Origin of the sequence: Streptomyces sp. CB02056, assembly GCF_001905545.1 — a bacterium.
Classification (GTDB): Bacteria; Actinomycetota; Actinomycetes; order Streptomycetales; family Streptomycetaceae; genus Kitasatospora.
Genome location: NZ_LIPD01000002.1, coordinates 628,985 through 744,327, shown reverse-complemented (window position 1 = coordinate 744,327; position 115,343 = coordinate 628,985). Strand labels below are relative to the sequence as shown.

Below are 115,343 nucleotides of genomic sequence, written 5' to 3'. Positions count from 1 at the left end.
GGTCGCCGCAGATGACGTTGAAGACGCCGGCCGGCAGCTCCAGCTCCTTGAGCACGCCGCCGATGATCTCGGCCAGCAGCACGGTGGAGGCCGGGGTGGTGTCGGAGGGCTTCAGCACGACGGCGTTGCCCGCGGCGATGGCCGGGGCGAACTTCCAGACGGCCATCATCATCGGGTAGTTCCACGGCGCGACCTGGGCGCAGACGCCGACCGGCTCGCGGCGGATGATCGAGGTCATCCCGTCCATGTACTCACCGGCGGCCTTGCCCTCCAGCATGCGGGCCGCACCGGCGAAGAACCGGATCTGGTCCACCATCGGGCCGATCTCCTCGGAGAGGGTCAGCGCGCGGGGCTTGCCGGTGTTGCGCACCTCGGTGTCGACGATCTCGTCGGCGCGGGCCTCGACCGCGTCGGCGATCTTGAGCAGCAGCTTCTGCCGGGTGCTCGGGGTGGAGTCGCGCCAGATCGGGAACGCGGCGGCGGCCGAGGCCATGGCGGCGTCCACGTCAGCGGCACCGGACAGCGGCGACGTCGCGTAGACCTCGCCGGTGGTCGGGTCGACGATGTCGAGCGTGCGGCCGTCGACCGCGTCGACGAACTCACCGTTGATGTAGTTGCGCAGCGTGCGAAGGTCGCTCACGGATCTCTCCTCGGTCTGGGCCTGCGGCGTTGCAGATTCCGGCGCCATGGTACGTCGGCGGGTCCGGCGTACGAAGGGTCCCGAGTGGCCGCACCCGGAGCGGCGCGGTCCACTGGTGGCGGTACGCGCACCGGCCCTCGGGGGCGCGCGCGTACGGTGCCAGGGTAGCCGCACGACTGCTGGTATCGACAGGCGGAGTGCGATCCAGCAATGAAATCCGCATACGTTTTCCAAGATCACGACGAAATCAGCAGTTTCCACGCTTGCGAACGCGCGAACGATCAGGCACAGTGGCCGCGTGGCCAACCGCGACCGGAACGCCAGCGTTCCCCTCGACGCCGCCTCCAAGGCGATCATCGAGCAGCTCCAGGAGGACGGGCGCCGCCCGTACGCCGCCATCGGCAAGGCCGTCGGCCTGTCCGAGGCGGCCGTGCGGCAGCGCGTCCAGAAGCTGCTCGACCAGGGCGTGATGCAGATCGTCGCCGTCACGGACCCGCTCACCGTCGGCTTCACCCGCCAGGCGATGGTCGGCATCCGGGTCGAGGGCGACATCGAACCCGTCGCCGACGCGTTGGCCGCCCTCGACGAGGTCGACTACGTCGTCTGCACCGCAGGCTCGTTCGACCTCCTGGCCGAACTGGTCTGCGAGGACGACGAGCACCTGCTCGAAATGATCAACAAGCGCATCCGCGCGCTTCCCGGCGTGCGGAGCACCGAGAGCTTCGTTTACCTGAAGCTCCGGAAACAGACCTACACCTGGGGCACCCGATGACAGCCGACCCGGCGCAGAAGGACCTTTCCAAGACCGCCTACGACCACCTGTGGATGCACTTCACCCGCATGTCGTCGTACGAGAACTCCCCCGTGCCGACGATCGTCAAGGGCGAGGGCACCTACGTCTGGGACGACAAGGGACGCAAGTACCTCGACGGCCTCGCCGGCCTGTTCGTCGTCCAGGCCGGCCACGGCCGTGAGGAGCTCGCCGAGGCCGCCGCCAAGCAGGCCAAGGAGCTCGCCTTCTTCCCGGTGTGGAGCTACGCCCACCCGAAGGCCGTCGAGCTGGCCGAGCGCCTGGCCAACTACGCCCCGGGCGACCTGAACAAGGTCTTCTTCTCCACCGGTGGCGGCGAGGCCGTCGAGACCGCCTGGAAGCTCGCCAAGCAGTACTTCAAGCTGACCGGCAAGCCGACCAAGTACAAGGTCATCTCGCGCGCCGTCGCCTACCACGGCACCCCGCAGGGCGCCCTGTCGATCACCGGTCTGCCGGGCCTGAAGGCCCCGTTCGAGCCGCTGGTCCCGGGCACCCACAAGGCGCCCAACACCAACATCTACCGCGCCCCGGCCTTCCTCGAGGGCCCCGACGGCACGGTCGACCCCGAGGCCTACGGCCGCTGGTGCGCCGACGAGATCGAGGTGGCCATCCTCAACGAGGGCGCCGAGACCGTCGCCGCCGTCTTCGTCGAGCCGGTGCAGAACGCCGGTGGCTGCTTCCCGCCGCCGCCCGGGTACTTCCAGCGCCTGCGCGAGATCTGCGACCGCCACGACGTGCTGCTGGTCTCGGACGAGGTCATCTGCGCCTTCGGCCGCCTGGGCACCATGTTCGGCGCCGACAAGTTCGGCTACCAGCCCGACATGATCACCTGTGCCAAGGGCATGACCTCGGGCTACTCCCCGATCGGCGCCACGATCATCTCGGACCGCCTCGCCGAGCCGTTCTACAAGGGTGACAACACCTTCCTGCACGGCTACACCTTCGGTGGCCACCCGGTCTCCTCCGCGGTGGCGCTGGCCAACCTCGACATCTTCGAGCGCGAGGGCCTGAACCAGCACGTGCTCGACAACGAGTCGGCGTTCCTGGGCACCCTGGACAAGCTGCGCGACCTGCCGATCGTCGGCGACGTCCGCGGCAACGGGTACTTCTACGGCATCGAGCTCGTGAAGGACAAGGTCACCAAGGAGTCGTTCAACGACGAGGAGGTCGAGCGCGTCCTCTACGGCTTCCTGTCGAAGGCCCTCTTCGACAACGGCCTGTACTGCCGCGCCGACGACCGTGGCGACCCGGTCATCCAGCTGGCCCCGCCGCTGATCTCCGACCAGTCGACCTTCGACGAGATCGAGCAGATCCTGCGGACCAGCCTCACCGACGCGTGGGCGAAGATCTGATCCCCTGAGCCTTCTTCCCCACCCTCCGCCGAAGGGCGGCCCCGCTCCCCGCGGGGCCGCCCTTCGGCGTCCCCGGTCCGCTCAACATCACAGTCGTACGACCAAACATGCCTGAATGCGGGTGATTTGCCCGTGATGGACCAGTGCGCCGCAACCGCGACCCGGCCCCCTCGTTCTAATCTGACGACTGTCATATCCCTGCGGCCACCCAGGATGGATCCTCATGTCAGCGGCACCGCCTGACAACGACGTGCTGTGGGCCCGAGGGATCGTCAAGTCCCATGACGGCACCCCCGCCCTGCGCGGCATCTCGATCGGCGTCCGCGAGGGCGAGGTGCTCGCCGTCACCGGCCCGCGCGGCTCCGGCAAGAGCACCCTGCTCGGCTGCCTCTCCGCGCAGCTCCCGGTCGACGAGGGCGAGGTCTGGTTCAACAGCGCCCCCGTGCACACCCTCGCCCGAGCCGGCCGCGAACGGCTACGCCGCGACCGCTTCGGCTTCGTCGGCTCGGAGCCCCACCTGGTGCCCGAACTGACCGCCCGGGAGAACGTCGCCCTGCCGCTGCTGCTCGCCGGGGCCGGCAACAAGGCCGCCTACACCGCCGCCGACGAGTGGCTGGAACGCCTCGACGTCGGCGACTGCGCCCGGCTGCGCCCCGAGCGGCTCGTCCAGAGCCGGCGCCAGCGGGTCGCCGTCGCCCGCGCCCTGGCCCCGCTGCCGCCCGTGGTCTTCGCCGACGACCCCACCGCCCCGCTGCACCGCGAGGCCGCCGACCAGGTCATGCGGATACTGACCAGCGCGGCCCGGTCCCACCAGCTCACCCTCGTCCTGGCCACCCACGACGCCGAACTCGTCCGGTTCGCGGACCGCGCCGTCGCCCTCGTCGACGGACGGCTCACCGCCCCCGTCGCCCCCGTCCCCCGCGGCACCACCGCCCCCGGGGCCAACGGGGCGCCCGCCGTCACGGCCACCCGCCGCTGACGGCACCGGGCCACCGAACGCCGAGCCACCGAACGCCGCCGAGCCGCTGAAAGAGTCGACGTGTTCTATCTCCGTCTGGCCCGGGGCTACCGGGTGCCCGACCTCGGCCGCTGGCTGCTCACCGCGCTGGCCGCCGCCGTGGTCGCCGCCTTCCTGCTGCGCTCCCTCGGCCGGGCGATGAGCGACCCGGCCGGCGGCGCCGGCCCGCTGGCCCGGCTGCTCTGGTGCCTGCCCCCGCTCGCCGCCGTCGCCTGGTTCGCGGCCGTCGCCGCCCGCGCGGTGCCCGCCCGGCGGCCCGAGCGGATCGCCGGCCTCACCGCCGCCGGGGCCGGCTCCCACCGGATCCGGACGCTGATCGCCGGCGAGGTCGCGCTCGCCTCCACCCTCGGCAGCGTGCTGACCCTGCTGGCCTTCCTGGTGCTGCGCAACGACGTCGCCGGGCCCGGGCTCGCCCCCGACCTCGGCATGGGCGTGCCGCTGCCGGCCGCCGCACCGGTCGCCCTGCTCGCCCTGGTCCCGCTCACCGCCGGCACCGCCGCCGCCTGCGCGGTGCCCGTCACCGAGACCCTGCCCGGCGGCCGCACCCAGGCCCCGACCGGCTTCGGTGTCTGGCGGATCGCCCTGGCGACCGGACTGGGCGTCATCGGCGCCGCGCTCGAACTCATCGCCCTGCGCCCCGGCGCCGCCGCCGACGGCCGCCCGATCCACCTGCCCGCCGGGCTCGGCAGCACCAGCACCGCCGCCCTCGGCGGCTGGGCCGCCAGCGCGCTCGGCCTCGCCCTGCTCACCGGCCCGCTGCTGGGCTGGGCCGGGCGGCTGCTCGCCGTCGGACGGCCCACCCCGCTGCGGCTGCTGGCCGGGCGCGGGCTCACCGCCCAGGCCCGCCGGCTCGGCGCACCGCTGGCCGTGCTCACCCTCGCCGTCGCGCTGGTGCTCACCACCGTCCGCTACTGGATCGGCACGCCCGACAGCGCCGACGCGCTGCCCGCGGTCGAGGCCTGCCTGGTGCTCGGCTGCGCGGCCGCCGCGGTGGTCACCCGGCTCGCCGAGGTCCGCACCGACCGCCGGGAGGTCACCGACGCGCTGCTGCGCCTCGGCACCTCGCCCCGGCTGCTGTTCGGCGCGGTCGCGCTGCGCACCCTCGCGGTGGGCAGCACGCTGCTGCTGACCGGCGGGGCGACCGCCGCACTGGCGGCCGCCGGCCTGCGCTGACCCGCGCCACGCGCCTGGCGCCCGTCCTAGCCCGCCGCGGCGAGCTGGCCGCAGGCGCCGTCGATCTCCTGGCCGCGGGTGTCGCGGACGGTCGTCGGCACGCCGTGCGACTGGAGGCGGCGGACGAACTCGCGCTCGTCCTCAGGCCGGGAGGCCGTCCACTTGGAACCCGGGGTCGGGTTCAGCGGGATCAGGTTGACGTGCACCCGGTGGTTCTTGATCAGCCGGCCGAGCAGGTCGGCCCGCCAGGCCTGGTCGTTGATGTCCTTGATCAGCGCGTACTCGATGGAGATCCGGCGGCCGGACTTCTCCGCGTAGTTCCAGGCCGCGTCCAGCACCTCGGCGACCTTCCACCGGGTGTTCACCGGGACCAGCTCGTCGCGCAGCTCGTCGTCCGGGGCGTGCAGCGACAGCGCCAGACGGCAGCTGAGGCCCTCGTCGGCGAACCGGTTCATCGCCGGAACGAGGCCGACGGTGGAGACCGTGATGCCGCGCTGGGACAGGCCGAAGCCGTCCGGGGCCGGGTCGGTCAGCCGGCGGATCGCGGCCAGCACCCGGTTGTAGTTGGCCAGCGGCTCGCCCATGCCCATGAAGACCACGTTGGACAGCCGCGCCTCGCCGCCGGGGATCTCCCCCGCCTTGAGCGCGCGCATCCCGGAGGCGATCTGCTCGACGATCTCGCCGGTGGACAGGTTGCGGGTCAGACCGGCCTGGCCGGTGGCGCAGAACGGGCAGTTCATGCCGCAGCCGGCCTGCGAGCTGATGCACATGGTGACCCGGTCCGGGTAGCGCATCAGCACGGATTCCACGAGCGTGCCGTCGAACAGCTTCCAGAGCGTCTTGCGGGTGGCGTCGTCGTCGCAGGAGACGTGCCGGACCACCGACATCAGCTCGGGCAGCAGGCTCCCGGTGAGCTTCTCCCGGCTGGCGGCGGGGATGTCCGTCCAGCTCGCCGGGTCGTTCGACATCCGGCCGAAGTAGTGGTTGGAGAGCTGCTTGGCGCGGAACGGCTGCTCGCCCAGCTCGGCGACGGCCTCCTTGCGCTCGGCGGGGCTCAGGTCGGCGAGGTGTCGCGGGGGCTTGGCGCCGCGCGGCGCGACAAAGGTGAGTTCTCCGGGCTTAGGCATGGTTGTTCCAGTGTCGCAGACGCGCGAGGGCCCCGGACGCCAGGCGTCCGGGGCCCTCACCTCGTACGTCCCGCCCGGGCGGGTCAGCTGCCGACGAAGGCCGCCAGCAGCAGCCAGACCACCGGGGCGGTCGGCAGGAGCGAGTCCAGCCGGTCCATGATGCCGCCGTGGCCGGGCAGCAGCGTGCCCATGTCCTTGATCCCGAGGTCGCGCTTGATCATCGACTCGCCCAGGTCGCCCAGGGTCGCGGTGACCGCCGCGCAGCCGCCCAGGATCAGGCCCTGCCACCAGCTGCCGCCGTCGATGATCAGCTCCATCAGCAGCGCGCCCGCCAGCATCGACAGGCCGATGCCGCCGGCCAGGCCCTCGCGGGTCTTGCCCGGGCTGATCGTCGGCGCCAGCTTGGTCTTCCCGAACTTGTAGCCCACCGCGTAGGCGCCGGTGTCACTGCAGATCGTCACGATCAGGAAGAGCACGATCCGCTGGGGGCCGTCGTCGGCCGCCAGCATCATCGCCACGAAGGTGGCCAGGAACGGCACGTAGAAGGCCGTGAACACGCCTGCCGTTATGTCCCGCAGGTAGTCCTCCGGCGGCTCGGCCATCCGCCAGACCATCACCGCCAGCCCGGTCAGCGCGAGCGAGGCGGCGGCCCACTGGATGCCGGACCAGTAGCCGGTGGCGACCATCGCGATGCCGCCCACGACCAGCGGGACCAGCGGCGCCTTGATCTGCTTGCGCTCGGCGAGCCGGCTGGTCAGCTCCCAGACGCCGACCGCGACCGCGGCCATCACGACGACCAGGAACAGCGCCTTCACCACGAACAGCGAGGCGATGATCACCGCACCGAGGCCGACGCCCACGCCTATGGCGGCCTGGAGGTTACGGCCACCGCGCTGCTTGCGCGGCTGCGGCTGCGGAGCGGGCTGGGCGGCCACGGGTGTCTCCTGCCCTGGGAGGGACGACGGCACGAAGCGGGGCTGCCCGGCCGCCAGGTGGTTCGCCGGCGGCGCGGGATGCACCGGTGCCCCCGGGTGCGGCGGGGTGCCGTGACCGGGGGCGGGGGCGGCGTCGTCGGATATCGCGCGCAGCACGACCGTCTCCGTGACGCCCGGCGGCGCCGGCTCGGGCTGTTCGTCCCGGAACAGCGGGCCGCTCAGCCGACCGGCCCCCCGGGCCTGCCCCTCGGCGGGGTCGGCCGGGCCGCCGCCGGCGGGCCGCCCGTGGGCCGCGGGCCGACCGCGGCCGGCCGACCGACCGTGGTCGGGCGTGCCGGGCGGCGGGCCGGGCTCGGCCGGTACGGGAGGCATGACCTGAGTCTCCTCCGCGTCGCCGCCCCAGTACACCGGAGGCTGCTGCGGCTGATCCGAACGGAGGCCCGGCGCTCCCGGGGGGACGCCCGGCGTGCCCGGGGGCACGGCGTGGCCGCCCGGGTGACCGGGATGCCCCGGGGCCGGCGCCGCGGGCCGCGCGCCGTACCCCGGCGCCGGGTGAGCCGGGACAGGGGCGGCCTGCGGGTGCGGCGCCGGGCGGTAGGGCTGGAACTGCTGGTCGGACGGGCCCCAGTAGCCGGGGGCGTCAGGGGCGTCGTTCATCAGACCTCGAGCAGCTCGGCTTCCTTGTGCTTCAGCAGCTCGTCGACCTGGGCCACGTACTTGGCCGTGGTGTCGTCGAGCTCCTTCTCGCCGCGGCGGCCGTCGTCCTCGCCGACCTCGCCGTCCTTCACCAGCTTGTCGATCGCGTCCTTGGCCTTGCGGCGCACGGCGCGGATCGAGACCTTGGCGTCCTCGCCCTTGGTGCGGGCGATCTTGATGAACTCCCGGCGGCGCTCCTCGGTCAGCTCGGGCAGCACCACGCGGATGATCGAGCCGTCGTTGGACGGGTTGACGCCCAGGTCGGAGTCGCGGATCGCCTGCTCGATGGCCTTCAGCGCGGTCTTGTCGAACGGCGAGACGACCGCCATCCGCGGCTCCGGCACCGAGAAGGAGGCCAGCTGGTTGATCGGCGTCACGGCGCCGTAGTACTCCGCGACGATCTTGGCGAACATCGCCGGGTGCGCGCGGCCGGTGCGGATGGCCGCGAGGTCGTCCTTGGCGACGCTGACGGCCTTCTCCATCTTCTCCTCGGCCTCGAGGAGGGTCTCTTCGATCACTGTGGTCTCCCTGTCCGGTTCATCTGCTGTTGTCCCGACCGGTGTCGGCGCGGCGGCCGGTCACGGCGCCGCCGCCGTCCCGTACGGCTGGTTGCTGCTCAGGCCCGGACAGAATCCTGGCTGATGAGTGTGCCGATCTTCTCACTCTTCACCGCACGCGCGATATTGCCCTCCGCCAGCAGCTCGAAGACCAGCATCGGCAGGTTGTTGTCCTTGCACAGCGTGATCGCGGTGAGGTCGGCGACCTTGAGGTCGCGCGCGATGACCTCGGAGTACTCCAGCGCGTCGAACTTGACCGCGTCCGGGTTGGTCCGCGGGTCGGAGTCGTAGACGCCGTCCACGCCGTTCTTGCCCATCAGCAGGACGTCGGCGTGGATCTCCAGGGCGCGCTGGACGGCCGTGGTGTCGGTGGAGAAGTACGGCATGCCCATACCGGCGCCGAAGATCACCACACGGCCCTTCTCCAGGTGCCGGACGGCCCGCAGCGGCAGGTACGGCTCGGCGACCTGGCCCATGGTGATGGCGGTCTGGACCCGGGTCTCGATGCCCTCCTTGACCAGGAAGTCCTGCAGCGCCAGGCAGTTCATGACGGTGCCGAGCATGCCCATGTAGTCGGAGCGGGCCCGGTCCATGCCGCGGACCTGGAGCTCGGCGCCCCGGAAGAAGTTGCCGCCGCCGATGACCACCGCGACCTCGGTACCGGCACGGACGACGGTGGCGATCTCCCGGGCGATCGCGTGCACGACGTCCGGGTCGACGCCGAGCCCGCCACCACCGGCGAAGGCTTCACCGGACAGCTTGAGCAGCACCCGGCGGCGCGAGCCGGCCTTGGGGTCCTGCGCGGTCTCCTGCGTCTCCTGCATGGACTTCTCCTTTTTGCACCTACTGGTCACAGACGCGGGTGTGCGGATGCCCGGCCTGCGCGTACACGCGAGGAGGCCACTGCCGCGGGAACCGGTTCGGTGTCCTGCACGGCAATGGCCTCCTCGTCGTTCATGGTGCCGACGCGAGCCCGCCCGTTGGCGGTAGGCGCGGGGTGAGCCCGTTCGGCGTTCCTCCCGCCCCGGTCAGCGGGCGGGGGCGGTTCCCAGCGTAAGGGGGCCGGGGACCAGGTGGAACGTGGCTCAGGCGCCGACGCGGAAGCGGGCGAAGCGCTTGAGGGCGACGCCGTTCTCCTCGAGGACCTTGGCGACGGTCTTCTTGTTGTCCTTCGCGAAGGCCTGCTCCAGGACGGAGTTCTCCTTCACGAAGCCCGTGACGCGACCCTCGACGATCTTCGACAGGGCGGCCTCCGGCTTGCCCTCCTCGCGGGCGGTGGCCTCGGCGACGCGGCGCTCGTTCTCGAGCTCCTCGGCCGGGATCTCCTCGCGGGACAGGTACTTCGGCGCGAAGGCGGCGATGTGCTGCGCGACGTCCTTGGCGACCTCGGCGTTCTCCTTGTCCAGCTCGACCAGGACGCCGACGGCCGGCGGCAGGTCGGGGCTGGTCTTGTGGAGGTAGACCGCGACGAAGCCGTCACCGTCGAACTGGGCGAAGCGACGGAAGACGATCTTCTCGCCCAGGGTCGCGTTGGCCTCGTCGACGAACTGCTGGACGGTCTTGCCGGCCTCGATCTCGGAAGCCAGGGCGGCGTCCAGGTCGGCCGGGGCGGTCTTCGCGACGTGGGCGGCGATGGCGTCGGCGACCTGGACGAAGTTGTCACCCTTGGCGACGAAGTCCGTCTCGCAGTTCAGCTCGACCAGAACGCCGGACTTCTTGTCCTCGGCGATGAGCGCGGCGACGGCGCCGTTGGAGGCGTCACGGCCCTCGCGCTTGGCAACGCCCTTCTGGCCCTTGATGCGCAGGAGCTCGACGGCCTTCTCGACGTTGCCCTCGGCCTCGTCCAGGGCCTTCTTGCAGTCCATCATGCCGGCGCCGGTGAGCTCACGGAGCTTCTTGACGTCCGCGGCGGTGAAGTTCGCCATGGTGTGAATCTCTTCTCGCGTCTCGCGTGTCTGCGTGGGGATGCGCCGGGACCGCTGGTTCGGTCCCGGCGCGGGAGAGAGGGGCACCTGCCGGCTTCGTACCGGCCGGTGCCCCTCACCCTTGGTACGTCAGGCCTGCTCGGCCGGCGCCTCGGTGGCGGGGGCCTCGACAGCGGCCTCCTCGGCGGCGGGGGCCTCGGCGGCGGCCTCGGCGGGGGCCTCCTCGGCCTTCTTCTCGCCCTCGATGAGGTCCTTCTCCCAGGCGGCCAGCGGCTGGTCGGCGCCCGGCTCGGCCTTGGCGTCGCCCTTGGCGACACCGGCGCGGGACTTCAGGCCCTCGGCCACGGCGTCGGCGATCACGCGGGTCAGCAGGGTGACGGAGCGGATCGCGTCGTCGTTGCCCGGGATCTTGTAGTCGACCTCGTCCGGGTCACAGTTGGTGTCGAGGATGGCGACGACCGGGATGTTGAGCTTCCGGGCCTCGCCGACCGCGATGTGCTCCTTCTTGGTGTCCACGATCCAGACGGCGCTGGGAACGCGCTGCATGTCGCGGATACCGCCGAGGGTCTTCTCCAGCTTGTCGTGCTCGCGCTGGAGGACCAGGAGCTCCTTCTTGGTGAGACCGGAGCCGGCCACGTCCGAGAAGTCCAGCTCGCCGAGCTCCTTCAGACGCTGAAGGCGCTTGTAGACGGTCGAGAAGTTGGTCAGCATGCCGCCGAGCCAGCGCTGGTTCACGTAGGGCATGCCCACGCGGGTGGCCTGCTCGGCGATGGCCTCCTGGGCCTGCTTCTTCGTGCCGACGAAGAGGACGCTGCCGCCGTGGGCAACGGTCTCCTTGATGAACTCGAAGGCGCGGTCGATGTAGTTCAGCGACTGCAGGAGGTCGATGATGTAGATGCCGTTGCGCTCGGTGATGATGAAGCGCTTCATCTTCGGGTTCCAGCGGCGGGTCTGGTGACCGAAGTGGACGCCGCTCTCCAGCAGCTCCCGCATCGTGACGACGGCCATTGCCGTACTCCTTGGTGTTACGGCCCGGCAGCGGCACTGCGTCGCAGCGATAGCCCACAGCCGGGTCAGTCTCGGTTTGTCCGTGGCGGCCAGGTGACAGCCACGCCTGACGCCCCGAACGTGCCGAGCCGCTACCACCCTTCCGGCCCGGGGGCCGGTCGGGCTCGGCGGACCGAGCGGCACTCGCACCTGGCGGGGCTGCGGACGAACCGCGTCCGGCCGCCGGTGGCGGGGCGTGCGAAGTCGACCCGGCGGACCGGGTCGCGTGTGAAGTGTACGGGAAGCGCCGAGGGGCGGGCGACTCCACGCGTGGCCGGGGGCCCGCCGAGGACCTGGGAGGAGCCCGGGGAACGGCCGGGGTGGGCGGGTTCCGGTGGGGCTGCGGCAGCGTTCCCGTGGGGCGGCGGCGGGGTCGGGGCGGGTCGCGCGGGGCGGCCGGGGGTGGAGTCGGAGGTGGAGCTCGGCGTGGGCGCGGAGGCGGGTGCGGGGGCGGACGCGGGTCGGTCGACCGCCTGCCCCGGGTCCGTCGCCGGTATGCCGTTTGTACACCGGATGGCGGCGCCCGTACACCCGCCCGGGGGATGGCGCTCGGGCGTGGGGGCGGTTTGTCCACAGGAATCCGGATGTGGGTGGTGCGGGGGCGGCGCGGGGGCGAGCCTGCGGGCATGACTGGTCGCGGGTGGTTCGGTGGGGTGATCGGGGTGATCGGGGTGGGCCAGGTGGGCCAGGTGGGCCAGGTGGGTCGGGCCGGTCGGCGGGCTCACGGGGTGCTGTCGCTGTGGGTGGCGGTGGTGCTCGTGGTCGTGCTCGCGGCGCCGGGGGCTTCCTATGCCTCGGGCGTCTCAGGAGCCTCACGGGCTTGGGGAGGCTTCGGCGCCGTCGGTGCGGTCGGTGCGGTCGGCGTCCCGGGCCCGGGCGGCGAGGCCGGGCGGGGTGGTGCGCGGGCCTGGCCGGTGGGTGGCCTGGACGGGGTGCTGGGCCGGTTCGAGCCGCCGCCGAAGGTCTGGGCCGCCGGGCACCGGGGGGTGGACCTCGCCGCCGCACCCGGGGCGGAGGTCCGGGCGGCAGCTCCCGGAGTGGTCACGTTCTCCGGGCCGGTGGCGGGACGGCCGGTGGTGACCGTCTCCCACCCGGGCTCGGGCTCTCCCCCGCTCCGGACCACCTATCTGCCCGTCACCGGCACCGTCCCGGTCGGCACCCCGGTGGCCGCCGGACAGGCGATCGGACTGCTCGCTCCGGACGGGCGGCACTGCGCCGGGCGCGACTGCCTGCACTGGGGGCTGCTGCGCGGAAACCGCTACCTCGACCCGCTGGCCCTCTTCGGCGCGGGCACGGCCCGGCTGCTGCCGCTGGACGGCGGGGACGGGTAGGGCGCCGGGCCGGGGGTGGGGTGCGGGTTAGAGCCAGGGCCGGGGCCGAGGGCAGGCCCGGAGCCGGGCTCAGGGACGGACGAGCCCGCGCAGCACCATCGCGACGGCGGCGTCGGCGATCTCCTCGGGGCTCTCGGTCGCACAGCCGGCGCGGCCCCCGGTCGCGGCCTGCTCGGCCCTGCGGGTCGCCGCCTCTACGACGCCCTGGACCAGGGCCGCGGCGAGCCGGGGCTGCTCGTGGCCGAGTTCCTCCAGCGTCCGGCCGACCAGACCGGCCAGCCTGCCGTGCGCCGCCCTGATCCGCTCACGCGCGGCCTCGTCGAGCTCCAGCGCCGAGATCGCCACCACCGCGCGGTGCCGGGGGTCGGCGGCCAGTGCCAGCTGGCCCCGGACGTAGGCCTCGATCCGCTCGACCGCGGTGTCGCAGCTCGCCATCCCGGCCTCGATCTCGGCCGCCCAGAGCGGGAGGTCCACCTCACAGAGCGCCTCGACCACGGCGGCGCGGGAGCGGAAGTACTCGTAGACCGAGGAGCGCGCCAGCCCGGCGCGCGCCGCGAGCGCGGGGAAGGTCAGGGCCTCCATGCCACCCTCGGTCAGCAGGATGCGGGCAGCATCGAGGAGGGCTGCCCGCTGGAGCTGGCGATGCTCGGCCACCGTGGCCGCTCGGATCTTCGGCACGGTCCCACTGTACGGAGCCCTACCTCCGGCCGGTACGGCGCCGCGCATCGGAACGGGGCCCGGGCCCGGCGACCGGCTTCTGACGACCGACGGCAGACACCCCTCCGGCCGGCACCTTCGCTGCCGGCGCCCTTGCTGTCGGTCCCCGGCTGCCGGCGCCCTTGTCGTCGGCGCCCTACCGGATGTCCGACAGCTTGGCGCGCAGCTGGAGGACGGACTTGGTGTGGATCTGACTCACCCGACTCTCCGTCACCCCCAGCACCTGCCCGATCTCGGCGAGGGTGAGGCCCTCGTAGTAGTAGAGCGTCACCACCGTCTTCTCCCGCTCGGGGAGGGTGTTGACCGCCTGGGCCAGCAGTCTGCGCAGCTCGCGGTCCTCGGCCACCTCGACCGGGTTGTCCGCACCGTGGTCGACCAGGGTGTCCATCAGGCTCAGCCGGTCGCCGCCCTCCCCCACCGGGTGGAGCAGTTCGTCCAGCGCGACCACGTTGGCGAGCGACAGCTGGCTGAAGATGGCGTGCAGGTCCTCGATCGCGATGCCCATCTCGGCCGCGACCTCGGGCTCGTGCGGCGTCCGGCGCAGCCGGGCCTCCAGCGTCGCGTACGTCCGCTCGACCGCCTTCGCCTTCTGCCGCACCGAGCGCGGGATCCAGTCCAGGGCGCGCAGCTCGTCGATGATCGCGCCCCGGATACGGCTGATCGCGTAGGTCTCGAACTTGATGGCGCGGTCGATGTCGAACTTCTCGATCGCGTCGATCAGTCCGAAGACCCCCGAGGAGACGAAGTCCGCCTGTTCGACGTTGGAGGGCAGGCCGACCCCGACCCGCCCCGCCACGTACTTGACGAGCGGTGAGTAGTGGAGGATCAGCTGCTCCCGCAGCCGCTGGTCCCCGGTCTCCTTGTAGGAGCGCCAGAGCTCTTCGAGGGCGGTGCGCCCCTGGGCCGCGACCTCCCGGACATCCTGCCCCTGGCCGCCGTCCGCCGCCTTCTCCCGGCGGAGCGGGGACACCGGCGAGGCGAGCGCCGGAGAGGTGGCGCCCCGGGCCGGCGCACTGCCGGGCGGCCGGGGCGCGCCGGCCGCGACCGCGCCGGGGGGCACACCGGCGGGCGCCCCGACAGGCGCGCCGTCGAGGTCGGCCGCGCCGGCGCCCGGGGCCGGCTCGGCACCCCGGGCCGCATCCGTAGGCTGGGGCACCACCGTCGGCCGCCCGCCCTGGCGGGACAGGCCTCCCATCGTCCCCGCCGACTTGGACGGGTAGTCGGACGCGGGGCGCCGCTCGGTCCGCGGCCCTCCCGAGGACCGAGCGCCACCGGTCACTCTGTGTCCGGGAATGTGTGTGGGCATGCGTTGGTCTGCGCCGTTCTGCCGAGTCATGTGCTGATAGGGAAGGCATGTGGAGCGTAGCGTGACCAACTCACTGCAAAGCGCTACCGCCACTCGGTCGTCCCCCGATCCGGTGGCGTTCGCACACCGGATCCGGGCGACGGACAGCAGAACCGGATCGGCAGGTCAGCCGGGCGGATCCAACGTGCGTTCCCTCTACCCAAACGTGTTCCCGGTTCCAGTGCTCACCTCCTCCGCACCACGCGCCAGTGCGCGCCGTGCCGCTCCACGTAGCCGAGCGACCCCAGCTCGTAGAGCCGTTGCAGGACTTCGTCCGGCGGGAGGCCGGACTGCCGGGCCAGCCGCTCGACCGGCGCGCCCTCCGCCGTCGCCGGTACGGCCTCCAGCACCCGGGCCACCGCCGGCTCCAGCAGGTCGCGCGGGAGCACCGGGCCGCTGCGCTGCGGCGCGAGGTCCTCCCCGATCGCCCCGATCAGCTCGGTGATCTCGGCCGCGTCGGTGACCAGGGTGGCACCGCCGCTGCGGATCAGGGCGTGCACCCCGGCGGAGAGCTCCGAGGTCACCGGGCCCGCGACGCCCATGGTGTGGCGGTTGAGGTCCCGCGCCCGTCGGGCCGTGCTCAGGGCTCCGCTGCGCACCGCCGCCTCGACCACCACCGTCCCCCGGGTGAGCGCCGCGATGACCCGGTTGCGGAGGACGAAGCGGAAGCGGTTCGGGTGATCCCCGGGCGGGAGTTCGCTGACCAGCAGGCCCTGGACGCCGATCCGCCGGATCAGTTCGGCGTTGCCCTTGGGATAGGCCACGTCGACGCCGCAGGCGAGTACGGCGGCGGTCGTCCCACCGACCGCGAGCGCCCCGCGGTGCGCGGCCGCGTCGATCCCGTAGGCGGCTCCGGAGACGACCACCCAGCCGCGTTCGGCCAGTTGGGCGGACAGCTCCCCCGCGACGTGGGCGCCGTAGGCCGTACAGGCGCGGGAGCCCACCATCGCGACCGAGCGGAGCGCGAGCAGCCGCAGCGAGCCGGTGCCCGTCACCCAGAGCCCGATCGGGCGTCCGTCACCCAGGTCGTCGAGTTGGCTGGGCCATTCCGTATCCCCCGGAATGATGAACCGCCCACCGACGTCCCGTACCCGTTTCAGGTCCATCCGCGGGTCCAGCCCCGGAAGCCGCGCCTGGTACCCGGACAGTCGGGTGGCGTCCAGTCCCGGGTGGTCTGGCACCGTCCCGTCCCGGATCGCCTTCACCACGTCGACGGCGGGAAGTTGAGCGAGCCATCGACCGACCACCGCGTCCCCCGGCTCGCTGAGTCGGCCGAGCAGCACCCGGGCGAGGCGTTCCGGCTCGGTCTCGGTGGTGGCCCCGGGGCCGGGCCCGGCATCGGAACCACCGGGAATTCGAGGTTGCCTCAGCAACTGGTTCATGCCTCACCCTTCTGGTTTCGCGAACGCTCGTCAGGCGCCTCGGGCTCCCCGGACAAGTCGCCGTCCGGGCTGGCGCGCTGGGCCGGGATCCCACCGAGCCGCCCGAAGACCCGCTCGGTCAGCGGCAGTCCGTGCTCCACCCCGGTGCGCAGGACCAGGGCGGTGCGCACGTCCCGTTGGTCCGGCCGGTCGCGGCCGGCGAGGTCGGCCACCGTCCAGGCGACCCGGAGCACCCGGTCCAGGCCCCGGGCGGTCAGCAGCCCCCGCTCCAACTGCCGTGCGGCGTCGTTGAGTGCGCCGGCCGTGAGCTGCCAGCGGGTGCGCAGCTCGTGGCCCGGGACCTCCGCGTTGGTCCGCCACGGGGTGTTCGCCAGCCGGGCCGCCGCCCGCTCCCGCGCGGCCAGCACCCGGGCCGCGACGGTCTCGGTGGTCTCCGCCGTGGTGTCCCGTTCCATGAGCTCGACCCTGGTCACCGGGGCCACCTGGACCTGGAGGTCGACCCGGTCCAGCAGCGGCCCGGAGAGCCGCCCCTGGTAGCGGCTGACCATGGCGGGGGTGCACTCACAGCCCTCGCCCCGCCGCGAATACCGGCCGCACGGACAGGGGTTGGCCGCCAGGCAGAGCAGGAAGCGGGCCGGGAGCCGCAGTGATCCGGCCGAGCGGGCGATCACCACCTCGCCCGACTCCAGCGGCTGGCGCAGCGCGTCGAGCACCCGGACCGGGAACTCCGGTGCCTCGTCCAGGAAGAGCACGCCCCGGTGGGCCAGCGAGACCGCTCCCGGTCTCGGCATACCACTGCCGCCGCCGACGATGGCCGGCATCGTCGTGGAGTGGTGTGGGGCACAGTAGGGCGCGGTGTCGATCAGTGGGCGCCCGGCCGGGAGCAGCCCCGCCACCGAGTGGACGGCGGTGACCTCCAGCGCCTCCTTCTGGGTCAGCGGCGGGAGCAGCGCGGGCAACCGCTCCGCCAGCATCGTCTTGCCCGCGCCCGGCGGGCCCTTCAGGTAGAGGTGGTGCCCTCCGGCCGCGGCGATCTCCAGCGCCCGTCGGGCCTCGTACTGGCCGGCCACGTCGGCCATGTCCAGCCGGGCCGCCCTGTCGTCGGGCAGGCCCCGCACGCCGGCGCTGGGCAGCATCAGGCCGGCCATCAGCGGATCGGGCCTGCCCCCGATCGGATCGGGCGGCTCCTCCGGTGCCGCCGCGCCGGTCAGGATGGCGACGAGCTGGCGCAGGCTGCGGACGCCGATCACCGTCACCCCGGGGACGAGCGAGGCCTCGGGTGCGGTCTGCTCGGCGACCACGACCCGCTGGTACCCGGCGTCGGCGGCGGCCAGCACCGACGGCAGCACCCCTCTGACCGGCCGCACCCGGCCGTCCAGCCCCAGCTCGCCGATGATCAGCAGGTCGGCGATGGCGGAGGGGTCGAGCCGTTCGGCGGCGGCCAGCACGGCGCAGGCCACCGCGAGGTCGAAGCCGCTGCCGCTCTTGGGCACCGAGGCGGGGCTGAGACCGACCGTCAGCTTCCGCTGCGGCCAGGCCTCACCGCTGTTCACGACCGCGGCACGGACCCGGTCGCGGGCCTCGGTGAGCGCCTTGTCGGGCAGGCCGACCAGGGTGAACGCGGCCACCCCGGGCTCCAGATCGGCCTGGACCTCGACGATCACTCCGTCGACGCCGACGAGCGCGACGGAACAGGTACGGGCGAAGGCCATCTCAGACCACCCCCCGCAGGTGGTCGACCAGGGCCGCACCCCGCGCCCGGTTGACCACCGCGACCAGGTCGATCCGCACCCCGCCCGGTGGGGCGGGAGGCCACTGTGGATCGGTGGGCCCCGGGTCGTAGCCGGGGCCGGCCAGCCGGGCGAAGTGATCGGGCCAGCGCTCGGCCATCCAGCGCTCGGCCAGGCGTTGCAGCCGGGCGGCCTTGGCCCGGTCGATGGCCTCGGTCGGCTGCTGGAAACCCCGCTCGGAGCGGGTCTTCACCTCGCAGACCGCCACGGTGTCGCCGTCGAGGGCGACGATGTCCAGCTCGCCCTCGGCGCAGCGCCAGTTGAGGTCCAGGATGCGGAGCCCGGCCTCCGCGAGGCGGCGGGCGGCGACCCGCTCCCCGTACCGGCCGAGCCCGTTCCTGGTGCTGCGGTCCGGGATCGCCCGCGGGGCCTTCCCGGCTGCGGCCGTGTCCGGTACGGCCTGGTCCTGCACGACGGTGTGCTGCATGGTGACCACCTCCGCCGAGGAGGCTGCCCCAACGCGCACGGCGAGGCCCGGGAATTCCCGTTCCCTGTGGATAACTCGGACCTGTGGACAACTCCTGTCACCCGCAGGGGTGAGAAGCCCTGTTCCCGCGAAATTCGGCTGGACAACGCGGGACGGAGTCGTCCAACGTCAGTTCCCGAAGCCGGACTCGTCCGAGGGCAGCTCCAGATCGCTCTTCGCGAGTTCCTCGATGTTCACGTCCTTGAAGGTCAGCACCCGGACCTTGCGGACGAACCGGGCCGGCCGGTACATGTCCCAGACCCACGCATCCGCCATCGACACCTCGAAGAACACCTCGCCCTGGACCGAGTGCACCTGCAGCTCGTAGTCGTTGGTGAGGTAGAACCGTCGTTCGGTCTCGATCACGTACTTGAACAGGCCGACGACGTCCCGGTACTCCCGGTAGAGCTTGAGCTCCATCTCGGTCTCGTACTTCTCGAGATCTTCGGCACTCATCCAGGCGTCCCCTCAACTTGTCACGTCCACCCATTGTGGACCACCGCACCCACGGTCAGAGCCGTACCGGGTCCACCGGCGGGCCCTCGACCAGCAGCCGCTCCAGGAAGTCCGCCAGACCGACCGGATAGACCGTCTCGGCGGTCCCCCTCAGTTCCTCGACCGTCCACCAACGCGCCGCGAGCAACTGGGCGTGCTCGTCGGCGCCCATGCCCGAGTGGTCCAGCACCGTCTCCGTGGTCCGGGCCAGGTGGAACCACTGCTCCTGCTCGTAGCGCTGTCCCTGAAAGGAGAACGACACCGTGCCGTACGCCACCAAGGGCCCCAGGTCCACACCCCGCAGGCCGGTCTCCTCGGCGAGCTCCCGCTCGGCGGCCTCCCGCACGTCCTCCCCCGCCTCCAAGCCTCCCCCGGGCGTGAACCACCACGTCTCCCCCGGAGTGGCCGGGTCGGCCCCCAGGAAGAGGAGGATGCGGTCCAGCCCGTCCAGCAGCAGGATCCGCGCCGCTCTGCGGCGCCGTGCTGTCATGGCGGCGCTCCACGCTCCTTCCGTTCGCATCGGTGGCGCTACCGATCCTGCCACCCGGCGCGGTCGTCCGGGGCGATGTTCGGCAGAGCGGCCCGCGGGGCGACGGCCCCGCTCAGGAGCTGCGCCCCCGGAGCCGGCGGCCCAGACCCGCCACCCCGCCCACCGCGGAGGTCACGAGGATCAGCGCCGCGCCCGCGACGGCGGCGTAGGCGGAGGGCTCCAGCGGCCCCGGCTGCGAGGCCTTCGGGCCCGCGAAGCCGTCGAAGTCCGTGACCCGGTCGAGCAGGCCCGTCCGGCCGAAGGGCAGCACGGTGGCCTCGACCCTCGCCTCGACGGCCTCGGCCGGGACGGTCCCGCCGTCCACCTCCAGGTGGGTGCGGGAGTCCAGCGAGCCCACCCGGTTGTCGCCGAGCAGGAACAGCCGGCCCTGCGGCACCGTCACGCTGAACGGCTGGCCCTGGCCGCCCTGCGTCGCGAGGTAGGGCTCGTCCACCGGCTGCCCGTCGACCGTCAGCCGGTGATCGGCCCCGCTGGTGGCGACGGTGTCCCCGCCGACCGCGACCACCCGCTTGACCATGAGCTCGCCGCCCCAGGCCTGGTCCCGGAAGACCACCACGTCGCCCCGCCCGATGTCGCCGCCGCCGACCTTGCGGGCGAGCACAGTGTCCCCGACGCGCAGCGTCGGGTGCATCGAGGCGGTGGGGATCTTGTACGGCCGGTAGTCGATCGCGATCAGCGCGAAGCCGCCGACCATCAGCACCAGCCCGAGTGCCAGGGCGACGCCCTGCAGCACCGCGGCGGGCCGACGGCCCGCACGGGCGGGCGCGGTCGGGTGGTCGGCCGTCTGCTCCACGACACTGCTCATCGACACCGTCCACCTCTGGCCGACCGGAGAACACCACTGGCACGCCGGAGGCACGGGCGGAAACGCCGGCGGGCCGTGGCACGTCCGAGCAGATTACTCGTCGGTACCACGGCCCGCGCAAGAGCCGGGGGCAACCCGGCGGAACACGATCCGGTGGAGCTCAGGACTCCTTGCGGCTCTCCGCCCGGCCACGCACCCGCCGCACCAGCGGGAGCAGGGCGACGGCCCCCACCGCACCGGCCACGGGGGGCGCCATCGGCGCGGCCGCCGCCAGGCCCTTCTGGTCGAAGGTGTCCGGCACCGGCAGCGTCGACCAGTGGCCGACCGGCCAGGCCACCACGAAGGCACGCCCGATCACGTTGTCCACCGGGACGGTGCCGCCGCCCGGCTGGTCCATGTGGAAGCGGGAGTCCAGCGAGTTGGCGCGGTGGTCGCCCATGACCCAGATCCGGTCCTTGGGCACCTTGACCGGGCCGAACGGGTGGTCGCCGCACGGGGTGTTGCCCTGGTAGACGTACGGCTCGTTGAGCGCGACGCCGTTGACCTTGACCGGCCCCTCGCCCTCGCACTCGACGGTGTCCCCGCCGACCGCGATGACCCGCTTGATCAGGTCCTTCTCGTTGGCGGAGGGCATCAGGCCGACGAAGCTGAGCACGTCCTGCACACCGCGGAGGAAGGAGTTGCTGCTCTGCTGGGTCGGCTCGTCGCTCAGCCAGCCGCCCGGGTCGTGGAACACCACGACCTCACCGCGCTCGGGTTCGGCCCCGAACCACGGGGTCAGCTTGTCGACCAGGACGCGGTCGCCGACCTGCAGCGTGTTCTGCATCGATTCCGACGGAATGGAGAACGCCTGGACGAAGAACGTCTTGATCACCAGCGCGAGGATGAGCGCGATGCCGACCAGGATCGGCAGTTCCTTCCAGAACGAGCGCTGCTTGCGCGGCTTGGACGGAGCCTCCGACTCCGAGCCGTCCGCGGGCTCGGCCTCCGCGTGCTGGGAGCCCGGGGCGTCCTCCGATCCGGCACCGCCCTGCCCGTCGGCGGTCTGCGCCGCCGCGTCCTCGACCGAGGCCGAGGAGGCCGCGGACTCGGTGGACCGGTCCGCCCGACGGCCTGGGCCCTCGGGCTCTCCGGCGCCTGATCGGGCGCCGATCACCAAATCCCCCACAACGTCTCCTCCCTGCTGTGCGGACGCCCGCGCGCCCGCGCTCAGAGTGCCGCACAGCGGGCACCACGCTCACCACGACCATGAACGCCTCAGGGCTGCCCACCGCGGACTCCCCTGACACCAGCACAGCCTCGGCCCGCGACCGGGACCACTCCCGGCCGCACCTGCACTTCTCTATCACTCCAAGGCATCCGGCTCGCGGTCCCACACGCGAGGCCCGTCCGGCCGGCGGCCGGTGCGGCTCACTCCGGAGGCCGCCCCGACCGGCGAACGACGAGCGGAAGGATGCCCAACACCCCCATAACGAGCGGCGGTTCCGCAGGAACCGGCCCAACGCCCACCGATCCCGCGGCAGTTCCGCCGGCCTGCGGCATCCGGGCGAGAGAGGAGAGTGAACCGGGCGCATCGAGTTGATGGAAGCGGTCCAGCGGCCAGGCGGTCACGAACGCGCGACCGACCACGCCGCTCAGCGGGATCGTCCCCTGTCCCGGATTGCCCATATGGAAACGGGAGTCGGCGGAGACGTCCCGGTGGTCACCCATGACCCACAGCCGCCCCTGCGGCACCTGGATCCTGAAGGCCTGCCGGGACGGCGGGTTGCCGGGCGCGAGGTAGGACTCCTCCACCGGGTGGCCGTTGACGCTGAGGCGCCCCTGCGCGTCGCAGCACTCGACGGTGTCCCCGCCGACGCCGATCACCCGCTTGATCAGGTCCTGCTCGTTGTCGGAAGGCAGCAGTCCGACGAAGGTCAGCACCTGCTTGGCCGCGCCCAGCACCGGGCCGTCCTCGGACGGCTTGCGGTCGCGCTCCAGCCAGCCGCCCGGGTCCTTGAACACCACGATGTCGCCGCGCTGCGGCTCACTGCCGAACCAGGGGGTCAGCTTGTCCACCAGTACCCGGTCCCCGATCAGGATGGTCTGCTCCATCGAACCCGAGGGGATCACGAACACCTGGACCAGGAAGGTCTTCATCACCAGCGCCACCAGCAGGGCCACCAGGACGATCATGGGCACTTCGCGGACCAGCGAGCGCTTGCGCCGACGGGCGGCCTTGCGGGCACTGCGACGGCGCTCGGCCCGGCCGCGCGCCGACGGGGCCCCTGCCGGTCCACGGCCTGCCGCGCCTTCCTCCCCCGGTCCACCGCGCACCGGACCGGCCGTAGCCGGACCCCCTGCGGCCGGTCCCCCCGCAGTCGGGCCAGTCGGGCCTCCGGCAGCCGGGCGGTCGTCGAGCCGCCCCCTACCCCTGGTCCCCATGACCGCCTGTCCCCGCAGTCGCGGCGAAGGCCGCGGGCCGGTCCAGGCTGGTCCAGCGCGAGAACGGGTAGACCACCCAGTCCGCCCGGCCGATCACCTTCTTCTCGGGCACGAAGCCGCCACCGGGATCGCCGAGGTGGTCGCGGGAGTCCCGGGAGGCGCTGCGGTGGTCGCCCATCACCCACAGCTTGCCGGCCGGCACGACGATGTCGAAGGCCACGCTCGACGGGTCGTCGCCTGGGGACAGGTAGGAGGTCTCGTCGATCGGCACGCCGTTGACGGTGATCGGCGCGCCCGGCCCGGTGCTGGTCACCCGGTCCCCGCCGACGCCGATCACGCGCTTGACGTAGACGGTGTCCCCGGCCGGGGCCAGCCCGAGGTCCTGGGCGAACGAGCGCAGGCCGTCCCAGAAACCGGGCGGCTTCGCCGACTCGCGGAGGAAGGAGCCCCTCCCGTCGAAGACCACGACGTCGCCCCGCTGGGGATGGCCGCCGAAGGCGTAGGCGAGCTGGTACGCGACCAGCCGGTCGCCGGGGCGCAGGGTCTCCTCCATCGACCCGGAGGGCACCGAGAAGGGACGCGCGACGAAGGCGTTCGCCAGCAGCAGGGCCGTCAGGCAGATCCCGACCAACAGCAGCAGGTCCCGCGAACGCGAGCGCCCGGGCTCCTCGTCCTGCTCCGACTCGTCCGACCCGTCCGACTGGCTCGAGCCGTCGCCGCCGGAGCCGCCGGTCCGCTCCGGGCCCTCGGCCTGCTCCAGTACCTCAGCGTGCTCCGGCCCCTCGGCCGCCTCCGGCCCGTCGGCGCGCTCCGCGCCGACGACGCCGCCCGTCGCGGCGCCTTCGGCGGCGCGCCCGGAAACAACCGCGGAAACGACCGCGGACCGCGACAGCGAGTCCGCACCGGTGGGTGCGGGACTGCCGTCGCGGTCCGCGGGTGGTTCGTGCGTGCTCATCGGGGGGTGAGCTTACCTTGCGGCCACTCGGCCCCCTCAGAGCGTTCCGATCCCCCGGCGAGGCCGGGGGCCGGTGGATCAGCGGTCGCGCTTCTCCTTGATCTTCGCGGCCTTGCCGCGGAGGTCACGCAGGTAGTACAGCTTGGCGCGGCGAACCGCACCGCGGGTCACGACCTCGATCTTCTCGACGACCGGGGTGTGCACCGGGAAGGTGCGCTCCACGCCGACGTTGAAGCTGACCTTGCGAACGGTGAAGGTCTCACCGATGCCGGCGCCGTGGCGGCGGATGACGACGCCCTGGAAGACCTGGACACGGGAGCGGTTGCCCTCGATGACCCGGACGTGAACCTTCAGGGTGTCACCGGCGCGGAAGGCCGGGATGTCGCTACGCAGCGAGGCCGCGTCGACAGCAGCGAGCTTGTTGCTCATGTTGCTCTCCATCGCAGGCGCCACGGGCCGCCCACGGAAAATCGTCACAATGGGGTTCGCTGCGGGCCGCATCGGCTGACGGCGATCCCCCCGTGGCGAGGGCGCCGGTCCACGTGTCCCCTACAGGAGGGAACCAGCGACAGACAGCAGCCGCCTATTCTTCCACATCAACGGCCGTGGACCGAAATCGGCCGAGCCGCTCGTCCCAGGCCAGGCCGAGGATGCTCAGCGCCTCGCGCTCCTTCTTGTCGAAGGCGCCGTACTGCCAGCGCTCGACCAGGTCGGGCCGGTTCGCCAGGGTCCGGGCGAAGGCCTGCTCGCGGCGCCAGCGGGCGATCTTGCCGTGGTTGCCGCTGAGCAGCACGTCCGGCACCGTACGGCCGCGCCACTCGGCGGGCTTGGTGTAGACCGGGCCCTCCAGCAGGTCGGCCATCGCGCCCGGCGCGAAGGAGTCGTCGCGGTGGGACTCGGCATTGCCGAGCACTCCAGGCAGCAGTCGGGCGATCGCCTCGACCATCACCAGCACGGCGACCTCGCCGCCGGCCAGCACGTAGTCGCCGATCGAGGCCTCGACCACCGGCATCCGGGTGGCGGCTTCCTCGATCACCCGGCGGTCGATGCCCTCGTACCGGGCGGGGGTGAAGGCCAGCCAGGGGCGCCCGGCCAGTTCCTGGGCGAGCTCCTGGGTGAACGGGCGCCCGCTCGGGGTCGGCACGACCAGGGTGGGCACCTGGCCCTCGGGGCCGCCGGCGACCACCGCGTCCAGCGCCTCGCCCCACGGCTCGGGCTTCATCACCATGCCGGGGCCGCCGCCGTACGGGCTGTCGTCGACCGTGCGGTGCACGTCGTGGGTCCATCCGCGCAGGTCGTGGACGTGCACGTCCAGCTGCCCGCGGGCGCGGGCCTTGCCGACCAGCGAGACGTCCAGCGGCTCCAGGTACTCCGGGAAGATCGTGACGACGTCGATCCGCATGCCGCTCTGCACCCCGCCGGACACCGCACCGCCGGGCGCCGCATCGGCGCCGACCTCGACACCCGCCCCGGCGCGCTCCTCGACGGTCACTCCGACTCCTCCGAGTCCTCGCCGCGCTCGGCCGAGGAGGTCCCCGCGACCTCGGCCTGCTCCATGTCGATCAGCCCGGGCGGCGGGGTGATCACGGCGCGCTGGTTCTCCAGGTCGATGGTCGGCACGATCTGGCTGACGAAGGGCACCAGCACCTCCGTCCCGTCGGCCTTCTTGACCGTGAGCAGGTCCTGGTAGGGCAGGTGGACGATCTCGGTCAGCTCGCCGACCGGGGTGCCGTCCAGCAGCACCACGTCCAGGCCGATCAGCTGGTGGTCGTAGTACTCCTCCGGGTCCTCGGGGCTCTCCTCCGGGTCGACCTCGGAGATGAGCACGGTCCCACGGAGGGCCTCGGCCGCGTTGCGGTCCTTGACGCCGGCGAAGCGCAGCAGCAGCCGGCCGCTGTGCACCCGGCCGGACTCGACGGTCAGCGGTCCGGTCGACGCGGGGTCGGTGAGCAGGACGGCACCGGGGCCGAGCCGGAGTTCCGGCTCGTCGGTGCGGACCTCGACACTGACGTCCCCCCTGATGCCGTGGGCACGGCCGATCTTGCCGACGACGAGCTGCACGGTGATCGTTCTCCTGGAGTTCCTGAGCCGCAACGAAAAGCGACGGGCTGCGAAGCGACGGACTGCTAAGCCATGAAGCGACGGAAATGCTGATGGAAATGCGAAAGGCCGACCGGGACGACATGCGTCCCGGTCGGCCTCACAAGCCCTGACGGCTGAACGAGCAGCGGCGTCAGCGAATGTTGTCCACGTCGACCAGGTCGACCCGGACGTTGCGACCGCCGAGGGCGCCGACCACGGTGCGCAGAGCGCGCGCCGTACGGCCGCCCCGGCCGATCACCTTGCCGAGGTCATCGGGGTGCACTCGCACCTCGATGGTGTTCCCCCGACGCAGGTTGCGCGAGCGCACCTGCACCTCGTCGGGGTGCTCGACGATGCCCTTCACCAGGTGGTCGAGGGCGTCCTCGATCACGATCAGGCCTCGGCGGCGGCGTCGGACTCGGCCTCGGCCTTGTCCGACTTCTTGGCCTTCGGGGTGATGGCGACACCGGTGGTGGCGTCCTCGAAGCCGGCGACGGCCTTCGCGAACAGGTGCGAGAAGTCCTCGACCTTCGGCTCGGCAACGAGCAGCGGAGCCGGAGCCGGCAGGCCCTTGAACTTCTGCCAGTCGCCGGTCAGCTTCAGGATGGCGAGCACCGGCTCGGTCGGCTGGGCGCCGACGGACAGCCAGTACTGGGCGCGGTCGCTGTCGACCTCGATCTTCGAGGGGTTGTAGGTCGGCTGGTAGATGCCGATCTCCTCGATCGCGCGACCGTCACGCTTGGTGCGGGCGTCGGCGACGACGATGCGGTAGTGCGGGGAGCGAATCTTGCCGAGACGCTTCAGCTTGATCTTGACTGCCACGGGAGTGGATTCTCCTGGTGTTGACGTGGGTGAGCGGGCTCGCCGTCGCGTGGGGTTGCGGGGCGGACCGTTCAAGGGACACGCCAGCCGTAGGAGAGAGGGGTCCTGCTCGGCTGCCGAGTACTCAGCTGTCCATTCTGCCACATCGGCGAGAACCGCCTGTACGCGGGACCGGGCTCCCGGTCAGGGCTCGACCGGGAGCCCCCGCTCCCGGTCCAACCCGAAGACATCACCGCTGTCCTGCTGTACCGCTCGTTCCGTACTGCTCGTACTGCTCGTACGGCCTGTACCGCCTGTACTGCCTGGTACTGCTACCGCCTGTCACCGCTCACTCGGCGCTGCCGCCGCTGCCGGTACCGCCGGCCCCGCGTGCACCGCCCGTACCGCTCCACTCCGCTCCGCGCCGCCCATCCGGCCGGACCGCTGCCCGCACAGCAGCCCGTCGGGACGTCGACCGCTCAAGCGACGTGAGCGGCGTGAGCGACTTAAGCGATCTTGAACGGCTGCTGGCACGCGCCGCAGACGATGGACGCCTGCGCGAGCACCGAGGGAACGACCCGGACGTTGCGCCCGCACCCGCAGACCGCCTTGACCCGCACGCCGCCCCCGGAGGAGCCGTGCCGGGCCGCCGGACCGCGGAAGGCGCGCGTCGCGCCGTCGCCGGCCACCGCCTCCTGGTGCGCCCCGAGGGCACGGTCCAGGCGTTCGATGGTCTCGGCGTACCGCTCCTGGGTCTCCTTGAGCATGGTCACCTGGGAGAAGCCGCTGCTCGCGTGCGGCTCGACCGGGTGCGCCAGGCCCAGCTCGGAAGCGAGCATCAGGAAGCGCCGGTTGTGGTAGCGGCCGGCGCGCGAGGTGTCCCGGATGTCCCGGGCCGCGGCCAGACCGTGGGCGGCCTCGTGGAGGAGGCGCTCGAAACCGAGCCGCGTCCCGCAGGCCGAGGAGGACTCGCCGATCAGGGCCTCGGGCGAGGCCAGATCGGGAAGGTCCTGGTGGTAGGCCTGGATGTCACTCCAGGCGGCGGCCAGTTCGGCCGCGAGAACGAGGGGCTGTGTCGTGCTCACGCTAGACCAACGATGGAGTGCGAGCCGATGTTCCGCATGTTCTCGTTCCCGGGGAATTCACAGGGAACTCCCAGGAATGCGAGGCCGCGCGCGAATTGCGCGTTCCGGATCTGACGCAAGACCAACCCCCTGCCGGTTTGGGCCCGTCGCAACGTCGGCGGGCCTGATGAATTCCGTCCGGGGGGCGGGCTGTCGCCACCCAGGACGTACGGCCCGTGGGCCTGCCGGATTGACAGGGCCACGGGCCGTACACCGTACCGCTATTCGGTTAATACCGGGAGTTGACCGGCCAGTAGGGATGTCCCCCGCGGGGACGCACCGGAACAGTTACCGGATTCTTACCCATCCGCATTCCGGGCAAATGTCGCCGGTGCCGGTCATTACCCGTGGGCGACCGGCGCCCGGCGGACATCCACCGGACATCCACCGAACACCGAACGGATGTCAGTACGCCCGGGCGACGAGCGCGACATTGCCTTCCTGGTCGTCCGCCAGCGGCACCGAGCCGTCGGCCGCGACGATGCAGCGGACCGTGACGCCCTGCTCGGCCAGCTTGGCCTCGCCCTCCGCGCCGAGGTCGGCCCAGGAGATCCGGCCCCAGCCAGTCGCGGCGGCCTCGATGGCCTCGTCGATGGTCTTGACGTCGACCGTGCGGGACTCGCGGCGCTCGCGGGACTGGCGCAGCAGCAGCGCCTGGTCCTCCTCCAGCACGCCCGGGAGCAGCGCGGCCAGGGCGTCGATGGAGACCGGCTCCTTGCCGCCCGGGATGCGGCGGGCCAGCATCGCGGTGCCGTTCTCCAGGTCGCGCGGGCCGACCTCGATGCGCAGCGGAACGCCCTTGAGCTCCCAGTCGACGGCCCGGCGGCCGAACGGGGTGTCGGTGCGGTCGTCGACCACGACCCGGATGCCGACGGCCTCCAGCTGGGCGCCGATCTCGCGGACCTTGGCGATGACCGCGTCGTCGCCCTTGATCGCGAGCACGACGGCCTGGACGGCGGCCAGGCGCGGGGGCACCCGCAGGCCGTTGTCGTCGCCGTGGGACATGATCAGGCCGCCGACCATGCGGGTCGAGACGCCCCAGGAGGTCTGCCAGACGTACTCGCGCTCGGCGCCCTGCAACTGGTACGTGGTGTTGAACGCCTTGGCGAAGTTCTGGCCCAGCTCGTGGCTGGTGCCCATCTGCAGCGCCTTGCCGTCGCCCATCATGCCCTCGAGGGTGAGGGTGTTGATGGCGCCGGCGAAGCGCTCCTTGGCGGTCTTGCGGCCGAGCACGACGTCGATGCCGAGCACGTTCGTCATGAAGTCGCCGTAGACCTGGGTGTGGATCATCGAGGCGTACTCGCGGGCGTCCTCGTAGGTGGCGTGGGCGGTGTGGCCCTCCTGCCAGAGGAACTCGGTGGTGCGCAGGAAGACGCGCGGGCGGAGCTCCCAACGGACCACGTTGGCCCACTGGTTGATCAGCAGGGGCAGGTCGCGGTGGCTCTGCACCCACTTCGAGAAGTACTCGTTGATGATCGTCTCGGAGGTCGGCCGGACGACGACCGGCTCCTCCAGCTGCTTGCCGCCGCCGTGGGTGACCACCGCGAGCTCGGGGGCGAAGCCCTCGACGTGCTCGGCCTCCTTGGTCAGGTAGGACTGCGGGATGAACATCGGGAAGTAGGCGTTCTGCGCGCCGGCCTTCTTGATCCGCGCGTCCATCTCCTGCTGCATCCGCTCCCACAGGCCGTAGCCGTACGGTCGGATGACCATGGTGCCGCGCACCGGACCGTTGTCGGCCAGCTCGGCCTTGTTGATGAGGTCCTGGTACCAGCGCGGGAAGTCTTCCGCCTGAGGGGTGAGAACGGGTGCCTTAGCCATGGGGCGAATGGTACGGGGCCCGGGGCCCCGGTTTCGAATCGGTATCACCGGGCGGGGGCGCACCACCGCGACACGCGCGCACCACCCTGCACCCCTCTGGACGCCGGGCCCGACCCGCTGTTCGCTGGTGTGGGGCGGGACTTTGGGGGAGCCGTAGCAGCGCACCGAAGGACCGGATGGGAGGCCGCCATGGCTTCAGCTCGCACGACCGGCACGACCGGCACGACCGCACGACCGACGGGCGCACGCCCGCACCACCCGCGGACCGGGGCGGCCCGCCCCGCGCGGGCGCGCGACTGGGCGGAGATCCAGGAACGCATGCTGGTGCCGCTCTACGAGGCGGTCTACGACCGGCTGGAGGTCGGCCCGGCGAGCAGCGTGCTGGGCCTGGGCTGCCGCTCCGGGCTGGCCCTGCTGCTCGCGGCCGGCCGGGGCGCCCAGGTCTCCGGGCAGGAGCCGCGGGACGAGCTGCGCGAGCTGGCCCACGACCGCCGGCTGCGGGTGTGCGCGGGGCCCCGGACGTCGGCGGCCGTCGCCCGCTCGGCCCATTCGCTGGTGACGGTTTTCGAGCAGCTGCCCGGGGCCGCCGACGCCGGGCCGGTGGTCGCCGAGGCCGCCCGGCTCACCCTCCCGGGCGGGCACGTGGTGCTGGCCGCCTGGGGCCCGCCGGAGCGCTGCGAGAGCGCCCCGGTGCTGGACGTGGCCCGGCGGATGGCGGGCCGGACCACCGCGCGCGACCCGTTCGAGCTGAGCGCGCCCGGCGCGCTGGAGGACCTGCTGGCCCCGGCCGGCCTGCGTCCGGCCGGCAGCGGCCGGGTGAGCTGCCCGTTCGCCTACGCCGACCTCGACAGCGCGGTGCGCGGGCTGCTCTCCACTGGCCTGTTCGAGCCGGCCGAGGAGTTCTCCGGGGCCTCGCTGGTGGCCAAGGAGCTGGAGGAGGTGCTCCAGCCGTACCTGCGCGCGGACGGCTCGGTACGGATGGAGAACCTGTTCCGCTACCTGGTCGCCGAACGGTCGCGCTAGGCGGGACGAGGAGGGGCGAGGAGTCCGCAAGGGGGACGAAAAACCGGGGGCGCCCACCACCATGGCGAGCGCCCCCGGCCCCCGGCTTCACGCCCGGTCGATCGACTTCCCGTCGGCCCCGTCAGCGCCGTCGGACCCACCAGGCCCGCCGGACCCGCCGGCAGGCCCGTCGGAACCCTCGGCCCCCTCGGAGCCCTCCCGCGGCACCCCCGCCGCCCGGTACGCCGCCGCCTCGTCCAGCGTCTCCGCCTCCAGCAGCGCCGCGGCCAGCGCGTCCAGCCGGTGCCGCTGCTCGGTCAGGATCCGCACCGCGTCGTCATAGCACTCGGAGACGATCCGCCGCGCCTCCTCGTCCACCGCGTCCAGGGTGGTCGGCGCGGCGGAGAGCCCGTACGCGCCCTGCGGGTCGGAGGGCACCGCGGTGAGCCGGCCGACCCGCTCGCTCATCCCCCAGCGTCCGGCCATCCCGCGGGCGATGCTGGTGACCTGCTCCAGGTCGCTCTCCGCACCGGTGGTGATCACCCCGTAGACCACCTGCTCGGCCGCCATGCCGCCGAGCGCGCCGATGATCCGGCCGCGCAGGTACGGCTCGGTGTACGAGTAGCGGTCGTTCTCCGGGGTGGAGAGGGTGACGCCGAGCGCCCGGCCGCGCGGCACGATGGTGATCTTGCGGACCGGGTCCGCGCCGGGCTGGAGCATGCCCAGCAGCGCGTGCCCGCTCTCGTGGTACGCCGTGCGCTCGCGCTCCTCCTGCGGCATCACCAGCGGCCGCACCGCGCCGAGCTGGACCTTCTCCAGCGCGTCCGAGAGGTCCCGCTCGTTGACTGCGTCCTGCTTGCGCTTGACGGCCAGCAGCGCGGCCTCGTTGACCAGGTTGGCGAGTTCGGCGCCGGTCATCCCCGGCGTGACCTTGGCCAGCTGGTTGAGGTCGGTGTCGCCCGCCAGCGGGACGCTGCGGCTGTGGATGCGCAGGATCGCCGCACGGCCCTCCCGGTCGGGCGGGCTGACGGTGATCCGCCGGTCGAAGCGGCCGGGGCGCAGCAGGGCCGGGTCGAGCACGTCCGCCCGGTTGGTCGCGGCGATCACGATGACGCCCTCGGAGCCGCTGAAGCCGTCCATCTCGGTGAGGATCTGGTTGAGGGTCTGCTCGCGCTCGTCGTGCCCGCCCATGCCGCCGCCGGCTCCGCGCTGGCGGCCGATGGTGTCGATCTCGTCGATGAAGATGATCGCCGGGGCGACCTTGCGGGCCTCGGCGAACAGCTCGCGGACCCGGCTGGCGCCGACGCCGACGATCATCTCGATGAACTCGGAGGCGGAGGCGGAGAAGAACGGCACGTTCGCCTCGCCGGCCACGGCCCGGGCCAGCAGGGTCTTGCCGGTTCCGGGCGGGCCGCTCAGCAGCACGCCGCGCGGCATCTTGGCGCCGAGCCTGCGGTACCGCTCGGGGTTCTTCAAGTAGTCGACGACCTCGGTGAGTTCGGCCTCGACCTCGTCGATGCCGGCCACGTCGGCGAAGGTGGTGCGCTTGCCCTCCTCGGCGGTGACCGGCTTCGGCGGGGCCTTGCGGCCGAGCGGTCCGCCGCCGAGCCCGCCGGCCATCCGGCGGGCGAGCAGCACCCAGATGAAGATCAGCAGCAGCATCGGGGCGAGCGAGATCAGCAGGTTGGTGAGGAAGCTGCGCTGCTGGACCGGCGAGGTGGCGGTGACCTCGACGCCCTGCTGCTGCAGGGTGGTCCAGAGGTTGTCGCCCGCGAAGGAGGGCCGCTGGGTGTCGAACTCGGTGTAGTCGCCCTTGCCGCCGTCCGGCTTGGGCTGGGCGCTCTTGAGGGTGCCCTCGATCGCGTCGCCCTTGGCGTAGATCTTGGTGATGTTGCCCTTGTTCAGCTGGTTGTTGAACTCGGTGTACGAGATCGTGGTGGCACCGGCGGGGCCGAAGAAGGACAGCAGCAGGTCCGAGATCAGGAACACCACGAGGGCGGTGAGGGCGAGGCCCACCCAGCCGCCGGGCATCCGGCGCTTGGGCGGCGGCGGGGGCGGGGCGCCCTCCGAACGCCAGGGCTGGTCGGGGGTCTGACGTGGCGGCACGGGTTCGGTCACCCATCGGACAATACGGACAGGTGCTCGGGCGGGCCAATCGCAACGCCGCGCCCGGACCGCCGGACGGCCGCGCCGACCCCTCCCACCAGCGACTATGCCGTCGCGCCCGGCCACTCCTCGGCGGTCAGCGCGAACCGCTCGTGGTCGCGCCAGTCCCCCTGGAGGAACAGCATCCGCGGGGTGAAGCCCTCGTGCCGGAAGCCCAGCCGCTTGGCCATCGCGATCGAGCGCTCGTTCTCCGGCTGCACGTTGATCTCCAGCCGGTGCAGCCCGAGCCCGTCGGCGGTCTGCGGGGCGAAGCAGCGGTCCACGACCAGCCGCATGCCCTCGGTCATCCGCCCGGTGCCGTTGAACGGGACGTACGAGTCGTAGCCCAGCGAGGCGTTGCAGAACCGGCCCATCACGATGTTGGCGACGTTCACCTTGCCGACCAGTCCGCCGGTCTCCCGGTCGACGATCAGGAAGGTGCGCAGCCCGGACCCCTGGCGCTTCAGCAGGTCGGGCAGCCCGTCCGGCTCGACCGGGTTCCACCGTCCGATGTGTTCGGCGGACCGCCGGACCGCTTCGGCGTACCCGGCCGTGTCCTCGGCCCTCGGGGCCCTGATCATCACTCGCATGCCCCCATCATCGGACACGCGATCGGCCCGCCGCCCGGAAACACCGGACGACGGGCCGACGGGAGCCGGTCGGAGGACTACAGCAGGTCCTTGAACTCCTTGGGCAGCTCGAAGTCGGCCGGGCCCTTGCCCGCGCCGAGGCCGAACGCGCCGCCGTCCGCCGGGCCCTGGCCGGCGCCCGGGCCGAGCGCGCGGCGCTCGGCGGCCGCGGCCTCCTCCTGGGCGCGCTTCAGCGGGTTGCCGCTCTTGCGCTTGCCCTTGGCCTGCGGGGCCTTCTTGCCGGACTTCTTGGCGCCGCCGCCCATGCCCGGGATCCCCGGCATGCCGGGCATGCCCTTGCCGGAGGCCATCGCGGACATCATCTTGCGGGCCTCGAAGAACCGCTCGACCAGGTTCTTCACCTCGCCGACCTGGACACCGGAGCCCTTGGCGATGCGGGCCCGGCGGGAGCCGTTGATCAGCTCCGGCTCGGCCCGCTCGGTCGGGGTCATCGACTTGATGATCGCGCCGACCCGGTTGACGTCCTTGTCGTCGATGTTGTTGATCTGGTCCCGGATCTGGCCCATGCCGGGCAGCATGCCGAGCAGCTTGGAGATCGAGCCCATCTTCTGGACCTGCTCCAGCTGGGACAGGAAGTCGTCCAGGGTGAACTGCTTCGGACCGCCGCGCAGCTTGGCGGCGATCTTCTCCGCCTCCTCCTGCGAGAAGGTCTGCTCGGCCTTCTCGATCAGCGAGAGGACGTCACCCATGCCGAGGATGCGCGAGGCCATCCGGTCCGGGTGGAAGGCGTCGAAGTCGTCGACCTTCTCGCCGTTGGAGGCGAACATGATCTGCCGGCCGGTGACGTGCGCGACCGACAGGGCGGCACCGCCGCGGGCGTCGCCGTCGAGCTTGGAGAGCACCACGCCGGTGAAGTCGACGCCGTCGAGGAAGGCCTGCGCGGTGGTGACCGCGTCCTGGCCGATCATCGCGTCGACGACGAACAGGACCTCGTCCGGGTTCACCGCGGCGCGGATGTCGGCGGCCTGCTGCATCAGCTCGGCGTCGATGCCCAGGCGGCCTGCGGTGTCGACGACGACGACGTCGTACTGCTTCTGCTTGGCGTACTCGATCGAGTCCTTGGCCACCTGCACCGGGTCGCCGACGCCGTTGCCGGGCTGCGGGCCGTAGAAGGCCACGCCGGCGCGCTCGGCGACCACCTGGAGCTGGTTGACCGCGTTGGGGCGCTGGAGGTCGCAGGCGACCAGCAGCGGGGTGTGCTTCTGCTTCTTCAGCCAGTGGCCGAGCTTGCCCGCCAGGGTGGTCTTACCGGCACCCTGGAGACCGGCCAGCATGATCACCGTCGGGCCGCTCTTGGCGAACCGCACCCGTCGGGTCTCGCCACCGAGGATGGAGATGAGCTCCTCGTTGACGATCTTGATGATCTGCTGCGCCGGGTTCAGCGCACCGGAGACCTCGACGCCGAGCGCCCGCTCCTTGACCTGCTTGATGAAGGCCCGGACGACCGGCAGCGCGACGTCCGCCTCCAGCAGCGCGATGCGGATCTCGCGGGCGGTGGCGTCGATGTCCGCCTCGCTCAGGCGGCCCTTGCCCCGGAGGTTCTTGAACGTCGCTGCGAGGCGATCGGAAAGGGTGTCGAACACGTCGTCGCGGGTCCTCTGCGGCATCGGAATCGGTACGGTCGTCGCCCCCCAGGGTATCCGGCCGCCCCGGGTACGGTCTCCACCCCTGCTCCCGAAGCTCCTCCACCCCCGTTCCGGGAGCTCCTCCACCCTCGCCGCCGAGGCCCGACGGCCCCCGCCGCCGGAGCCCTCCGGGGCGCGTCAGCCCAGTGCGGCCCGGACCGCCGCCGCCACCTCGCCGGCCCGCCGGGCGGTCAGCGGACGGCCCGCCCCGTCGGTCAGGTAGAACGAGTCGACGGCCTCCGCGCCCAGCGTGGAGACGTGCGCGGTGCGCACCCGTACACCCGTCCCGTCCAGCGCCCGGCCGATCCGGTGCAGCAGCCCGGGGGCGTCGTGCGCGCGGACCTCCAGCACGGTCGCGGTCGCCGAGGCCACCGCGGGCGCCACCGCGACCAGCGGCGGCGGGGTGGGGATGCCCCGACGGCGCGGGGCCGCGGCGTCCCGCTCGGCGAGGCGGCGGGTGACGTCCAGCGAGCCGTCCAGCGCCCGGCGCAGGTCGGCCCGCAGCCGGGCCGCCTCCGGCAGCTCGCCGTACTCGGCCGCCACCCGCCAGGACAGCAGCAGCACCGGCCCGGCGCCCACCGGGTCCAGCTCGCGCAGCCCGGCCGAGCGGACGGCCAGCCGGTGCAGCGCGAGCACCCCGGCGGCGGTGCCGAGCAGCCCGGGCCGGTCCGGGACGGCCAGGTTCAGCTCGACGCCCATCGGCTCGGCGCCCGGCTCCGCCCCCTCGGAGCGGGCCCGCAGCGACAGCGCCGGCTGCCCGGTCCGGGCGGCCTCGACCGCGAGCCGCTCCTGCTCTGCGGTCGGCGCGCTCTCCGCCCGCGGGGTGCCCGCCCCGGCCAGCCGGTCGGCCGCCCGGGCCACCAGGCCCTCCACCAGCGAGGCCCGCCAGCCGCTCCACGCGGCCGGGCCGGTGGCCAACGCGTCCGCCTCGGTGAGCGCGTGCAGCAGCTCCAGCTCGGGCAGGGTGGCGACCACCTTGGTGACCGCCTCGACGGTGGCCGGGTCGTCCGGATCGCGCCGGGTCGCGGTGTCCACCAGCATCAGGTGGTGGCGGACCAGCACCGCCAGGGTCTCGGTGTCCTCGGGGCCGAAGCCCATCCGGGCGCCGAGGTCGCGGACGATCACCTCGCCGGCCTCGCTGTGGTCCCCCGGCCAGCCCTTGCCGATGTCGTGCAGCAGCGCGGCGACCAGCAGCAGGTCCGGGCGGGCCACCCGGCGGGTCATCGCGGCGGCCCGCACCGCCGTCTCCACCAGGTGCCGGTCCACCGTCCAGCGGTGCACCGCGTTGCGCTGCGGACGGCAGCGCACCCGCTCCCAGTCCGGGATCAGCCGGCGGACCAGCCCCTCCGCCTCCAGCGCCTCCCACACCGGGACGGCCGACTCCCCCGCGCCCAGCAGGGTGACCAGCTGCTCGCGCGCCTCGTCCGGCCAGGGCACCGGCAGCGGGCGGCACTCGGCGGCCAGCCGACGCACCGTGGCGTACGAGACGGTCAGCCCGTTCTGCGCGGCGGCGGCCGCGGCGCGCAGCGGCAGCACCGGGTCGGCGGCCGGGCGGGCGCCCTGGGCGAGCACGGCCTCGCCGTCCTGCTCGACCACGCCCTCGGCGAGCGGCCGCCGCTCGACCGCGCCCCGGGCCACCGCGCCGGAGCCGCGTCCGGTGCCGGCGAACGGGATGCCCAGCCGGCGCACCCGCCGGCCGCGGCCGCCGCGGGCCGCGAGCACCCGGTCCACCGCCCGCCAGGTGACGTCGCCCGCGTACGCGACGGTGCGGGCGGCCTCGTAGACCCGGCGCAGCAGGGTGTCGGCGTCCAGCACCCCGAGCCGCTCGGCGACCTGGTCCTGGTCCTGGAGGCCGAGCCGGTCGGTGGCCCGGCCGGTGACCAGGTGCAGGGCGTCCCGCACGTCGGCCAGCCACCGCGCGGCGTCGTCCAGGCCGTCCCGGGGCGCGTCGGCCAGCCAGCTGGCGGCGATCGCGTCCAGCGCCACGACGTCGCGCAGGCCGCCGCGGGCCTCCTTGAGGTCGGGCTCCAGCAGGAAGGACAGCTCACCCTGCCGTTCGGCCCGCTCGCGGCCCAGCTCGCGCAGCTCGGGCAGGCGCGCGGGGGCGCTCGCGCGCCAGTCGGTGAGCACCGCGGCGCGCAGCGCGTCGGTGAGCGCCCGGTCCCCGGCGAGGTGCCGGGCGTCCAGCAGGCCGAGCTGGGCCTTGAGGTCGGCGGCGGCGACCGCGCGGGCCTCCGCGACGGTGCGCACCGCGTGGTCGAGCCTGGCGCCCGAGTCCCAGACCGGGTACCAGATCCGCTCGGGCAGCTCCCCGGCGACCGGACCGTCGTGCAGCAGCAGGACGTCCAGGTCGCTGCGCGGGGACAGCTCGCCCCGCCCGTAGCCGCCGACCGCGACCAGCGCGACGCCGGGCGGGGCGCCGGCGGCCGCGAGCAGCCCGGCCAGCCAGTCGTCGGTGAGCCGGGCGAGCGCCCGGCGGCGGGGGCGGCCGCCCGGGCCGGGGGCGGCGAGCAGCGCGGCCCGGGCGGCGGCGGCACAGCCGACGGGGTCGGAGGGGTCGACGGGGTCGGAGGGGCTGGTCTCGGTGGTCATGCGCGTGGGTCCCGTCCGTCGTGCTGGGTGAACCGTCCTGCTGGTGAACCGTCCTGCCCGCGGGTCGACCGTTCGGCCGGTCCGGGAAGGCCAGTACGGAAACGCCGGAACGGAAACGCCGGAACGGAAACGCCGATACGGCGCCGGGCGGACCCGCACCCTCCCGGGTGAACGGGCCCGCCGTCCGGCGCGGGGCGACCGGCCGCCGGGCTACAGGGCGTCCGGGCCGCGCTCGCCGGTGCGGACCCGTACGGCGGTGTCGACTGGCACGCTCCACACCTTGCCGTCGCCGATCTTCCCGGTCCGGGCGGCCTTCACCAGGACGTCGATCAGGTCCTCGGCGTCCTCGTCCTCGACCAGGACCTCGATCCTGACCTTCGGTACCAGGTCCACGGTGTACTCGGCCCCCCGGTACACCTCGGTGTGGCCGCGCTGGCGGCCGTAGCCGCTGGCCTCGGTGACGGTGAGGCCGTGCACCCCGAAGGCCTGGAGGGCGGACTTCACCTCGTCCAGTCGGTACGGCTTGATCACGGCGGTGATGAGCTTCATCGGGCGTCGACCTCGGTCCTCTTCTCGGCGGGCTGCGCGGCGGGCTTGGCGGCACCGGGTTCCGCGACGCCGGTCCGTTCGCCGGTCCGTTCGGTGGACCGTCCGGCGGACCGCTCGGCGGCGGACGTCGCGGCAGCGGCGGCCAGGCCCGGCAGGGCCCGGGCCAGCCCCGCCCCCACGGCGGTGAAATCGTAGGCGGACTCGGCGTGTTCGGCCTGGTCGATGCCGGCCGTCTCGACCTCGCCGGAGACCCGGAAGCCGACCAGCCGGTCGACCGCCTTGGCCAGCAGCCAGGACAGCACGAAGGAGTACGCCGCGACCACCGCCACGCCCATCGCCTGCTTGCCCAGCTGGCCGATCCCACCCCCGTAGAACAGGCCCTTGACGCCCTGGCCGACCCCGCCGGTGGCGAACAGGCCGACCAGCAGCGAGCCCACCGCCCCGCCGACCGCGTGCACGCCCACCACGTCGAGCGAGTCGTCGAAGCCCCAGCGGTACTTGAGCGAGACGGCGGCACAGCAGACCGCGCCCGCGACCAGTCCGATCGCCACCGCGCCGAGCGGGCTGACCGAGCCGCAGGCCGGGGTGATCGCGACCAGTCCGGCCACCGCGCCGGAGGCGGCGCCCAGCGTGGTGAAGGCGCCGTGCCTGAACCGCTCGTAGACCAGCCAGCCGACCAGCGCCGCGCCGGTGGCGACCTGGGTGTTCACCATGGCCATCGCGGCCACGCCGTTGGCGGCCAGCGCCGAGCCCGCGTTGAAGCCGAACCAGCCGAACCAGAGCAGCCCGGAGCCGAGCATCACCAGCGGCAGGCTGTGCGGGCGCATCGGGTCCTTCTCGAAGCCGATCCGCTTGCCCAGCACCAGGCAGAGCGCGAGGCCGGCGACGCCCGCGTTGATGTGCACGGCCGTCCCGCCGGCGAAGTCGATCACGCCGTTGCGGTCGCCCAGCCAGCCGCCGTGGCCGCCGTCGAAGAAGAACACCCAGTGCGCGACCGGGAAGTAGACGACCGTCACCCAGAGCGCGATGAACAGGCCCCAGGCGGCGAATCTCGCCCGGTCCGCGACGGCGCCGCTGATCAGCGCCGGGGTGATGACCGCGAACATCAGCTGGAACAGCGCGAAGGCGGTGACCGGGATGGAGCCGGTCAGCTCGTCGAGGCCTAGGCCGCGCATCCCGAGGTGGTCCAGGTTGCCGATCAGGCCGGCGAAGGAGTCGGACCCGAAGCTGAGCGAGTAGCCGTAGAGGACCCACAGCACGCTGACGATGCCGAGCGAGAGGAAGCTCATCGCCAGCATGTTCAGCGTGCTCTTGGCCCTGACCATGCCCCCGTAGAAGAAGGCCAGCCCTGGGGTCATCAGCATGACCAGGGCCGCACTGATGAGTACGAAGGCGGTGTCGCCCGCGCTGAAGCCGTCCGGCATCGGCGTCTCCTCTGCGTCCAGGCCGATCCGCACCCGGGGACCCGTCCCGTGGTGCCACCCGGGGTGTCGGCGTTGAGGAGGAGCGTGCCGAAGGCTGGTTTCGGCCGGTGCGGCCGGTTGTTTCACCGCGGTGACGCGTGCGACGCGCGGGTTACGGCTGCGTGAACCGCGGCCGCCGCGGCCCGGCCGGGCCGGGCCGTCGGCTGCCGGACATGCCACCGACCGTGACGGCGGCGGCCGCCACGGTCGGTGGAGCTTTTCCTTCGGACGGCCCTGGCGGGCCCCCGGTCAGACCACCGAGACGAACTCCGGGATGTCCTGGACCACCCGCTCCTTGAGCCGGCTCACCGCGTCCACGCCCTTGAACCGGGCCGACGCGGCCTCCGTGGTCTTGCGGACCCGGGAGTTCAGCCGCTCCGAGCGCACCTTGGTGGCGATGTCCACCGCCTGCTCGGCCATCACCACCGCCTGCTCGGCCTCCTTCTGCAGCAGGTGGACGCTGGCCATGCCGATCAGGTTGAAGGCGTACGAGCGCACGTGGTCGGCGTCCTGGCGGAACAGGTCGACCGCGGTCTCCATCACCGGCGCGGAGAGCGAGGCGTACAGCTCGGCGTTGTCCGAGTGGTACGCGAGGTCGCGGAAGGAGTGGGCGTTCTCGGCGTTCAGCTCGGCGGGCGAGAAGAACTTCAGCCAGTCCGGGTCCTGGTCCCCGTCCCGGATGTCGGTGAAGGTGTCCTCGGCCAGCCGGATCGCCCGGGCGCAGCGGTTGACCTCGCCGATGGTGGCGTAGGCGCGCGCCTCCATCGCGTACAGCAGGGACTGCTGGCGCGGGGTGGCGGCGTCGCGGCTGCCGTACTGGGCCAGGTGGATGAGTTCCAGGGCGTCCTCGCCCCGGTTGAGGTGGATCATCTGGCGGCTCATGTCGGTGAGGATCAGCGCGCCGAACGGGCGGTCGCCGGCCTCCTTGGCCGCGTGCAGGGCGAGCACGTAGTACTTCTGCGCGCTCGGGTGCATCCCGACGTCGTACGACATCCACCCGGCCAGGTGGGCGAGTTCGGCGGTGAGCCGGAACAGCCGCTTGGTGGTGTCCTCGCTGTACGTCTCCTGGAGCAGGTCGGTGACCTCGTGCAGCTGGCCGACGACGGCCTTGCGGCGCAGCCCGCCGCCGTTCTGGGCGTCCCACTGCCGGAACACGACCGTGGTCTGCTCCAGCAGTTCGAGCTCGGGCTCGGAGAGCCGGCCGGTGAAGGCCTCGCCGCCGTTGGCCGCGGTGAGGATCGGGGTGGGGACGCCGCTCGGGCCGGGGGCGAGCCAGCGCTGCATCGGCTCGATCAGCGCGGCGCCCGCGGTCAGCGCGAGTGAGGTGCCGAGGAAGCCCCGGCGGTTGAGCATGAGGTCGCTGCGGGAGTAGTCGCTGATCAGCTGGACGGTCTGCTGACCGCTCCACGGCAGGTCGACGCCGCCGCCCACGGTGGAGACCGGGATCGCGGCGCGCAGGCCGAGGTCCTCGATGGAGACCACCGAGCCGAACCGCTCGGAGAAGAGTTCCGACATGATCTTGGGGATCGGCTCGCGGGGCTGCTCGCCGTCGAGCCAGCGGCGCACCCGGGAGGTGTCGGTGGACACGTGGTGGGCGCCGATCTGCCGGGCCTTGCGGTTGACCTGGCGGGCCAACTCGCCCTTGGACCAGCCACTGCGGGCGAACCACGTGGTCAGCTTCTCATTCGGTTGCTTCTCTGCCATGGGTAACGTCCCCATCCCGCCCGGCCCCTACCGGGGCCCCCGATCGTGACCGCCCGACGGTTGCGGGCTCTTGCCAGACGTGCCGTGCCTGAGGTGCCGCGGCGCCGCCGTACCGCAGCGCCCTCGCACTGGTGTGCCATCGTTGCGGACGATCCGTCAGATTCCCAACTCCCGTTGCCCGACGGCCCGGGACAGACTCCTCGACGACATCCGCACGCTGAACGTAATGCCCCGTGAGGGGCCCGTGGGAGCGCCCCTGGCGAAACGCCACCTTTCGCCACCCCCAGGAGTGAACCGAAGCCCGGGGGCACACGCTTCACTTAGGGAGTCCCGACGGCCCGGCATATGCGGGCCGCCAAGTCCCCCGGCCCATCCCGGAGGACCCGGCGGAACCCGCAACCCACCGCAGCCACAGGCGAGTTCACCGTCCACTCGGGACGGCGACAGCCCCACGAACACGACGATCCGGCATCGGCGCCGCCCCCACAAGGCGGCGCCCGAGGCGCACCGCCGGAACAGGCGCACACCACGCGCTGCGCGCCGCCACCGCACTACGCACCACACGGCTGACAATCGACACACAGTCACCGTCCCGTAACCATCGGCAACAAGAACCTGTTGGGGGAGGCATGGACAACCTGTTCGGCGAACTTCGACTGGGGCACCTGCGGCTGGCACCGCTGGGCGCGCGCCGCCGCACCAAGGTCACCGCGTCCCAGGCCGCCGCGGAGTACACCGGCCGCTGGGGCTGGGCGGTCGTCACCGGCGATCCGGAGACCGGCACCCCGGTCGCCGGCGCCACCGCCCCGCCCCGCTGTCCCTGCGGCTCCCCCCGCTGCGCCGCGCCCGGCCTGCACCCCGTGCGGGGCGGCGGCCGGGCCCGCGCCGCCCGCACCGAGGGCGCGGTGCTGTTCCCCACCGGCCGCGCCTTCGACGTCCTGGACGTCCCCGAGCAGGCCGGCCTCCAGGCCCTGGTCCGGCTGGAGCGGATGGGCACCCAGGTGGGCCCGGTGCTCGCGCCCCCCACCGGCCGGCTCCAGTTCCTGGTCGCCGCCGGCACCGCCCGGCGCCTGCCCGACCTGCTGTACCGGATGGGCTGGGACGACGCCGCGCTCGACCTGGTCTGCCACGGCGAGGGCGGCCACGTCGCCGCCCCGCCCACCGTCCTCGGCGGCCTCGGCCCGGTCCGCTGGCTGCGCCGCCCCACCCGCGACAACGCGGGCTGCCCGCCGGAGGCCCGGCTGCTGCTCGGCACCCTCGCCTACGCCTGCCACCGCGGCCGCGAGCGCACCGCCGAGCCGGCCTGGATGGCCTCCTGACCGCCCCGCCCCGGCACGCGGAAGGGCCCGCCCCCTGGAGGGGGCGGGCCCTTCGTGCGCTTCCCTGATCGAACGCTTCGCGGAGGCTGTCAGTCGCCGATCAGCGCGTCCACGAACGCCCCCGGCTCGAACGGGGCCAGGTCGTCCGCGCCCTCGCCCAGGCCGATCAGCTTGACCGGCACGCCCAGCTCGCGCTGGACCGCGACCACGATGCCGCCCTTGGCGGTGCCGTCCAGCTTGGTCAGCACGATGCCGGTGATGTCGACCACCTCGGCGAACACCCGGGCCTGGATCAGGCCGTTCTGGCCGGTGGTGGCGTCCAGCACCAGCAGCACCTCGTCCACCGGGCCGTGCTTCTCGACGACCCGCTTGACCTTGCCCAGCTCGTCCATCAGGCCGGTCTTGGTGTGCAGGCGGCCGGCGGTGTCGATCAGCACGGTGTCCGCGCCCTCGGCGATGCCCTCCTTGACCGCGTCGAAGGCGATCGAGGCCGGGTCCCCGCCCTCCGGGCCGCGCACGGTGCGCGCGCCCACCCGCTCGCCCCAGGTCTGGAGCTGGTCGGCGGCGGCGGCGCGGAAGGTGTCGGCGGCGCCGAGCACCACCGTACGGCCGTCGGCGACCAGGACGCGGGCCAGCTTGCCGGTCGTGGTGGTCTTGCCGACGCCGTTGACGCCGACCACCAGGACCACCGCCGGGCCCTCCTCGTGCTTGGTGGAGCGCACGGCACGGTCGGAGTCCTTGCCGACCAGCTCGACCAGCTCCTCGCGCAGCAGCGCGCGCAGCTCGTCGGGGGTGCGGGTGCCGAGCACCTTCACCCGGGTGCGCAGCCGCTCGACCAGCTCCTGGGTGGGGGCGACGCCGACGTCCGCGGTGAGCAGCGTCTCCTCGATCTCCTCCCAGGTGTCCTCGTCCAGGTGCTCGCGGGAGAGCAGCGAGAGCAGGCCCTTGCCGAGCGAGTTCTGCGAGCGGGAGAGCCGCGAGCGCAGCCGGACCAGCCGGCCGGCGGTGGGCTCGGGCACCTCGATGGCCGGGGCCGCCTCAGCGGCCTCGACGACCTCGACCTCGGTGGCCTCGGCCTCGGCGGGCGCCTCGGCCTCCGGGAGTTGCACCTCCTCGACGGTGCGGCGGGGCGCCTCGGTCGGCGGCGCGGCCTCCTCGCCGACCTGGGGCTCCTGCGGGGTGGGCTTCGGCGCCGTGATGACCGGCGCCTGCGACTTCGGGGGCAGCTGCTGGCGTCGTCTGCCGGAAACGACGAGGCCGGCGATCGCGCCGATGGCGACCACGGCGATGACTACGGCAAGGATCACGTATTCCATATCCGCTCCAGTATCCGCGACCGGAGCCCGGATGGACCGCAGCCGCCCTACACCGATGCGGTGCGTACGGCCCGCGGCCGGCGCTCCCGGTGCTCTTCGCGCAGCCGCTGGCTGATCACCTGCGAGATGCCGTCGCCCTTCATGGTCACGCCGTAGAGGGCGTCGGCCGACTCCATGGTGAGCTTCTGGTGGGTGATCACGATCAGCTGGGAGCTCTCCCGCAGCTCCTCCATGATCCCGATCAGCCGGCGCAGGTTGGTCTCGTCCAGCGCCGCCTCCACCTCGTCCATCACGTAGAACGGGCTGGGCCGGGCCTTGAAGATCGCGACCAGCAGCGCCACCGCGGTCAGCGAGCGCTCGCCACCGGACAGCAGCGACAGCCGCTTGACCTTCTTGCCCGGCGGCCGGGCCTCGACCTCGACCCCGGTGGCGAGCATGTTCTCCGGGTCGGTCAGCACCAGCCGGCCCTCCCCGCCCGGGAAGAGCCGGGCGAAGACGCCCTCGAACTGGGCGGCGGTGTCGTGGTACGCCGAGGTGAACAGCTGCTCGACCCGCTGGTCCACCTCCCGGACGATGTCCAGCAGGTCGCGCCGGCTGCGCTTGAGGTCGTCCAGCTGCTCGCCGAGGAACCGGTGGCGCTCCTCCAGCGCGGCGAACTCCTCCAGCGCCAGCGGGTTGACCTTGCCGAGCTGCTGGTACGCCTTCTCGGCCGCCCGCAGCCGCTTCTCCTGCTCGGCCCGGACGTACGGGTACGGCTCGCCCGGTTCCGCCCCCTCCTCGGGCGCGGACGGCGGGACGGGCTGGTCCGGCCCGTACGAGGCGAGCAGCTCGCCGCCGTCGATGCCGAACTCCTCCAGCGCGCGGGCCTCCAGCTGCTCGATCCGCAGCCGCTTCTCGGCCCGCAGCACCTCGTCCCGGTGCCCGGCGTCGACCAGCTTGTCCAGCTCCTCCTTGAGCCCGCGGCCGTGCTCCCGGTGCTCGCGCAGCTCGTGCTCGCGCTCGGCCCGCGCCTGTTCGACGGCCGCCCGCCCGGCGTCCGCGCGGGCCAGCGACACCTCCAGGCAGGCCAGCAGCTGCCGGGCGCCCGCCGCGACGGCGTTCGCCACCGAGGCGTCGTGCTCGGCGCGCTGGCGGCGCTCGGCGGCCCGGGCGCGCGCCTCGCGCTCGGCGCGGGCGGCCCGGTCCAGCTGGTCGGCCCGGCCGGCCAGGGCGCGGACCCGCTCCTCGTGGGTGCGCACCGCGAGCCGGGCCTCCAGCTCGGCCTGCCGGGCGTCGCTCGCGGCCCCGGCCAGCCGCTGCTGTTCGGCGGCGTCCGGCTCGTCCTCCCCGGCCTGGGCCGACTCCTCGGCGGCGGCCAGGCGCCGCGCCAGCTCCTCGGCGCCGTCGAGCAGTTCGGCCAGCCCCTGCTCGGCGCGCGCGGCGGCGTCCGACAGCCGACCGGCCTCGCCCGCGGCGGCGCGGGCCTGCCCGCCGAGCCGGCCGAGCGCCCCGGCGACCTGGGCCCGCTCCTTCTCCTCCTGCCGCCTCCGCTCGGCGAGTTGCTCCACCTCGGCGGCCGACTCCCTTCGCTGCTCGGCGAGTCGGGCCAGCCGCTCGGCCGACTCGGCGCAGCGGACGGTGAGTTCGCCGATCGCCCGGGCCGCCTCGTCCACCGCGGCCTGGGTCTCCAGCAGGCTCGGCGCGCCGCCGGAGCCGCCCTGGGCGAAGCCGGCGCCGAGCCGGTCCCCGTCGGCGGTGACGGCGCACAGCGCGGGGTGCCCGGCGACCAGCCGCAGCGCCCGGTCGAGGTCCGCAACCACCGCCACCCCGGCCAGCAGCCGCCGGACCGCGCCGAGCAACTCGGCCGGGCCGTCGACCAGTTCGGCCGCCCAGCGGGCCCCGTCCGGCAGCTCCCCCGCCGACCCGGCCGCCTCGGCGGAGCCGGCGGTACCGGCGATCAGCAGCGCGGCCCGGCCGGCGTCCTCGGCCCGCAGCAGCCGCAGGGCCCCGGCGGCGGTGGACGGCGAGTCGACGGCCACCGCGTCGGCCGCCGCACCGAGCGCCGCCGCGAGCGGCACCTCGTACCCCGGCTCGATCCGCAGCAGCGCGGCCGCCGGGCCGAGCAGCCCGCCCAGCCGCTCCCCCGCGTCCAGCAGCGCGCCGGTGCCGTCCTTGCGGCGCAGGCCGAGGGAGAGCGCCTCGTGCCGTGCGGTCAGCCCGGCCCGCTCGCGCTCGGCGGCGGCGGACGCCTCCCGGGCCGCGGCCAGCTCCCCTTCCACCGCGGCGAGGTGCTCGCGCGCCCGCCGGTACCGGGCCTCGGCCTGCTCGTCCTCCCCGGCCAGGCCGTCCACCTGCCGCTGGAGTTCGTCCAGCTCGCCCCGGGCGGCCTCGGCGCGCAGCAGCGCCTCGTCCCTGGCCTCGGCGAGCCGACCGATCTCGGCCTGCGCGGCAGCGGCCCTGGACCGGGCGGCGGCGGCCTGGCCCTGCAGCCTGGCCAGGCCCTCCCGGCGGTCGGCGATGGCCCGGGCGGCGTCCCGCAGCCGGCGCTCCTCGGCGGCCAGCTCCCGCTCCAGTCCGTCCCTGCGCTCGACCGCCTCGGCCAGCGCGTACCGCGCCTCCTCCAGCGCCTCGGTCAGCGCGGCCTCCTCCTCGCGGACCCGCGCGGCCTCCCGTTCCGTGTCCTCCGGGTCGCGCCCGCGCCGCTCCTCGCCCCGGCCCCCGGCGGCGTGCCGGGCGCGGGCCTCGGCCAGCCCGACGGTGCCGCGGGTGCGCTCGGCGAGCGCGGAGAGCCGGTACCAGGTCTGCCGGGCGGTCTCCAGTCCGGGGCCGAGCTGCTCGACCTGCGCCTCCAGGACGCGTTCGCGCTGCACCGCCCGGGCCAGCTCCTGCTCGACGGTGGTGCGGCGCAGCCGCAGCGCCAGTTCGTCCGCGACCTCGGCCTCGACGGCCCGGCGGAGCGCGCACAGGTCGTCGGCGAGCAGCCGCAGCCGGGCGTCGCGCAGGTCGGCCTGGATGCCGGCGGCCCGGCGGGCGATCCGGGCCTGCCGGCCGAGCGGTCCGAGCTGGCGGCGCAGTTCGGCCACCAGGTCCTGGACCCGGTTGAGGTTGGCCTGCATCGCGTCCAGCTTCCGCAGCGCCTTCTCCTTGCGCTTGCGGTGCTTGAGGACGCCGGCCGCCTCCTCGATGAAGGCGCGCCGGCCCATCGGGTCGGCGTGCAGCACGGAGTCCAGCTGGCCCTGCCCGACGATGACGTGCATCTCGCGGCCGATGCCGGAGTCGGAGAGCAGCTCCTGGATGTCCAGCAGGCGGCAGGTCTCACCGTTGAGGGCGTACTCGCTGCCGCCGTTGCGGAACATGGTCCGGGTGATGGTCACCTCGGAGTAGTCGATCGGCAGGGCGCCGTCGGTGTTGTCGATGGTGAGGCTGACCTCGGCCCGGCCGAGCGGGGCGCGCCCGCTGGTCCCGGCGAAGATGACGTCCTCCATCTTGCCGCCGCGCAGCGACTTGGCGCCCTGCTCGCCCATCACCCAGGACAGCGCGTCGACCACGTTCGACTTGCCGGAGCCGTTCGGGCCGACGACGCAGGTGATGCCGGGCTCGAAGCGCAGGGTGGTGCTGGAGGCGAAGGACTTGAACCCGCGCAGCGTCAGACTCTTCAGGTGCACGCGGCCGGTCCCCTCTATCGCTCAGACGGGAACCGACTGTATCCGGAGCCGGACACGACGAAGGGACGCCACATCAGGGCGTCCCTTGCAAGCTGCGTCCCTTTCGGGGCGGCTCGGTGCGCAACGGCGTCGATCTGCGAGGACTGGGCGGGACTCAGGTGAGAGCCGGCTCCCGCTGATCCAGATCGATGCTGTTGAGCAGCGAGTGCTCGTCAGCGACAGCGGTGAGAGCGTCGTTCTCAGCCTGCATCCGAAGGAGCTCCGCTTCAAGGTCCTGGACGCGCTGCTGAAGCCGTCGCATCTCGGAGAGCATTCGCGGGTCGGGGCCGCCGACGTACCCGAGAAGCGCCTTTGCCATGATGAATGGTCCTCCACGCTGAGTGACCGAACCGGAACGGTACAGGTCTAGGGGGAAGGGGGACGCACGCGCGGCGCGTCACCGGAAGTGCTGGCTGGGCACTGCGGCACAACCACCGTGAGCTGGGCTCACGGGGGCATGCGCCTACCGGGAGAACGCGGTCGTGTGCGCGGGCTTCCAGCGTCTCACCAAAGACGGAAAGGGTCAACACGATCACCGCACGCTACCGCGCCCCTGTCACCTGCCCGGCGGTGTCATCACGCCTGGGGGGCTTCGGGACGGGTCCACCGCGTGCTCGTGGATCATCGTTCGATGCGGAGTCAACCACGAGTCTGCCCGGATGGCAACCTCGTGACACCGCCGGTTCCGGATCTTTTCCCGGGAGCCCGCGCGGAGCACCGCCGGCGGCCCGGCCCGGCGCGGCTCAGCGGATCTCGAAACCCTCGTAGCCAGGGCCGACGGCCGTCCAGATCTCGGTGACCCCGCTGACGTTCCCCGGGGTCCCCGGGCCGCGCAGCCGGGCCAGCAGCTGCTCGCAGTCGGCCGCGAGCCCCTCGGCCACCACCTGCACCCGGCCGTCGCCGAGGTTGCTGGCGTAGCCGCTCAGTCCGATCTCCAGCGCCCGTGCCCTGGTCCACCAGCGGAACCCGACCTGCTGGACCTTCCCCCGGACCCAGGCGGTCACCCGGACCGGTTCCTCACTGTGGGCGTCGCGACCGTGCATGCCCCGACCCTAGCCGTCCGCGCTCCCGGTCACAGCTCGGCCCCGGCCCGCCTCCGCGGACGACGCCCCCGCGCGAACGGGAGCGGCCCCGCCGGAGAACCGGCGGGGCCGCGGGAGCGTGCGGTCGGTCGAGCGGGTTACCAGTCCCCGCCGCCGAAGTCGCCGCCGCCGCCACCGAAGTCGCCACCGCCGCCGAACCCGCCGAAGTCGCCGCCGTTGAAGTCGCCGCCGGTGAAGTCACCGCCCTCGTGCTGGTCCTGGTAGCCGTGGCCGCCGTCCATCATCGGCGCGGCCGCGTAGGCCGGGGAGCTCATCATCGAGCCGAGCATGGTGCCGACCAGCAGGCCCGGCAGCAGGCCGCCGCCACCGAAGCCGCCGAAGTAGCCGCCCGCCCAGGGCGCGTACGCCGGGCCGGCGTTCCAGTACGGCTGCGGGCCGTGCTCGGTGTCGACCGTGCGGATCGCCGGGTCGAGGCCGGCCGCGAGCCGGTCCGCGTCGGCCTGGCAGACCGGGACGGTGCGCGCGGCGCCGCCGGCCGGAGTCCAGTCCACGTCCTTGACGGACGGGCCGTGCCGCGGGTCCATGAAGCACGGGGGACGGCGCTCGGGCAGCGGCTTCTTCTCCCGCCGGGCGGCCAGGGTGGCCAGCGAGAAGCGGCCGTCCTCGATCGCCTCGGTGACCTGCTTGACGTCCTCGGGCTTCTTCGCCTCGTCCATCAGCCGCTTGGACTTCTCGTACGAGTCCAGGGCGTGGCTGTAGTCGGTGCGCTGGGCGTCGTCCGCGTCGGCCGCGGCCGGGCTGAAGTCGAGCCGCTCCAGCTCCACGCCGAAGGCGGTGATGTCCTCGTCCACCACCCGGCGCAGCTGCTCCAGCTCGGCCCGGGCCTGCGCCTCCTTGCGCTGCTTGGCGCGGCGGAACAGGAGGAAGACGCCGGCGCCGGCCAGCGCGACCAGCACCACCGGGATGACCACCCAGGCGATCGAGGTGCTGTGGTTGACCCCGGTGCCCTTGGTCTGCGGGGCGGCCTGGTCGACGAAGTCGTTCAGGGTGGCGTCGATGTCGCCGTTGTGGGAGCGGAAGGCCGCGCCGGAGATCCGCTCCGGGACGCCGGCGGCGAGCGCGCCGCGGTCGGCGCGGGCGGTGAACTGGTCACCGCGCCAGACCGCGTAGACGCCGTCGACGCCGACCGTGGTGCGGAGGTCCTTGAAGACCGTCGCCTTGGCGAAGGCCGGCGAGTCGGGGACGACCGCGACGAAGATCGGCTTGTCGGCCTTGTCGATCTTCTTGGTCAGGGCGTCGGCCTGGGCCTGGCTGAAGCGGCTGGTCATGGCCGGGTCGACGTAGACCTGGCCCTTCTTCAGGGCGGCGGTGGCGTCGCTCAGGCCGCCGGCCGCCGAGGCCGCGGGTGCCAGCAGGAGCAGCAGCCCGAGCAGCGCCGCCACCAGGGCTAGCGGCCCGGCGCCCCGGGAACGTCGTGCAAGGGTTCTCATGCCCCCGACGCTACCGTGACCGGCCCCTGAGCACGCCATACCCTTCGCATACTGGTACTGACAAGACTCCCCGCCGACCGCCGGGGCCGCCCCCTCCTCGGGGATGATGTTTCCCCCGGTCACCCCTGAGTCGGGGCCCGCGCGGGAACCGCGGGAGGCCGCCGAACGTACGTCCCGGCAGGCCCGGCCCCGCTCCGGGGCACTCCGGGGGGCGTGCCGACCGTACCGTGCGGGCGGGCATAGTGGTCCCGGACCACCGGTCCCATTGCCCTTTCTTTACCCAGACCGTTCTCGACCCACCTCCCGATCGGAGTTCTCGGTGATCATCGGCCTCGTCACCGCCGTGGCGGCATCCGCCTGCTACGGCACCGGCTCGGTCCTCCAGGCTGTCGGATCCCGCCGCTCCGCCCGGGAGGAGGCGGCCAAGGGCGCCACCAGCTCGACCACCGAGCACGGCGGCCCGAGCCTGTCCTCGACCGCGAAGGCCGCCGTCACCTGGGAGTTCATCCTCGGCACGGTGCTCGACCTGATCGGCTTCGGGCTCGGCGCGCTGGCCGCCCGGCTGCTGCCGCTGTTCCTCTCCCAGACCATCATCAGCGCCAACCTGGTGATCACCGCGGTGCTCAGCATCAAGCTGCTGGGCATCCGGCTCAAGCAGCTGGAGTGGGCCTCGATCGCCGTGCTCTGCTCGGCGCTGGTGCTGCTGGCCGTCTCGGCCGGGCCGGAGGGCGGCCACCACACCGCGATGGCCTTCCACTGGTGGCTGCTGATCGTCACCACCGTGCTGCTGGTCGGCGGCAGCCTGCTGGTGCGGCGGATGGGCGCCAACGGCGCGATCGTCGCCGGTCTGCTCTCCGGCCTCGGCTTCGGCGCCCTGGGCGTCGGGGTGCGCATCCTCAACGGCATCGAGCCGTTCGCGCTCGGCGAGCTGCTCTCCGACCCGGCGCTGTACGCGGTCCTGGTCGGCGGCATCGGCGGCATGTACATCCACACCGTGGCGCTCCAGATCGGCTCGGTGAACGGCGCGACCGCCGCGCTGGTGGTCGGCGAGACCGTGCTGCCCGGCGCGGTCGGCGTGCTCTGGCTCGGCGACTCCTCCAAGGCCGGTCTGGGCTGGCTCGGCGTGATCGGCTTCCTGCTGGCGGTGGTCGCCGCGGTCGGGGTCGCCTACTTCGGCCAGGACACCCACGGCACGCCCGGGGAACCGGCCGCCGACGAACCCGAACTCGCCCGGAAGTAGCCCGCCTCAGCCCTCGCTGCGGGCGCGCGGCACGCGCTGGCAGCGGGGGCAGAAGTAGCTGGAGCGGTTCATCCAGGCCGCCCGCCGGATCGGGGTGCCGCAGCGGCGGCAGGGCTCCTGCTCGCGGCCGTAGGCGTCGAGGTCCCGGGAGAAGTAGCCGCTCTCGCCGTTCACGTTGACGTAGAGGCTGTCGAAGCTGGTGCCGCCGACGGCGAGCGCCGCGCTCATCACGTCCCGGGCGTTGGCCAGCAGCAGCAGGGCCTGCGGGCGGGTGAGCGTCGCGGTCGGGCGGTCGTAGTGCAGCCTGGAGCGCCACAGCGCCTCGTCGGCGTAGATGTTGCCGACGCCGCTGATCAGGGTCTGGTCGAGCAGGGCGCGCTTGACGGTGGTCCGCTTGGCGCGCAGCGCGGCCACGAAGGCGGCGTCGTCGAAGCGCGCGTCGAGCGGGTCGCGGGCGATGTGCGCGATCGAGACCGGGGTGCCCTCCGGGTCCCCGTCCTCGGCCTCCTCGACCGCCAGGCCGCCGAAGGTCCGCTGGTCGACGAAGCGCAGTTCGCGCCCGCCGTCGGCGAAGCGCAGCCGGACCCGCAGGTGGGTCTCGTCGGGTACGGACGGGTCCTGGACGAGGAGTTGGCCGCTCATCCCGAGGTGGCCGATCAGCGAGAACCCCGCCCCGGTGCCGGCCAGCGGCACCCACAGGTACTTGCCGCGCCGCTGCGCGGTGCCGAGGGTGGTGCCGGTCAGCCGGGCGGTGAAGTCCGCCGCGCCGGCCGGCTGGCGGCGCACCGCGCGCGGGTGCAGCACCTGGACGTCGGCGACCGTCCGTCCGGCCACCCAGGTGGCCAGACCACGGCGGACGACCTCGACCTCGGGAAGTTCGGGCACGGCAACACGCCTCCTGCTCGGTACGGATCAGCAGGAGTGAAGGCTACTGCGGGATCACGCGCCGGCGGGCAGCCGGTCGGCGTACTTCTCCTTGATCGCGCGCCAGGCACTCTCGGCGGCCTTCTGCTCGGCTTCCTTCTTCGAGCGGCCGACGCCGCTGCCGAAGTCCTCGCCGGCCACCCGGGCCGCCGCGGTGAAGGTCTTCTCGTGGTCCGGACCGGACTCCATGACCACGTACTCCGGCACTCCGATGCCCACCGAGGCGGTGAGCTCCTGGAGGCTGGTCTTCCAGTCCAGGCCGGCGCCGAGCTGAGAGGACTCCTCGATCAGCGGGTCGAACAGCCGGTGGACGAACTCGGTGGCCGCGTCCAGTCCCTGGTCCAGGTAGATGGCGCCGATCACGGCCTCGACGGTGTCGGCGAGGATCGACGACTTGTCGCGGCCGCCGGTACCCTCCTCGCCCTTGCCGAGGCGGATGAACGTGCCGAGCTCCAGGCCGCGGCCGACATCCGCGAGCGCGCGGGAGTTGACCACCGCGGCGCGCAGCTTGGCGAGCGTGCCCTCCGGGACGTCCGGGTGGACGCGGTAGAGGGTATCGGTCACCACGAGGCCCAGCACCGAGTCGCCGAGGAACTCCAGGCGCTCGTTGGTGGGCAGCCCACCGTTCTCGTACGCGTACGAGCGGTGGGTCAGGGCACGTACCAGAAGGGCGCGCTCGAGCGTGTACCCGAGGCGCCCTTCCAGAACGTCGTATTCGGTCGAAGCCGGCCCGCCGGCCTTGCCGCCGCCCGAAGAGGAACCCTTCGGGGCGATGGTCGCCTTGCGGGTGGAGTTACCGTCCGACATCGATCCGTACACCCCGCCGATCAGACCGAGAGGACCTGGCGACGGTTGTACGTGCCGCAGCTCGGGCACGCGATGTGGCCCAGCTTCGGCTCGTGGCAGCGGTCGCACGCCACGAGGGCCGGAACAACGGCCTTCCAGTTGGACCGACGGTGGCGCGTGTTGCTGCGCGACATCTTCCGCTTCGGAACAGCCACGGCTACTTCTCCTGGTTCTCGGCGAGACCCTCACGGGTGTCGCTGTTCTTAGATCCGTCACCCTCGTCGCCGGGGGCGGCGGAGAGTCCCTGCAGAGCCGCCCACCGGGGGTCGGCGGCATCGTGGTGGTGCGCCGGGTCGTCGCTCAGGCGCGCTCCGCATTCGGAGCACAGGCCCAGGCAGTCTTCCTGGCACACCGGCTGCAGCGGCAGTGCGAGCACCACCGCGTCACGCAGCACCGGCCGGAGGTCGAAGAAGTCGCCCTCCAGACGGTAAGTCTCTTCTTCCGAGTCCTCGTCGAGGTCCTCGGTCCCGGTGGTCCGGGCGCGGTGGCGCTCGTCGGACTCCGGGTAGTAGTACAGCTCCTGGAAGTCCACGTCGATGTCGAACTCGACGGGCTCCAGGCAGCGGACGCACTCGCCCTCGACGCCCGCCTCGGCCGTGCCGGTGACCAGCACGCCCTCGACCACGGACTCCAGGCGGAGGTCCAGCTCGATCGGGCTCTTCTCCGGCACGCCGATCACGTCGATGATCCCGAAGCCCTCGGGGGCCTCCAGGGTCCGGCTCACCTTGCGCATCGAGCCCGGGCGACGACCGAGCTCGTGCGTGTCGAACACGAGGGGGTCGCGGTGGTCGAGGCGGTTCACGGTGTCCTGACTTCCATGGGGGGTTCTTCGATTGCGTCTCCGTCCGGTCGGCGTTGCGCGGGCAAGCCAACAGCCGGACATGGAGAGGCCGGAGTGGTCAGACTACCGGAGTCTCCCGTCAGGCCCAACTTCGGTCCCGTCAGGAGACTCCCGCACCGTCGCGGCGGGGCCGGTTCAGCGGCCGCCGAGCTCCCGCAGCCTGGTCATGTCGATCATGCTGGTGTCGAAGAAGCTGGTCTCGTCCAGCCCCTGGCCCTGGGCCTGTCCGTGGCCCTGCGCCTGTCCGTGGCCCTGGGCCTGCCCGTGCCCCTGCTGCTGGTGCGGCACGGCCGGCGGGAGGGCGGGCTGCTGGGGGTAGGCGTAGTCGTCGTACGGCTGCGCGGCGTAGCCCGGCTGCTGCTGGGGATAGCCGTAGCCCTCCTGCCGCTGGTCCGGGTAGCCCTGCTGCTGGTAGCCGCCCTGCTGCTGGCCCCACTGGGTGTTGTACGGGTCCCCCTGGCCGGCCGGGTCGTAGCCGCCGCCGTACACCTCGGCGTACTGCCCGCCGGGCTGCTGGGCCGCCGCGTACTGGTCGGTGCCGGGGGCCTGCCAGCCGGCCGCGGCCGGGGTTTGCTCCGGCCAGGTCTGCTGCTGCGGGACGTCCTCGCGGTACCAGGCGATGTCCCCGCCGTCGGGGTCGTGGGCGAAGCCTGCGGCCACGGCCTCGGCGCGCTCCTTGGCCTCCTGGGCCTGGTCGGCGGCGGCCAGGTAGGCGCCCAGCTCGTCGATGGGCCGCTTGCCGAGCAGCTTGTCCCGGCCCTTGCCGACCGCCTCCAGGGTGGCGCCGAGCACGTTCTCCAGGGTGGCGAGCTTCACATCGACGTACTCGTCGACCTCGGGGCTCGGGCTGATCCGCTGCGGGCGGAACTCCTCGCCGTCGCTCTCGCCCTCGGGCTCGGCCTCGAAGACGCTGGAGTCGCCGCGCAGCTTGGTGCGGCCGCGGCCGACGGCGCCGAGCGTCTTGGTGAGCACGACCTCGAAGTTGGCGAGCTTGCTGTCCACGTAGTCGTCGGCCTCGGCCAGCTTGGCGTCGACCTCGGCACGCGCCTCGGCGAGGATCCGGTCGGCCTGCGCCTGGGCCTGGCGGACCACCTCGGTGTCCGAGATCAGCGAGCCGCGCTCGGCGTGCGCGCCCTGGATGATCAGGTCCGCCTCGGCCTGGGCGCCGGCCACCACCTGCTCGTGGTCGGCCATCACCGACTGGGCCTGGGCGAGTTCGGCGGGCAGGGCCGACCTGAGGTCGTTGAGCAGGCCGATCAGCTCGGCCCGGTTCACCACGCAGGAGGCCGACATCGGCATCGAGCGGGCGTTCTCGACCGCCGCCACGATCTCGTCGACCTTGTTCTGCACGTCCACGGGGCTTCGTCTTTCCGTGTGCCGCCGACGGTCCGGCGGAGGCAGGCCCGATGCGGTGAACCTCACCGCGGGGCAGGGATACAGACTGTACGGCCACTGCCCAGCGGGGTCACAACGCCTGAGCCGAACCGGTCTCCGGGCAAACGGACATGACGTGACGAACCGGCAGGAACCGACAGGCAGTGGACTACTGCGCCGCCTTGCGCTCCGCGATCCGCTCGACCAGCCGGCCGTGCACCGTCTCCGGCAGCAGGTGCGAGACGTCGCCCCCGTACGAGGCGACCTCCTTGACCAGCGTCGAGGAGAGGAAGCTGTACGTCGGCGAGGTCGGCACGAACAGCGTCTCCACCCCGGTCAGCCCGTGGTTCATCTGGGCCATCTGGAGCTCGTAGTCGAAGTCGCTGACCGCGCGCAGGCCCTTGATGATCGCGGGGATGCCGCGCTCCCGGCAGTAGTCCACCAGCAGGCCGTGGTGCGACTCGACCACCACGTTCCCGAAGCCGGCGGTGACCTCCTCGATCAGGCCGATCCGCTCCTCGACGGTGAACATGCCCTGCTTGTTCCGGTTGATCAGGACCGCGACATGCACCACGTCGTACAGCTTCGAGGCCCGCTCGATGATGTCGAGGTGGCCGTTGGTGATCGGGTCGAACGAACCGGGACAGACGGCTCGGCGCATGGCGTGTGTGCTCCCTCGTGGGGTGACGGCTGCTGCGGGCCGCGGCCCGCTACTCCTGCTCGCCGGCCGCGGCGGCGGCGCGACCGTACCAGAGCGTGCCCTCGCCGTAACGGCGGGAGCGCAGCTCCTCGAAACCCTCGGGCCAGACGAACCCGCCGCCGCGGGTGCTGCGCTCCACGGTGACGAGCGTGTCCTCCGCGAGCCAGCCCCCGGCCAGGAGTGTGATCAGCATCTCGCGGACCTCCTCGTCGGTGACCGCGTACGGCGGGTCGAGGAAGACCAGGTCGTACGGGCTCTGCGGGGGCGGGCCGACGATCACCTTCTCCGCCTTGGCGGCCCGCACCTCGGCCCCCGGCAGGCCGATCGTCCGGACGTTCTCCCGGATCACCCGGGCCGCCTGGGCGTCCGCCTCGACCAGCAGGACGTGCTCGGCGCCGCGGGACAGCGCCTCCAGCCCGACCGCGCCGGATCCGCCGAACAGGTCCAGCATCCGGACCCCGTGCAGGGTGCCGCGCAGCGCCTCCAGGGTGGAGAACATCGCCTCACGGGCCTTGTCGGAGGTCGGGCGGGTGCCCCGGCCGGGCGGTACGGCCAGCCGGCGGCCGCCGGCCGCCCCGGCGATCACGCGGGTCATGGTGGTGGGAGGTCCTTTCGTCGCTGCCCGACCACGCTATCCCGATCACCGCACCGCGCTCACGCCGGACGGGCGCGCGCCCACGCCGGACGGCCGCGGCCCGGCGGGGAATCCCCCACCGGGCCGCGGCCGCGCACTCGGGTGGTCAGCTCGCCTCGGAGCCCGCCGACTGGGCCGGGACGCTCGCGCCGAGCAGGGCCGGCGAGGCGTAGCGGGACCAGGACAGGCAGCCGTCGGGCGGGCAGAACTCGGGGCGGCGCGGGTCGTGCCCGAGCTCGCGCAGCTTGGTCCGGACGGAGTCGGGGGTGCGGCCGAAGCGGGCGGCGATCCGGGCGACGGTCTCGCCGTCGTGGAAGCGCCGGACCAGCTCCTCCTCGTGCTGCGGCACCCAGGGGGCGCCGTGGCCGGGGTACAGCTCGCGCAGCACGTCGCGGTCGGGGATGGGCTCGGAGACGTCGGCGACGATCGCCAGCGCCCGCAGCGCGCGGTTGAGCGCGATCCGCAGCGAGGCGACGTCCTCGACCGGCAGGCGGAGCTTGCCCGAGGCGAGCGGTGCGGCGGCCGCCCCCTCGCGCCAGCCGGTCAGGGTGAGGGTGACCTCGCGGTCGTCGTCGCTGGCGAGTTCGATCCGGAAGACCTTGTCGCCCAGCGGGAGCTCGTTGAGATGACGGAATGCCATGGCTTGACCCCCAAGTGTCGTGCCAGGAACGCACCTTGGGGGTGCGCCCTGAACACCTTCATTCTCTCCCGGGGGTCTGACAATTCCGGGGCCGCGCGGCCCGTCCGGAGGCGGCTCAGCCCTTCTCCATGTAGGCCGCGCGGTCCTCGTCGAGCAGGCTCTCCAGCGCGGTGCGCAGCTCCGGGTGGGCGGCCAGGTCCGGGTCCTCGGCGACCAGCCGGGTGGCCTCGGTGCGGGCGGTGAGGATGACCTCCTCGTCCTCCAGCACCGAGAGCACCTTGAGCGAGGACTTCACCCCGGACTGGGCCTGGCCCAGCACGTCGCCCTCGCGGCGCTGTTCGAGGTCGATCCGGGACAGCTCGAAGCCGTCCAGGGTGCCCGCCACCGCGTCCAGCCGGGCCCGCGCGGCGCTGCCCGCGGGCATCTCGCTGACCAGCAGGCACAGGCCCGGCGCGCTGCCGCGGCCGACCCGGCCGCGCAGCTGGTGCAGCTGGGAGACGCCGAAGCGGTCGGCGTCCATGATGACCATCGCGGTGGAGTTGGGGACGTTGACGCCGACCTCGATCACCGTGGTGGCGACCAGCACGTCCACCTCGCCGGCCGTGAAGCGGCGCATCACCTCGTCCTTGGCCTCCGGCGCGAGCCGGCCGTGCAGGATCTCCACCCGCAGGCCGCTCAGCGGGCCCTTCGCCAGCTTCTCGGCCGTCTCCACCACCGAGAGCGGCGGCCGCCGTTCGTCGCTCTCCGCGCCCGCGTCGGCGACCTCCTCGAAGCCGTCCTCGGCGGCCTTGCGCTTCTTCCTCTTCGGGTCGGCCGCCGGCTCCTCGTCCCCGATCCGGGGGCAGACCACGTACGCCTGGTGGCCCTTGGCGACCTCCTCGCGGACCCGCTCCCAGGCCCGGGTGAGGAAGTTGGGCTTCTCCAGCGCCGGGACGACGTGGGTGGAGATCGGCGAGCGGCCGGCCGGCAGCTGGTCCAGGACGGAGGTCTCCAGGTCCCCGAAGACCGTCATCGCGACGGTGCGCGGGATCGGGGTGGCGGTCATCACCAGCAGGTGCGGCGGCTGCTCGCCCTTGGCCCGCAGCGCGTCCCGCTGCTCGACACCGAAGCGGTGCTGCTCGTCCACCACGACCAGGCCGAGGTCCTGGAACTGCACCTTGTCCTCGATCAGCGCATGGGTGCCGATGGCGATCCCGGCGTCCCCGCAGGCCATGTCGAGCAGCGCCTGGCGGCGGGCCGGGACGCCCATCGAGCCGGTCAGCAGCACCACCCGGGTGCCGAGGTCGGAGCCGCCGAGCATGCCGCCCTCGGCGAGGTCCCCCATCATCTCGACGACCGAGCGGTGGTGCTGCTGGGCGAGCACCTCGGTGGGCGCCAGCAGCACCGCCTGGCCGCCCGCGTCCACCACGGCGAGCATGGCGCGCAGCGCGACCAGGGTCTTGCCGGAGCCGACCTCGCCCTGGAGGAGGCGGTGCATCGGGTGGTCGGTGGCGAGGTCGGCGGCGATCTCGGCGGAGACCTTCCGCTGCCCCTCGGTGAGGGTGAACGGCAGCCGGGCGTCGAAGGCGTCCAGCAGGCCGCCCTCGCGGGCCGCGCGCGGCTTGGCGGGCAGGGCGGAGTCGGCGGCCCGGCGCTGCGCGAGGGCGACCTGGAGCACGAAGGCCTCGTCCCAGCGCAGCCGGCTCTGGGCGCGCTCGCGGTCGGCGTGGCCGCGCGGACGGTGGATCAGCTCCAGCGCCTCGGGCAGCGGGATCAGGTCGTGCCGCTCGCGCAGTTCGGCGGGCAGCGGTTCGCCGACGTCGCCGAGGTGCTTGGTGAGTGCCGTCTCGACGCAGATCGACAGCTTCCAGCTGGGCATCTGCGCGCTGGCGCCGTACACCGGGATGAGCCGGCCGGCGAACTGCCGCGCGGCGTCGGAGCCGGCGTCCTCGTCGAGCAGCTGGTAGTCCGGCGAGACCAGCTGGCGGGTCCGGTTGAAGACCCCGACCTTGCCCGCGAACAGGCCCTGGGCGCCGGCCCTGAGCTCCTTCTGCCGCCAGCCCTGGTTGAAGAAGACCAGCGAGAGCCGGCTGCGGCCGTCGGTGACGACCACCTCCAGCCGGTCGCCCTTGCGGCCGCGGAACGGGATCAGGGTGACCTTCTCGATCCGGGCCAGCACGGTGACGTGCTCGTCGACCTCCAGCTCGTCCAGGCTGGTGAGCTGGCCGCGCTCGACGTAGCGGCGCGGGTAGTGGTGCAGCAGGTCCCCGACCGTGCGCAGCTTGAGGCTGTCGGCGAGCACCTTCGCGGTGCGGTCGCCGACGAGCTTGGTCAGTGGTTCATCGAGAGCGCCCATCAGCGCCTTGTTTACACCACCGGGCCGACAAACCGGGCCAAGGGCGGCCCCCGCCCCTACTCCACCCCGATGAGCAGCGGTGCCGGTTCCTGCCCGCCGTGGAAGACCACCGCGTCCACCTCGGGCCGGCGGTGCCGGACGTGGGCGACCAGCCGGTCGGCGAGCGCCTCGTCGGTGCCGCCGCCGAGGACCAGGGTGACGAGTTCGCCGCCGGCCCCGAGCATCCGGTCCAGCACGCTCTCGCCGACCTCGGCCAGCCCGGCGCCGATCACCGCGACGTCGCCGTCGATCAGCCCGAGCACGTCCCCGGCCTGGCAGACCCCCGCCATCGTCCAGGACTCCCCCTCGGCGACGGCCAGCTCCGCGTAGCGGGTGGCGCCGGCGGCGGAGGTCATGGCGACCACGTCCTCGTCGAAGCGGCGGCCGCCCTCGTGCACCGCGAGCGCGGCCAGCCCCTGCACCGGCGAGCGGGTGGGCAGGACGGCGATCCGCACCCCCTCCTCGCGCAGCTGGTCGGCGGCGGCCCCGGCGGCGGCGCGCAGCTCGGGGTCGTTGAGCAGCAGGACGACCTCGCGGGCGGCCGAGCGGCGCACCGCGTCGGCGAGCTCGGCGCTGGCCGGCGGGCGGTCCGGGTCGGCGTGCAGGACGACGGCGCCGGCCTGCTCGCAGAGCTCGGCCAGGCCCCCGCCGGAGACCACCGAGAGCACCGCGCGGGCCCGTTCCTCGCGTTCGCCGCGCTCGGCGGCGGTGCCGGAGCGGGCGGCGGCCTCGGCGAAGTGGGTGATCCGGATCTGGTGCGGGCGCCCGGCGCCGACCCCGGCCTCCACGGCGGCGCCCGCGTCGTCCACGTGGACGTGCACGTTCCACAGGCCGTCGCCGCCGCCGATCACCAGCGAGTCGCCGAGCCCGCCGAGCCGCTCGCGCAGCGCGGGCAGCGCCTCGTCGGGGGCGTCCAGCAGGTAGATGACCTCGAAGGCGGGGTGGCCGGGGCCGGGCGGCCGCAGGTGCGTCTCGCAGCTCTCCACGGCCCGGACGTCCCCGCGCAGCGCGACCGGCCCCATCGGCTGCTGCCCGGCGACGGCGTCGGCGAGCGCGCCGAGGACGGCCACCAGGCCGCGCCCGCCGGCGTCCACCACCCCGTTCTCGGCCAGGACGGCGAGCTGCTCGGGGGTGTGCCGCAGCGCGTCCCGGGCGGCCCGGTAGGCGGTGTCGGCGACCTGGGCGAGCCCGCCCCCGGCCCGGTGGGCCTCCCGGGCGGCGACCCGGGCGACGGTCAGCAGGGTGCCCTCGACGGGCTCCGCGACGGCCTGGTAGGCGGAGTCGGCGGCCCGCTGCAGGGCGGCCCGCAGCTGTTCGGCGCCGCCGCCCTCGGCGAGCGTCTCGGCGGTGCCGCGCAGCCACTGGGCGAGGATCACCCCGGAGTTGCCCCGGGCGCCGACCAGCGCGCCGCGGGCCATCGCCCGGACCGTCTCGGCCAGCCCGGGCGCCGGGTCGGCGGCGGGGTCGGCGAAGCGGCTCTCCACCTCGGCGGCGGCGGACTCGACGGTCAGGTAGAGGTTGGTGCCGGTGTCGCCGTCCGGGACGGGGTAGACGTTGAGCGCGTCGATCTCCTCGCGGGCCTGGCCGAGCGCGCGCAGGGCGAGCTGGCACCAGGTGCGCACGGCCGGGGCGTCGAGCGTGTGCAGCACCAGGTCTCCTCCGGACGGGACGCCGCGGCGGCCCGGGGCGGTGACGCGGGCCGGGCGGCGGCAAGGGGTGATACCGGCAGGTTATCGGGGGGCGGGGAGGGCCGTCCGGTCCGGCGGGCAGGAGCGATCACTCGGCCGGTCATGGTAGTTTCGTGGGACGGAAGCAAGCGTTGTATGCTCTTCCGGTTGCCTGGAACCGTCCAGGCTCACCCCCTTGTCCGGTCTGGTTCACGCGAGTGTTCTGGTGGCTGAGTGGGGTTTTCGAAAGTATCTGATCTGAAGTCTTGGAGTGACTCCTGTGGCTGCCAACTGCGACGTCTGCGGCAAGGGGCCGGGCTTCGGCAACAGCATCTCCCACTCTCACCGCCGTACCCCCCGTCGTTGGAACCCCAACATTCAGACGGTGCGCGCTGTGATTGGGCGGACGCCGAAGCGGCTCAACGTCTGCACCTCGTGCATCAAGGCCGGTAAGGTCTCGCGCTGACGCGCAGACCGGCATGCCGGTCCTCCAGTGAGCCGGTTCATCCTCGGATGGGCCGGCTCCACTGTTTCCGTGGCCGGTTGCGCCGATTTCCGGACGTGACCGTGGTGGGCGGGCTCCTCTGAGGAGTCCGCCCACCGCTGTTTTCCGGACGTTCCGGACGTTCCGGGCCTCCGCTAGCGCCAGCGCCAGGCGTGGTCGACCGGGCCGATGCCGGCGCCCAGGGCGAAGCCCCCGGCGATCGCGCCGGTGATGTACTCCTTGGCCGAGGCCACCGCCAGCGGCAGCGGCTCGCCCTTGGCCAGGCCGGCCGCGATCGCGCTGGCCAGCGTGCAGCCGGTGCCGTGGGTGTGGCGGTTGTCGTAGCGCGGCGCCCGGAACCAGTGCACCTCGTCCGGTCCGCCGTACAGCAGGTCGGCGGCCTCGCCCGGCAGGTGGCCGCCCTTGACCAGCGCCCAGCGCGGCCCGAGGTCGACCAGCGCCTTGGCGGCGTCCAGCATCTGCGACTCGTCCTCGACGGCCAGCCCGGTGAGCTGGGTCACCTCGTGCAGGTTGGGGGTGGCCAGGGTGGCGACCGGCAGCAGCTTCTCGCGGACGGTGGCGACGGCCTCGGCGACCAGCAGTGCGTCCCCGTGCTTGGAGACCCCGACCGGGTCGACCACCACCGGGGCGTCCACCCCGGCCAGCAGCTCGGCGACGGTCTCGACGAGTTCGACCGAGGCGAGCATCCCGGTCTTCACGGCCTGCACCCCGATGTCGTCCACCACGCTGCGGAACTGCGCCCGGACGGCTTCGGCGGGCAGTTCCCAGTAGCCCTGGACGCCGAGCGAGTTCTGCGCGGTGACGGCGGTGATCACGCTCATGCCGTGGACGCCGAGGGCGAGCATCGCCTTGAGGTCGGCCTGGATGCCGGCGCCGCCGCCGGAGTCGGAGCCGGCGACGGTGAGCACGCGGGGGGGAGCAGTCGAAGCCATGGCCCCAACCTACCCGCGCCGTTTCACAGCACCGCTTCGGACTCCGCCCAGCGGTCCTCCGGCACCGTCTTCAGCCGGGTCACCGCGTCGCCGATCGGCAGCAGTTCGATGCCGGTCCGGCGCAGCGCGGTGAAGTGCCCGAACGCCCCCTGGTGGACGGCCTCCACCGCGTGCCAGCCGAACCGGGTGGCGAGCACCCGGTCCCGGGCGGTCGGGGTGCCGCCGCGCTGGACGTGGCCGAGGATGACCGGGCGGGCCTCCTTGCCGAGCAGGTCCTCCAGCTCGTGGGCGAGCCGGTTACCGATCCCGCCGAAGGTCCGGTGGCCGTACTGGTCGACCTCGCCGTGGTCGAAGCGCATGGTGCCGGGCACCGGGGAGGCGCCCTCGGCGACGGCGATGATGGCGAACTTCTTGCCGCGCGCGAAGCGGTCCTCGATTATCCGGGCCACCGCCTCGATGTCGAAGGGCTTCTCCGGGATCAGGATGCCGTGCGCGCCGCCCGCCATGCCCGCGGTGAGGGTGATCCAGCCGGTGTGCCGTCCCATCAACTCGACCACCATGACGCGCTGGTGGGACTCGGCGGTGGTCTTCAGCCGGTCGATCGCCTCGGTCGCGACGTGCACGGCGGTGTCGAAGCCGAAGGTCACATCGGTGGCGTCGATGTCGTTGTCGATGGTCTTCGGCACCCCGACGACGGGCAGTCCGGCGTCGCTGAACAGCTTGGCGGCGGTCAGCGTCCCCTCGCCGCCGATCGCGATCAGCGCGTCGATGCCGATCTCCCGGGCGAGCGTCCTGGCGTTCTCCACCGCCCAGGCGATCCGGTCCCGCCGCACCCGGGCCGAGCCCAGGATGGTGCCGCCGAGGGTGAGCAGGCCGGTGACGTCGTCGTGCGTGACCGTCCGGGTGCGGCCCTCGATCAGTCCGAGGAAGCCGTCCAGGATGCCGACGATCTCGTCCCCGTGAACGTCGGTGCCCCGGTGCACCACCGAGCGGATCACCGCGTTGAGGCCGGGGCAGTCGCCGCCGCTGGTCAGTACACCGATGCGCATCTGTGGTGTGCTCCCGCTCGCAGTGGTTCGGGCCGCCCGCGCCGGACGGGCGGGCCGGGGTGTCGCAAGCCTACGCACAACGCACCCGCGAAGCCCGTCCCCCGCGCACCGGAGCGTCACGCGCCGCCCGCCGTACGGGGATCGGCGCGCGGCCGCGCGCTACTCGGCGAAGTGGTCCCAGCCGCCGACCCGGTCCCAGGGCGCGCCGTCGACCGTCACCCGGCCGCTGCGGCTGCCCGTCGGGCGGCCGGTCACCTCGCCCACCACCCGCCAGCGGGCCGGGAGTTGGATCCCACGCGGGAAGGTGGCGACGATCGCGTGGTCCTCGCCGCCGGAGAGCACCCAGACCAGCGGGTCCACCCCGACCGCCTGGCCGATGTCGGCCATCTGCGCCGGGACGTCGAAGTCGGCGGCCTTGAGGTCGATGTCCACCTCGCTGGCCCGGGCGACGTGGCCGAGGTCGGCGACCAGCCCGTCGCTCACGTCGACCATCGAGGTCGCGCCCAGGTCGGCCGCCGCCGGGCCCGCGTGGTACGGCGGTTCGGGCCGGCGGTGCGCCTCGACGAAGGCGCGCGGGGAGCGGAAGCCGCGCTGGAGCACGGTCAGGCCGGCGGCCGACCAGCCGAGCCAGCCGGTCACCGCGACCACGTCGCCGACCTGCGCGCCGGAGCGCGTCACCGGCGCCCGCCCCTGGAGGTCCCCGAGCGCCGTGATGGCCAGCGTGACGGTGTCGCCGCGCACCACGTCGCCGCCGACCACCGTCGCCCCGGCCACCTGGCACTCGTCGCGCAGCCCGTCCATCAACTCGGTGGCCCAGGTGGTCGGCAGGTCCGCGGGGGCGACCAGGCCGAGCAGGATGGCGGTCGGCACCGCCCCCATCGCGGCCACGTCGGCGAGGTTCTGGGCGGCGGCCTTGCGGCCCACGTCGTAGGCGGTGGACCAGTCCCGGCGGAAGTGCCGGTTCTCGATCAGGACGTCCGTGGTCGCCACCACCCGGCCGTCCGGAGCCCGTACCACCGCGGCGTCGTCACCCGGGCCGAGGTCGACGGCATCGGTGAGCGGTACCCGGGCGGTCAGCTCCCTGATGAGGCCGAACTCGCCGAGCTCGCCCACGGTCCCCTGCATCTGCCGTCCTCTCGCGTTTCCATCCGATTCGGTCCCCGTCGCGCTCCCCCGCGCGCAGCGTACGCCCTTCGGGAGCATCGAGGTCTCCCCTCCCCGGCCCGCAGCGCGGTAGCGTGGTGATCAGACTGCCGGTGAGCCCACCCACCCACACACCTGACCGGGCGATCACGGCGGCTATCCCCCTAACCGGCCGCCGGGAGGTCCCCGTGGTACAGGCATACATCCTGATCCAGACCGAGGTTGGCAAGGCCACCGCCGTGGCCCGGACCATCGCCGGGGTTCCCGGCGTCCTGAGCGCCGAGGACGTCACCGGCCCCTACGACGTGATCGTCAAGGCCGAGGCCGAGACGGTGGACGAGCTGGGCCGCATGGTGGTGGCCCAGGTCCAGAAGGTCGACGGCATCACCCGCACGCTCACCTGTCCCGTGGTGCACCTGTAGGCCGGTGCACCCGTGAGCCGGTGTGACCGTGAGCCGGCGCACCGGCCCGTACCTGCCGTCCGGGCCCCGGCTACCATCGGCGGGTGGCCAGAGAACTGCGCGTCCCCGAGGCGCTGACCGCCCTGCCGGCCCCGGTCCGCTGGCTGGCCCTGCCCGTCGCCCTGACCTGCGCTGTCGTCGCGCTGGTCGGCAGCTGGAGCCCGGCCGATCCGGCGGTCGAGGTCCCGCAGCCGACCGGCCGGGCGGCCGGGTACTGCCGGGCGCTCGCCGCCGCGCTGCCCGCCGACCTGCTCGGCCACGCCCGCCGGGACCCGTCGCCCGCCTCGCCGTACGTGGCCGGCTGGGGCGACTCGCCCCGGACGGTGCTGCGCTGCGGCATCGACCGGCCGGAGGAGCTGGACGGCGACCACGCCTCGGACTGGTCCCCGAGCGTCGACGACGTCACCTGGTGGTCGCAGAAGCTCGCCGACGGCGGCTACCGCTTCGTGACGACCATGCGTGCCGCCTACGTCGAGGTGACCGTCCCGGCCGGGGCCGCGAAGAACCCCTTCGACCCGGCGGCCGCCCTGAGCGGCGCGGTCAAGGCCAACGTCCCGGGCTGAGCCGAACGGGTCCCCGACGCACCGAGGGCGGGCCGGGAAGCTCCCGGCCCGCCCTCCGCACATCCGCTAGCGAAGCCCGGTCGAGCGCCGCAGCGCCGTCGCGAGCAGCCGGTCGATCAGCTCCGGGTACGAGACCCCGCTGGCCTCCCACATCTTCGGGAAGGCCGAGATCGGGGTGAAGCCGGGCATGGTGTTGATCTCGTTGATCATCCAGGTGCCGTCCTCCAGCAGGAAGAAGTCCACCCGGGCCAGTCCCTCGCAGCCGAGCGCCTCGAAGGCCTCGACCGCCTGGCGCTGGATCTCGGCGAGCTCACCGGCGGTGAGGTCCGCCGGGATCTTCACGTCCGAGGAGTCGATGTACTTGGCCTCGAAGTCGTAGAAGTCGAAGCCCTCGCCGACCAGGATCTCGCCGGCCACGCTGGCCCGCGGACCGTCCTCGAACTCCAGCACGCCGCACTCGATCTCGCGGCCGGTCACGCCCGCCTCGATGATCAGCTTGGGGTCGTGCCGGCGGGCCTCCTCGATCGCCGCGTCGAGGTCGGCCAGGTCCTTCACCTTGGTGATGCCGATGCTGGAGCCGGCCCGGCAGGGCTTCACGAACAGCGGCAGGCCCAGCTCGGCGGCCCGCTCGCGCACCGCCGCGCGGCCCGCCTCGGTCTCCCAGTCGCGCGGCCGCACGATGGTGTAGCGGCCGACGTCCAGACCGTGCGAGGCGAGGATCCGCTTGGCGAACTCCTTGTCCATGCCGGCCGCGCTGGCCAGCACGCCGTTGCCGACGTACGGGACGCCGGAGAGCTCCAGCAGGCCCTGGAGCGTGCCGTCCTCGCCCCACGGGCCGTGCAGCAGCGGGAAGACCACGTCGACCTCGCCGAGGGCCTTGGGGGCGCTGCCCGGCTCGGTCAGGACCACCTCGCGGTCGCCCGGGGCGACCGGCAGCGCGACCTGGCCGTCGACGCCCTCGGCGACGTGCGCCACGTCCGGCAGCTTCCCGTCGGTGATGGCCATCCGGGCCGGCTCGTCGCTGGTCAGCGCCCAGCGGCCCTCGTGCGTGATGCCGATCGGCAGCACGTCGTACTTGTCGCGGTCGATCGCCCTGAGCACACTGCCCGCGGTGGAGACCGAGATCGCGTGCTCGGAGCTGCGCCCGCCGAAGACCAGCGCGACGCGCGGCTTCCGGTCGGACCGGTTCGGGGAGGACTGTTCGATGCTCATATCGGGTTTGAGACTACCGTGCGAGGCCCTTCCGGGAAGTCAGCGGCGCCGCACCCTCGGCGCCGCCGCTCCGGTCAGCGCCGCTCGGGTCAGCGCCGCTCCGGCTTGGCCGAACGCGACATCAGCGCCTGCAGCGCCTCCTGGGTCGGCCGCCCGTTGTGCACCACGTCCACCACGGCCTCGACGATCGGCATGTCGACCCCGTTGCGCCGGGCCAGGTCCAGCACCGACTCGCAGGACTTGACGCCCTCGGCGGTCTGCCGGGTGGCCGCGCGGGCCTCCTCCAGCGTCATGCCCCGGCCCAGGTTCATGCCGAAGGTGTTGTTGCGGGACAGCGGCGAGGAGCAGGTGGCCACCAGGTCGCCCATCCCGGCGAGCCCCGCGAAGGTGTGCGGGTCCGCGCCCAGCACCTCGCCGAGCCGGGTGGTCTCGGCCAGCCCGCGGGTGATCAGCGTCGCCTTGGTGTTGTCGCCCAGCCCCATGCCGGCCGCCATGCCGACCGCCAGGCCGATCACGTTCTTGACCGCGCCGCCGAGTTCGCAGCCCACCACGTCGGTGTTGGTGTACGGCCGGAAGTACGGCGTGTGGCAGGCCGCCTGGAGCCGCTTGGCGACCGCCTCGTCGGAGCAGGCGACCACGCTGGCCGCGGGCTGCCGGTTGGCGATCTCCTTGGCCAGGTTGGGCCCGCTGACCACCGCGACGCGCTCCTGACCGACCCCGGTGACCTCGTCGATCACCTCGCTCATCCGCTTGGCGGTGCCGAGTTCGATGCCCTTCATCAGGCTCACCAGCACGGTCTGCGGCTCGATCAGCGGCGTCCAGGCGGCCAGGTTGTCGCGCAGCGTCTGCGAGGGCACCACGAGCACCGCGAAGTCGGCGCCGGCCAGCGCCTCGGCGGCGTCGGTGGTGGCCCGGACGGTGTCGGGCAGCCGGACGCCCGGCAGGTAGTCCGGGTTCTCGTGGGTGGAGTTGACGGCGTCCACCAGCTCCTGGCGGCGGGCCCAGAGCACGACCTCGCAGCCCGCGTCGGCGAGCACCATCGCGAACGCGGTGCCCCAGGAGCCGGTTCCCATCACGGCGCAACGGGTCACTTGCCGGCCTCCTCGGTGCCCTTGCCCGGCTCGCCCTTGGCGCGCCGGCGCTCGGCCAGCGCTGCCGCGGCGCGCTCCCGGGCGGCCTTGCGCATGTCGTAGCGCTCGGCCGGCGGCTCCTCGCCCCGGACTTCGGCCAGCACGGCGGTGATCGCCGTCATGATGTCCTCGGTCGCGTCGGCGAGCACCTGGGCGGTGAGCTCCTGCCCCTGGTACCGGCTCAGGTCCACCGGCGGCCCGGCCGCGACGGTGACCCGGTGCCGCGGGAACAGGTTGAACCGGCCCTTCCCGAAACCGGGCCGGCCGTACGGCGGGATGATCTCGTGGGCGCCCCAGTGCGCGACCGGGATGACCGGCGCACCGGTCATCAGCGCGACCCGGGCGACCCCGCTCTTGCCGGTCATCGGCCACAGGTCGGGGTCCCGGGTGAGCGTTCCCTCCGGGTAGAACTGCACGCACTGGCCGCCGTTGACCGCGTCGATCGCGGCCCGGAACGCCTGCGCGGCGTCGGTGGACTCGCGGAACACCGGGATCTGGCCGGTCTTGCGCAGCATGAACCCGATGAAGGGGACGGAGAACAGCGAGGACTTGCCGAGAATGCGCGGCGGACGCCCGCTGTTGTACTGCCAGTGCGCGTAGATCACCGGGTCGATGATCGAGTTGTGGTTCACCGCGGCGATGAAGCCGCCGTTCCTCGGAACGTGCTCCCAGCCCCGCCAGTCGGGCTTCACCAGGGCGGTCGTCACCGGCTTCACCAGCACGGCCGCGAAGCGGTACCAGATGCCGTAGTCGGCGTTGCCGAACTTGGCGTACGAGCGGCGGGCCACCCCAGCTCCTTCTCATCCGATGCGGCACGGATTACCGCGGTCATGGTGTCCCGGTGCCGCGCACCGCTTCCGCCGGTGCCCGGGCCACGGGCGCGGAACAGTGTCGCCCGCCCGCTCACCGGCTGTCGAGCAACCGCGCCAACCCGCCCGGCGGGCGTGATCAAACGCACGTCCGCACAGCTCGAACGGCCTGGCGAGGGCTCCGGGACCGGCGCCAGAATGACGCCGGTGACCCAGGACACCGTACGCCCCAGTGAGCCCGTCGCGCCCCCCGCACCCACGGCCGGCTGGTCGCTGGTGCTCCCGCTCAAGCCGCTCGCCCTGGCGAAGAGCAGACTGGCCCCGTACGCCGGGCCGCACCGGGCCGACCTGGCGCTGTCCTTCGCCCTGGACACCGTCGCCGCCGCCCTGGCCACCCCGGACGTCGACCGGGTCCTGGTGGTCACCCGCGACGCCGAGGCCGGCGCCCGGCTGGCCGCGCTCGGCGCCCTGGTGGTCGCCGACGAGCCCGGCGGCGGCCTCAACCGGGCCCTGGCGCACGGCGCCGCGGCCGCCCTGGCCCTGGCCCCGCGGGCCCCGCTGGCGGCGCTCTCGGCGGACCTCCCCGCGCTGCGCCCGGCCGAACTGACCCGGGTGCTGGGCGCGGTGCCGCCGGACGGCCGGGCCTTCCTGCCGGACTCCCCCGGCCTCGGCACCACCCTGCTCGCCTGCGCGCCCGGGCGACCGCTCTCCCCCGCCTTCGGGGACGGCTCACGGGCCCGGCACGCGGCCGGCGGAGCGCTCGAACTGCGCCTGCCGGACGTGGAGTCGGTGCGCCGGGACGTGGACACCGGGACGGACCTCGGCGAGGCCGCGGCGCTCGGCCTCGGCCCGCACACCAGCGCGCTGTTCGCCCGCCTGAGCCTGCGCTGAGCCCGCCCCGGCCCCTCCGGAGCCCGCCCGGCCCGGCGCCGACCTGCTCCCCGGCCCGGGCGGGGCCGCTCGCTATGCTGCACGCATGCAGGCCACCGCGTTCACCTTCGACCCCGCCACCCGGGCCGGCTCCGTGCTGCTCGACGACGGGACCCCGGTGCCGTTCGACGCGGCCGCCTTCGACGCCGGCGGCCTGCGGCTGCTGCGCCCCGGACAGCGGGTGCGGATCCGCACCGAGGGCACCGGCGAGGCCCGCCGGGTGGTCTTCGTGACGCTCCAGACCTTCCCCGACCCCGCCGAGGGCTGACGGCCCCGTCGGGCTCCGCCGAGGCCCGCGGAACCTTCGGGCCCGACCGGCCCCGCCGGGGACCGGCCCGCACCCCGCCACCCCGCTCGGAACCGCCCCCTGCCGACGCACGCCGCGGATTCCTGACTAAGCGCCCGGAAATCGAAAGAGCCGCGGCGACCGGTCTCCGCGAATTCACGGGAGGGGGGGTGCCGCGGCTCTGGGCCGAAGGCCGTCCGAAGACGGTCGCGCGGGACTTACTTGGCAGAGGTCTTGCGCGCGGTGGTCTTGCGGGTGGCGGTCTTCTTCGCCGGCGCCGTCTTCTTGGCGGTGGCGGCCGCCTTCTTGGCGGTGGCCGTGGTCTTCTTGGCGGCGGCCGTGGTGGTCGCCTTCTTCGCGGCGGCCGTCTTCTTGGTGGCGGCGGCCTTGGTCGCGGTCGCCGTCGCCTTCTTGGCGGCGGTGGTCTTCGCGGCCGTCGTCTTCGCGGCGGTGGTCTTCGCGGCGGTGGTCTTCGCGGCGGACTTCTTGGCGGTCGCCGTGGTCTTCTTGGCGGCGGCCGTGGTGGTCGCCTTCTTGGCGGCGGCCGTGGTCGCCGTCTTCTTGGCGGCGGCCTTCTTGGCGGCCGGGGCGGCGGCAGCGGCGGCGGCGCGCTTGGTGGCGGCACGCTTGGCGGCCGGGGTGGCGGCCACGCCGCTCTTGCCCGGGGTGAGGGAGCCCTTGGGGGCCTTCTTCACCGAGGGGCCTTCCTTCGGCAGCTTCTTGCTGCCGCTGACCAGGTCCTTGAAGCCCTGGCCCGGACGGAAGCGCGGGACCGAGGTCTTCTTGACCTTGACGCGCTCGCCGGTCTGCGGGTTGCGGGCGAAGCGCGCGGAGCGCTCCACCTTCTCGAAGGTGCCGAACCCGGTCACCGAGACCCGGTCACCGGCCACAACGGCACGGACCATGGTGTCGAGCACTGCGTCGACGGCCTCTGCGGCAGCCTTGCGACCGCCCAGCTGCTCGGCCACCGCTTCGACAAGCTGAGCCTTGTTCACGTCTTCCCCTTCGGAAACGGGCGCCGGATGATTCCATCCGTTCTTTTCGCACGTTAGGTATGTATCTGCGGACTTTCAATTACCAAACGCGCGAATCACCCTAGTGTCGCAATGGATTTGCGCGTCGGCGACCTCAGTCGAGCGGCGGGGGCCCCTCGTCGAGGTCATGTACAAAGCGACTCAACCGCCTTGCCGCCTCCGGAAGATCGCGCTTGGCGGTCTCGGTGACGATGAGGAGTTGACGGGTGAGAGCGGTCTTTGCATCGGCAGACACGTTCAGCGCATGCACGCGGGCGTGAGCTTGCTTCAACCGCTCGGCCACAAGCGCGTAGAGCGCTACGACTTCCTGGTCGTCCGGCCCCTCAGCTGGTGCGGAGGTGACGTCCGGCCGGTCGTCAATTCGGCGTTCGGATGGCCGGCCCATGGAGTCCTCAGTCGCGGGTTCGCCGCCCGCGTACGGAGGTTCATGGTGCCGGTGCATGTACTGATTGTGCCATCTACCCGCAGTTGTACTTGCGCGGGCCCCTCTTCCGCAAAGCCAAATGGGCAATCCGGGGCGGACCCCGGCGCTAACTCGTGCTCCGGAACGACGGATGGCCCGGCCCCCCCGAGGGGGGCACGGGCCACGCGGTGGATCGTCAGAATGCTTGTTCTGAGGGGAACTCAGGCGACCGGCAGAGTACGGGGCTTGAAGGCCGGACGGGTCTCCTCGAAGGCCGCGATGTCGGCCTCGTTCCGCAGCGTGATGCTGATGTCGTCCAGCCCGTTGAGCAGCCGCCACCGGACGTTGTCGTCCAGTTCGAAGGCCGCCGTGATGCCTTCGGCCCGTACTTCGCGCGCCTCCAGGTCGACGGTGATCTCGGCCGAAGGGTCACTCTCCGTGAGCGCCCAGAGCCGTTCCACGGTCTCCTGCGGCAGGACGACCGTCAGCAGGCCGTTCTTCAGGGAGTTGCCCCGGAAGATGTCGGCGAAGCGCGAGGAGATGACCGCGTGGAAGCCGTAGTTCTGGAGCGCCCAGACGGCGTGCTCCCGGGAGGAGCCGGTGCCGAACTCGGGACCGGCCACCAGGACCGTGGCGCCCTGCCGCTCGGGCCGGTTGAGGATGAACGACTCGTCCTTGCGCCAGGCTTCGAACAGGCCGCCCTCGAAACCGGATCGGGTGACCTTCTTGAGCCAGTGGGCGGGGATGATCTGGTCGGTGTCCACGTTGCTGCGGCGCAGCGGGACGGCCCGGCCGGTGTGGGTGGTGAACTTCTCCATGGCTCAGGCCTCCACGGGAGCGACGTCGGCGGTCAGGTCGGAGGGGGACGCGAGGCGGCCCAGCACGGCGGTCGCGGCGGCGACCTGCGGGGAGACCAGGTGGGTGCGGCCGCCCTTGCCCTGCCGGCCCTCGAAGTTGCGGTTCGAGGTGGAGGCGCAGCGCTCCCCCGGGGCGAGCTGGTCGGGGTTCATGCCCAGGCACATCGAGCAGCCCGCGTGGCGCCACTCGGCGCCGGCCGCGGTGAACACCTTGTCCAGCCCCTCCTCGACGGCCTGGAGCGCGACCCGGACGGACCCGGGGACGACCAGCATCCGTACGCCGTCGGCGATCCGGCGGCCCTCGACGACGGCCGCGGCGGCCCGCAGGTCCTCGATCCGGCCGTTGGTGCAGGAGCCGACGAAGACCGCGTCGACCTTCACCTCGCGCAGCGGGGTGCCGGCCTCCAGGCCCATGTACGTCAGGGCGTTCTCGGCGGCCAGGCGCTCCTGCGGGTCGGCGAAGGAGGCCGGGTCCGGCACGTTCGAGCCCAGCGGGGCGCCCTGGCCCGGGTTGGTGCCCCAGGTGACGAAGGGGGTCAGCTCGCTCGCGTCGATGAAGATCTCGTGGTCGAAGACCGCGTCCTCGTCGGTGCCCAGGGTCCGCCAGTACGCGACGGCGGCGTCCCAGTCCTCGCCCTGCGGGGCGTGCGGGCGGCCCTGGAGGTACGCGAAGGTCGTGTCGTCCGGGGCGATCATGCCGGCCCGGGCGCCGGCCTCGATCGACATGTTGCAGACGGTCATCCGGGCCTCCATGGAGAGGCTCCGGATCGCCGAACCGCGGTACTCCAGGACGTAGCCCTGGCCGCCGCCGGTGCCGATCTTCGCGATGACGGCCAGGATCAGGTCCTTGGCGGTGACGCCCTCGGGCAGGTCGCCCTCGACGGTGACCGCCATGGTCCGGAACGGCGCCAGCGGCAGGGTCTGGGTGGCCAGCACGTGCTCGACCTGGCTGGTGCCGATCCCGAACGCCAGCGCGCCGAAGGCGCCGTGGGTCGAGGTGTGGGAGTCGCCGCAGACCACGGTCATGCCGGGCTGGGTCAGGCCGAGCTGCGGGCCGACGACGTGCACGACGCCCTGTTCGACGTCGCCGAGCGAGTGGATCCGGACGCCGAACTCGGCGGCGTTCCTGCGCAGGGTCTCCAGCTGCACCTTGGAGACCGGGTCGGCGATCGGCTTGTCGATGTCCAGGGTGGGGGTGTTGTGGTCCTCGGTGGCGATCGTCAGATCGGTGCGGCGGACCGTACGGCCGGCCAGCCGCAGCCCGTCGAAGGCCTGCGGGCTGGTGACCTCGTGGAGCAGGTGGAGGTCGATGAAGAGGAGGTCGGGTTCGCCCTCCGCGCGCCGCACGACGTGGTCGTCCCAGACCTTCTCTGCGAGTGTCCGTCCCATCGGATTCCCTCCAGCCGGCCGCGTTGCCGGCCTTCTCGTGTCGTCGAGGTCAAAGCGTGTGCGCCGCCCTGAGACTCCCGGGCCGCTCCCGTCCAGAGTGGCGCTTTTCGCCGGAGATTGAACTTGTGTCTCGCGGAGTGAGATCGCGGTCTTAGCGCATGGACAGCGCGCGGCGACCCGTCCACCCCCGTCCGCCCCCGGCCGGCCGGGCCCCGCGAAGGCTCGGCGGAGGCTCGGCGGAGACTCCGCGAGGGCTGCCCGGAGGAGCCTGCGGAGACCCCCGGGAAGAGTCGCGCGGAGGCCGCACGGAACGCCGAAAGGGCCCCACCCGTGACCGGGTGGGGCCCTTTCGGAAAGCCTTCGACGCACAACGAAAAAGACCCCGGGCAACCGGGGCCTTTCCAATTTCTGGCTGGGGTACCAGGACTCGAACCTAGACTAAATGAACCAGAATCACTCGTGCTGCCAATTACACCATACCCCAACACAAAGCAAGGGCCGATGGGCGAGCCCACCGGCTTCCTGCTCTGAAGTACCCCCGACCGGATTCGAACCGGCGCTACTGCCGTGAGAGGGCAGCGTGCTAGGCCGCTACACAACGGGGGCTTCCTGGCGATCCCTTGCGGGATCCGTACCCCCGACCGGATTCGAACCGGCGCTACTGCCGTGAGAGGGCAGCGTGCTAGGCCGCTACACAACGGGGGCTTTCCAGGTGATCCCTTGCGGGATCCGTACCCCCGACCGGATTCGAACCGGCGCTACTGCCGTGAGAGGGCAGCGTGCTAGGCCGCTACACAACGGGGGCTTGATCTTCTTTTGTGTGCTGTACTCACGTACTGCGCTGGGGTACCAGGACTCGAACCTAGACTAAATGAACCAGAATCACTCGTGCTGCCAATTACACCATACCCCACCAGAGTTGAACCCCTGCGGGCCCTTCTCAGGCGTTGCGCCTCTCGGTCGGTCCCTTCCGAGGGGCTTTCGTTCCCTCGTCCGTTCCCTCCCGGGCGGCGCAGAAAGAACATTACCCGACGTCGGCCCCGGCTCCAAAATCGATAACCCCGGGCGGCCTGCGGGAGGCCTGCGGATGACCTCCGGGTACGCCGCGGGCCCGGCACGAGGCCGGGCCCGCGGCCTGCTCGGCGGCCCGTGGAGGGCCGGTCCGGCAGGGATCCGTCAGCGAGCGCCCAGGAGGGTGCCTCAGGCGGCCGGGAGGGCGTCCAGGGCGGCACGCAGCCGTCGCAGCGTCTCCGGGCGGCCCAGCAGCTCCATGGACTCGAACAGCGGCGGGGAGACCCGTCGGCCGGTGACGGCCACCCGCAGCGGCGTGAAGGCGAACTTGGGCTTGATGCCCAGCCCCTCCACCAGCGCCTCGCGCAGCGCGGCCTGGATCGGCTCCGGGGTGAAGTCCGCGAGCTCCTCCAGCGCCTTGATGCTGGCCTCCAGCACCGGGCGGGAGTCCGCGGTCAGCACCTTGGCGGCGTCGTCCGGGTCGAGGGCGAACTTCTCCGGCGCCACGAACAGGAAGCCGGCCATGTTCACGATCTCGCTCAGCACGACCATCCGCTCCTGGGTGAGCGGCGCCACCTTGGCGAGCAGGTCCAGCTGCTCGGCGGTGGGCTCGGCCGGCAGCAGCTCGGCACCCTGGAGGAACGGCACCAGGCGGCGGACGAAGTCCTCCGGGGCCAGCCGGCGGACGTGCTCGGCGTTGATCGCCTCGCACTTCTTCAGGTCGAAGCGGGCCGGGTTGGCGTTCACCTTGGCGACGTCGAAGGCGGCGACCATCTCGTCCATGTCGAACAGGTCGCGGTCCTCGGCCAGCGACCAGCCCAGCAGGGACAGGTAGTTGAGCAGGCCCTCGCGGATGAAGCCGCGCTCGCGGTACAGGTTGAGCGAGGACTGCGGGTCGCGCTTGGAGAGCTTCTTGTTGCCCTCGCCCATCACGTACGGCAGGTGGCCGAAGCGCGGGGTGGTGCCGTCGCCGACGCCGATCTCGGCGAGCGCGGCGTACAGCGCGATCTGCCGCGGGGTGGAGGACAGCAGGTCCTCGCCGCGCAGCACGTGGGTGATGCCCATCAGGGCGTCGTCCACCGGGTTGACCAGGGTGTACAGCGGGGCGCCGTTGGCCCGGACGATGCCGTAGTCCGGCACGTTCTCCGGCTCGAAGGTGAGCGTGCCGCGCACCAGGTCGTCGAAGGAGAGGGTCTTGTCGGGCATCCGGAAGCGCAGGATCGGCTCGCGCTTCTCCAGCTTGTAGACGGCGACCTGCTCCTCCGTCAGCTCGCGGCAGTGGCCGTCGTAGCCGGAGGGCTTGCCGGCCGCGCGGGCGGCCTCGCGGCGGGCGTCCAGCTCCTCGGTGGAGCAGTAGCAGTGGTAGGCGTGGCCGGCCTCGTGCAGGCGGCGGGCGACATCGGCGTAGATGTCCATCCGCTGCGACTGCCGGTACGGCGCGTCCGGACCGCCGACCTCGGGGCCCTCGTCCCAGTCCAGGCCGAGCCAGCGCATCGCGTCGAGCAGCTGGTTGTACGACTCCTCGGAGTCGCGGGCGGAGTCGGTGTCCTCGATCCGGAAGACCAGCGTGCCGCCGTTGTGGCGGGCGTAGGCCCAGTTGAACAGGGCCGTGCGGACCATGCCCACGTGGGGGTTGCCGGTCGGGGAGGGACAGAAGCGAACCCGGACGGCCGGGTCAGTGTTAGCCACGCTTGATCACCTTGTTGGTGAGAGTGCCGATGCCTTCGATGGAGACGGCGACCTCGTCGCCGACGTTGAGGGGGCCCACCCCTGCGGGCGTGCCGGTGAGGATGACGTCGCCGGGCAGCAGCGTCATGGCCTCGGAGATGTGGACGACCAGCTCGGCGACCGAGCGGACCATCAGGGAGGTGCGGCCGGTCTGGCGGAGCTCGCCGTTGACCGTGCAGGTGATCGCGAGGTCGCTCGGGTCGAGGTCGGTCTCGATCCACGGGCCCAGCGGGCAGGCCGTGTCGAAGCCCTTGGCCCGGGCCCACTGGCCCTCGCGCTGCTGGACGTCCCGGGCGGTGACGTCGTTGGCGCAGGTGTAGCCGAGGATCACCTCGGGCACCCGGTCCAGCGGCACCTCGCGGCACATCCGGCCGATCACCACGGCGAGTTCGGCCTCGTGGTGGACGTCCGAGGAGAACGGCGGGTAGGCGATGCTCTCGGTCGGGCCGATCACCGAGGTGGACGGCTTGAAGAAGGTGAGCGGGACGTCCGGGACGTCGTTGCCCAGCTCCGCCGCGTGCGCCGCGTAGTTGCGGCCGACCGCCACGATCTTGTTCGGGAGCATCGGGCTGAGCAGCCGGACGTCCTGGAAGCGGTAGCTCTCGCCGGTGGGCTGGGGCTGGCCGAACGGGTGGCCGGCCAGCGCGTGGACGACCAGCGACTCGGGCCGGGAAGGGTCGCCCTCCACTACGCCGAAGGAGACGCTGCCGGCGGCAGGGCTCCCTTCCCGGACGGAAAACCTGGCAATGCGCACGGCTGGGCTACCCCTCGCTTCGTCGGCCGCCCGGGGCGCGCCCGGGCGCTGGAGGGCTCCCGCCCGCAGTGGGCGCGGCCCCGTCAATCGGCCTCCAGGCTATCGCGTGGGGCCCCGGCTGACCGCTTTGCCCCTGTTCAGGACGGTCGGGACGGAAGCGCGCACCGCGCGACGCCGAGGGCGCCGCCGCCACCGGTGTGACGACGGCGCCCTCGGCGCGGTGCGGTGCGGTGCCGTGCGGGGTCAGTCCTGCGGGACGACGACCGGGGCGACCATCAGCTGGGTGCGGCGCGGGTTGGCCGTGGCGGCCGGCAGCTCGGTGCCGTACGTCAGGACGTCCTCGGGCTTGCGGGCACCCGGGATCGTGCTGAAGTCCTCGACCGAGGCCAGCGTCGTCCGGCGCGGGTTCGCCGTGGGGCGGCAGGACAGCGTGGACTTGGTGGCGTTCTTCGCCTGGGACATCGAGAGCACCTCGTGGTCATGGCCTGGCCGACCGCGACGGATCGGCACCGGCCTGATGGATTCCGATTGATTCGGAGGGGTTCTGGGCAGGCTGATCGGGGCCGTGCTCCGGAGACAGCCAGGTTACGAGATCTCATTCCATAGAGACCGTGACCAAAGCTACACATTAGACTGTGATTTTGCTCACAAATTGACGAGCAAAATACAGATATCCGACATATCGTCGCTCCGGGACTTTCCGACATTCCACCCGATAAGGGGCATTCCGGAAGGTCTGTGACTCTTCCCGATCCCGGGTCTGCTTGGCATGTATCCGGCGAGTGTCCGAAAAAGGCGGTATTCCGGTCCTGTTACCGCACAGTCAGTGAGATCGCACAAGCGGTCGGTAGCGCCGGACCCCCGGTACCTGCGGCCCTTGTTGGGATTCCCCGGCTGTGCTGGAATGCGACGGACCGTGGGTAGGGAGTGGTCCACCCCGGTGCCCGCTCTCCCGGACCGGCCGGGGGGCGGATGGAAACTCGACACCGTCCAGGCCGTGGCGACGCGGCGGGACGCCCGGTCCAGAGGTTGCGACGCCAGTGCAGGGACGTTTCAAAAGGGGTAGCGGCGCCGCGGGGAACCCGGAGTCGCGCGAGCCTGTGGCAGCCCCCCAACAGGCGGCGGCCCCCGGCGGCCCGGCCGAGCCGGTGACACCCGAGGCCCTCGGGCGGCCGGAGGAGGACGGGCAGGAGCGGAAGTCCGCCCGGGACAAACTCCGGACCTCGCTGACCAGGCGCCGCGCCACCGGTCTGAACCGGCTCGCGATGCGCAACTGGCGCATCCGCACCCGACTGATCGCGCTGCTCGCCCTCCCCGTGATGGTCTCGCTGGTCCTCGGTGGCCTGCGCATCCAGACCTCGATGGAGAACTCGCAGCAACTCGCCCAGATGGCCAACCTGTCCGACCTGGCCAAGAAGGCGACCAACCTCGCGGACGCGCTGCAGACCGAGCGCGACATCAGCGCCGGCCCGATCACCCACGACCCGACCGCCCCGCTGGACGACGACATCGTCGCGGCCCGCAAGTCCACCGACGACCTGAGCCGCACCTTCACCGCGTCCTCCGACAAGTTCGAGAACCTCGAACTGTCCGGCGGCAAGGCGCTGTTGCTCCAGATCCGCAAGGACCTGAACTCGATCGCGGACACCCGCAGCCTGCCGTACCAGAACAACCAGAACATCCAGTCGACGATCACCGCCTACGACGTGATCATCCGAGACCTGCTGTCCATCACCCAGGACATCGCGCTCGCGTCGAACAACAAGGACCTGGTCGTCTCCACCCGCGCGCTCCAGCAGTTCTCGCTGGCGAAGAACGCGACCTCGCAGCAGCGGGCCCTGATCAGCGCCGCGCTCGCCAACCCGAAGACCCCGGACCTCAGCCCCAGCGACGAGTCCTTCGGTATCCGTCTGCGCAGCTCGTACGACAACGCGATCGCGAGCTTCAACAACATCTACACCGCGCACGACCTGGACAACCTGCGCAGCCAGCTGAGCTACAACTCGGTGGTCGCCGACGCCGACCGCTACGCCTCCACGATCCTCACCCAGAGCGGCATCCGCCAGACCGAGGCGGTCAGCTACAAGGACTGGTACGAGAAGGCCAGCTCCAAGATCACCGCCGAGCGCCGGATCGAGTCCAAGCTCATCGAGAACCTGGACGGAAAGGCCCAGGACCTCCAGTCCCAGGCCGACGCCGACGCCCTAATCATCGGTGTCGCGGTCGCCCTGGTGCTGCTCGTCGCCCTCGGTGGCGCCGGCCTGATCGCCCGCTCGATGGTGCGCTCGCTGACCCGCCTCCAGGCCGCGGCCGAGGACGTCGCCGAGCGCCGTCTGCCCGAGCTGGTCAAGACCCTCTCCGAGGCCGACCCGCACGACGTCGACACCACGGTCGAGCCGGTCGCCGTCGACTCCACCGACGAGATCGGCCACGTGGCCCACGCGTTCGACATGGTGCACAGCGAGGCCGTCCGCCTCGCCGCCGAGCAGGCCCTCCTGCGCGGCAACATCAACGCGATGTTCACCAACCTCTCGCGCCGCAGCCAGGGCCTCATCCAGCGCCAGCTGTCGCTCATCTCCGAGCTGGAGAGCCGCGAGGCGGACCCGGACCAGCTGGCCAACCTCTTCAAGCTGGACCACCTCGCGACCCGCATGCGCCGCAACGGCGAAAACCTCCTCGTCCTCGCCGGTGAGGACCCGGGCCGCCGCTGGACCAGGCCCGTCCCGCTGGTCGACGTGCTCCGCGCCGCCGCCTCCGAGGTGGAGCAGTACGAGCGCATCGAGCTCGCCGCCGTGCCGTCGGCCGAGGTCGCCGGCCGCGTCGTCAACGACCTCGTCCACCTGCTCGCCGAGCTGCTGGAGAACGCCACCTCGTTCTCCAGCCCGCAGACCCGCGTCCGGGTCACCGGCCACGCGCTGCCGGACGGCCGCGTCCTGGTCGAGATCCACGACACCGGCATCGGCCTGAGCCCCGACGACCTCGCCGAGATCAACGAGCGCCTCGCCAACCCGCCGACGGTGGACGTCTCGGTCTCCCGCCGCATGGGCCTCTTCGTGGTCGGCCGCCTGTCCCTGCGACACGGCATCCGCATCCAGCTCCGCCCCAGCGACTCCGGCGGCACCACCGCGCTGGTCATGCTCCCGGTGGACGTCACCAATTCGGGCGACCGCCGCGGCGCCGGCCGGCCCGGCTCCGGCCAGGGCAAGCAGCAGCGCGGGGTCACCCCGACGCCGCGCCAGCAGCGCCAGGTGCCGCCCGGCCGCCAGAACGGTCCGGCCGCGCTCGGCCAGGGCGGTCCGGCCGCCGGTGGCCCGCAGGGCGGCCGTCCGCAGCTCGGCCAGGGCGGTCCGGGCGCTCCGACCGGTCCCGGTCCGCAGGGCGGCCCGGGCGCGCAGGGCGGTCCGGGTGCGCCGGGCGGTCCGGGTGCGTCCGGCGGCGGTCTGCCGACCCGCAAGGTCGGCCAGTCGCTGCGGGAGAACCCCGCCCCGCAGGGCGGCGGTCAGCAGGGCCAGGGCCAGCGGCCCGCCCAGCCGCAGCAGAAGCAGCAGGCCCCGCAGAAGCAGCAGAAGCAGCAGAACCAGCAGGCTCCGCAGCAGGCCCAGCAGGGCGGTCTGCCGCAGCGCGCCCCGGGTCGCCAGGGCCCGCCGCAGAGCGGCCCGAACGGCCTGCCCCGCCGCGGCCGTCAGCAGCAGCCCGGCCAGCCGGGCCAGCCCGGTCAGCCCGGTCAGCCGCAGCAGGGCCAGCCGCAGGCCGGTCAGTCCCAGCCCGGCCTGCCCGGCCGGCCCGGCCAGGAGCGTCCGCGTCCCGCCGGCGGGTTCGACGGCGGTCCGGGTGCCCGGAGCGGCGAGCAGCCGCAGCACGGCCGCCCCGGCGGTCCCGGCGGCCCCGGCGCGCCGCAGCAGGGCGCCCGTCCGGGCAACCGTCCGCAGGACGGCCTGCCGCAGCGCCGTCCGGCCCCGCAGGGCCCCGGCGCCCCCGGCCGGCCCGCCGCCCAGGGCCCGCGCGGTCCGCAGCGCCCCGGCCCGGACGCGCCGCAGCGCGACCGCCAGCCGCAGCTGCCGCCGCAGGCCCCGCAGCAGCCCCAGCCGCTGCCGTCGGCCGAGCCGGCGCCGGTGGAGAGCACCCAGCAGTTCGCCCGTCCGCGCTTCGAGGCCAGCCAGATCGACCCGCGCGACCCGCTGGGCCTCGGCCTGGTCGAGCCGGTGCTGCCGAACGTGCCGAACCCGCCGCGTCCGGAGCCGGTGCGCCAGGAGCAGGCCCCGCAGCAGCCGCAGCCGCTGCCGCTGCCGCACCAGGAGCCGATGGCGCTGCCGACCGGCCCGTCCGAGGCCGCGGGCCGACCGGGCGGCGAGGAGCAGCCCTGGTTCCCGCAGTCCGACGGCTCGCAGCAGGCGCGGCCGCGGCCGTACCAGCCGCGCCGCCCCGGCACCGCCGCACCGGAGTTCCAGCCGTCGGCCGACGAGCAGCGGGCTCCCCAGCCGGCTCCGCAGCAGCAGGCCCCGCAGCAGTCGCAGGGCCAGCCGCAGCAGAACCAGCAGCAGCCGCAGGGCCAGCCGCAGCCGGGCACCGGCGACGCGCCGTGGCGTCCGTCCGCGAACGACGAGCGCTGGCGCCGCGCCGAGCAGATCCGCGAGCCCTCGACCAGCGGTGTCACCATGTCGGGCCTGCCCCGGCGGACCCCGCAGGCCAACCTGGTCTCCGGCACCGCCGAGGCCTCGCCGCTGACCGGTCCGCAGGTCTCCCGGGCCCCCGAGGAGGTCCGCGGCCGACTGACCAACCTGCGCCGCGGCATCCAGCAGGGCCGCCGCGCCGGGGCCGAGCAGGCCGCCAACCAGGCGGGCCACCAGCATGGTGCCCAGCAGCCCGGATTCGATAGTTTCGGTGGCCGGAGCGACGGCAACGGCGCAGATCACCAGGAGCGTTGAGTTGAACCAGATGAGCCAGGCCGCACAGAACCTGAACTGGCTGATCACCAATTTCGTGGACAACACCCCCGGGGTGTCCCACACCGTGGTGGTCTCCGCGGACGGCCTCCTGCTGTGCATGTCCGAGGGCTTCCCCCGGGACCGCGCCGACCAGCTCGCCGCCGTCGCCTCCGGCCTCACCTCCCTCACCTCCGGCGCCAGCCGGATCTTCGAGGGCGGCGAGGTCAACCAGACCGTCGTCGAGATGGAACGGGGCTTCCTGTTCCTGATGGCCGTCAGCGACGGCTCCGCACTCGCCGTCCTGGCCGCGCCGGACTCCGACATCGGCCTCGTCGGCTACGAGATGGCCCTGCTCGTCGACCGCGCCGGCGCCGTCCTCACCCCCGCACTCCGCGCGGAACTCCAGGGCAGTCTCCTGCACTGACCGGGACCCGCGCGGCTCACCCACCGTCCCGACCGCGCCGGGTCCGACCCGACCGGACCCGGCGCCACACCCTCAGCTACCCTCAGGCAGCTGATCCCGCCTCAGCTGGCACCGCCCCAGCTGGAACCGGCTGCCCAAGGCTGCAGCACTAGGAGGACCCATGACCCCGCCTTCGACACCCGCCGGCCCGTACGGCAACGGGTACGGCAGCGGCTACGGCGGGCAGCAGTCCGACGGCTACGAGCAGCAGCCGCTGGTCCGCCCGTACGCGATGACCGGCGGACGGACCCGCCCCCGGTACCAGCTCGCCATCGAGGCCCTGATCTCCACGACCGGCTCGGCCGACCGGGCCGGCGGGCTGCTGCCCGAGCACGCCCGGATCGTCAGCCTCTGCCGCGAGGTCAAGTCCATCGCGGAGATCTCCGCACTGGCCGGCGTCCCGCTCGGTGTCGCCCGCATCCTCGTCGCCGACCTTGCCGAGGCCGGTCTCGTCGCCATCCACCAGCCCGCCGCCGCGGGCGAGTCGGGCGGAACGCCCGATGTCACGCTGCTCGAAAGGGTCCTCAGTGGACTTCGCAAGCTCTAACGCGGCCGCCCCCACCCGCGCCACCACCTCCGCGAAGATCGTCGTCGCGGGCGGCTTCGGCGTCGGCAAGACCACGCTCGTCGGCGCCGTCTCCGAGATCAACCCCCTGCGCACCGAAGCCGTCATGACCTCGGCCTCCGCCGGCATCGACGACCTCAGCCACGTCTCCGGCAAGACGACCACCACCGTCGCCATGGACTTCGGCCGCATCACCCTCGACGAAGACCTCATCCTCTACCTCTTCGGCACCCCCGGACAGGACCGCTTCTGGTTCATGTGGGACGACCTCGTCCGAGGCGCCATCGGAGCCGTCGTCCTCGTCGACACCCGCCGCCTCGCCGACTGCTTCCCCGCCCTCGACTACTTCGAGAACAGCGGACTGCCCTTCGTCGTCGCCCTCAACGGCTTCGACGGACACCAGCCCCACACCCCCGACGAAGTCCGCGAAGCACTCCAACTCGGCGCCGACACCCCCGTCATCACCCTCGACGCCCGCCGCCGCGACAGCGCCAAGAGCGCCCTCATCACCCTCGTCGAACACGCCCTGCTCGCCCGGCTCCGCTGAGCGAGGGGGGAACCGCACGGCCCCGACGGTCCGTCCCCCGCGACGGGCCGTCGGGACCGCGGTGCCTACCCGCGGGTGACCTCCGGGGGCCGCGCGCAAGACCCGTGTATAAGCAGCGGATAACAGTTCGGTAGGCATTTTGTGATCAACAATGACTCAGCGTGGCGAAACAGCGTCACTCAGCGCCAGGTGACCACGGTTTTGCTCCGTCATGTCGGTGAATGTCCAGAATGTACCGAGGCGGGTGCCGGACGGCGGCTGTTTGTCCCCCATCCCCGCACGTGCTGAAATTCCAGCTACCCCTGGTTTCTCCTGCGCCGGCCCCTACGGCGGCGGTTCAGGGCCCAGGGGTAGCGCTGGATTGATCCATGGCCGGCAGTCGGCCGAGAGGTAGTTGTCGAGTGAGGCGTAAGCAGCAACCCGCCCCGCAGCGGCGCTCCGAGCCCCGCCAGAGCGAGCCGAACGGTACCCCGGGGGACCCGGCCGGATTCTCCGCGTTCGCTCCCACCGAGGAACGCTCCCAGAGCACCGTCCCGGCTCCCGAGCCCCCGGCCGCGACACCCCGCGGCGGCGGCTCGTCGGGCGACGGCGGATCGAGCCGGTACGACTTCCTCCGCCCGCGCAACTGGCGCGTGCCGACCCGTCTGATCGCGATCCTGCTGATCCCCGTGACCATCAGTCTCGTCTTCGGTGGTCTGCGCGTGAACACCTCGGTCGACGGCTTCATCAAGGCCTCCCGCGCCGAGAAGACCGCGGAGCTGGCCAAGGCGGCGACCGAACTCGCCGAGGCGCTGGAGAACGAGCGCGACAAGACGCTCATACCCCTGCTCACCAAGCAGGACCCGAACAACGAGGTGGCCAAGCGCCGCGGCGCCACCGACGCCGCGCTGAAGGCGTACAACGCCGCCTACGCGGCCTCCGACAAGTCCGGTGAGCTCCCCCGGCGTCACGAGGCCTTCCAGACCCTGGTGGTCGACCTGCCGCACCTGCGGGCCAACGCGTACAACCCGGAGCTGTTCATCAGCGCCACGGCCAACGCGTACTCGGTGATGCTCGACCCGCTGCTGGCCTTCGACAACTCGGTCGGCCTGGGCTCCGCCAACGCCACCAGCAAGGGCCGCGCGATCTACGCGATGTCGCTGGCCAAGGCCGCGGCGTCGACCCAGCGCGCGCTGATGCTCAACCTGCTGGTCGGCATCTCGGCGAACGTCACCACGCGCTACGAGAACCAGGACGTGATCCAGCAGATCCTGATCTCGGAGAAGCTGGAACAGGTCTCCATCAACGAGTTCAACACCGGCAGCGCCCCCGAGGACGCCGCCAAGTACGCGGCCGCGCAGATCGCGCAGACCGCGGCCCAGGACCGCTCGGCGTACAAGATGCCCAACGGCGCGCCGCCCACCATGCAGGGCCTGCTCCAGCTCGGCGCCTCGTACAGCCAGGCCGCCGCGGAGGGCCAGCAGAAGGGCAAGGCGGTCGCCGACGCCGCGTACACCGAGGCGAAGAACGCCGGCCTGACCCAGGAGAACTGGAACCAGGCCACCGACACCCACATCCAGGCCCTGCGGAACACCGAGCTCGCGCTGCTGGACGAGGTCCTCACCGACTCCCGCAACCTGAAGGACAACGCGCTCTACGACGCCATCCTCAACACGGTCATCGTCGTCGCGGCGCTCATCCTGGCCGGCCTGCTGACCGGTTACGTGGCCCGCTCGATGATCCTCGGCATGCGCACCCTGCGCAGCGCCGCCCTGGAGATCGCCGACCACCGCCTGCCGGACCTGGTCGAGAAGCTCTCCAAGACCGACCCCGACCGGGTCGACACCTCGGTGACCCCGATCCCGCTGCACGGCAAGGACGAGATCGGCGAGGTCGCCCGGGCGTTCGACCAGGTCCACCAGCAGGCCGTGGCGCTCGCCGCCGAGCAGGCCCTGCTGCGGGGCAACGTCAACGCGATCTTCACCAACCTGTCGCGCCGCAGCCAGAGCCTGATCCAGCGCCAGCTGGCGCTGATCACCGACCTGGAGAACAACGAGGCCGACCCGGACCAGCTGGAGAACCTCTTCAAGCTGGACCACCTGGCCACCCGTATGCGCCGCAACGGTGAGAACCTGCTCGTCCTCGCGGGCGAGGAGGCCGGCCGCCGCTGGAACACCCCGGTCCCGCTGGTCGACGTGCTCCGCGCCGCCGCGTCCGAGGTGGAGCAGTACGAGCGCGTCGAGCTCTCCGGCATCCCGGAGGTCGACGTCGTCGGCGCCGCCGTGACCGACCTCGTCCACCTGCTCGCCGAGCTGCTGGAGAACGCCACCTCGTTCTCCAGCCCGCAGACCCGGGTGCTGGTCAACGCGACCCGCCTGCCGGACGGCCGCGTGCTGGTCGAGATCCACGACAAGGGCATCGGCCTCACCGCCGAGGACTTCGCGGAGATCAACGAGAAGCTGGCCGAGCCGCCCACGGTGGACGCCACCATCTCCCGCCGCATGGGCCTGTTCGTGGTCGGCCGGCTGTCCCAGCGGCACGACATCCGCGTCCAGCTCCGCCCGTCCGGCGAGTCCGCCGGCACCACCTCGCTGGTCATGCTCCCGCCGTTCGTCACCCAGTCCGGTGCGGCGCCGGAGCCGGACGAGCAGTTCACCGTCTCCCGGATCTTCGCCGAGCAGGAGCCGGCCGCCGAGTGGGCGCCGGACACCCGCGCCCGCAGCGCGGCCGAGCTCGGCTTCGACGACCACCTCACCGGCACCGGCAACGCCGGCTCCAGCGGGTTCAGCCCCGCCCTGGAGGCCGTCCAGCGCTCGCAGCGCCTCGACCAGGTCCGCCGCGCGGCCCTGGAGAGCGCCCCGCAGGCGCCGGTGGTCGACGCCGAGGTCGAGGAGGACTACCAGCAGGGCTACGACCAGTACGCCCCGCAGGGCTACGAGCAGCAGGGCCAGGCCGGCGAGCAGTACGCCGACGACCGGTACGGCTACGACCAGGGCGGCTACCAGCAGGACGAGTACCAGCAGGACGGGTACGCCCAGGACGGCTACGACCAGTACGCCCCCCAGGGCTACGACCAGCAGCAGGGCCAGGCCGGCGGGCAGTACGCCGACGACCGGTACGGCTACGACCAGGGCGGCTACCAGCAGGACGGGTACGCCGACGACCAGTACGGCCGCCCGGCCCAGGACTCCCCGGCCGGCCACCCGTACGCCCCCGAGCCGCCCGCGCTGCCCGCCGCCGAGCCGCACGCCACCCTGCCGTCCGGGCTGCCGCAGCGCCGTCCCGGCGAGCAGCTGGCGGGCGGCGGCCTCCCCGCCGCGCCGGCCGGCGGCGGCCAGTCCGGCGACAGCCCGAACTGGTTCGCCGGCGCCAAGGACACCTCGGCGCCCGAGACCCAGCGCGGCCACGACGTGTCCTCGCTCGGCGGTTACGGCCCGACCGGCCCGACCGCCCGCGCCGCCTGGCAGTCGCCGAACGACGGCGACTGGCAGCGGGCCGAGCAGCTGCGCGAGCCCTCCTCCAGCGGCACCACCGGTGCCGGTCTGCCGCGGCGCGTGCCCAAGCAGAACCTGGTGCCCGGCAACGCCAAGTCCACCCCGCAGGACGGGCCGCAGGTCTCCCGCAGCCCGGAGGAGGTCCGTGGCCGCCTCACCAACCTGCGCCGCGGTGTGGAGCAGGGCCGCAGTGCCGGTAACACCGGAAGCTTCCGGATCGACCCCGATCAGGTAGACCAGTCCGGCAACGGACAGAACCGGAGCACCGATCTCTTCGGCGGCTCGAACCACCAGGAGCGTTGAGTTGACTCAGATGAGCCAGGCCGCACAGAACCTGAACTGGCTGATCACCAATTTCGTGGACAACACCCCCGGGGTGTCCCACACCGTGGTGGTCTCCGCGGACGGCCTCCTGCTGTGCATGTCCGAGGGCTTCCCCCGGGACCGCGCCGACCAGCTCGCCGCCGTCGCCTCCGGCCTCACCTCCCTCACCTCCGGCGCCAGCCGGATCTTCGAGGGCGGCGAGGTCAACCAGACCGTCGTCGAGATGGAACGGGGCTTCCTGTTCCTGATGGCCGTCAGCGACGGCTCCGCACTCGCCGTCCTGGCCGCGCCGGACTCCGACATCGGCCTCGTCGGCTACGAGATGGCCCTGCTCGTCGACCGCGCCGGCGCCGTCCTCACCCCCGCACTCCGCGCGGAACTCCAGGGCAGTCTCCTGCACTGACGGTTCGTCGGATACCGTCCAGGTATTCGAAGTACCTCCGCGTCCTTCCCGGGCCCGCTTCGGCGGGCTCGGGTTCGGACGTTGTACGGCCTTCGCACCACCGGCTCCGGACCTGCGCCGAAGCTCGCACCGCACCGCCGCACCCTGTGAGGAGAGGAACCGTGACACCGCCCGACGACCGCAGCGGCCAATACGGTGTTCCGTACCCTGGCACAGGCCATGACGCCTTCGGAGCACCCGGCGTCGGCCACGGTCAGCAGTACGGCCGGCACCAGTACGGACAGCCCCGGCAGCCGTACCCCCGGCCCGAAGAGCAGTACGGCCAGTACGACCAGTACGCCCGGCAGCCCTCGTACGGCGCCCCGGCGCCCGGCTACCCGGCCCCGGCGCCCGAGCCGGACCCCGGCTACCTGCCCGCCCAGGAGCCCGGCCACGTCGAGGAGTTCGAGGACGAACCCGACTCCGGCCCGCTGATCCGCCCGTTCGCGATGACCGGTGGCAGGACCAGGCCGCGCTACGAACTCGCGCTGGAGGCCCTGGTCTCCGCCGACGTCGACCCGCAGCGCATGGCCACCCTGCTCCCCGAGCACCAGCGGATCTGCACGCTGTGCACGGAGGTCAAATCCGTCGCGGAGGTGTCGGCGCTGCTCTCCCTTCCCCTGGGAGTGGCCCGCATCCTCGTGGCCGACCTGGCCGAGGCCGGCCTGGTCGCCATCCACCAGCCCGCTTCCGGCGGCGAAACCGGAAACCAGCCCGACGTCACGCTGCTCGAAAGGGTCCTCAGTGGACTTCGCAAGCTCTAACGCGGCCGCCCCCACCCGCGCCACCACCTCCGCGAAGATCGTCGTCGCGGGCGGCTTCGGCGTCGGCAAGACCACGCTCGTCGGCGCCGTCTCCGAGATCAACCCCCTGCGCACCGAAGCCGTCATGACCTCGGCCTCCGCCGGCATCGACGACCTCAGCCACGTCTCCGGCAAGACGACCACCACCGTCGCCATGGACTTCGGCCGCATCACCCTCGACGAAGACCTCATCCTCTACCTCTTCGGCACCCCCGGACAGGACCGCTTCTGGTTCATGTGGGACGACCTCGTCCGAGGCGCCATCGGAGCCGTCGTCCTCGTCGACACCCGCCGCCTCGCCGACTGCTTCCCCGCCCTCGACTACTTCGAGAACAGCGGACTGCCCTTCGTCGTCGCCCTCAACGGCTTCGACGGACACCAGCCCCACACCCCCGACGAAGTCCGCGAAGCACTCCAACTCGGCGCCGACACCCCCGTCATCACCCTCGACGCCCGCCGCCGCGACAGCGCCAAGAGCGCCCTCATCACCCTCGTCGAACACGCCCTGCTCGCCCGGCTTCGGTGATCGCGCACGACCGTGGCCCGCGGGACTTCGTACGAAGTCCCGCGGGCCACAGGCATGTCGGGCGCCGACCGGCCCGGGCCGGCTACTCGGTCGGCTCCAGGCCGGCCCGGATCAGGCCGTAGGTGTACGCGTCCTCCAGCGCCAGCCAGGAGGCGGCGACCACGTTGTCGGCCACGCCCACCGTCGACCAGGTGACGGAGCCGTCGGTGGACTCGATCAGCACCCGGGTCTTGGAACCGGTACCGTGCTGGCCCTCCAGGATGCGGACCTTGTAGTCCACCAGCTCGAAGGTGGCCAGCGGCGGGTAGATGCCCTCCAGGGCCGCGCGCAGCGCCTGGTCCAGCGCGTTGACCGGGCCGTTGCCCTCGCCGGTGGCGATCCGGCGCTCGCCCTTGGCCCACAGCTTGACGGTGGCCTCGTTGCCCGTGAAGCCCTTCGGGCCCTGCTCGCTGATGGTCCGCCAGGACTCCAGGGTGTAGAAGCGGTCCCGGCTGCCGCGCACCTCGTCGCGCAGCAGCAGCTCGAAGGAGGCGTCGGCGGACTCGTAGGTGTAGCCGAGGTTCTCCTGCTCCTTCACCTTGGCCACCACCCGGCCGGCCAGGTCCCGGTCGCTGGAGAGGTCGTAGCCGAGCTCCTTGCCCTTGAGCTCGACGGAGGCCCGCCCGGCCATGTCGGAGACCAGCATCCGCATGGTGTTGCCGACCCGCTCGGGGTCGATGTGCTGGTACAGGTCCGGGTCGACCTTGATCGCGGAGGCGTGCAGGCCCGCCTTGTGGGCGAACGCCGAGAAGCCCACGTACGGCTGGTGGGTGGAGGGGGTCAGGTTGACCAGCTCGGCGATCGCGTGCGAGATCCTGGTCATCTCGGCCAGCCGGCCCGCGGGCAGCACCCGGCGGTCGTACTTGATCTCCAGCGCGCCGACCACCGGGAACAGGTTGGCGTTGCCGACCCGCTCGCCGTAGCCGTTGGCGGTGCACTGCACGTGGGTCGCGCCGGCGTCCACCGCGGCCAGGGTGTTGGCCACCGCGCAGCCGGTGTCGTCCTGGGCGTGGATGCCGAGCCGGGCCCCCGTCCTGGCCAGCACGTCGGCGACGATCTCCCGGACGCCGCCCGGCAGCATCCCGCCGTTGGTGTCGCAGAGCACCACCACGTCCGCACCGGCCTCGTGCGCGGTGCGGACCACCGACACGGCGTACTCGGGGTTCGCCCGGTAGCCGTCGAAGAAGTGCTCGCAGTCGATGAACACCCGCCGGCCCCGCGAGCGCAGGAACTCGACGCTGTCCCGGACCATCTCCAGGTTCTCGTCCAGGGTGGTGCGCAGCGCGAGCTCCACGTGCCGGTCGTGCGCCTTGGCCACCAGGGTGATCACCGGGGCGCCGGAGGTGACCAGCGCGGCCAGCTGCGGGTCCTCGGACGCCTTGCCGCCGGCCCGGCGGGTGGCGCCGAAGGCGACCAGCCGGGCGTGCTCCAGCTCCAGCTCGACGGCGGCCCGGGCGAAGAACTCGGTGTCGCGCGGGTTCGCCCCGGGCCAGCCGCCCTCGATGAAACCGACCCCGAACTCGTCCAGGTGCCTGGCGATGGCCAGCTTGTCCGCCACCGTCAGGTTGATGCCCTCGCGCTGCGCTCCGTCGCGCAGCGTGGTGTCGAACACGTGGAAACTGTCGTCGGTACGGGTGACCTCGGTCATGACCCCTGGTTCTCCGTTTCGGGGAGGTTGGGTACTGCTCTGCCGGACGTTCTCGTCCCGGCTCCACTGTCCATGGTCCCGCGCGCGGTCCCGGTGTCCCCGGGCCCCTTGTGGGGGCCGTCGGCCGGTCCGGGAGAAACAAAAAGACCCCTCGCGGGTGCGAGAGGTCTGCGCGCGGGTCTGGACGCTAGTGGTCGCTCCGCATCGGGTCCAGCGGAAGCGGTCACTGCGGACCGGCGCGCCTGCTGCTAATAATCAGCGAAAGCGAGGACACGCTGGCAGTCTGGCACAGCTTCCGCGATCCGGCCCGCCCGTCTCGGGATGCGAAACGGGGCAGGCCGGCCGGGGTGCGGGATCAGACGATCCGGTGCAGCCAGTGGTGGGTGTCCGGGGTCTGGCCGCCCTGGATGGACAGCAGCGCCTTGCGGAGCTCCATGGTGACCGGGCCGGGCTCGCCGGCGCTGACGGTCCAGTCGGCGGCGGCGGACTTCACCGAGCCGACCGGGGTGATGACGGCGGCGGTGCCGCAGGCGAAGACCTCGGTGAGGGTGCCGTCGGCGTTGGCCTGCTGCCACTCGTCGGTGGAGATCCGGCGCTCCTCGACGGCGTAGCCGAGGTCCGAGGCCAGCTGGAGCAGCGAGTCGCGGGTGATGCCGGGCAGCAGGGCGCCGGACAGCTCCGGAGTGACGATCCTGGCGTCCTTGCCCTCGCCGAAGACGAAGTACAGGTTCATGCCGCCCATCTCCTCGACCCACCGGTGCTCGGCGGCGTCGAGCCAGACCACCTGGTCGCAGCCCTTCTCGGCGGCCTGGGCCTGGGCGACCAGCGAGGCCGCGTAGTTGCCCGCGCACTTGGCGGCGCCGGTGCCGCCGGGGGCGGCCCGGACGTACTCCTTGGACAGCCAGACCGAGACCGGCTTGATGCCGCCCTGGAAGTAGGCGCCGGCCGGCGAGGCGATGATCATGAAGAGGTAGGAGTTGGCCGGGCGGACGCCCAGGCCGACCTCGGTGGCGAACATGAACGGGCGCAGGTAGAGGCTCTGCTCCGGCTCGTTCGGCACCCAGTCCCGCTCCTGGCGGACCAGCAGCTCGACGGCCTCGACGAAGGCCTCCACCGGCAGCTCCGGCATCGCCAGGCGGCGGGCCGAGGCCTGGAAGCGGGCGGCGTTGGCCTCCGGGCGGAAGGTGGCGATGGAGCCGTCGGCCTGGCGGTAGGCCTTCAGGCCCTCGAAGATCGCCTGGCCGTAGTGGAGGGTCATGTTCGCCGGGTCGATCTCCAGCGGCGCGTACGGCACCAGCTGGGCGTCGTGCCAGCCCACGCCCTCGGTCCAGCGGATGGTGACCATGTGGTCGGTGAAGACCCGGCCGAACCCGGGGTTGGCCAGCCGGGCCTCACGCTCCGCTGCGGGCAGCGGGTGGGCGGAGGGCTTGAGGTCGAACGTGATGGGCGCCTGGGTGGCCGTGCTCATGGCTGTTTCCTTCACCGTGGGGTTGGTCCGGGCCGCCACCGCCGCAGATACGTTTCGGCAAACTTCACCGGAATGGACGCACAACGGCACGGCCCACTGTCGATACTCGCATCCAGAGGGCCGTGCCGAACAGCTGCAAGCTGCGGTGATGTGCGGTCCGGCCCCGTCAGCCGGAACCGTGTGTTCGGATCCGGCCGGTCAGCCGGCTACTCGGGCGACGAGCGCGTCGCCGACCTGGGAGGTGCCGCGGGTGCCCGAGCGCTCGGCCAGGTCCGCCGCGACGGCGGCCTCGACCGCGGCGGCCTCGGCGGCGAAGCCGAGGTGCTCCAGCAGCATCGCGACCGACAGCACGGTGGCGGTCGGGTCGGCCTTGCCCTGGCCGGCGATGTCCGGCGCCGAGCCGTGCACCGGCTCGAACATGGACGGGAACTCGCCGCTCGGGTTGATGTTGCCGCTCGCGGCCAGGCCGATCCCGCCCGTGACGGCGGCGGCCAGGTCGGTCAGGATGTCGCCGAACAGGTTGTCGGTGACGATGACGTCGAACCGCTCCGGCTGGGTGACGAAGAAGATGGTCGCCGCGTCGACGTGCAGGTAGTCGGTGGTGACCTCGGGGAACTCCCGGCCGACCTCGGCGAAGATCCGCGTCCACAGGTGCCCGGCGTGCACCAGCACGTTGTTCTTGTGCACCAGGGTGAGCTTCTTGCGCGGCCGCGCCTGCGCCCGGCGGTAGGCGTCGCGCACCACGCGCTCGATGCCGTACGCGGTGTTCAGGCTGACCTCGGTGGCCACCTCCTGCGGCGTCCCGGTGCGCAGCGTGCCGCCGTTGCCGACGTACGGGCCCTCGGTGCCCTCGCGGACGACCACGAAGTCGATCTCCGACTGGCCGGCCAGCGGGGACGACACCCCGGGGAAGAGCCGGCCCGGACGCAGGTTGATGTGGTGGTCGAAGGCGAACCGCAGCTTGAGCAGCAGCCCCCGCTCCAGCACGCCCGACGGCACGCTCGGGTCGCCGATGGCGCCCAGCAGGATCGCGTCGTGCGACTTCAGCTCGGCCAGGACGTCGTCCGGCAGCGTCTCCCCGGTCCGGTGGTAGCGCCGGGCCCCGAGGTCGTACTCGGTGGTCTCCAGCTTCACGTCGGCGGGAAGCGCGGCACCCAGGACCTTGAGGCCTTCGGCCACCACTTCCTGGCCGATGCCGTCACCGGGGACTACTGCGAGACGAATGGTGCGAGACATGCTCGGACCCTACTCCGCCGTCCCAGGTACTGACACCTGGCGTCCACCATGCGGACGGTCAGGTCAGGTCGATCTCGATCTCGAACGGCTGATCGACCTTCAACTGCTTGTGGTAGATCCCGGTCGGAAAGTACCGCTTGGACGCCGGCTCAAGCTCGAACGTGTAGACCACAGGGCGGCCCTCATCACACTCAACGCGCCAGAAATGACGGATACCGGCGGCAGCGTACTTACGCGGCTTGATCTCACGGTCACGCTCGCGGGACTCCTCGGAAACCACCTCGACCGCCAGTAGGACGTGCTCGGCGGAAAAACCGGTCTGGCGATAGCCGGTGTCCGAGTCCTCGTGGACCACCAGCAGATCGGGCTCCGGCCGGTTCCGACGGTCGAGCGTGACCGTCATCTCCGGCCACACCTCCCATCCATCCGGGACCGCCGCTTCCAGTCCCCGCTCCAACAAGCGCTTCGCCCGGACATGGAACTTCGTCTGCGGACTCACGAAGATCAGGCTCCCGTCGATCAGCTCGGTGTGAGGCGGGAGATCAGGCAGCCGGTCGAGGTCCTCTGCGGTGTAGCCACCAGCAGGAGGCCGAATCCAGTCGGGGTACGGCGCGATGCTCATGGTTCCTCCCATACAGGCATCCTGGCGGCCCTCTCAGGCTACTCGGCGGAGCCGCTTAGGACTCCACTCCTTCGAGGGAGCGCGTGCGACGCGGGGGGCGCCTGGGGCGTGCTTAGGGCGTGTCTGACCATTGGCGCGCACCCGGCGGGAATTGTCAGACACGCCCTAGGGTGGCGGGGTCCGGCGAGGTGTGTGGAACGGGGTGCGGATGGGCGGGCGGCGGCGGGAGGGGCTGGTCTGCGCGGGTGCGGCGGGGCTGGCGATGGGCGGGTACGGGCTGGCGGCGGCGGTGCGCGGGCGGTGGCCGGCCGGGGCGGAGGCGGTCGCCGTGCCGTACCACGCCCACCTGTGGGACCTGCTGCACGGGCAGGCCGCCGGGGACCTGCTGTTCAACTGGAACAGCGGCTACGGGGCCCCGTTCCTGGCGGACTTCTTCGCCTACCTGATGAACCCCTTCTCCTGGCCCACCGCGCTCCTCCCCCGCGACCAGGGCCGGCTCGCCGTCCTCCTGGTCACCCTGGCCACCATCGGCCTGGGCACCGCCCTGATGGCCCGGCTGCTCGGCCGGCTGCACCCCGGCCCCCGGTGGCTGCGGGTGTTCGCCGCCGTCGGGTACGGGCTGTGCGCCTGGGTGCTGGACGTCGGCGGGGCCGCCCCGATGTGGCTCTGGGGCCTGGTCTCGCTGCCCCTGCTCGGCCTGGCCGCCGACTGGTGCCTGCGCGAGCGGCACTGGGTGGCCGGCGCGCTGTGCGTCGCGCTCGCCTGGACGGGCAACCTGTACACCGCCGCGCTGGCCACCCTCGCGGCCGGACTGCTGTTCGCCGTCCGGCTGTTCGCCGCCCCGCTCCCGTTGCGCCACCGGGTCCGGGCCACCGGCCGGGCCGTCACCACGGCCACCGCCGGGGTGCTGCTCGCCTCCCCCGTGCTGTTCGTCGCGGTGCTGGCCACCGGCCGGGCCCAGCCGGAGTCCCCGGTCGAGCCGCTGGGCCCGTCCGGTGTCGCCGCCCACCTCTCCCGGCTGCTGCCCGCGGCCCACGGCGGGCAGCAGCTGCCGGACGTGGCGATCGGCGTCTTCGGGCTGCTGGTGGTGTGCGGGCTGCCGTTCAACCGGCGGGTGCGGGCTCGGGAGCGCGCCCTGTGGTGCGCGGCGCTGGTGCTGGTGGCGGTCGGCTTCCTCTGGACCCCGACGGTGCTGGTCTGGCACGGCCTGGCGATCCCGTCCGGCGGGCCGTACCGGGTGGCCTTCGTGCTCAGCGGGCTGCTGGTGCTGGCGGGCTGGGTCTCGCTGGCGCACCGCCCGGACCGGCTCACCGTGCTGGGCGGCGCCGCCGTGGTGGCGGTGATCGCCGGCCTGGCGGCGGGCCGGCCCCCGGTGCGCCCGGCCACCTGGGTGCTGCTGGCCGTCGGCGGCGCCGTCCTGTCGGCCGCGCTGTGGCTGCTGGACCGCCGGCCCGCCGACCGGCGGGCGACCGCCCTCGCCACCTGGGTGATCGGCGGGGCGGTGCTGGGCAACGCCGTCTGGTCCGGGTACGCGGCGCTCGGCGCGGTCCCTTCCTCCGGGGTCTCCCCGGCGGCCGTCCGGGCCGGGCACGCGGCCGTCCGGGCGGGCGCCGACTGGCCGCGCGGCCGCAGCGACCCCGGCCCGCACGCCTTCACCCCCAACGACCCGCTGCTGCTGAACGGCCAGGGCGGCGGCTACTTCAGCAGCTACCTGCCGACCGTCACCGCCCTGCTGCTGCACGACCTCGGCGCGGGCTGGACGGCCGGCGGACGGCAGACCGCGAGCGTCACCGACCCGGTCGGGCAGGCGCTGTTCGGCGTCCGCACCCACCTCGACGACGCCCCGCCGCCCGGCTTCACCCCGGTGCGGGCCGCCGCGCCGCCGCTGGTCACGGTGCTGCCGCCGGGCTCCCGGACGGAGACCTCCTCGGTCTGGTCCCGGCAGGAGTCGCTGCTCGGCAGCCAGGTGTACGACGCCCCGCTGCCCGTCCCGGCGGGCGGGCCGGCGCCGGCCCTGCACGGCACCAGCGGCTGGTCGGTGCCGGCCGGCGGGGAGGGCACGGTGTTCACGGCCGCCTGCACGCCGGGCGGGACGGCCTACTTCCACGGGGTCTGGTACCGGGGCACGGTCAGCGGCCTGGGCACCGACTACCGCAGCGACGGCGAGCAGCCCACCACCGCCGTGCCGATCCACCGGCTGGGGACCGTCCCGGCGGACGGGGTGGTCCGGGTGACGCTGCGGTCGGACGTGGTGAGCCAGGTGCCCGCCCGCCCGATCGGCTGTCTGCGGGCCGGTGCGCTGGAGGCCGCCGTCGCCCGGCTCACCGCGACCGGCGCCACCCGGGTCGAGGCGGGCGGGCACACCCTCACCGCGACCCTCCCGGCGGGTTCCACCGGCACCGCGCTGCTCTCCGTGCCGGCCGCCGAGGGCTGGACCTGCGCGGTGGACGGCGGCCGACGTCTCACCCCCGTCCCGGTGCTCGGCATGATCGGCGTCCCGCTGGGCGACGGCGCCTCCCGCGTCGCCTGCGCCTTCCGCCCGCCCGGCCTCACCGAGGGGCTCGTCGTCACCTCCGCCACCGCCGCCGTCCTCGCCCTGGTGGCGGTCTTCGCCCGGCTCTCCCGGCGCCCCACCCGCGTCCCGCGCCGCGACCGCCGCCGGGCGGCCCTGGGCGCCGACGCACAAGCCGGCACGGAAGCCGGCCCACAAGCCGGCACATGACGGGGCGGCCCGCCGGAGTCCCGGTGGGCCGCCCCTTCCACCCGACGGTCAGGGCAGGTCGAGCACCTGGGCCCGCCGCTCGGCCGGGTTGCGGTGGTACAGCAGCAGGAGCCGCGAGGTGTCGCCCGCCGCCCGCCGTACGGCGAGGACGGCGCCCGGGCCCGCCGGGGCCAGTACGGCGGCCGGCCCGGTGAGGCCGGCCCGCGCGGTGAGCGCCGGCCGCAGGACGTCCAGCGGGACGGACGGGCCGGTGCCGCTCAGCCCGATGGTGGAGAGCGCCTCGGCCACGTCCGGCGTCCCGCCCCCGGCGTAGCCGGTCCAGACGCCGTAGCGGACGGTGCTGTGCCCGGGCACGACGCCGGGCAGGGCGCTCAGCCGGACGGGCAGCACCAGGACGTCGCTGTCCAGCAGCCCGGTGTCGGTGTCGCCCCAGTGGGCGTTGAGCGGCTGGACGTCCAGTTCGGCCCCGGTGCGGGCGTCCAGGGCGCGGGAGACCAGGACGTCGCTACCGCGCAGCCGGTCGGCCTTGAGGATGACGTCGGTGCTGCCGTCCCCGTCGGTGTCCAGCGCCACCCGCACCCCGTACAGCCCCACCGGGGTGGCCGCGGGCGCCCACAACTGCGCGCCCACGTACAGCAGTTCGGAGTCGACGGCGGCGCCGGCCGCGCGCAGGCCGGCGGCCCGCTCGCCGGGGTGCTCGACGCAGACCTCCTCCGCCGGGTCCGGCTCCTTCCCGGTGTCCTTCGGCCGCAGGCCCGCGCCGGGCGCGACCGCCGTGCCGCTGCCGCCGGGCGGGCAGTCGGGCCAGCGCTCGCCCTCGCCGCCGAGGGCGAGGGCGCTGACCAGCCCGGGCTGTTCGCCGGGGGCGGCGCGGCCGCCGAGGGTGACCAGGGTGCCGTCCCGGGCGGTGCGGACGGTGGCCGCCGCCGTGAGGTCGCCGGTCGGGCGCGGGGCGGCCAGCACCGGGATCCGCAGCTGCGGGAGCGCGTCGCCACCGACCGGGGTGAGCAGCACCCGGCCGGAGAGCTCGCCCCGGTAGCTGCGGGCCCGGCCGCCCTGCACGGTGTCGATGGTCGGGTCGGGGGCGCGCCCCAGCTCCCCCGGCACGGCCAGGGTGACCCGTACCCGTGCGGTGCCGCCCGCCGGGACGTCCACCCGGGCCGGTGCCACCTGGTAGGAGGCGCCCGGCAGCAGGGTGGCGGCCGCGTACGAGGTGCGGTACGCCAATGGCGCGTTCGAGGTGTTGCGCACCTCGATCTCCCGGGTCACCGCCGTCGGCCCGCCGACCTCGACCGGCCCGAAGGAGACCCCGACCCCGCCCTCCACGGCACCCTCCCCCGCCGCGTAGGCGACGGCGGGCGTGCGGACCGCCCGGTCCACCCGGACCCTCCCGGCCCCGGTGCGCTCGGGCCCGTAGACCGGCCCGCTGTGCTCGTCGCCGAGGAAGGTGTCCTCGGTGGTGTTCATCAGCGCGGCCTTGACCTGCTCGACCGGCCAGTCCGGGTGCGCGGCGCGGACCAGCGCGGCGAGCCCGGCCACGTGCGGGGCGGCCATCGAGGTGCCGCTCTCGCGCTGGCCGCCGGTACCGCTGCCGACCAGGCTGGACCAGATGCCCTCGCCGGGTGCCGCCAGGTCGGGCTTGACCACGCCCGGCACGCCGATGCCGCGCGAGCTGAAGTCGGTCATGGTGTCGATCCGGGCCGGCTGGTCCTGGGCGACGGAGCCGTGCAGCGGGTTGCCGGGCGCGGCGAGCCGGACCGTCACCGGCCCGGCGGCCGCGGCCTGCCGCAGCCGCTCGCCGTCGGCGCGCCCCAGCAGCACGGCCGGGATCCGGTCGTCGCCGGAGATCTCGGCGAGGTGGTCGGAGTCGGCGGCGTACAGGGCGCCGATCGCGCCCGCGTCGGCGGCGTGGTCGGCGCGCGGGCCGGAGTTGCAGGCCCGGTCGGCTTCCCGGGTGTGCCAGGTGAGCAGCGCGATCCGCCCCTTCAGCCGCTGCCGGTCGGCCTCGCCGAACTCGGTGCAGCCGTCCGACTGGTCGGCGGGCAGGGCGAGTTCGCCGCTGACGTCGGCGGTGGACCAGCCCTGGTAGCGCTCGCTCCAGTGCGCCGGGACGACCCCGGCCTGGGCGGCGGGGGCGAGCACGGTGATGCCGTCCACGTCGGCGTGGCCGTGCACCGAGGCGGCGACGGTGATCGCCCGGGCGGCGGTGCCGGGGCTGCCGCCGATGCCGTACACGTCGCCGTCGTTGCCCGCCGCCGCGATCACGACGGTGCCGAGCTCGGCGAGCCGGTCGGCGGCCAGGGCGTCGGTGTCGTCGGTGCTGCCGAAGTGGCTGCCGAGCGAGAGGTTGACGACGTCCAGCCGGTCGCTCAGGTCGCCGTCGCCGTTCGGGTCGGCGGCCAGGTCGAGCGCCTCGGTGACCCGGTCGGTGGAGCCGTCGCAGCCGAACACCCGGATCGCGTACAGCTGCGCGCCCGGGGCGGTGCCGGGGCCGATCCGGAAGCCGGCCGGGTCCAGCCCGGGCCCGTACGGACCGGTGTACGGGTGGCCGTCCGCGGTGACGCCGTACCCGGCCGCGGTGCCGGCCACGTGGGTGCCGTGCCCGTTGCGCACGCAGTCGATCGGGTTGTCGCCGGGGTGCGGCACCGGCTGGTAGTGCGGGGAGGCCGGGTCGGGGTCGTAGTCGTCGCCGACCAGGTCCTTGCCGCCGACCACCTTGGCGTTGGGGAACAGCGCGGGCGGCGCGGGCCTGCCGCGCTCGACCGAGCGGAACGCCTCCTCGGTGCCGGGGCCGCCGAAGTCGGCGTGGGTGTAGTCGATGCCGCTGTCGATGATCCCGATCCGGGTGCCCCGGCCGGTGCCGGCCGCCTGGTCGCCGGCCCAGACCTGCGGGGCGCCGGTCAGCGGGACGGAGTGGGCGTTGTCGCGCCGTTTGGCGACGATCGGGTGGACGGCCCGGACGCCCGGCAGCGCCCGCAGCGCGGGCAGCCGGTCGGCGGGCGCGCTGACCGCGAGGCCGGCGAGCACGGTGCGGGTGCGGTAGAGCTCGCGGGCGGCGGGTGCCGCCCGGTGGACGGCGCCGGCGAGCCGGTCGAGCGCGTCCCCGGCCCGGGCCCGCTGGGCGGCGCCGGCCCGCGCGGCCTCCCGGCGGACGGCCTCCGGGGGGCGCTGGGCGCGCCGGGCCCCGTCGGCGGCGCGCCGCCAGGCGGAGCCGGCCGCCTCGGTGGTGAGTTCGAGCAGGACGGAGGCCGTTCGGCCCGGCCCCGGCGGTCCGGCGGACGGCGGCCCCGCGGACGGTGGGCCGCCGGCCGCCGGGGTGGCGGCGAGGACGGCGCTTCCGGCCAGCAGGGCCAGGGTGAGGCCGATCCGGGCGGCGGGTCGGCGGACGGGTGGCAGACGCACTGGGCCCTCTCCCCCGGCAGGGGGACTGATCCGCACACCGTGTCGCTGACGCTCGCCCACGCGAACGTCGATCACCCCTCCGAGGGCCCCAAATTAGGATGATCGCGCCGACGGGGACGAGCAACTTCCCTCGGACGGACCGGGGTTGCACTCTACTGGGTGACATCCGGCGCACCCGTACGGCCCATTCGACGGATGAACGCCACCGCCGGGCAACCCGGCCCGGAGGCGCCGGCCGCTCAGTGGTGGCCGGTCACGCCGCCGTTGTCCCGGCGGTCCAGCGCACGCTGGAGGGCGGCGGCCGCGAAGGGGTTCCGCTCGACGGCCCGGCGGCGGCGCGGGGCGCGGACGGGGGCGGCGGCGGGGGCGGACGTGGCGTGACGGTCGGCGGTCGGCGACATACCGGGCTCCTTGGAAGCGGCGCTGCGGAAGGCGAGCGCGAAGAGGGGAAAGGGAGCGCGGGAGCAGGGATCGCCTGCTCGTGAAGGCGCACGCGTACACGGGCCGCGCGCCCTGGCTACAGGGGCGGCACACCGTACGGCCCTTCCACGGTACGACCACGCCCCGGCCGTGTCTGCACGAATACTTGGATTTCCTAGTATCTGAGACGGGTCTCACCCGGGAGAACGCAGCAGGGCCCGGACCACCGTCGAACGGTGGTCCGGGCCCTGCCGGGACGGCCCTGGGGCCGGAGGATCAGCCCAGGTCGACCGAGCGCGCGAAGCGGGCGCCGATCTCGGCGGCGATCGCCGAGAGCACCTCCTGCGGGATCTCGGTGTCCACGGTGATGGAGGCCAGCGCGCTGCCGCCGTCGCGAGCGACCTGCATGCCGGCGATGTTGATGCCCGCGTCGCCGAGGTGGCGGCCGAGCACGCCGACCACGCCGGGGCGGTCCTCGTACTTGAAGAAGGCCATGTGGTCGGTGAGCGCCACGTCCACGTCGAAGGCGTCCACGCCGACGATCTTCTGGGTCTGCTTGGGGCCGGCCAGCGTGCCGGAGATGGCGATCTCCTCGCCGTTCCCGAGCGTGCCGCGGACGGTGATCACGTTGCGGTGCTCGAGGCTCTCGCTGGAGGTGGTCAGACGGACCTCGACGCCGCGCTCCTGGGCGAACAGCGGGGCGTTGACGTAGGACACCGTCTCCGCCACGACGTCCTCGAACACGCCCTTCAGCGCGGACAGTTCGAGCACCTTCACGTCGTGCTGGGTGATCTCGCCGCGGACCTCGACGTCGAGGCGGACGGCCACCTCGCCGGCCAGCGCGGTGAAGATCCGGCCGAGCTTCTCGGCCAGCGGCAGGCCCGGGCGGACGTCCTCGGCGATCACGCCGCCCTGGACGTTCACCGCGTCCGGCACCAGCTCGCCGGCCAGCGCGAGGCGCACCGAGCGGGCGACCGCGATGCCGGCCTTCTCCTGCGCCTCGTCGGTGGAGGCGCCCAGGTGCGGGGTGGCGACCACGTTGTCGAAGGCGAACAGCGGGGAGTCGGTGCACGGCTCCTTGGCGTACACGTCCAGGCCGGCGCCGGCCACCCGGCCCTCGCGCAGCGCGCTCGCCAGCGCCTCCTCGTCGACGATGCCGCCGCGGGCGGCGTTCACGATGCGGACGGTCGGCTTGACCTTGTGCAGCGCCTCGTCGCCGATCAGGCCGATGGTCTCCGGGGTCTTGGGGAGGTGGACGGTGATGAAGTCCGACACCTCCAGCAGCTCCTCCAGCGTGACCAGCTTGACGCCCATCTGCGCGGCGCGGGCGGCCTGGATGTAGGGGTCGTACGCGACGATCTTCATGCCGAACGCGGACATCCGCTGGGCGACCAGGACGCCGATCCGGCCGAGGCCGACGACGCCGAGGGTCTTCTCGCTCAGCTCGACGCCGGTGTACTTGTTGCGCTTCCACTCGCCCTGCTTGAGCGCGGCGTTGGCCGGCGCGATGTTGCGGGCGACGGAGATCAGCAGGCCGCAGGCGAGCTCGGCGGCGGTGACGATGTTGGAGGTCGGCGCGTTGACGACCATCACGCCGGCCTTGGTGGCGGCGGCGACGTCCACGTTGTCCAGGCCGACGCCGGCCCGGGCGACCACCTTGAGCTTGCGGGCGGCGGCCAGCGCCTCGGCGTCGACCTTGGTGGCGGAGCGGATCAGGATCGCGTCGACGTCGGCGATCGCGGTGAGCAGCTCGGTGCGGTCGGCGCCGTTGCAGTGGCGGATCTCGAAGTCGGGGCCGAGGGCGTCGACGGTGGCGGGCGAGAGCTCTTCGGCGATCAGTACGACAGCGCTTTTGGAGGTCACAGTGCTCACGACAGTGGGTCCTTAACTGTCCGGTTCCCCCGGGCACGTAGGTGGCGTGGAGGGCGGGGGAAGGTGGCATGCCGCGTAGGTAGACGCACGACGCTGTGGGCCTGACGCGCACTCGGAGTGTATCGACGGGCTGGGTAGCGGGCTGCTCCCGTCCGGCGAAATCACCCGGACGAGAGCAGCCTACTTGTACAAGGACGTTACAAATTCGGGGCCGGGGAAACGGCCCGGAAGGGGTCAGGCGTTCTCGTTGACCCAGCTCATCAGCGAGCGCAGCTTCTTGCCGGTGGTCTCCAGCAGGTGGTCCTCGTCGGCCTTCTTGTACTCGTTGTACTTGGGCAGGCCCGCCTTGTACTCGGCGATCCAGGTGTTGGCGAAGGTGCCGTCCTGGATCTCGGCGAGGACCTGCTTCATCGCGGCCTTGGTGTCCGCGGTGATGATCCGCGGGCCGGTGACGTAGTCGCCCCACTCGGCGGTCTCGGAGACCGACCAGCGCATCTTCTCCAGGCCGCCCTCGTACATCAGGTCGACGATGAGCTTCAGCTCGTGCAGGCACTCGAAGTAGGCGATCTCCGGCTGGTAGCCGGCCTCGACCAGGGTCTCGAACCCGGCCTTCACCAGGGCGGCGGTGCCACCGCAGAGGACGGCCTGCTCACCGAACAGGTCGGTCTCGGTCTCCTCGGTGAAGGTGGTCTTGATGACGCCGGCCTTGGTGGCGCCCAGGCCCTTGGCGTAGGACAGCGCCAGCTCGAAGGCCTTGCCCGAGGCGTCCTGCTCGACCGCGACGATCGCGGGGACGCCGCGGCCCTCCTCGTACTGGCGGCGGACCAGGTGGCCCGGGCCCTTCGGGGCGACCATGCAGACGTCGACGTCCGCCGGGGGCTTGATGAAGCCGAAGCGGATGTTCAGGCCGTGGCCGAAGAACAGGGCGTCGCCGGCCTTCAGGTGCGGGGCGATGTCGGCCTCGTAGACGTCTGCCTGGATCGGGTCCGGGACCAGGATCATGATGACGTCGGCCTCGGCCGCCGCCTCGGCCGGGGTGACGACGCGCAGGCCGGCCTCCTCCGCCTTGGCACGGGACTTGGACTCCGGCTTCAGGCCGACCCGGACGTCGGCGCCGGAGTCGCGCAGCGACAGCGCGTGGGCGTGGCCCTGGCTGCCGTAGCCGATGACCGCGACCTTGCGGCCCTGGATGATGGACAGGTCGGCGTCGTCTTCGTAGAACAGCTCGGCCACGGGGGCACATCTCCTTGCGTGATGGGGTCCGGGTACGCGGTGTTCACCGTATGCGCACGCGGTGTGGTGTGGGTCTTTGCTTCAGGGATTGAGACGCGGAGGCGCGCTGTTCACGCGCTGCGGTCCAGGGCGCGCAGCGAGCGGTCCGTGATGGAGCGCGCGCCGCGGCCGATGGCGACCAGGCCGGACTGGACCAACTCCTTGATGCCGTAAGGCTCCAGCATCCGGAGCATGGCCTCCAGCTTGTCCGAGCTGCCGGTGGCCTCGATGGTCACCGCTTCCGGCGACACGTCGACGGTCTTGGCACGGAACAGCTGGACGATCTCGACGATCTGCGACCGGGTCTCGTTGTCGGCGCGGACCTTCACCAGGACCAGTTCCCGCTGGATCGCAGCGGACTGGTCGAGTTCGACGATCTTTATCACGTTCACGAGCTTGTTGAGCTGCTTGGTGACCTGTTCCAGCGGGAGGTCCTCGACGTTGACCACGATCGTCATCCGGGACACATCCGGATGCTCGGTCGAGCCGACGGCGAGGGAGTCGATGTTGAAACCCCGACGGGAGAACAGGGCGGCGATGCGGGCGAGCACGCCGGGCTTGTTCTCGACCAGGACGGAGAGGGTGTGCTTGGACATGGGATTCCTCAGTCGTTCTGGAGAGGGGGACATCAGTCGAGGTCGTCGCCGAAGTCGGGGCGCACGCCCTTGGCGAACTGGATCTCGTCGTTGCTGGTGCCGGCCGCGACCATCGGCCAGACCATGGCGTCCTGGTGGACGATGAAGTCGATGACGACCGGGCGGTCGTTGATCTCCATCGCCTGCCGGATGACCGCGTCGAGGTCCTCGGGGCGCTCGCAGCGCAGGCCCACGCAGCCCATCGCCTCGGACAGCTTGACGAAGTCGGGGATCCGGGTGCCCTGGGCCGGCGGCTCGATGCCGTCGTGGCCGGGGCCGGAGTGCAGCACGGTGTTGGAGTAGCGCTGGTTGTAGAACAGCGTCTGCCACTGCCGGACCATGCCCAGCGAGCCGTTGTTGATGACCGCGACCTTGATCGGGATGTCGTTCAGGGCGCAGGTGACCAGTTCCTGGTTGGTCATCTGGAAGCAGCCGTCGCCGTCGATGGCCCAGACCGCGCTCTCCGGGCGGCCGGCCTTGGCGCCCATCGCCGCGGGGACGGCGTAGCCCATCGTCCCGGCGCCGCCCGAGTTGAGCCAGGTGCCCGGCTTCTCGAACCGGATGAACTGCGAGCTCCACATCTGGTGCTGGCCCACGCCCGCGGCGTAGATCGCCTCGGGGCCGACCAGCGTCCCGATCCGCTCGATGACCTGCTGCGGCGAGAGCCGCCCCTCCGGGGCCGGCTCGTAGCCGAGCGGGTAGGTCTTCTTCCACTCGTCGAGCCGCTCCCACCACTCGGTGTAGTCGCCCTTGTGGCCGGCGTCGAACTCGGCCTGGACGGCGACGATCAGGTCGGCGAGCACCTCGCGGGCGTCGCCGACGATCGGCACGTCCGCCGGGCGGTTCTTGCCGATCTCGGCCGGGTCGATGTCGGCGTGGACGACCTTGGCGTTGGGGGCGAAGCCGTCCAGCTTGCCGGTGACGCGGTCGTCGAAGCGGGCGCCGAGGGTGAACAGCAGGTCGGACTTCTGGAGCGCGGTGACGGCGGGGACGGAGCCGTGCATGCCGGGCATGCCCAGGTGCTGCGGGTGGCTGTCCGGGAACGCGCCGAGCGCCATCAGGGTGGTGACCACCGGGGCGCCGGTCAGCTCGGCGAGGATCCGCAGCTCGGCGGTGGCCCGCGCCTTGAGCACGCCGCCGCCGACGTACAGCACCGGCCGCTTGGCGCCGACCAGCATCTTCGCGGCCTCGCGGATCTGCTTGGCGTGCGGCTTGGTCACCGGGCGGTAGCCGGGCAGCGCGGTCTCGACCGGCCAGCGGAAGGTGGTGGTCGCCTGGAGCGCGTCCTTGGCGATGTCGACCAGGACCGGGCCGGGGCGGCCGGTGGCGGCGATGTGGAAGGCCTCGGCGATCACCCGGGGGATCTCGGCCGGGTCGGTGACCAGGTAGTTGTGCTTGGTGATCGGCATCGTGATACCGCAGATGTCCGCCTCCTGGAAGGCGTCGGTGCCGATCGCCTTGGAGGAGACCTGGCCGGTGATCGCGACGACGGGCACCGAGTCCATGTAGGCGTCGGCGATCGGGGTGACCAGGTTGGTCGCACCCGGACCCGAGGTCGCCATGCAGACCCCGACCCGGCCGGTGGCCTGGGCGTAGCCGGTGGCGGCGTGGCCGGCGCCCTGCTCGTGCCGGACCAGGATGTGGCGCACCTTGACGGAGTCCATCAGGGGGTCGTACGCGGGAAGGATGGCGCCGCCCGGGATGCCGAAGACGGTGTCCGCGCCCACGGCCTCGAGGGAGCGGATGAGCGACTGGGCGCCGGTCATGGTCTCGACGACGTGCTGGGGAGCGGGAGCGTTGGCGGCCGGGTTGTCCCCGCGGCGGGGGGATGCGGCGTGCTCGGTCATCTGCCTGTCTCTTCTCGGGTTTTGCCGACCCGGTGCTGCGGGCCCCGTGCTGCGAGGGTGGGGTCCCGGTCCGGGTCGAGCGCCGGCTCTGCCTCAATCGTCCCGCTCGGTCCGACGGATCGGACGGGCCAGGGCGGTCGAGGCCAGGGGTCTTGCGGAGGTGGAACAGCGTCAGTGCAACAAAAAACCCCTCGTGCCCAAGGGCATGCGAGGGGTGGCGCGTCGGTCTGTCACGAGCAGGGCGTACGAGCCCACTCAGCCGACGCGCCCGCCAAGTACGAGAATTCGGGTGCGCATGGCAACGACCTTCCTCCCGTGCGGGGCGGCGTGTCAAGCAGGTGGGACGACCGTCTCGCCATGCGGACCACCCGGCGGGCCAGTAACGGCACGGTGTCCGGGCAGGTCAGAGCCGCCATGGTGATGTGCGCCACGCCCCGGCGCGGCGTCCGTCCGGCCGCTGCCGCGGCCACTCGTCCGGGTGTCCTCGGGGGCGGGCGGGCGGGTGTCGGCGGGCGGGTACGGGCGGCGGGCCGACAGCGGTCCGGCCGGGCCCGCCGGGGTGGAGACCGGGCCCGGCGGCGTGGGCAGCGGGCCGGTCGGGGTGGGCAGCGGGTAGCCGCGGCGGGCCAGCGCCCGGCGCAGCCGGGGCTCGTCCAGCGGCGGGGCGAAGGCCGAGCCCTGGGCCTGCCCGCAGCCCAGCTCCCGCAGCGCGGCGACCTGGCGGGGCAGGTCCACCCCCTCGGCGGCGGTGGTCATCCCGAGGTCGCGGCCGAGCCGCAGCGCGTGCCCGGCGAGGGTGCGGCTGAGCGGGGACTCGCCGAGGTCCTGGACGAGCGTGCGGTCCAGCTTGAGCCCGTCCAGCGGCAGCCGGGCGAGCGCGCCGAGCGAGCCGCCGCCGGCGCCGTACCCGGCCAGCCAGGTGGAGACGCCGAGCCCGCGCAGGGCGGAGAGCCGGCGGCCGAGTTCGTCGGCGAGCGAGTCCGGGCCCATCCGGGCCACCTCGATGACCAGTTCGTCGGCGGGCAGCCCGCTGTCGCGCAGCGCCGAGGCCACCGTCTCGTACAGGCCGGGCGAGCAGAGCCGCTCCACCGAGAGCCTGACGGCCACCGGGACGGGCTCCGGCGTGCCGCGGCCCCTGCCGCCGGGCAGGCCGCGCCGCTCGACGGCCGCGCTGACCGCCTCCAGGACCAGCCAGCGGGAGAACCGGGTGGCCGCGTCGCCGTGCTCGGCCGAGCGCAGGAACTCGGCCGGGGTGAGCAGCAGGCCGCCCACCGAGCGCCAGCGGGCCTGCGCCTCGACGCCGGTCACCGCGCCGCTGCCGAGGTCCACCACGGGCTGGTGGAGCAGGGTGAAGCCGCCCTCCCGGACGGCCAGCCGCAGCCGCTCCTCCAGCTCGGTGCGGCGCTCCAGGTCGGCCCGCATCGCGGGGGTGTAGAGCACCACCCGGCCCTTGCCCTCGGACTTGGCCCGGTACATCGCCAGGTCGGCGTTGCGCATCAGCTCGTCGGCCGCGGTTCTGGGGTCGGCCGCCGGGCCGCGTTCGGGGGTGCCGAAGGCGATGCCGATGCTGGCGGCGACGCCGAGTTCGGCGCCGCCGATCCAGTACGGCTCGGAGAGGGCGAGGCGCAGCCGCTCGGCCAGCTCCTGGACCTGGAGGCGGCCGAGCGGGCCGCAGACCAGCGCGGCGAACTCGTCGCCGCCGAACCGGGCGACGGTGTCCCCGCAGCGGACGGCGCTCTGCAGCCGGCGGGCCGCCTGCACCAGCAGTTCGTCGCCGACCTGGTGCCCGGCGGTGTCGTTGACCGCCTTGAAGCCGTCCAGGTCGATGAAGAGCACCGCGATCCCGGCGCCCGTCCCGCCCTGCTGGCCGCGGGCGCCGAGGGCGGCCCGCAGCCGCTGGGTGAACAGCGCCCGGTTGGGCAGGTCGGTGAGCGGGTCGTGGAAGGCGTTGTGCTGCAACTGGGCCTGGAGCATGACGCGTTCGGTGACGTCCCGGCTGTTGAGCAGCAGGCCGTCGCGGTGTCTGCTGACGGTCGACTCGACGTACAGCCACTCGCCGGCGCCGGAGCTGATCCGGCACTCGACCCGGGCGGAGGGCTCGGCGGTGCCGGGGCTGCGGTGGGTGGTGAGCCGGACCCTGGCGAGGTAGCGGCGGACCTCGGAGAGCACCCGGCCGACGTCCTCGGGGTGGACCAGGTCCAGCAGGTTGCCGCCGACCAGTTCCTCCGGGTCCCGCCCGTAGACGCCGAGCGCGGCCGGGGAGACGTAGGAGAGCACGCCGTTGGCGCCGGCGATCATGATGACGTCGCTGGAGCCCTGCACCAGCGAGCGGAAGTGCGCCTCCTTGTGGGCGAGTTCCTGCGCCAGCGACAGGTTGTCGAGCAGCATGACGCCCTGCCGGAGGATCAGCGCCAGCCCGACGGTGCAGGCGGCCGCGGCCACCACCCGGTCCAACTCCCGTCCGCCGAGGGCGTTGTAGAGAATGCCCGCGGTGCAGACCGCGGCGGCCGCGTACGGGGTCAGCGCGCTGAAGGTGGTCGCCACCCGGCGGTGCGGCAGGCCGCCGGCCGAGGGGTGGTCGCGCAGCGGACGGCGCCAGCGCGGCGACCACGGCGCCCAGCCCAGCAGCAGGCTGCCGGCGAACCAGCCGGCGTCCAGCAGTTCGCCCGAGTGGTAGCTGCTGCGCAGCTCCGGGGAGGTGAACAGGGCGTCGCAGGTGACGGTGACGGCGAGGGCCAGCATCGCGGTGTGCACCGCCGCCCGGTTGCCGTCCCGGCCGCCGAAGCGCAGCCCGACCACCAGGCTGACCAGCAGGATGTCCAGCACCGGGTAGGCCAGGTTGAGGGCCAGGCGCAGCGGTGAGCCGTCCTCGCCGGCCGCGATCCGGCCGAGCGCCAGGCTCCAGCTGAGGGTGAACAGCGAGCCGGCGATCAGCCAGCCGTCGAGCAGCAGGCAGAGCCAGCCGGCCGCCGTGCGCGGGTGCTGGGCGAGCACCAGGACGCCGGTGATGGCGAGCGGGGCGAACAGCAGGAAGGCGTACTCGGCGAGCGAGTCCCGGGGCAGCGGGGTGCGCACGACCAGCTCGTACCAGCCCCAGGTGCCGTTGCCGAAGGCGACCATGAGCGAGGAGAGGCCGAACAGCAGCCAGGCCGGGCGGGCGTGGCCGCCGACCGTGCAGCCGTACACCAGGCAGGACAGCGCGGCCGCCAGGGCCGCCGCGGCCAGCCCGAAGTCGCCCATGAAGACGGACAGTTGGTGCGATCCCCAGCCGGCGGCGGCGCCGGTGGCGTAGGCCACGCAGAGCGCGCCCAGGGCGAACCCGGGCAGCGTACGGCTCACCCCGGGCCGGTACAGCGGGCCGCGGCGGGCGGGTGCGGGCACGTCGGCGGCGGACGTGTCGGTGTGCGGTGCGTCCGGCCGTCCGGTTCCGGGCAGCACCGTTTCGGTGGAGCTCACTCGGCCTCTCCCCCTCCGGCCCGGGGCCTCGCGCCCCGGCCACGGGCCACCGGCCGCGCACCTGTCGGACGTACGCGGTGGCCTGGCGCCCCGTCAGGACGGTGGCCCAGGGGGTGGGCGGCCTGCCGGCCGCCGCACCGTACCGATGCTCCCAAAATGGACCCTACACCAATCCCGTCACTCAATGACACGCACACTCAACTTAGAGTAATGGCGAAAGGGTGGGGAAATGCCCCTGATTCCTACGGATCGGCCCGGTTGGCGGCGGCGCGCGGGCAGGGGCTCACGCGGCGCGCACGGGAGCACGCGGCGGCGCCCGAACACCGGTGCCAGGGTGGACGATCCGTGCTGCCGGGGCGGACGGACAGCGGACCCGGACCGGCCGGGGCCGGTCCGGGTCCGTCGTGGCGCCCAGTTCAGTGGGACCCTGCTCAGCGGGGCCCTGCTCAGCGGGGCCCTGCTCAGTGGAGTCCTGTTCAGCGGGGCCCTGTTCAGCGGCCCGAGGGGGCCAGGTCCTCCGGGAACAGCCTCAGCCGGTGCGCCAGTGCGGCCGCCTCGCCCCGGCCGCCGACCCCGAGCTTGCCGAGGATGTTGGAGACGTGCACGCTCGCGGTCTTCGGAGAGATGTACAGCTCCTCGGCGATCTGCCGGTTGGTCCAGCCGCGCGCGAGCAGCCGGAGCACGTCCCGCTCCCGGGGGGTGAGGTTGAAGGAGTCCCCCGCGGCCTGGGCCGGCACCGCGGCCGTCCCCCCGCCCGCCCGGCCGGCCGTCCGCCCGGCCGGGGCGAGGCTCAGCCCGGCCCGCTCGGCCAGCGCGGCGATCTGCCCGCCGAGCAGCCGGTCGCCCCGGGCGGCCGCCAGTTCGGCCGCCTCGCGCAGCAGTTCGGCGGCGGCCTCGCGCCGGCCGGCCTGCACCTCGGCCTCGCCGGCCCGCAGCAGGGCGAGCGCCAGCGGGAACGGCAGGCCGGTCGGCCGCAGCGCCTCGACGGCGGCGGCCCACCCCTGCGGGGTGTCCGCGCCCTCGGCGCGGGCCAGTTCGGCCTCCAGCAGCCGGGCCCAGCCGTGGTGCAGCGGCGCCCGGGGCCGCAGTGCGGCGGCGGCCCCGGCGATCGCGGCCAGCGCCCCGGCCCGGCCCGCCTCGGCCTGCGGCAGGCCCCGGCTGTCCGCCTCCACCGCGGCGGCCTCGGCCAGCAGCGGGTAGACGTCGGACTCGTGGCCGAGCCGGCCGTCCTCCTCCAGCGCGGCGAGCAGTTCGACCCGGGCCTCCAGCGGCCGGCCGCCGAGCGCCGCGAGCCGCACCGCCAGTCGGCTGATCGGCACGCTGTGCTGGACCTGGCCGACCCGGTTGGCCGACCGGGCCTGCGCCAGCATCGTCCCCGCGGTGGCCAGGTCCCCCTTGAGCAGGGCGAGTTCGCCGCGCATCCGGTCCAGGAACTCGGCGTGGGTGCCGGTCGGGCTGGCCGCCTCGTAGCCGACCAGCACCTCGGTGGCCTCCCGGGCCCGCCCGAGGTCGGCGAGCGCCTCGACCAGGTTGCCGGTCAGGATGGCGCCGATGTTGCGCAGCAGGCCGTTGCCGTTCGCGTACTCCAGGCCCTCCCGGGCCAGTCGGACCGCGTCCTCGGGGTGCCCGAGTCCGCGCTGCATGCTGGCCAGGTTGTTGATGCCGCGCAGCAGCAGGTCGGGCACGCCCAGCCGGCGGGCCCGTTCGACCGCCCCGGCGAGCTCGGCCAGCCCGCCCTCGGCGTCGCCCTGGACGTCGTAGCGCAGGCCGCCGAGAGTCATCCGGGCGTGCACCTCGACCGAGTGCGCGCCCACCTCCTCGGCGATCCGGATCGCCCGCTCGGCCAGCTCGATCGCCGCCGGGGTGGGCTTCTTGAGCATCGCCGTCCCGGCGCCGAGCGCGAGCACCTCGGCCTGGACCGCGGTCGGCGGCAGGTGCTCCACCAGCCGCAGCGCGTTCGCGATCTCCTCCTCGTCGCCGGAGCGGCGCAGGCTGCCCAGCATCCGGGCCCGGTTGATCCGGAACCAGGCCGCGCGCACCGGGTGCTCGGCCTCGTCGACCAGCCGCAGCCCGCGCTTGGCCAGGCTCAGGCCGCGCTCGCGGTCGCCGCAGCGCCGGGCCGCGACCACCGCCTCGGCCAGCACGTCGACCAGCTGGATCCGGTCGCAGTCCCCGTCCGCGGTGCTGTGGTCGCAGGAGCCGGGCGGGTAGGTCTCGGCCCAGTCGTACGGGCGCAGGGTGTGCGCCAGCACCTCCTCGGAGACCAGGTCCCACAGCTCCAGGGCGCGTTCCAGCATGCCGAGCTGCTCGGCGAAGGCGTTGCGGCGGCGGGCCGCGCGGGCGGCGTCCAGGGCCGTCGGCAGGGCGCGGGCCGGATCGTGCGCGTGGTACCAGTAGTTGGCCAGCCGGGCGGCCAGCGCGTCACCGGGGACCAGCTGCGGCTGGGCCTCCACCGCGAGCGCGAACCTGCGGTTGATCCGGTGCCGTTCACCGGGCAGCAGGTCGTCCGAGACCGCCTCGCGGACCAGCGCGTGGCGGAACCGGTAGCCCTCGCCCTCGCTGTCCGGGCGCAGGATGTTGGCGCCGACGGCCGCCCGCAGCGCCTCGATCAGCGCCTCCTCGTCGTCGTCCAGGACGGCGGCCAGCAGGGCGTGTTCGACGTGCGAGCCGCCCTCGGCGGCGATCCGCACCACCCGCTGGGCCTCCTCGTCCAGGCCCTCGACCCGTACCAGCAGGATGTCCCGCAGCGAGTCGGTCAGCCCGGCGCCGAAGCCGTCCTCGAAGGCGGTGGCCAGCTCCTCGACGAAGAACGGGTTCCCCTCCGAACGGCGGTGGATGCGGTCCACCAGCTGGCGGTCGGGGACGGTGGTGCCGAGGATGCCGGCCAGCTGGGCGGCCACCTCGCGGCGGTCGAACCGCGCCAGCTCCAGCCGCTGGACGGTGCGCAGCCGTTCGAGCTCGGCCAGGAAGGGGCGCAGCGGGTGCCGGCGGTGCAGGTCGTCGGTGCGGTAGGTGGCGACCAGCAGCACCCGGGAGCGGTGCAGGGTGCGCACCAGGAAGGCGAGCAGCTCGCGGGTGGAGCGGTCGGACCAGTGCAGGTCCTCGACGGCGAGGACGAGAGTACGCTCCGCGCCGAGCCGTTCGAACAACCTCGCGGTGTGCTCGAACAGCCGGGCCCGGCTGTACTCGTCGTTGGGTTCGCCGTCCACCTCGCCGAACTCGGAGAGCAGCAGGGCGAGATGGCTCTCGCTGCCGGCCGCGGCGGCCTCCAGTTCGGCGCCCAGCGAGCGGTGCAGCCGGCGCAGCGCGGCGGCCAGCGGCGCGTACGGCAGGCCCTCGGCGCCGACCTCCAGACAGCTGCCGAGCGAGGTGACCGCCCCCTGGGCGGCGGCCCGCTCCAGGAACTCCTCCAGCAGCCGGGTCTTGCCGACCCCCGCCTCGCCGCCGATCAGGACGGACTGCGGGCTGCCGGTGCCCGCGCGGCGCAGCGCGTCGGTCAGCTCGGTGATCTCGCTTCCGCGGCCGACGAAGACGGGGCTGACCGATGTGTGCTGCATGGAGGCGAGCATGCCATAGCCGGTGGGGCCCGGCCGAGGGGTTATCTCCCCTGGCGAACGGGTCGAAGGGCCCGAACGCCCGGAGGGGGAGACGCTCACTCGCAGCGTCTCCCCCTCCGGAGTTCCTTCGGCACCGTCGTGGTGCCGCACCGTCAGCATTCGGGCCGACGCACGGGGCGCCGCTGGAAGCGGGCGGCCACCGGGCGCTGCCGCAGGCGGCGGGCCTCCTTGGCCTCGCGCACCAGGCGCTCGTGCTCGGCGCGGGCCACGAGCTCGTGGGCCTGTTGCTGGAAGGTCTGGTACTCGATCATTTCCGGTTCCCCCTCGGGTTTTCCACTGCGTCCTGCTGACAGGTAAGAGCTTCCTCCGCCAGTGGGGGGTGCCGCATCGGGAGCCTGCCGCATCTTCCGGGGCCCGGATGCCTTAGATCGGGCGCAGATCGGGCGCCAGAAAAGGTTTAAGGCCCCGCCTCACCCAGATACATAGGTGAGGCGGGGCCTTAGGCCTTACTTAGAGGGCCTTAGATGCCTTAGACGCCTTAGGAAGGAAGGGCTGACGACCTAGGCTGCGCCCAGACGCTCCAGGATCAGGTCCTTCACGCGGGCGGCGTCGGCCTGGCCGCGGGTGGCCTTCATGACCGCGCCGACCAGCGCGCCCACGGCCTGGACCTTGCCGTCGCGGATCTTGGCGGCGATCCCCTCGTTCTCGGCGATGGCCTGGTCGACGGCGGCACCCAGCGCGGAGTCGTCCGAGACCACGGCCAGGCCGCGCTTCTCGACGATCGCGTCCGGCTCGCCCTCGCCGGCCAGCACGGCCTCGATGACCTGGCGGGCCAGCTTGTCGTTCAGCTTGCCCTCGGCGACCAGCGCGGCGACCCGGGCGACCTGCGCCGGGGTGATCGGCTGCTCGCTCAGCTCGGTGCCGGTCTCGTTGGCGCGGCGCGCCAGCTCGCCCATCCACCACTTGCGGGCCTGGTCGGCCGGGGCACCGGCCGCGATGGTCTCCTGGATCGGGCCCACCGCACCGGCGTTGAGCACCGACTGCATGTCCTTGTCGGACAGGTCCCACTCGGCCTGGAGCCGGGCGCGGCGCACCCGCGGCAGCTCGGGCAGGGCGGCGCGCAGCTCCTCGACCCACGCGCGGGCGGGGGCCACCGGCACCAGGTCCGGCTCGGGGAAGTAGCGGTAGTCCTCGGCGTTGTCCTTGATCCGGCCCGAGGTGGTGGAGCCGTCCTCCTCGTGGAAGTGGCGGGTCTCCTGGACGATGGTGCCGCCGTCGGTCAGCACGGTGGCGTGGCGCCGGATCTCGAACCGGGCGGCCCGCTCCACGCTGCGCAGCGAGTTGACGTTCTTGGTCTCCGAGCGGGTGCCGAAGGTCTCGGTGCCGTTCGGGCGCAGCGACAGGTTGACGTCGCAGCGCATCTGGCCCTTGTCCATCCGGGCCTCGGAGACGTCGAGCGAGCGGATCACCTCGCGCAGCTCGGCGACGTACGCCTTGGCGACCTCGGGGGCGCGCTCGCCGGCGCCCTCGATCGGCTTGGTGACGATCTCGATCAGCGGGATGCCGGCCCGGTTGTAGTCGAGCAGCGAGTGGGTGGCGCCGTGGATGCGGCCGGTGGCCCCGCCGACGTGGCTGGACTTGCCGGTGTCCTCCTCCATGTGGGCGCGCTCGATCTCCACCCGGAAGGTCGAGCCGT

96 protein-coding genes, 5 tRNA genes and 1 pseudogene (2 of these 102 running past the window's edge) are annotated in these 115,343 nt (G+C 73.1%); 23 read left to right on the top strand and 79 right to left on the bottom strand.

Annotated features, from left to right (window positions below; all coding sequences use genetic code 11):
* Positions 1 to 688, bottom strand: the start of a protein-coding gene (locus AMK13_RS07275) for a gamma-aminobutyraldehyde dehydrogenase (RefSeq protein WP_049651898.1). The gene continues 806 nt to the left of window position 1, outside the view; only the first 688 of its 1,494 coding nucleotides appear in the window; its start codon is at positions 686 to 688; its stop codon lies beyond the left edge, outside the window.
* 250 nt (positions 689 to 938) lie between these two features.
* On the opposite strand from AMK13_RS07275, the gene AMK13_RS07270 reads away from it, so the two are divergent.
* The 4 genes from AMK13_RS07270 (at position 939) to AMK13_RS07255 (ending at position 4,994) form a co-directional block, all read left to right on the top strand.
* Positions 939 to 1,412 carry an Lrp/AsnC family transcriptional regulator gene (locus tag AMK13_RS07270; RefSeq protein ID WP_030306695.1) on the top strand — a complete coding sequence of 158 codons (474 nt, stop codon included), beginning with the start codon at positions 939 to 941 and terminating at the stop codon, positions 1,410 to 1,412.
* On the top strand, positions 1,409 to 2,803 hold the full coding sequence (locus AMK13_RS07265; RefSeq protein ID WP_049651897.1) for an aspartate aminotransferase family protein: 1,395 nt from the start codon (positions 1,409 to 1,411) through the stop codon (positions 2,801 to 2,803). The genes AMK13_RS07270 and AMK13_RS07265 overlap by 4 nt, the downstream gene beginning before the upstream one ends.
* A gap of 223 nt (positions 2,804 to 3,026) precedes the next feature.
* Positions 3,027 to 3,782, top strand: a complete 756-nt coding sequence (locus tag AMK13_RS07260) for an ABC transporter ATP-binding protein (RefSeq protein ID WP_049651896.1) — start codon at positions 3,027 to 3,029, stop codon at positions 3,780 to 3,782.
* 60 nt (positions 3,783 to 3,842) lie between these two features.
* On the top strand, positions 3,843 to 4,994 hold the full coding sequence (locus AMK13_RS07255; protein WP_074001526.1) for a hypothetical protein: 1,152 nt from the start codon (positions 3,843 to 3,845) through the stop codon (positions 4,992 to 4,994).
* A gap of 26 nt (positions 4,995 to 5,020) precedes the next feature.
* On the opposite strand, the gene rlmN is transcribed toward AMK13_RS07255, so the two are convergent.
* From rlmN to rpsB, 6 genes are all read right to left on the bottom strand, one after another.
* A complete protein-coding gene (rlmN, locus tag AMK13_RS07250; RefSeq protein ID WP_074001525.1) occupies positions 5,021 to 6,121 on the bottom strand; it encodes a 23S rRNA (adenine(2503)-C(2))-methyltransferase RlmN in 1,101 nt (366 codons plus the stop codon).
* A gap of 83 nt (positions 6,122 to 6,204) precedes the next feature.
* Positions 6,205 to 7,428, bottom strand: coding sequence for a phosphatidate cytidylyltransferase (locus tag AMK13_RS07245; protein WP_241852777.1), 1,224 nt, complete (start codon positions 7,426 to 7,428; stop codon positions 6,205 to 6,207).
* A 284-nt stretch (positions 7,429 to 7,712) separates the two neighbouring features.
* Positions 7,713 to 8,270, bottom strand: coding sequence for a ribosome recycling factor (gene frr, locus AMK13_RS07240; RefSeq protein WP_049657639.1), 558 nt, complete (start codon positions 8,268 to 8,270; stop codon positions 7,713 to 7,715).
* Between the two features lie 98 nt (positions 8,271 to 8,368).
* Complete coding sequence (gene pyrH, locus AMK13_RS07235; RefSeq protein ID WP_030056790.1) at positions 8,369 to 9,133, bottom strand: UMP kinase; 765 nt, start codon at positions 9,131 to 9,133, stop codon at positions 8,369 to 8,371.
* 261 nt (positions 9,134 to 9,394) lie between these two features.
* Complete coding sequence (tsf, locus tag AMK13_RS07230) at positions 9,395 to 10,234, bottom strand: translation elongation factor Ts (RefSeq protein WP_074001524.1); 840 nt, start codon at positions 10,232 to 10,234, stop codon at positions 9,395 to 9,397.
* Positions 10,235 to 10,363: 129 nt separating this feature from the next.
* The gene (gene rpsB, locus AMK13_RS07225; RefSeq protein WP_049657635.1) at positions 10,364 to 11,242 is read right to left on the bottom strand and encodes a 30S ribosomal protein S2; all 879 of its coding nucleotides are present in this window, start codon (positions 11,240 to 11,242) and stop codon (positions 10,364 to 10,366) included.
* A 665-nt stretch (positions 11,243 to 11,907) separates the two neighbouring features.
* On the opposite strand from rpsB, the gene AMK13_RS45780 reads away from it, so the two are divergent.
* Positions 11,908 to 12,612, top strand: coding sequence for a murein hydrolase activator EnvC family protein (locus tag AMK13_RS45780; RefSeq protein WP_079271911.1), 705 nt, complete (start codon positions 11,908 to 11,910; stop codon positions 12,610 to 12,612).
* A gap of 69 nt (positions 12,613 to 12,681) precedes the next feature.
* On the opposite strand, the gene AMK13_RS07215 is transcribed toward AMK13_RS45780, so the two are convergent.
* From AMK13_RS07215 to proS, 18 genes are all read right to left on the bottom strand, one after another.
* Positions 12,682 to 13,266, bottom strand: coding sequence for a TetR/AcrR family transcriptional regulator (locus tag AMK13_RS07215; protein ID WP_074001588.1), 585 nt, complete (start codon positions 13,264 to 13,266; stop codon positions 12,682 to 12,684).
* A 199-nt stretch (positions 13,267 to 13,465) separates the two neighbouring features.
* Entirely contained in the window at positions 13,466 to 14,389 is a 924-nt protein-coding gene (gene whiG, locus AMK13_RS07210; RefSeq protein WP_241852776.1) for an RNA polymerase sigma factor WhiG, read from the bottom strand.
* Positions 14,390 to 14,859: 470 nt separating this feature from the next.
* On the bottom strand, positions 14,860 to 16,056 hold the full coding sequence (gene dprA / locus AMK13_RS07205) for a DNA-processing protein DprA (RefSeq protein WP_079271910.1): 1,197 nt from the start codon (positions 16,054 to 16,056) through the stop codon (positions 14,860 to 14,862).
* Positions 16,053 to 17,768 carry a YifB family Mg chelatase-like AAA ATPase gene (locus tag AMK13_RS07200; RefSeq protein ID WP_079271909.1) on the bottom strand — a complete coding sequence of 572 codons (1,716 nt, stop codon included), beginning with the start codon at positions 17,766 to 17,768 and terminating at the stop codon, positions 16,053 to 16,055. Before AMK13_RS07200 ends, dprA begins: the two co-directional genes overlap by 4 nt.
* 1 nt (position 17,769) lies before the next feature.
* Positions 17,770 to 18,273 (bottom strand): YraN family protein, encoded by a 504-nt coding sequence (locus AMK13_RS07195; protein ID WP_079271927.1) that lies wholly within the window; start codon positions 18,271 to 18,273, stop codon positions 17,770 to 17,772.
* A gap of 168 nt (positions 18,274 to 18,441) precedes the next feature.
* Positions 18,442 to 18,768 (bottom strand): DUF2469 domain-containing protein, encoded by a 327-nt coding sequence (locus tag AMK13_RS07190; RefSeq protein WP_030056781.1) that lies wholly within the window; start codon positions 18,766 to 18,768, stop codon positions 18,442 to 18,444.
* Between the two features lie 55 nt (positions 18,769 to 18,823).
* A complete protein-coding gene (locus AMK13_RS07185; RefSeq protein ID WP_049650392.1) occupies positions 18,824 to 19,297 on the bottom strand; it encodes an NUDIX hydrolase in 474 nt (157 codons plus the stop codon).
* Positions 19,298 to 19,409: 112 nt separating this feature from the next.
* On the bottom strand, positions 19,410 to 20,162 hold the full coding sequence (lepB, locus tag AMK13_RS07180; protein WP_079271908.1) for a signal peptidase I: 753 nt from the start codon (positions 20,160 to 20,162) through the stop codon (positions 19,410 to 19,412).
* A gap of 160 nt (positions 20,163 to 20,322) precedes the next feature.
* The gene (gene lepB, locus AMK13_RS07175) at positions 20,323 to 21,330 is read right to left on the bottom strand and encodes a signal peptidase I (RefSeq protein WP_074001523.1); all 1,008 of its coding nucleotides are present in this window, start codon (positions 21,328 to 21,330) and stop codon (positions 20,323 to 20,325) included.
* Between the two features lie 242 nt (positions 21,331 to 21,572).
* On the bottom strand, positions 21,573 to 22,337 hold the full coding sequence (gene lepB, locus AMK13_RS07170; RefSeq protein WP_074001522.1) for a signal peptidase I: 765 nt from the start codon (positions 22,335 to 22,337) through the stop codon (positions 21,573 to 21,575).
* Positions 22,338 to 22,569: 232 nt separating this feature from the next.
* Positions 22,570 to 23,541: a signal peptidase I gene (gene lepB, locus AMK13_RS07165; RefSeq protein ID WP_079271906.1), complete on the bottom strand. Its 972-nt coding sequence runs from the start codon at positions 23,539 to 23,541 to the stop codon at positions 22,570 to 22,572.
* Between the two features lie 78 nt (positions 23,542 to 23,619).
* The gene (gene rplS, locus AMK13_RS07160; protein WP_030306736.1) at positions 23,620 to 23,970 is read right to left on the bottom strand and encodes a 50S ribosomal protein L19; all 351 of its coding nucleotides are present in this window, start codon (positions 23,968 to 23,970) and stop codon (positions 23,620 to 23,622) included.
* 154 nt (positions 23,971 to 24,124) lie between these two features.
* Positions 24,125 to 24,943: a tRNA (guanosine(37)-N1)-methyltransferase TrmD gene (gene trmD, locus AMK13_RS07155; RefSeq protein ID WP_074001584.1), complete on the bottom strand. Its 819-nt coding sequence runs from the start codon at positions 24,941 to 24,943 to the stop codon at positions 24,125 to 24,127.
* A gap of 86 nt (positions 24,944 to 25,029) precedes the next feature.
* Positions 25,030 to 25,602, bottom strand: coding sequence for a ribosome maturation factor RimM (gene rimM, locus AMK13_RS07150; protein WP_074001521.1), 573 nt, complete (start codon positions 25,600 to 25,602; stop codon positions 25,030 to 25,032).
* A gap of 172 nt (positions 25,603 to 25,774) precedes the next feature.
* The gene (locus AMK13_RS07145; protein ID WP_030056773.1) at positions 25,775 to 26,014 is read right to left on the bottom strand and encodes an RNA-binding protein; all 240 of its coding nucleotides are present in this window, start codon (positions 26,012 to 26,014) and stop codon (positions 25,775 to 25,777) included.
* A gap of 2 nt (positions 26,015 to 26,016) precedes the next feature.
* Positions 26,017 to 26,445, bottom strand: a complete 429-nt coding sequence (rpsP, locus tag AMK13_RS07140; protein ID WP_049650397.1) for a 30S ribosomal protein S16 — start codon at positions 26,443 to 26,445, stop codon at positions 26,017 to 26,019.
* Positions 26,446 to 26,930: 485 nt separating this feature from the next.
* Positions 26,931 to 27,509 (bottom strand): hypothetical protein, encoded by a 579-nt coding sequence (locus AMK13_RS07135; RefSeq protein ID WP_049650398.1) that lies wholly within the window; start codon positions 27,507 to 27,509, stop codon positions 26,931 to 26,933.
* Between the two features lie 444 nt (positions 27,510 to 27,953).
* Entirely contained in the window at positions 27,954 to 29,366 is a 1,413-nt protein-coding gene (gene proS / locus AMK13_RS07130) for a proline--tRNA ligase (protein ID WP_049650399.1), read from the bottom strand.
* 189 nt (positions 29,367 to 29,555) lie between these two features.
* On the opposite strand from proS, the gene AMK13_RS07125 reads away from it, so the two are divergent.
* Positions 29,556 to 30,389: a class I SAM-dependent methyltransferase gene (locus tag AMK13_RS07125; RefSeq protein ID WP_074001520.1), complete on the top strand. Its 834-nt coding sequence runs from the start codon at positions 29,556 to 29,558 to the stop codon at positions 30,387 to 30,389.
* 87 nt (positions 30,390 to 30,476) lie between these two features.
* Here AMK13_RS07125 and ftsH read toward each other — a convergent pair whose 3' ends face one another.
* From ftsH to nsdA, 7 genes are all read right to left on the bottom strand, one after another.
* On the bottom strand, positions 30,477 to 32,486 hold the full coding sequence (gene ftsH / locus AMK13_RS07120; protein WP_079271905.1) for an ATP-dependent zinc metalloprotease FtsH: 2,010 nt from the start codon (positions 32,484 to 32,486) through the stop codon (positions 30,477 to 30,479).
* A 92-nt stretch (positions 32,487 to 32,578) separates the two neighbouring features.
* The gene (locus AMK13_RS07115; protein ID WP_079271904.1) at positions 32,579 to 33,103 is read right to left on the bottom strand and encodes a GNAT family N-acetyltransferase; all 525 of its coding nucleotides are present in this window, start codon (positions 33,101 to 33,103) and stop codon (positions 32,579 to 32,581) included.
* 77 nt (positions 33,104 to 33,180) lie between these two features.
* Positions 33,181 to 34,746: a signal recognition particle protein gene (ffh, locus tag AMK13_RS07110; RefSeq protein WP_049658994.1), complete on the bottom strand. Its 1,566-nt coding sequence runs from the start codon at positions 34,744 to 34,746 to the stop codon at positions 33,181 to 33,183.
* Positions 34,747 to 34,926: 180 nt separating this feature from the next.
* Entirely contained in the window at positions 34,927 to 37,380 is a 2,454-nt protein-coding gene (locus AMK13_RS07105; protein ID WP_074001518.1) for a [protein-PII] uridylyltransferase, read from the bottom strand.
* A 210-nt stretch (positions 37,381 to 37,590) separates the two neighbouring features.
* Positions 37,591 to 37,929: a P-II family nitrogen regulator gene (locus tag AMK13_RS07100; RefSeq protein WP_049659191.1), complete on the bottom strand. Its 339-nt coding sequence runs from the start codon at positions 37,927 to 37,929 to the stop codon at positions 37,591 to 37,593.
* On the bottom strand, positions 37,926 to 39,353 hold the full coding sequence (locus AMK13_RS07095) for an ammonium transporter (protein ID WP_074001517.1): 1,428 nt from the start codon (positions 39,351 to 39,353) through the stop codon (positions 37,926 to 37,928). Before AMK13_RS07095 ends, AMK13_RS07100 begins: the two co-directional genes overlap by 4 nt.
* Before the next feature lie 288 nt (positions 39,354 to 39,641).
* Positions 39,642 to 41,096: a transcriptional repressor NsdA gene (gene nsdA / locus AMK13_RS07090; RefSeq protein WP_198959323.1), complete on the bottom strand. Its 1,455-nt coding sequence runs from the start codon at positions 41,094 to 41,096 to the stop codon at positions 39,642 to 39,644.
* A 629-nt stretch (positions 41,097 to 41,725) separates the two neighbouring features.
* Between nsdA and AMK13_RS07085 the strand changes: the two genes are divergently transcribed.
* The gene (locus AMK13_RS07085) at positions 41,726 to 42,415 is read left to right on the top strand and encodes a bifunctional DNA primase/polymerase (protein WP_074001515.1); all 690 of its coding nucleotides are present in this window, start codon (positions 41,726 to 41,728) and stop codon (positions 42,413 to 42,415) included.
* Positions 42,416 to 42,504: 89 nt separating this feature from the next.
* Here AMK13_RS07085 and ftsY read toward each other — a convergent pair whose 3' ends face one another.
* The 5 genes from ftsY to AMK13_RS07060 form a co-directional block, all read right to left on the bottom strand.
* Entirely contained in the window at positions 42,505 to 43,731 is a 1,227-nt protein-coding gene (gene ftsY / locus AMK13_RS07080; protein WP_074001514.1) for a signal recognition particle-docking protein FtsY, read from the bottom strand.
* Between the two features lie 47 nt (positions 43,732 to 43,778).
* Positions 43,779 to 47,375: a chromosome segregation protein SMC gene (gene smc, locus AMK13_RS07075; protein ID WP_074001513.1), complete on the bottom strand. Its 3,597-nt coding sequence runs from the start codon at positions 47,373 to 47,375 to the stop codon at positions 43,779 to 43,781.
* A 154-nt stretch (positions 47,376 to 47,529) separates the two neighbouring features.
* Complete coding sequence (locus tag AMK13_RS07070; RefSeq protein ID WP_045702518.1) at positions 47,530 to 47,733, bottom strand: hypothetical protein; 204 nt, start codon at positions 47,731 to 47,733, stop codon at positions 47,530 to 47,532.
* Between the two features lie 424 nt (positions 47,734 to 48,157).
* Positions 48,158 to 48,457 carry an acylphosphatase gene (locus AMK13_RS07065; RefSeq protein ID WP_049653395.1) on the bottom strand — a complete coding sequence of 100 codons (300 nt, stop codon included), beginning with the start codon at positions 48,455 to 48,457 and terminating at the stop codon, positions 48,158 to 48,160.
* Between the two features lie 137 nt (positions 48,458 to 48,594).
* Entirely contained in the window at positions 48,595 to 49,947 is a 1,353-nt protein-coding gene (locus AMK13_RS07060; RefSeq protein ID WP_074001512.1) for a hypothetical protein, read from the bottom strand.
* 319 nt (positions 49,948 to 50,266) lie between these two features.
* Between AMK13_RS07060 and AMK13_RS07055 the strand changes: the two genes are divergently transcribed.
* On the top strand, positions 50,267 to 51,187 hold the full coding sequence (locus AMK13_RS07055; RefSeq protein WP_049653392.1) for a hypothetical protein: 921 nt from the start codon (positions 50,267 to 50,269) through the stop codon (positions 51,185 to 51,187).
* Between the two features lie 6 nt (positions 51,188 to 51,193).
* Here AMK13_RS07055 and mutM read toward each other — a convergent pair whose 3' ends face one another.
* The 10 genes from mutM to AMK13_RS07005 all read right to left on the bottom strand — a co-directional run bounded on the left by mutM (position 51,194) and on the right by AMK13_RS07005 (position 61,169).
* Positions 51,194 to 52,072 carry a bifunctional DNA-formamidopyrimidine glycosylase/DNA-(apurinic or apyrimidinic site) lyase gene (gene mutM, locus AMK13_RS07050; protein WP_049653390.1) on the bottom strand — a complete coding sequence of 293 codons (879 nt, stop codon included), beginning with the start codon at positions 52,070 to 52,072 and terminating at the stop codon, positions 51,194 to 51,196.
* A 54-nt stretch (positions 52,073 to 52,126) separates the two neighbouring features.
* The gene (gene rnc / locus AMK13_RS07045; protein ID WP_049653387.1) at positions 52,127 to 52,918 is read right to left on the bottom strand and encodes a ribonuclease III; all 792 of its coding nucleotides are present in this window, start codon (positions 52,916 to 52,918) and stop codon (positions 52,127 to 52,129) included.
* 20 nt (positions 52,919 to 52,938) lie between these two features.
* Positions 52,939 to 53,112, bottom strand: a complete 174-nt coding sequence (rpmF, locus tag AMK13_RS07040) for a 50S ribosomal protein L32 (RefSeq protein ID WP_030056747.1) — start codon at positions 53,110 to 53,112, stop codon at positions 52,939 to 52,941.
* 2 nt (positions 53,113 to 53,114) lie between these two features.
* The gene (locus AMK13_RS07035; RefSeq protein ID WP_049653386.1) at positions 53,115 to 53,759 is read right to left on the bottom strand and encodes a YceD family protein; all 645 of its coding nucleotides are present in this window, start codon (positions 53,757 to 53,759) and stop codon (positions 53,115 to 53,117) included.
* A 174-nt stretch (positions 53,760 to 53,933) separates the two neighbouring features.
* On the bottom strand, positions 53,934 to 55,154 hold the full coding sequence (locus tag AMK13_RS07030; RefSeq protein WP_049653383.1) for an ATP synthase F0 subunit B: 1,221 nt from the start codon (positions 55,152 to 55,154) through the stop codon (positions 53,934 to 53,936).
* A gap of 187 nt (positions 55,155 to 55,341) precedes the next feature.
* Complete coding sequence (gene coaD, locus AMK13_RS07025) at positions 55,342 to 55,833, bottom strand: pantetheine-phosphate adenylyltransferase (protein WP_049653382.1); 492 nt, start codon at positions 55,831 to 55,833, stop codon at positions 55,342 to 55,344.
* 49 nt (positions 55,834 to 55,882) lie between these two features.
* On the bottom strand, positions 55,883 to 56,467 hold the full coding sequence (gene rsmD, locus AMK13_RS07020) for a 16S rRNA (guanine(966)-N(2))-methyltransferase RsmD (RefSeq protein ID WP_049653380.1): 585 nt from the start codon (positions 56,465 to 56,467) through the stop codon (positions 55,883 to 55,885).
* A gap of 145 nt (positions 56,468 to 56,612) precedes the next feature.
* Positions 56,613 to 57,146: a hypothetical protein gene (locus AMK13_RS07015; protein ID WP_049653379.1), complete on the bottom strand. Its 534-nt coding sequence runs from the start codon at positions 57,144 to 57,146 to the stop codon at positions 56,613 to 56,615.
* Between the two features lie 115 nt (positions 57,147 to 57,261).
* Positions 57,262 to 59,481, bottom strand: coding sequence for an ATP-dependent DNA helicase RecG (recG, locus tag AMK13_RS07010; protein ID WP_074001511.1), 2,220 nt, complete (start codon positions 59,479 to 59,481; stop codon positions 57,262 to 57,264).
* Positions 59,482 to 59,537: 56 nt separating this feature from the next.
* Entirely contained in the window at positions 59,538 to 61,169 is a 1,632-nt protein-coding gene (locus tag AMK13_RS07005; protein WP_074001510.1) for a DAK2 domain-containing protein, read from the bottom strand.
* 298 nt (positions 61,170 to 61,467) lie between these two features.
* Here AMK13_RS07005 and rpmB point away from each other — a divergent pair, with 298 nt between their 5' ends.
* Positions 61,468 to 61,653 carry a 50S ribosomal protein L28 gene (gene rpmB / locus AMK13_RS07000; RefSeq protein ID WP_014138233.1) on the top strand — a complete coding sequence of 62 codons (186 nt, stop codon included), beginning with the start codon at positions 61,468 to 61,470 and terminating at the stop codon, positions 61,651 to 61,653.
* 173 nt (positions 61,654 to 61,826) lie between these two features.
* Here the strand turns inward: rpmB and thiD are convergent, their stop codons facing one another.
* The 3 genes from thiD to AMK13_RS06985 all read right to left on the bottom strand — a co-directional run bounded on the left by thiD (position 61,827) and on the right by AMK13_RS06985 (position 64,798).
* Positions 61,827 to 62,624 carry a bifunctional hydroxymethylpyrimidine kinase/phosphomethylpyrimidine kinase gene (gene thiD / locus AMK13_RS06995; RefSeq protein ID WP_049656332.1) on the bottom strand — a complete coding sequence of 266 codons (798 nt, stop codon included), beginning with the start codon at positions 62,622 to 62,624 and terminating at the stop codon, positions 61,827 to 61,829.
* Between the two features lie 23 nt (positions 62,625 to 62,647).
* A complete protein-coding gene (locus AMK13_RS06990; protein WP_049656329.1) occupies positions 62,648 to 63,673 on the bottom strand; it encodes an ATP-dependent 6-phosphofructokinase in 1,026 nt (341 codons plus the stop codon).
* A 159-nt stretch (positions 63,674 to 63,832) separates the two neighbouring features.
* Complete coding sequence (locus AMK13_RS06985) at positions 63,833 to 64,798, bottom strand: thiamine-phosphate kinase (RefSeq protein WP_049656327.1); 966 nt, start codon at positions 64,796 to 64,798, stop codon at positions 63,833 to 63,835.
* A 206-nt stretch (positions 64,799 to 65,004) separates the two neighbouring features.
* Between AMK13_RS06985 and AMK13_RS06980 the strand changes: the two genes are divergently transcribed.
* Positions 65,005 to 65,238, top strand: a complete 234-nt coding sequence (locus AMK13_RS06980; protein ID WP_049656326.1) for an Lrp/AsnC family transcriptional regulator — start codon at positions 65,005 to 65,007, stop codon at positions 65,236 to 65,238.
* 83 nt (positions 65,239 to 65,321) lie between these two features.
* A complete protein-coding gene (locus tag AMK13_RS06975) occupies positions 65,322 to 65,840 on the top strand; it encodes a DUF3515 family protein (protein ID WP_079271902.1) in 519 nt (172 codons plus the stop codon).
* Between the two features lie 66 nt (positions 65,841 to 65,906).
* Here AMK13_RS06975 and AMK13_RS06970 read toward each other — a convergent pair whose 3' ends face one another.
* From AMK13_RS06970 to AMK13_RS06960, 3 genes are all read right to left on the bottom strand, one after another.
* A complete protein-coding gene (locus tag AMK13_RS06970; protein WP_049656323.1) occupies positions 65,907 to 67,052 on the bottom strand; it encodes a D-alanine--D-alanine ligase family protein in 1,146 nt (381 codons plus the stop codon).
* Between the two features lie 89 nt (positions 67,053 to 67,141).
* The gene (locus AMK13_RS06965; RefSeq protein ID WP_074001509.1) at positions 67,142 to 68,143 is read right to left on the bottom strand and encodes an NAD(P)H-dependent glycerol-3-phosphate dehydrogenase; all 1,002 of its coding nucleotides are present in this window, start codon (positions 68,141 to 68,143) and stop codon (positions 67,142 to 67,144) included.
* On the bottom strand, positions 68,140 to 68,970 hold the full coding sequence (locus AMK13_RS06960; protein ID WP_049656319.1) for a lysophospholipid acyltransferase family protein: 831 nt from the start codon (positions 68,968 to 68,970) through the stop codon (positions 68,140 to 68,142). The genes AMK13_RS06965 and AMK13_RS06960 overlap by 4 nt, the downstream gene beginning before the upstream one ends.
* Before the next feature lie 219 nt (positions 68,971 to 69,189).
* On the opposite strand from AMK13_RS06960, the gene cofC reads away from it, so the two are divergent.
* Positions 69,190 to 69,882, top strand: coding sequence for a 2-phospho-L-lactate guanylyltransferase (cofC, locus tag AMK13_RS06955; protein ID WP_079271901.1), 693 nt, complete (start codon positions 69,190 to 69,192; stop codon positions 69,880 to 69,882).
* Positions 69,883 to 69,967: 85 nt separating this feature from the next.
* A complete protein-coding gene (locus AMK13_RS44020) occupies positions 69,968 to 70,189 on the top strand; it encodes a hypothetical protein (protein WP_030257846.1) in 222 nt (73 codons plus the stop codon).
* Positions 70,190 to 70,425: 236 nt separating this feature from the next.
* Here the strand turns inward: AMK13_RS44020 and AMK13_RS06945 are convergent, their stop codons facing one another.
* The 12 genes from AMK13_RS06945 to AMK13_RS06890 form a co-directional block, all read right to left on the bottom strand.
* A complete protein-coding gene (locus AMK13_RS06945) occupies positions 70,426 to 71,202 on the bottom strand; it encodes an HU family DNA-binding protein (protein WP_074001508.1) in 777 nt (258 codons plus the stop codon).
* Positions 71,203 to 71,335: 133 nt separating this feature from the next.
* Positions 71,336 to 71,683, bottom strand: coding sequence for a hypothetical protein (locus tag AMK13_RS06940; RefSeq protein WP_369808362.1), 348 nt, complete (start codon positions 71,681 to 71,683; stop codon positions 71,336 to 71,338).
* 182 nt (positions 71,684 to 71,865) lie between these two features.
* Complete coding sequence (gene leuD / locus AMK13_RS06935; RefSeq protein ID WP_074001507.1) at positions 71,866 to 72,462, bottom strand: 3-isopropylmalate dehydratase small subunit; 597 nt, start codon at positions 72,460 to 72,462, stop codon at positions 71,866 to 71,868.
* A 3-nt stretch (positions 72,463 to 72,465) separates the two neighbouring features.
* Positions 72,466 to 73,890 (bottom strand): 3-isopropylmalate dehydratase large subunit, encoded by a 1,425-nt coding sequence (gene leuC / locus AMK13_RS06930; protein ID WP_049659170.1) that lies wholly within the window; start codon positions 73,888 to 73,890, stop codon positions 72,466 to 72,468.
* Between the two features lie 409 nt (positions 73,891 to 74,299).
* Positions 74,300 to 74,374: transfer RNA gene (locus AMK13_RS06925), tRNA-Gln, on the bottom strand.
* A gap of 49 nt (positions 74,375 to 74,423) precedes the next feature.
* Positions 74,424 to 74,496: transfer RNA gene (locus AMK13_RS06920), tRNA-Glu, on the bottom strand.
* A gap of 26 nt (positions 74,497 to 74,522) precedes the next feature.
* Positions 74,523 to 74,595: transfer RNA gene (locus tag AMK13_RS06915), tRNA-Glu, on the bottom strand.
* A 27-nt stretch (positions 74,596 to 74,622) separates the two neighbouring features.
* A tRNA-Glu gene (locus AMK13_RS06910) sits at positions 74,623 to 74,695 on the bottom strand.
* A 36-nt stretch (positions 74,696 to 74,731) separates the two neighbouring features.
* A tRNA-Gln gene (locus AMK13_RS06905) sits at positions 74,732 to 74,803 on the bottom strand.
* Positions 74,804 to 75,090: 287 nt separating this feature from the next.
* Complete coding sequence (gene gltX, locus AMK13_RS06900) at positions 75,091 to 76,590, bottom strand: glutamate--tRNA ligase (protein WP_074001506.1); 1,500 nt, start codon at positions 76,588 to 76,590, stop codon at positions 75,091 to 75,093.
* Positions 76,583 to 77,383 (bottom strand): fumarylacetoacetate hydrolase family protein, encoded by an 801-nt coding sequence (locus AMK13_RS06895; protein WP_049658604.1) that lies wholly within the window; start codon positions 77,381 to 77,383, stop codon positions 76,583 to 76,585. The genes gltX and AMK13_RS06895 overlap by 8 nt, the downstream gene beginning before the upstream one ends.
* A gap of 243 nt (positions 77,384 to 77,626) precedes the next feature.
* A complete protein-coding gene (locus AMK13_RS06890) occupies positions 77,627 to 77,845 on the bottom strand; it encodes a hypothetical protein (protein WP_049658602.1) in 219 nt (72 codons plus the stop codon).
* 638 nt (positions 77,846 to 78,483) lie between these two features.
* On the opposite strand from AMK13_RS06890, the gene AMK13_RS45775 reads away from it, so the two are divergent.
* The 8 genes from AMK13_RS45775 to AMK13_RS06850 all read left to right on the top strand — a co-directional run bounded on the left by AMK13_RS45775 (position 78,484) and on the right by AMK13_RS06850 (position 89,451).
* A complete protein-coding gene (locus tag AMK13_RS45775; protein ID WP_074001505.1) occupies positions 78,484 to 82,308 on the top strand; it encodes a nitrate- and nitrite sensing domain-containing protein in 3,825 nt (1,274 codons plus the stop codon).
* 10 nt (positions 82,309 to 82,318) lie between these two features.
* Complete coding sequence (locus AMK13_RS06880; protein WP_030248297.1) at positions 82,319 to 82,732, top strand: roadblock/LC7 domain-containing protein; 414 nt, start codon at positions 82,319 to 82,321, stop codon at positions 82,730 to 82,732.
* Positions 82,733 to 82,892: 160 nt separating this feature from the next.
* Complete coding sequence (locus AMK13_RS06875; RefSeq protein WP_049658630.1) at positions 82,893 to 83,318, top strand: DUF742 domain-containing protein; 426 nt, start codon at positions 82,893 to 82,895, stop codon at positions 83,316 to 83,318.
* Entirely contained in the window at positions 83,299 to 83,883 is a 585-nt protein-coding gene (locus AMK13_RS06870; protein WP_074001502.1) for a GTP-binding protein, read from the top strand. Before AMK13_RS06875 ends, AMK13_RS06870 begins: the two co-directional genes overlap by 20 nt.
* 401 nt (positions 83,884 to 84,284) lie before the next feature.
* On the top strand, positions 84,285 to 87,659 hold the full coding sequence (locus AMK13_RS45770) for a sensor histidine kinase (RefSeq protein ID WP_074001504.1): 3,375 nt from the start codon (positions 84,285 to 84,287) through the stop codon (positions 87,657 to 87,659).
* Positions 87,660 to 87,669: 10 nt separating this feature from the next.
* A complete protein-coding gene (locus AMK13_RS06860; RefSeq protein WP_030248297.1) occupies positions 87,670 to 88,083 on the top strand; it encodes a roadblock/LC7 domain-containing protein in 414 nt (137 codons plus the stop codon).
* Positions 88,084 to 88,244: 161 nt separating this feature from the next.
* The gene (locus tag AMK13_RS06855; RefSeq protein WP_074001503.1) at positions 88,245 to 88,886 is read left to right on the top strand and encodes a DUF742 domain-containing protein; all 642 of its coding nucleotides are present in this window, start codon (positions 88,245 to 88,247) and stop codon (positions 88,884 to 88,886) included.
* On the top strand, positions 88,867 to 89,451 hold the full coding sequence (locus AMK13_RS06850; protein WP_074001502.1) for a GTP-binding protein: 585 nt from the start codon (positions 88,867 to 88,869) through the stop codon (positions 89,449 to 89,451). The genes AMK13_RS06855 and AMK13_RS06850 overlap by 20 nt, the downstream gene beginning before the upstream one ends.
* Before the next feature lie 82 nt (positions 89,452 to 89,533).
* Here AMK13_RS06850 and cimA read toward each other — a convergent pair whose 3' ends face one another.
* From cimA to AMK13_RS06830, 4 genes are all read right to left on the bottom strand, one after another.
* Positions 89,534 to 91,138, bottom strand: coding sequence for a citramalate synthase (gene cimA / locus AMK13_RS06845; RefSeq protein ID WP_049656396.1), 1,605 nt, complete (start codon positions 91,136 to 91,138; stop codon positions 89,534 to 89,536).
* 355 nt (positions 91,139 to 91,493) lie between these two features.
* Positions 91,494 to 92,606 carry a branched-chain amino acid aminotransferase gene (locus AMK13_RS06840; RefSeq protein ID WP_074001501.1) on the bottom strand — a complete coding sequence of 371 codons (1,113 nt, stop codon included), beginning with the start codon at positions 92,604 to 92,606 and terminating at the stop codon, positions 91,494 to 91,496.
* Between the two features lie 198 nt (positions 92,607 to 92,804).
* A complete protein-coding gene (locus tag AMK13_RS06835; RefSeq protein ID WP_074001500.1) occupies positions 92,805 to 93,842 on the bottom strand; it encodes a 3-isopropylmalate dehydrogenase in 1,038 nt (345 codons plus the stop codon).
* 58 nt (positions 93,843 to 93,900) lie between these two features.
* Positions 93,901 to 94,464, bottom strand: coding sequence for a Uma2 family endonuclease (locus AMK13_RS06830; RefSeq protein WP_074001499.1), 564 nt, complete (start codon positions 94,462 to 94,464; stop codon positions 93,901 to 93,903).
* A 208-nt stretch (positions 94,465 to 94,672) separates the two neighbouring features.
* On the opposite strand from AMK13_RS06830, the gene AMK13_RS06825 reads away from it, so the two are divergent.
* Entirely contained in the window at positions 94,673 to 97,186 is a 2,514-nt protein-coding gene (locus AMK13_RS06825) for a YfhO family protein (protein ID WP_074001498.1), read from the top strand.
* A gap of 48 nt (positions 97,187 to 97,234) precedes the next feature.
* Here the strand turns inward: AMK13_RS06825 and AMK13_RS06820 are convergent, their stop codons facing one another.
* The 7 genes from AMK13_RS06820 to AMK13_RS06795 form a co-directional block, all read right to left on the bottom strand.
* The gene (locus AMK13_RS06820; protein ID WP_074001497.1) at positions 97,235 to 100,588 is read right to left on the bottom strand and encodes a S8 family serine peptidase; all 3,354 of its coding nucleotides are present in this window, start codon (positions 100,586 to 100,588) and stop codon (positions 97,235 to 97,237) included.
* Positions 100,589 to 100,827: 239 nt separating this feature from the next.
* Entirely contained in the window at positions 100,828 to 100,989 is a 162-nt protein-coding gene (locus AMK13_RS44015; protein ID WP_198959322.1) for a hypothetical protein, read from the bottom strand.
* 295 nt (positions 100,990 to 101,284) lie between these two features.
* Positions 101,285 to 102,871, bottom strand: a complete 1,587-nt coding sequence (gene serA / locus AMK13_RS06815; RefSeq protein WP_049657950.1) for a phosphoglycerate dehydrogenase — start codon at positions 102,869 to 102,871, stop codon at positions 101,285 to 101,287.
* A gap of 243 nt (positions 102,872 to 103,114) precedes the next feature.
* A complete protein-coding gene (gene ilvC, locus AMK13_RS06810) occupies positions 103,115 to 104,113 on the bottom strand; it encodes a ketol-acid reductoisomerase (RefSeq protein WP_049657948.1) in 999 nt (332 codons plus the stop codon).
* Positions 104,114 to 104,223: 110 nt separating this feature from the next.
* Entirely contained in the window at positions 104,224 to 104,748 is a 525-nt protein-coding gene (ilvN, locus tag AMK13_RS06805; protein WP_049657946.1) for an acetolactate synthase small subunit, read from the bottom strand.
* Positions 104,749 to 104,780: 32 nt separating this feature from the next.
* The gene (locus tag AMK13_RS06800) at positions 104,781 to 106,634 is read right to left on the bottom strand and encodes an acetolactate synthase large subunit (protein ID WP_049657944.1); all 1,854 of its coding nucleotides are present in this window, start codon (positions 106,632 to 106,634) and stop codon (positions 104,781 to 104,783) included.
* Between the two features lie 330 nt (positions 106,635 to 106,964).
* Positions 106,965 to 109,988, bottom strand: coding sequence for a putative bifunctional diguanylate cyclase/phosphodiesterase (locus AMK13_RS06795; protein WP_443333949.1), 3,024 nt, complete (start codon positions 109,986 to 109,988; stop codon positions 106,965 to 106,967).
* A gap of 331 nt (positions 109,989 to 110,319) precedes the next feature.
* On the opposite strand from AMK13_RS06795, the pseudogene AMK13_RS46385 reads away from it, so the two are divergent.
* Positions 110,320 to 110,547 (top strand): annotated as a pseudogene (locus AMK13_RS46385) (hypothetical protein); the annotation flags it as partial.
* A gap of 34 nt (positions 110,548 to 110,581) precedes the next feature.
* On the opposite strand, the gene AMK13_RS45765 reads toward AMK13_RS46385, so the two are convergent.
* The 3 genes from AMK13_RS45765 to gatB form a co-directional block, all read right to left on the bottom strand.
* Positions 110,582 to 113,647 (bottom strand): helix-turn-helix transcriptional regulator, encoded by a 3,066-nt coding sequence (locus tag AMK13_RS45765; RefSeq protein ID WP_274538668.1) that lies wholly within the window; start codon positions 113,645 to 113,647, stop codon positions 110,582 to 110,584.
* Positions 113,648 to 113,799: 152 nt separating this feature from the next.
* A complete protein-coding gene (locus AMK13_RS43380; RefSeq protein ID WP_158077676.1) occupies positions 113,800 to 113,958 on the bottom strand; it encodes a hypothetical protein in 159 nt (52 codons plus the stop codon).
* A 249-nt stretch (positions 113,959 to 114,207) separates the two neighbouring features.
* Positions 114,208 to 115,343 carry the 3' portion of an Asp-tRNA(Asn)/Glu-tRNA(Gln) amidotransferase subunit GatB gene (gatB, locus tag AMK13_RS06785; protein WP_049657772.1) on the bottom strand. Its footprint extends 370 nt past the window's final position, so only the last 1,136 of its 1,506 coding nucleotides appear in the window; its start codon lies beyond the right edge, outside the window — the gene reads right to left on this strand; the stop codon is at positions 114,208 to 114,210.

Coding starts and splice junctions, on each gene's coding strand:
- AMK13_RS07065 (WP_049653395.1), bottom strand. CDS start 48,457: ATGCACGGTCGCGACGCCCACAGTGAGGAACCGGTCCGGGTGACCGCC.
- lepB (WP_079271908.1), bottom strand. CDS start 20,162: ATGAGCAGTGTCGTGGAGCAGACGGCCGACCACCCGACCGCGCCCGCC.
- rsmD (WP_049653380.1), bottom strand. CDS start 56,467: ATGACCCGCGTGATCGCCGGGGCGGCCGGCGGCCGCCGGCTGGCCGTA.
- AMK13_RS06880 (WP_030248297.1), top strand. CDS start 82,319: ATGAGCCAGGCCGCACAGAACCTGAACTGGCTGATCACCAATTTCGTG.
- recG (WP_074001511.1), bottom strand. CDS start 59,481: ATGGGCGCTCTCGATGAACCACTGACCAAGCTCGTCGGCGACCGCACC.
- AMK13_RS43380 (WP_158077676.1), bottom strand. CDS start 113,958: ATGATCGAGTACCAGACCTTCCAGCAACAGGCCCACGAGCTCGTGGCC.
- AMK13_RS06875 (WP_049658630.1), top strand. CDS start 82,893: ATGACCCCGCCTTCGACACCCGCCGGCCCGTACGGCAACGGGTACGGC.
- AMK13_RS07195 (WP_079271927.1), bottom strand. CDS start 18,273: ATGCAGCACACCGTCGTGCAGGACCAGGCCGTACCGGACACGGCCGCA.
- AMK13_RS06830 (WP_074001499.1), bottom strand. CDS start 94,464: ATGAGCATCGCGCCGTACCCCGACTGGATTCGGCCTCCTGCTGGTGGC.
- AMK13_RS07190 (WP_030056781.1), bottom strand. CDS start 18,768: ATGAGTGCCGAAGATCTCGAGAAGTACGAGACCGAGATGGAGCTCAAG.
- AMK13_RS07200 (WP_079271909.1), bottom strand. CDS start 17,768: ATGGCCTTCGCCCGTACCTGTTCCGTCGCGCTCGTCGGCGTCGACGGA.
- ftsY (WP_074001514.1), bottom strand. CDS start 43,731: ATGGAATACGTGATCCTTGCCGTAGTCATCGCCGTGGTCGCCATCGGC.
- AMK13_RS06860 (WP_030248297.1), top strand. CDS start 87,670: ATGAGCCAGGCCGCACAGAACCTGAACTGGCTGATCACCAATTTCGTG.
- trmD (WP_074001584.1), bottom strand. CDS start 24,943: ATGCGGATCGACGTCGTCACGATCTTCCCGGAGTACCTGGAGCCGCTG.
- rplS (WP_030306736.1), bottom strand. CDS start 23,970: ATGAGCAACAAGCTCGCTGCTGTCGACGCGGCCTCGCTGCGTAGCGAC.
- leuD (WP_074001507.1), bottom strand. CDS start 72,462: ATGGAGAAGTTCACCACCCACACCGGCCGGGCCGTCCCGCTGCGCCGC.
- AMK13_RS07095 (WP_074001517.1), bottom strand. CDS start 39,353: ATGCCGGACGGCTTCAGCGCGGGCGACACCGCCTTCGTACTCATCAGT.
- AMK13_RS06940 (WP_369808362.1), bottom strand. CDS start 71,683: ATGCACCGGCACCATGAACCTCCGTACGCGGGCGGCGAACCCGCGACT.
- rnc (WP_049653387.1), bottom strand. CDS start 52,918: ATGTCGGACGGTAACTCCACCCGCAAGGCGACCATCGCCCCGAAGGGT.
- thiD (WP_049656332.1), bottom strand. CDS start 62,624: ATGGCTTCGACTGCTCCCCCCCGCGTGCTCACCGTCGCCGGCTCCGAC.
- ilvN (WP_049657946.1), bottom strand. CDS start 104,748: ATGTCCAAGCACACCCTCTCCGTCCTGGTCGAGAACAAGCCCGGCGTG.
- AMK13_RS06825 (WP_074001498.1), top strand. CDS start 94,673: ATGGGCGGGCGGCGGCGGGAGGGGCTGGTCTGCGCGGGTGCGGCGGGG.
- AMK13_RS07060 (WP_074001512.1), bottom strand. CDS start 49,947: ATGAGAACCCTTGCACGACGTTCCCGGGGCGCCGGGCCGCTAGCCCTG.
- AMK13_RS44020 (WP_030257846.1), top strand. CDS start 69,968: ATGCAGGCCACCGCGTTCACCTTCGACCCCGCCACCCGGGCCGGCTCC.
- rpsB (WP_049657635.1), bottom strand. CDS start 11,242: ATGGCCGTCGTCACGATGCGGGAGCTGCTGGAGAGCGGCGTCCACTTC.
- AMK13_RS06990 (WP_049656329.1), bottom strand. CDS start 63,673: ATGCGCATCGGTGTACTGACCAGCGGCGGCGACTGCCCCGGCCTCAAC.
- AMK13_RS07105 (WP_074001518.1), bottom strand. CDS start 37,380: ATGACCACCGAGACCAGCCCCTCCGACCCCGTCGACCCCTCCGACCCC.
- coaD (WP_049653382.1), bottom strand. CDS start 55,833: ATGCGCCGAGCCGTCTGTCCCGGTTCGTTCGACCCGATCACCAACGGC.
- AMK13_RS07245 (WP_241852777.1), bottom strand. CDS start 7,428: ATGCCTCCCGTACCGGCCGAGCCCGGCCCGCCGCCCGGCACGCCCGAC.
- AMK13_RS06890 (WP_049658602.1), bottom strand. CDS start 77,845: ATGTCCCAGGCGAAGAACGCCACCAAGTCCACGCTGTCCTGCCGCCCC.
- lepB (WP_074001522.1), bottom strand. CDS start 22,337: ATGATCGTCCTGGTGGCCCTGCTGGTGGCGCTGGTGATGAAGACCTTC.
- AMK13_RS07185 (WP_049650392.1), bottom strand. CDS start 19,297: ATGACAGCACGGCGCCGCAGAGCGGCGCGGATCCTGCTGCTGGACGGG.
- AMK13_RS07125 (WP_074001520.1), top strand. CDS start 29,556: ATGGCTTCAGCTCGCACGACCGGCACGACCGGCACGACCGCACGACCG.
- AMK13_RS07100 (WP_049659191.1), bottom strand. CDS start 37,929: ATGAAGCTCATCACCGCCGTGATCAAGCCGTACCGACTGGACGAGGTG.
- AMK13_RS07265 (WP_049651897.1), top strand. CDS start 1,409: ATGACAGCCGACCCGGCGCAGAAGGACCTTTCCAAGACCGCCTACGAC.
- tsf (WP_074001524.1), bottom strand. CDS start 10,234: ATGGCGAACTTCACCGCCGCGGACGTCAAGAAGCTCCGTGAGCTCACC.
- dprA (WP_079271910.1), bottom strand. CDS start 16,056: ATGAACCAGTTGCTGAGGCAACCTCGAATTCCCGGTGGTTCCGATGCC.
- AMK13_RS06985 (WP_049656327.1), bottom strand. CDS start 64,798: ATGCAGGGGACCGTGGGCGAGCTCGGCGAGTTCGGCCTCATCAGGGAG.
- lepB (WP_079271906.1), bottom strand. CDS start 23,541: ATGAGCACGCACGAACCACCCGCGGACCGCGACGGCAGTCCCGCACCC.
- cofC (WP_079271901.1), top strand. CDS start 69,190: ATGACGCCGGTGACCCAGGACACCGTACGCCCCAGTGAGCCCGTCGCG.
- AMK13_RS07070 (WP_045702518.1), bottom strand. CDS start 47,733: ATGGCAAAGGCGCTTCTCGGGTACGTCGGCGGCCCCGACCCGCGAATG.
- rlmN (WP_074001525.1), bottom strand. CDS start 6,121: ATGCCTAAGCCCGGAGAACTCACCTTTGTCGCGCCGCGCGGCGCCAAG.
- AMK13_RS06800 (WP_049657944.1), bottom strand. CDS start 106,634: ATGACCGAGCACGCCGCATCCCCCCGCCGCGGGGACAACCCGGCCGCC.
- cimA (WP_049656396.1), bottom strand. CDS start 91,138: ATGACCGAGGTCACCCGTACCGACGACAGTTTCCACGTGTTCGACACC.
- AMK13_RS06970 (WP_049656323.1), bottom strand. CDS start 67,052: ATGAGCATCGAACAGTCCTCCCCGAACCGGTCCGACCGGAAGCCGCGC.
- AMK13_RS06835 (WP_074001500.1), bottom strand. CDS start 93,842: ATGTCTCGCACCATTCGTCTCGCAGTAGTCCCCGGTGACGGCATCGGC.
- AMK13_RS45780 (WP_079271911.1), top strand. CDS start 11,908: ATGACTGGTCGCGGGTGGTTCGGTGGGGTGATCGGGGTGATCGGGGTG.
- AMK13_RS06840 (WP_074001501.1), bottom strand. CDS start 92,606: ATGAGCACGGCCACCCAGGCGCCCATCACGTTCGACCTCAAGCCCTCC.
- leuC (WP_049659170.1), bottom strand. CDS start 73,890: ATGGGACGGACACTCGCAGAGAAGGTCTGGGACGACCACGTCGTGCGG.
- proS (WP_049650399.1), bottom strand. CDS start 29,366: ATGGCTAAGGCACCCGTTCTCACCCCTCAGGCGGAAGACTTCCCGCGC.
- AMK13_RS07260 (WP_049651896.1), top strand. CDS start 3,027: ATGTCAGCGGCACCGCCTGACAACGACGTGCTGTGGGCCCGAGGGATC.
- AMK13_RS07015 (WP_049653379.1), bottom strand. CDS start 57,146: ATGGCATTCCGTCATCTCAACGAGCTCCCGCTGGGCGACAAGGTCTTC.
- AMK13_RS44015 (WP_198959322.1), bottom strand. CDS start 100,989: ATGTCGCCGACCGCCGACCGTCACGCCACGTCCGCCCCCGCCGCCGCC.
- pyrH (WP_030056790.1), bottom strand. CDS start 9,133: ATGCAGGAGACGCAGGAGACCGCGCAGGACCCCAAGGCCGGCTCGCGC.
- AMK13_RS07085 (WP_074001515.1), top strand. CDS start 41,726: ATGGACAACCTGTTCGGCGAACTTCGACTGGGGCACCTGCGGCTGGCA.
- AMK13_RS07115 (WP_079271904.1), bottom strand. CDS start 33,103: ATGCGAGTGATGATCAGGGCCCCGAGGGCCGAGGACACGGCCGGGTAC.
- AMK13_RS45765 (WP_274538668.1), bottom strand. CDS start 113,647: ATGCAGCACACATCGGTCAGCCCCGTCTTCGTCGGCCGCGGAAGCGAG.
- nsdA (WP_198959323.1), bottom strand. CDS start 41,096: ATGGCAGAGAAGCAACCGAATGAGAAGCTGACCACGTGGTTCGCCCGC.